Annotated in this window: 107 protein-coding genes (2 of these 107 only partly in view); 43 read left to right on the plus strand and 64 right to left on the minus strand. The window is 62.1% G+C overall.

Translation table 11 applies throughout. The annotated features are described in order from the left end of the window. On the minus strand, nt 1-109 hold the 5' end (the start) of the coding sequence (locus ENJ54_10745) for a DUF2478 domain-containing protein (protein HFC10309.1). It extends 410 nt beyond the left edge of the window; only the first 109 of its 519 coding nucleotides appear in the window; its start codon is at nt 107-109; the stop codon falls past the left edge of the window. A gap of 784 nt (nt 110-893) precedes the next feature. On the opposite strand from ENJ54_10745, the gene ENJ54_10750 reads away from it, so the two are divergent. The 5 genes from ENJ54_10750 (at nt 894) to ENJ54_10770 (ending at nt 6234) form a co-directional block, all read left to right on the plus strand. Next, nucleotides 894-2903: a 4Fe-4S dicluster domain-containing protein gene (locus ENJ54_10750; GenBank protein ID HFC10310.1), complete on the plus strand. Its 2010-nt coding sequence runs from the start codon at nt 894-896 to the stop codon at nt 2901-2903. A 593-nt stretch (nt 2904-3496) separates the two neighbouring features. Then, nucleotides 3497-3742 carry a 4Fe-4S dicluster domain-containing protein gene (locus ENJ54_10755; GenBank protein HFC10311.1) on the plus strand — a complete coding sequence of 82 codons (246 nt, stop codon included), beginning with the start codon at nt 3497-3499 and terminating at the stop codon, nt 3740-3742. 14 nt (nt 3743-3756) lie between these two features. Beyond that, a complete protein-coding gene (vorB, locus tag ENJ54_10760; GenBank protein HFC10312.1) occupies nt 3757-4863 on the plus strand; it encodes a 3-methyl-2-oxobutanoate dehydrogenase subunit VorB in 1107 nt (368 codons plus the stop codon). 12 nt (nt 4864-4875) lie between these two features. Then, a complete protein-coding gene (locus tag ENJ54_10765) occupies nt 4876-5670 on the plus strand; it encodes a 2-oxoglutarate oxidoreductase (protein HFC10313.1) in 795 nt (264 codons plus the stop codon). Between the two features lie 12 nt (nt 5671-5682). Continuing rightward, nucleotides 5683-6234: a 2-oxoacid:ferredoxin oxidoreductase subunit gamma gene (locus ENJ54_10770; GenBank protein HFC10314.1), complete on the plus strand. Its 552-nt coding sequence runs from the start codon at nt 5683-5685 to the stop codon at nt 6232-6234. 60 nt (nt 6235-6294) lie between these two features. Here the strand turns inward: ENJ54_10770 and ENJ54_10775 are convergent, their stop codons facing one another. The 6 genes from ENJ54_10775 to ENJ54_10800 form a co-directional block, all read right to left on the minus strand. Continuing rightward, the gene (locus ENJ54_10775; GenBank protein HFC10315.1) at nt 6295-8808 is read right to left on the minus strand and encodes an endonuclease MutS2; all 2514 of its coding nucleotides are present in this window, start codon (nt 8806-8808) and stop codon (nt 6295-6297) included. Between the two features lie 187 nt (nt 8809-8995). Then, nucleotides 8996-10432, minus strand: a complete 1437-nt coding sequence (locus ENJ54_10780; protein HFC10316.1) for a proline--tRNA ligase — start codon at nt 10430-10432, stop codon at nt 8996-8998. A gap of 124 nt (nt 10433-10556) precedes the next feature. After that, nucleotides 10557-11108 (minus strand): LOG family protein, encoded by a 552-nt coding sequence (locus tag ENJ54_10785; GenBank protein ID HFC10317.1) that lies wholly within the window; start codon nt 11106-11108, stop codon nt 10557-10559. A 361-nt stretch (nt 11109-11469) separates the two neighbouring features. Next, nucleotides 11470-13251, minus strand: a complete 1782-nt coding sequence (gene argS / locus ENJ54_10790) for an arginine--tRNA ligase (protein HFC10318.1) — start codon at nt 13249-13251, stop codon at nt 11470-11472. Nucleotides 13252-13425: 174 nt separating this feature from the next. Continuing rightward, the gene (locus ENJ54_10795; GenBank protein ID HFC10319.1) at nt 13426-13716 is read right to left on the minus strand and encodes a 30S ribosomal protein S20; all 291 of its coding nucleotides are present in this window, start codon (nt 13714-13716) and stop codon (nt 13426-13428) included. Nucleotides 13717-13925: 209 nt separating this feature from the next. Beyond that, nucleotides 13926-15080 (minus strand): hypothetical protein, encoded by a 1155-nt coding sequence (locus tag ENJ54_10800; GenBank protein HFC10320.1) that lies wholly within the window; start codon nt 15078-15080, stop codon nt 13926-13928. A 156-nt stretch (nt 15081-15236) separates the two neighbouring features. Here ENJ54_10800 and rarD point away from each other — a divergent pair, with 156 nt between their 5' ends. The 14 genes from rarD to uvrB all read left to right on the plus strand — a co-directional run bounded on the left by rarD (nt 15237) and on the right by uvrB (nt 31553). Further along, nucleotides 15237-16127, plus strand: coding sequence for an EamA family transporter RarD (rarD, locus tag ENJ54_10805; protein HFC10321.1), 891 nt, complete (start codon nt 15237-15239; stop codon nt 16125-16127). 84 nt (nt 16128-16211) lie between these two features. Beyond that, a complete protein-coding gene (locus ENJ54_10810) occupies nt 16212-16784 on the plus strand; it encodes a biotin transporter BioY (protein ID HFC10322.1) in 573 nt (190 codons plus the stop codon). A gap of 3 nt (nt 16785-16787) precedes the next feature. After that, nucleotides 16788-17951: an aspartate aminotransferase family protein gene (locus ENJ54_10815; GenBank protein HFC10323.1), complete on the plus strand. Its 1164-nt coding sequence runs from the start codon at nt 16788-16790 to the stop codon at nt 17949-17951. A 570-nt stretch (nt 17952-18521) separates the two neighbouring features. Further along, nucleotides 18522-19229 (plus strand): hypothetical protein, encoded by a 708-nt coding sequence (locus tag ENJ54_10820; GenBank protein HFC10324.1) that lies wholly within the window; start codon nt 18522-18524, stop codon nt 19227-19229. Beyond that, complete coding sequence (locus tag ENJ54_10825; protein HFC10325.1) at nt 19189-19779, plus strand: hypothetical protein; 591 nt, start codon at nt 19189-19191, stop codon at nt 19777-19779. The genes ENJ54_10820 and ENJ54_10825 overlap by 41 nt, the downstream gene beginning before the upstream one ends. Next, entirely contained in the window at nt 19779-20447 is a 669-nt protein-coding gene (locus tag ENJ54_10830) for a gliding-motility protein MglA (GenBank protein HFC10326.1), read from the plus strand. The genes ENJ54_10825 and ENJ54_10830 overlap by 1 nt, the downstream gene beginning before the upstream one ends. A gap of 4 nt (nt 20448-20451) precedes the next feature. Further along, the gene (locus ENJ54_10835; protein HFC10327.1) at nt 20452-20847 is read left to right on the plus strand and encodes a roadblock/LC7 domain-containing protein; all 396 of its coding nucleotides are present in this window, start codon (nt 20452-20454) and stop codon (nt 20845-20847) included. A gap of 19 nt (nt 20848-20866) precedes the next feature. Then, nucleotides 20867-21589 (plus strand): DUF4388 domain-containing protein, encoded by a 723-nt coding sequence (locus ENJ54_10840; GenBank protein ID HFC10328.1) that lies wholly within the window; start codon nt 20867-20869, stop codon nt 21587-21589. A 57-nt stretch (nt 21590-21646) separates the two neighbouring features. Then, entirely contained in the window at nt 21647-22120 is a 474-nt protein-coding gene (locus ENJ54_10845) for a hypothetical protein (protein HFC10329.1), read from the plus strand. A 75-nt stretch (nt 22121-22195) separates the two neighbouring features. Further along, nucleotides 22196-22669, plus strand: coding sequence for a hypothetical protein (locus tag ENJ54_10850; GenBank protein ID HFC10330.1), 474 nt, complete (start codon nt 22196-22198; stop codon nt 22667-22669). A 60-nt stretch (nt 22670-22729) separates the two neighbouring features. Then, nucleotides 22730-24025: a hypothetical protein gene (locus ENJ54_10855; protein HFC10331.1), complete on the plus strand. Its 1296-nt coding sequence runs from the start codon at nt 22730-22732 to the stop codon at nt 24023-24025. Beyond that, a complete protein-coding gene (locus ENJ54_10860; protein ID HFC10332.1) occupies nt 23967-24794 on the plus strand; it encodes a glucosamine 6-phosphate synthetase in 828 nt (275 codons plus the stop codon). The genes ENJ54_10855 and ENJ54_10860 overlap by 59 nt, the downstream gene beginning before the upstream one ends. 589 nt (nt 24795-25383) lie before the next feature. Further along, nucleotides 25384-29511 carry a PAS domain S-box protein gene (locus ENJ54_10865; protein ID HFC10333.1) on the plus strand — a complete coding sequence of 1376 codons (4128 nt, stop codon included), beginning with the start codon at nt 25384-25386 and terminating at the stop codon, nt 29509-29511. Further along, complete coding sequence (uvrB, locus tag ENJ54_10870) at nt 29508-31553, plus strand: excinuclease ABC subunit UvrB (protein ID HFC10334.1); 2046 nt, start codon at nt 29508-29510, stop codon at nt 31551-31553. Before ENJ54_10865 ends, uvrB begins: the two co-directional genes overlap by 4 nt. A 35-nt stretch (nt 31554-31588) precedes the next feature. Here uvrB and ENJ54_10875 read toward each other — a convergent pair whose 3' ends face one another. Genes ENJ54_10875 through ENJ54_10885 form a run of 3 tightly spaced genes read right to left on the minus strand, consistent with a single transcriptional unit; the run spans nt 31589 to nt 36122 of the window. After that, complete coding sequence (locus ENJ54_10875) at nt 31589-32749, minus strand: sigma-54-dependent Fis family transcriptional regulator (GenBank protein ID HFC10335.1); 1161 nt, start codon at nt 32747-32749, stop codon at nt 31589-31591. A 2-nt stretch (nt 32750-32751) separates the two neighbouring features. Beyond that, nucleotides 32752-34680: a PAS domain S-box protein gene (locus ENJ54_10880; protein HFC10336.1), complete on the minus strand. Its 1929-nt coding sequence runs from the start codon at nt 34678-34680 to the stop codon at nt 32752-32754. Next, nucleotides 34674-36122: a hypothetical protein gene (locus tag ENJ54_10885; GenBank protein ID HFC10337.1), complete on the minus strand. Its 1449-nt coding sequence runs from the start codon at nt 36120-36122 to the stop codon at nt 34674-34676. The genes ENJ54_10880 and ENJ54_10885 overlap by 7 nt, the downstream gene beginning before the upstream one ends. A gap of 212 nt (nt 36123-36334) precedes the next feature. Between ENJ54_10885 and ENJ54_10890 the strand changes: the two genes are divergently transcribed. Genes ENJ54_10890 through ENJ54_10905 form a run of 4 tightly spaced genes read left to right on the plus strand, consistent with a single transcriptional unit; the run spans nt 36335 to nt 40910 of the window. Then, nucleotides 36335-37696 carry a methylenetetrahydrofolate--tRNA-(uracil(54)-C(5))-methyltransferase (FADH(2)-oxidizing) TrmFO gene (locus ENJ54_10890; GenBank protein ID HFC10338.1) on the plus strand — a complete coding sequence of 454 codons (1362 nt, stop codon included), beginning with the start codon at nt 36335-36337 and terminating at the stop codon, nt 37694-37696. Between the two features lie 36 nt (nt 37697-37732). Then, nucleotides 37733-38707 carry a hypothetical protein gene (locus tag ENJ54_10895; protein HFC10339.1) on the plus strand — a complete coding sequence of 325 codons (975 nt, stop codon included), beginning with the start codon at nt 37733-37735 and terminating at the stop codon, nt 38705-38707. Next, on the plus strand, nt 38704-39885 hold the full coding sequence (fabL, locus tag ENJ54_10900) for an enoyl-[acyl-carrier-protein] reductase FabL (protein ID HFC10340.1): 1182 nt from the start codon (nt 38704-38706) through the stop codon (nt 39883-39885). The genes ENJ54_10895 and fabL overlap by 4 nt, the downstream gene beginning before the upstream one ends. Then, a complete protein-coding gene (locus tag ENJ54_10905) occupies nt 39882-40910 on the plus strand; it encodes a LysM peptidoglycan-binding domain-containing protein (protein HFC10341.1) in 1029 nt (342 codons plus the stop codon). Before fabL ends, ENJ54_10905 begins: the two co-directional genes overlap by 4 nt. Before the next feature lie 46 nt (nt 40911-40956). Here ENJ54_10905 and ENJ54_10910 read toward each other — a convergent pair whose 3' ends face one another. The 27 genes from ENJ54_10910 to npdG form a co-directional block, all read right to left on the minus strand. Then, entirely contained in the window at nt 40957-42756 is a 1800-nt protein-coding gene (locus ENJ54_10910; GenBank protein ID HFC10342.1) for an SLC13 family permease, read from the minus strand. A gap of 417 nt (nt 42757-43173) precedes the next feature. Beyond that, a complete protein-coding gene (locus tag ENJ54_10915) occupies nt 43174-43611 on the minus strand; it encodes an OsmC family peroxiredoxin (protein ID HFC10343.1) in 438 nt (145 codons plus the stop codon). Between the two features lie 14 nt (nt 43612-43625). Continuing rightward, a complete protein-coding gene (locus tag ENJ54_10920) occupies nt 43626-43913 on the minus strand; it encodes a hypothetical protein (protein ID HFC10344.1) in 288 nt (95 codons plus the stop codon). Between the two features lie 119 nt (nt 43914-44032). After that, nucleotides 44033-44920, minus strand: coding sequence for a universal stress protein (locus tag ENJ54_10925; GenBank protein ID HFC10345.1), 888 nt, complete (start codon nt 44918-44920; stop codon nt 44033-44035). Nucleotide 44921: 1 nt separating this feature from the next. Further along, complete coding sequence (locus ENJ54_10930; protein HFC10346.1) at nt 44922-45914, minus strand: arsenic resistance protein; 993 nt, start codon at nt 45912-45914, stop codon at nt 44922-44924. Between the two features lie 241 nt (nt 45915-46155). Beyond that, nucleotides 46156-46929, minus strand: coding sequence for a sulfite exporter TauE/SafE family protein (locus ENJ54_10935; GenBank protein HFC10347.1), 774 nt, complete (start codon nt 46927-46929; stop codon nt 46156-46158). A gap of 151 nt (nt 46930-47080) precedes the next feature. Then, nucleotides 47081-47461, minus strand: a complete 381-nt coding sequence (locus ENJ54_10940; protein HFC10348.1) for a dinitrogenase iron-molybdenum cofactor biosynthesis protein — start codon at nt 47459-47461, stop codon at nt 47081-47083. A 121-nt stretch (nt 47462-47582) separates the two neighbouring features. Further along, the gene (locus ENJ54_10945) at nt 47583-47957 is read right to left on the minus strand and encodes an ArsR family transcriptional regulator (GenBank protein ID HFC10349.1); all 375 of its coding nucleotides are present in this window, start codon (nt 47955-47957) and stop codon (nt 47583-47585) included. Then, nucleotides 47950-48204, minus strand: coding sequence for a hypothetical protein (locus tag ENJ54_10950; GenBank protein ID HFC10350.1), 255 nt, complete (start codon nt 48202-48204; stop codon nt 47950-47952). Before ENJ54_10950 ends, ENJ54_10945 begins: the two co-directional genes overlap by 8 nt. A gap of 107 nt (nt 48205-48311) precedes the next feature. Then, nucleotides 48312-49481 (minus strand): hypothetical protein, encoded by a 1170-nt coding sequence (locus ENJ54_10955; protein ID HFC10351.1) that lies wholly within the window; start codon nt 49479-49481, stop codon nt 48312-48314. A 10-nt stretch (nt 49482-49491) separates the two neighbouring features. Beyond that, nucleotides 49492-50334 (minus strand): alpha/beta hydrolase, encoded by an 843-nt coding sequence (locus ENJ54_10960; GenBank protein HFC10352.1) that lies wholly within the window; start codon nt 50332-50334, stop codon nt 49492-49494. A 57-nt stretch (nt 50335-50391) separates the two neighbouring features. Then, nucleotides 50392-52653: an aldehyde oxidase gene (locus tag ENJ54_10965; protein HFC10353.1), complete on the minus strand. Its 2262-nt coding sequence runs from the start codon at nt 52651-52653 to the stop codon at nt 50392-50394. A gap of 137 nt (nt 52654-52790) precedes the next feature. Next, entirely contained in the window at nt 52791-54494 is a 1704-nt protein-coding gene (locus ENJ54_10970; GenBank protein ID HFC10354.1) for a hypothetical protein, read from the minus strand. Nucleotides 54495-54497: 3 nt separating this feature from the next. Beyond that, a complete protein-coding gene (locus tag ENJ54_10975) occupies nt 54498-55133 on the minus strand; it encodes a hypothetical protein (GenBank protein ID HFC10355.1) in 636 nt (211 codons plus the stop codon). Between the two features lie 57 nt (nt 55134-55190). Continuing rightward, nucleotides 55191-56603 carry a hypothetical protein gene (locus tag ENJ54_10980; protein ID HFC10356.1) on the minus strand — a complete coding sequence of 471 codons (1413 nt, stop codon included), beginning with the start codon at nt 56601-56603 and terminating at the stop codon, nt 55191-55193. A gap of 62 nt (nt 56604-56665) precedes the next feature. Next, a complete protein-coding gene (locus tag ENJ54_10985; GenBank protein ID HFC10357.1) occupies nt 56666-58012 on the minus strand; it encodes a CBS domain-containing protein in 1347 nt (448 codons plus the stop codon). Between the two features lie 184 nt (nt 58013-58196). Beyond that, nucleotides 58197-61106, minus strand: a complete 2910-nt coding sequence (locus tag ENJ54_10990) for a 2Fe-2S iron-sulfur cluster binding domain-containing protein (GenBank protein HFC10358.1) — start codon at nt 61104-61106, stop codon at nt 58197-58199. A gap of 160 nt (nt 61107-61266) precedes the next feature. Continuing rightward, the gene (locus ENJ54_10995) at nt 61267-62034 is read right to left on the minus strand and encodes a hypothetical protein (GenBank protein HFC10359.1); all 768 of its coding nucleotides are present in this window, start codon (nt 62032-62034) and stop codon (nt 61267-61269) included. A gap of 3 nt (nt 62035-62037) precedes the next feature. Then, nucleotides 62038-62601, minus strand: coding sequence for a PaaI family thioesterase (locus tag ENJ54_11000; GenBank protein HFC10360.1), 564 nt, complete (start codon nt 62599-62601; stop codon nt 62038-62040). Between the two features lie 42 nt (nt 62602-62643). Further along, nucleotides 62644-63315 (minus strand): 2-phospho-L-lactate guanylyltransferase, encoded by a 672-nt coding sequence (gene cofC, locus ENJ54_11005; GenBank protein HFC10361.1) that lies wholly within the window; start codon nt 63313-63315, stop codon nt 62644-62646. A 211-nt stretch (nt 63316-63526) separates the two neighbouring features. Then, nucleotides 63527-64135, minus strand: coding sequence for a hypothetical protein (locus ENJ54_11010; GenBank protein ID HFC10362.1), 609 nt, complete (start codon nt 64133-64135; stop codon nt 63527-63529). A 34-nt stretch (nt 64136-64169) separates the two neighbouring features. Beyond that, complete coding sequence (locus tag ENJ54_11015) at nt 64170-65111, minus strand: 2-phospho-L-lactate transferase (protein ID HFC10363.1); 942 nt, start codon at nt 65109-65111, stop codon at nt 64170-64172. 55 nt (nt 65112-65166) lie between these two features. Then, nucleotides 65167-65559 carry a hypothetical protein gene (locus ENJ54_11020; protein HFC10364.1) on the minus strand — a complete coding sequence of 131 codons (393 nt, stop codon included), beginning with the start codon at nt 65557-65559 and terminating at the stop codon, nt 65167-65169. A gap of 13 nt (nt 65560-65572) precedes the next feature. Further along, the gene (locus tag ENJ54_11025; protein ID HFC10365.1) at nt 65573-66175 is read right to left on the minus strand and encodes a nitroreductase family protein; all 603 of its coding nucleotides are present in this window, start codon (nt 66173-66175) and stop codon (nt 65573-65575) included. Between the two features lie 82 nt (nt 66176-66257). Continuing rightward, nucleotides 66258-66959, minus strand: coding sequence for a hypothetical protein (locus tag ENJ54_11030; protein HFC10366.1), 702 nt, complete (start codon nt 66957-66959; stop codon nt 66258-66260). Nucleotides 66960-66977: 18 nt separating this feature from the next. Continuing rightward, nucleotides 66978-67742 carry a coenzyme F420-0:L-glutamate ligase gene (cofE, locus tag ENJ54_11035; GenBank protein HFC10367.1) on the minus strand — a complete coding sequence of 255 codons (765 nt, stop codon included), beginning with the start codon at nt 67740-67742 and terminating at the stop codon, nt 66978-66980. After that, nucleotides 67739-68401, minus strand: a complete 663-nt coding sequence (npdG, locus tag ENJ54_11040) for an NADPH-dependent F420 reductase (GenBank protein ID HFC10368.1) — start codon at nt 68399-68401, stop codon at nt 67739-67741. The genes cofE and npdG overlap by 4 nt, the downstream gene beginning before the upstream one ends. Before the next feature lie 122 nt (nt 68402-68523). On the opposite strand from npdG, the gene lexA reads away from it, so the two are divergent. Beyond that, nucleotides 68524-69375, plus strand: a complete 852-nt coding sequence (lexA, locus tag ENJ54_11045) for a repressor LexA (protein HFC10369.1) — start codon at nt 68524-68526, stop codon at nt 69373-69375. A 107-nt stretch (nt 69376-69482) separates the two neighbouring features. Here the strand turns inward: lexA and ENJ54_11050 are convergent, their stop codons facing one another. The 18 genes from ENJ54_11050 to mraZ all read right to left on the minus strand — a co-directional run bounded on the left by ENJ54_11050 (nt 69483) and on the right by mraZ (nt 88008). Then, nucleotides 69483-69770, minus strand: a complete 288-nt coding sequence (locus ENJ54_11050) for a hypothetical protein (protein ID HFC10370.1) — start codon at nt 69768-69770, stop codon at nt 69483-69485. 72 nt (nt 69771-69842) lie between these two features. After that, complete coding sequence (locus tag ENJ54_11055; protein HFC10371.1) at nt 69843-70196, minus strand: transcriptional regulator; 354 nt, start codon at nt 70194-70196, stop codon at nt 69843-69845. A 299-nt stretch (nt 70197-70495) separates the two neighbouring features. Further along, nucleotides 70496-71644: a cell division protein FtsZ gene (ftsZ, locus tag ENJ54_11060; protein ID HFC10372.1), complete on the minus strand. Its 1149-nt coding sequence runs from the start codon at nt 71642-71644 to the stop codon at nt 70496-70498. 44 nt (nt 71645-71688) lie between these two features. Continuing rightward, on the minus strand, nt 71689-72918 hold the full coding sequence (ftsA, locus tag ENJ54_11065; GenBank protein HFC10373.1) for a cell division protein FtsA: 1230 nt from the start codon (nt 72916-72918) through the stop codon (nt 71689-71691). 2 nt (nt 72919-72920) lie between these two features. After that, nucleotides 72921-73886, minus strand: a complete 966-nt coding sequence (locus ENJ54_11070) for an FtsQ-type POTRA domain-containing protein (protein ID HFC10374.1) — start codon at nt 73884-73886, stop codon at nt 72921-72923. 52 nt (nt 73887-73938) lie between these two features. Next, nucleotides 73939-75033, minus strand: coding sequence for a D-alanine--D-alanine ligase (locus ENJ54_11075; GenBank protein HFC10375.1), 1095 nt, complete (start codon nt 75031-75033; stop codon nt 73939-73941). Further along, nucleotides 75030-76049, minus strand: coding sequence for a UDP-N-acetylmuramate dehydrogenase (gene murB / locus ENJ54_11080; protein ID HFC10376.1), 1020 nt, complete (start codon nt 76047-76049; stop codon nt 75030-75032). The genes ENJ54_11075 and murB overlap by 4 nt, the downstream gene beginning before the upstream one ends. Continuing rightward, a complete protein-coding gene (murC, locus tag ENJ54_11085) occupies nt 76034-77410 on the minus strand; it encodes a UDP-N-acetylmuramate--L-alanine ligase (GenBank protein ID HFC10377.1) in 1377 nt (458 codons plus the stop codon). The genes murB and murC overlap by 16 nt, the downstream gene beginning before the upstream one ends. Next, complete coding sequence (locus ENJ54_11090) at nt 77407-77916, minus strand: hypothetical protein (protein HFC10378.1); 510 nt, start codon at nt 77914-77916, stop codon at nt 77407-77409. Before ENJ54_11090 ends, murC begins: the two co-directional genes overlap by 4 nt. Further along, nucleotides 77913-79019: an undecaprenyldiphospho-muramoylpentapeptide beta-N-acetylglucosaminyltransferase gene (murG, locus tag ENJ54_11095; protein ID HFC10379.1), complete on the minus strand. Its 1107-nt coding sequence runs from the start codon at nt 79017-79019 to the stop codon at nt 77913-77915. Before murG ends, ENJ54_11090 begins: the two co-directional genes overlap by 4 nt. Further along, on the minus strand, nt 78931-80184 hold the full coding sequence (locus ENJ54_11100; protein HFC10380.1) for a hypothetical protein: 1254 nt from the start codon (nt 80182-80184) through the stop codon (nt 78931-78933). Before ENJ54_11100 ends, murG begins: the two co-directional genes overlap by 89 nt. Continuing rightward, nucleotides 80166-81614, minus strand: a complete 1449-nt coding sequence (gene murD, locus ENJ54_11105) for a UDP-N-acetylmuramoyl-L-alanine--D-glutamate ligase (protein HFC10381.1) — start codon at nt 81612-81614, stop codon at nt 80166-80168. Before murD ends, ENJ54_11100 begins: the two co-directional genes overlap by 19 nt. Beyond that, nucleotides 81604-82614: a phospho-N-acetylmuramoyl-pentapeptide-transferase gene (locus ENJ54_11110; protein ID HFC10382.1), complete on the minus strand. Its 1011-nt coding sequence runs from the start codon at nt 82612-82614 to the stop codon at nt 81604-81606. The genes murD and ENJ54_11110 overlap by 11 nt, the downstream gene beginning before the upstream one ends. After that, on the minus strand, nt 82611-84032 hold the full coding sequence (locus ENJ54_11115) for a UDP-N-acetylmuramoyl-tripeptide--D-alanyl-D-alanine ligase (GenBank protein ID HFC10383.1): 1422 nt from the start codon (nt 84030-84032) through the stop codon (nt 82611-82613). Before ENJ54_11115 ends, ENJ54_11110 begins: the two co-directional genes overlap by 4 nt. A 12-nt stretch (nt 84033-84044) precedes the next feature. Then, a complete protein-coding gene (locus tag ENJ54_11120; GenBank protein HFC10384.1) occupies nt 84045-85868 on the minus strand; it encodes a penicillin-binding protein 2 in 1824 nt (607 codons plus the stop codon). Then, nucleotides 85865-86332 carry a hypothetical protein gene (locus tag ENJ54_11125; protein HFC10385.1) on the minus strand — a complete coding sequence of 156 codons (468 nt, stop codon included), beginning with the start codon at nt 86330-86332 and terminating at the stop codon, nt 85865-85867. Before ENJ54_11125 ends, ENJ54_11120 begins: the two co-directional genes overlap by 4 nt. A 20-nt stretch (nt 86333-86352) precedes the next feature. After that, a complete protein-coding gene (rsmH, locus tag ENJ54_11130; protein HFC10386.1) occupies nt 86353-87276 on the minus strand; it encodes a 16S rRNA (cytosine(1402)-N(4))-methyltransferase RsmH in 924 nt (307 codons plus the stop codon). Between the two features lie 9 nt (nt 87277-87285). Then, nucleotides 87286-88008 carry a division/cell wall cluster transcriptional repressor MraZ gene (gene mraZ / locus ENJ54_11135; protein ID HFC10387.1) on the minus strand — a complete coding sequence of 241 codons (723 nt, stop codon included), beginning with the start codon at nt 88006-88008 and terminating at the stop codon, nt 87286-87288. Between the two features lie 23 nt (nt 88009-88031). Between mraZ and ENJ54_11140 the strand changes: the two genes are divergently transcribed. After that, a complete protein-coding gene (locus ENJ54_11140) occupies nt 88032-91037 on the plus strand; it encodes a GAF domain-containing protein (GenBank protein ID HFC10388.1) in 3006 nt (1001 codons plus the stop codon). Between the two features lie 168 nt (nt 91038-91205). On the opposite strand, the gene ENJ54_11145 is transcribed toward ENJ54_11140, so the two are convergent. From ENJ54_11145 to ENJ54_11170, 6 genes are read right to left on the minus strand one after another with little or no spacing between them, the layout of a single operon-like run. Then, nucleotides 91206-92063 carry a hypothetical protein gene (locus ENJ54_11145; protein HFC10389.1) on the minus strand — a complete coding sequence of 286 codons (858 nt, stop codon included), beginning with the start codon at nt 92061-92063 and terminating at the stop codon, nt 91206-91208. 56 nt (nt 92064-92119) lie between these two features. Beyond that, on the minus strand, nt 92120-92875 hold the full coding sequence (locus ENJ54_11150) for a YidC/Oxa1 family membrane protein insertase (GenBank protein HFC10390.1): 756 nt from the start codon (nt 92873-92875) through the stop codon (nt 92120-92122). 57 nt (nt 92876-92932) lie between these two features. Further along, on the minus strand, nt 92933-94033 hold the full coding sequence (locus ENJ54_11155) for a hypothetical protein (GenBank protein HFC10391.1): 1101 nt from the start codon (nt 94031-94033) through the stop codon (nt 92933-92935). 10 nt (nt 94034-94043) lie between these two features. After that, nucleotides 94044-94370, minus strand: a complete 327-nt coding sequence (gene yidD / locus ENJ54_11160) for a membrane protein insertion efficiency factor YidD (protein ID HFC10392.1) — start codon at nt 94368-94370, stop codon at nt 94044-94046. Continuing rightward, nucleotides 94367-94780: a ribonuclease P protein component gene (rnpA, locus tag ENJ54_11165; protein ID HFC10393.1), complete on the minus strand. Its 414-nt coding sequence runs from the start codon at nt 94778-94780 to the stop codon at nt 94367-94369. Before rnpA ends, yidD begins: the two co-directional genes overlap by 4 nt. Next, nucleotides 94768-94944 (minus strand): 50S ribosomal protein L34, encoded by a 177-nt coding sequence (locus ENJ54_11170; protein HFC10394.1) that lies wholly within the window; start codon nt 94942-94944, stop codon nt 94768-94770. The genes rnpA and ENJ54_11170 overlap by 13 nt, the downstream gene beginning before the upstream one ends. Before the next feature lie 167 nt (nt 94945-95111). On the opposite strand from ENJ54_11170, the gene ENJ54_11175 reads away from it, so the two are divergent. The 8 genes from ENJ54_11175 (at nt 95112) to ENJ54_11210 (ending at nt 102754) form a co-directional block, all read left to right on the plus strand. After that, a complete protein-coding gene (locus ENJ54_11175; protein ID HFC10395.1) occupies nt 95112-96074 on the plus strand; it encodes a GNAT family N-acetyltransferase in 963 nt (320 codons plus the stop codon). Between the two features lie 76 nt (nt 96075-96150). Next, entirely contained in the window at nt 96151-97539 is a 1389-nt protein-coding gene (locus ENJ54_11180) for an MBL fold metallo-hydrolase (protein ID HFC10396.1), read from the plus strand. Between the two features lie 61 nt (nt 97540-97600). Beyond that, nucleotides 97601-98920: a GTPase gene (locus ENJ54_11185; GenBank protein HFC10397.1), complete on the plus strand. Its 1320-nt coding sequence runs from the start codon at nt 97601-97603 to the stop codon at nt 98918-98920. A 421-nt stretch (nt 98921-99341) separates the two neighbouring features. Further along, nucleotides 99342-99743: a large-conductance mechanosensitive channel protein MscL gene (mscL, locus tag ENJ54_11190; protein HFC10398.1), complete on the plus strand. Its 402-nt coding sequence runs from the start codon at nt 99342-99344 to the stop codon at nt 99741-99743. Between the two features lie 28 nt (nt 99744-99771). After that, nucleotides 99772-100710, plus strand: a complete 939-nt coding sequence (locus ENJ54_11195; GenBank protein ID HFC10399.1) for a GTPase Era — start codon at nt 99772-99774, stop codon at nt 100708-100710. Between the two features lie 2 nt (nt 100711-100712). Further along, complete coding sequence (locus ENJ54_11200; protein HFC10400.1) at nt 100713-101405, plus strand: lysoplasmalogenase; 693 nt, start codon at nt 100713-100715, stop codon at nt 101403-101405. An 85-nt stretch (nt 101406-101490) separates the two neighbouring features. Further along, nucleotides 101491-101895, plus strand: a complete 405-nt coding sequence (locus ENJ54_11205) for a DUF4332 domain-containing protein (GenBank protein HFC10401.1) — start codon at nt 101491-101493, stop codon at nt 101893-101895. 64 nt (nt 101896-101959) lie between these two features. Next, nucleotides 101960-102754, plus strand: coding sequence for a hypothetical protein (locus ENJ54_11210; GenBank protein ID HFC10402.1), 795 nt, complete (start codon nt 101960-101962; stop codon nt 102752-102754). Between the two features lie 33 nt (nt 102755-102787). Here ENJ54_11210 and ENJ54_11215 read toward each other — a convergent pair whose 3' ends face one another. Further along, complete coding sequence (locus ENJ54_11215; protein HFC10403.1) at nt 102788-103852, minus strand: polymer-forming cytoskeletal protein; 1065 nt, start codon at nt 103850-103852, stop codon at nt 102788-102790. A 36-nt stretch (nt 103853-103888) separates the two neighbouring features. Then, on the minus strand, nt 103889-104770 hold the full coding sequence (locus tag ENJ54_11220) for a YitT family protein (GenBank protein HFC10404.1): 882 nt from the start codon (nt 104768-104770) through the stop codon (nt 103889-103891). Between the two features lie 180 nt (nt 104771-104950). On the opposite strand from ENJ54_11220, the gene ENJ54_11225 reads away from it, so the two are divergent. The 4 genes from ENJ54_11225 to ENJ54_11240 all read left to right on the plus strand — a co-directional run bounded on the left by ENJ54_11225 (nt 104951) and on the right by ENJ54_11240 (nt 106892). After that, nucleotides 104951-105193 (plus strand): Arc family DNA-binding protein, encoded by a 243-nt coding sequence (locus tag ENJ54_11225; protein ID HFC10405.1) that lies wholly within the window; start codon nt 104951-104953, stop codon nt 105191-105193. Next, nucleotides 105190-105615, plus strand: a complete 426-nt coding sequence (locus ENJ54_11230; GenBank protein ID HFC10406.1) for a PIN domain-containing protein — start codon at nt 105190-105192, stop codon at nt 105613-105615. The genes ENJ54_11225 and ENJ54_11230 overlap by 4 nt, the downstream gene beginning before the upstream one ends. A gap of 135 nt (nt 105616-105750) precedes the next feature. Further along, nucleotides 105751-106482 (plus strand): serine/threonine-protein phosphatase, encoded by a 732-nt coding sequence (locus ENJ54_11235; protein HFC10407.1) that lies wholly within the window; start codon nt 105751-105753, stop codon nt 106480-106482. A gap of 32 nt (nt 106483-106514) precedes the next feature. Beyond that, nucleotides 106515-106892, plus strand: a complete 378-nt coding sequence (locus ENJ54_11240) for a hypothetical protein (protein HFC10408.1) — start codon at nt 106515-106517, stop codon at nt 106890-106892. Here the strand turns inward: ENJ54_11240 and ENJ54_11245 are convergent. Beyond that, a complete protein-coding gene (locus tag ENJ54_11245) occupies nt 106879-107925 on the minus strand; it encodes a hypothetical protein (GenBank protein ID HFC10409.1) in 1047 nt (348 codons plus the stop codon). The two genes, ENJ54_11240 and ENJ54_11245, sit on opposite strands and share 14 nt — an antisense overlap. Before the next feature lie 165 nt (nt 107926-108090). Between ENJ54_11245 and ENJ54_11250 the strand changes: the two genes are divergently transcribed. The 6 genes from ENJ54_11250 to ENJ54_11275 form a co-directional block, all read left to right on the plus strand. After that, a complete protein-coding gene (locus ENJ54_11250; protein ID HFC10410.1) occupies nt 108091-110013 on the plus strand; it encodes a TIGR03960 family B12-binding radical SAM protein in 1923 nt (640 codons plus the stop codon). Nucleotides 110014-110099: 86 nt separating this feature from the next. Beyond that, nucleotides 110100-111086, plus strand: a complete 987-nt coding sequence (locus tag ENJ54_11255; protein HFC10411.1) for a hypothetical protein — start codon at nt 110100-110102, stop codon at nt 111084-111086. A 91-nt stretch (nt 111087-111177) separates the two neighbouring features. Then, nucleotides 111178-113961: a calcium-translocating P-type ATPase, SERCA-type gene (locus tag ENJ54_11260; GenBank protein ID HFC10412.1), complete on the plus strand. Its 2784-nt coding sequence runs from the start codon at nt 111178-111180 to the stop codon at nt 113959-113961. Continuing rightward, nucleotides 113865-114734, plus strand: a complete 870-nt coding sequence (gene menH, locus ENJ54_11265; protein ID HFC10413.1) for a 2-succinyl-6-hydroxy-2,4-cyclohexadiene-1-carboxylate synthase — start codon at nt 113865-113867, stop codon at nt 114732-114734. Before ENJ54_11260 ends, menH begins: the two co-directional genes overlap by 97 nt. Before the next feature lie 6 nt (nt 114735-114740). After that, nucleotides 114741-115034, plus strand: a complete 294-nt coding sequence (locus tag ENJ54_11270) for a hypothetical protein (GenBank protein HFC10414.1) — start codon at nt 114741-114743, stop codon at nt 115032-115034. Further along, nucleotides 114998-115343, plus strand: the 5' portion of a protein-coding gene (locus ENJ54_11275; protein HFC10415.1) for an EamA family transporter. Its footprint extends 317 nt past the window's final position; 346 of the gene's 663 nt are visible here — the first part of the coding sequence; the start codon lies at nt 114998-115000; its stop codon lies off the right edge, out of view. The genes ENJ54_11270 and ENJ54_11275 overlap by 37 nt, the downstream gene beginning before the upstream one ends.

The raw sequence follows: 115343 nt of genomic DNA on the forward strand, positions 1-115343 counted from the left end.
AAAGCACGCCGCCCACCCGCAAACCGCGTTGGCGGGCGCGAAGCACGCTGCGTTGCAGGGCCGTTGTCTTCCCCACACCCGAAGGGGCAGTCAGCAGAAAGAGAGGCATGCCAGCAAGTATACCCGAGAGGCCACGGCCACGGGAGCAATGGGCGCGCTTCACTCGCGACAATCTGACGCAATCGTAGGGTAATCGTAGTGTAAGCGTCAAGCAAAACAGCGCCGCCTGCGGTAAGATAGATCACGAAGGGCGACAAAAACTTCTTTCTTCTCCTCCTTTTGAGAGGGCCGGGAGTGGCGACCCGGCTCTCGGTGATTAAAACGGCCTGCGAAATCCATCGCAGGCCGTTTTGCGCGCCGGCGCGCCCCGCGGGCCGCCCCCAACCAGGCATTCCCTCGGCACCCGCAGAGTTTACGCCCCCCTCTTTCGGACAATATCTCTGGCAGCGCTTCGACGGCGATTGCTCCGTAATGCATCATCAACGCAGAGTATTGGGATTAGGCTCTCCGGCAGTGTTCAGTCACCTGGCTTGATCTCTCCCCGCCCCCGCTCCGGCGAGGCTCAGCGGGGGATGGGTGAGATCTCGCCCCAGGCAGGGCGGATGGCGCCTTCCAGAATGACCAAAATCTTGTTTGAGAATGCAGTAATTTCCGCTCCACGCGCTTATTTGCGACGCAAGTGACGCCCCCTCGTTTTTTGTGGTAAAATACCTCCCAACCGACCGGTCGGAAGGTAGCATTTCCGCAGCGATACCTGCTCCCCGAGGTCTCCTCGCCCCGACCGGCAGCAATGTCCCTTATAATGGGTGCAATCCCTGGGTTGGCTACTGCTCGGCACAGCCGAGTTTTCCATTGCTCGTTCTTCCACCCCATTCCACCCCCGAGGGAGTGCCATGCTGACACTTTGGGAAAAAATCCTCTTCACCCTGGCCCTTCTCGCGACTGCTTACGCCACGTGGAAGGCCATCGTCCGCCTCGTCCGCATCATCGGGCGCGGGCAGGGCAAGCCCGACTGGGCGCTGGCGCGCAAACGCGTCGTCGATGCCCTGGTCAAGACCATTACCTTGCGCCCCACATGGAAAATGCGGCCCTTGCCGACGATTTTCCACGCCATGGTTGCCTGGGGCTTCATGTATTATGTTCTGGTCAACATTGGCGACATCCTGGAAGGCTATATCGCGGGCTTCCACTTTATGGGCACCGGCACCATCGGCAACCTCTACCGCCTGGGCGCCGATTTGCTCAGCGTTTCCGTGCTGCTCGGCATGAGTGCGCTGCTCATTCGGCGCTTTGTGTTCAAAGATCGCGTGCTGGGCACCCGAGACAGCGTGATGCTCAACCCCAAGGCTCGCAAAGGCATCAACCGCGATTCGCTCATCGTGGGCCTGTTCATCCTCTTCCATGTGGGCTTCCGTTTCCTCGGCCAAAGTTTCGCCATTGCCCAGGAAGGCCCTGACCCCTACCAGCCCTTCGCCACCGCCGTGGCTTCCCTCTGGGCCGGCCTCAGCCCGACGGCGCTCACCGTGGCGCATCACCTCGCCTTCTGGATCGCCCTTGGGCTGATCATGCTCTTCATCCCCTACTTCCCCTACTCCAAACACATTCACCTCTTCTTCGCCCCCTTCAACTTTGCCCTCAAACCGGAACGCAAATCCATCGGCGAACTTGAACCGCTGGATTTCGAAGACGAAAGCATCGAGCAGTTCGGGGCCACCCGCATCGAAGACCTGCACTGGTATCAATTGATGGACGCCTACGCGTGCATCATGTGCTTCCGCTGCCAGGAAGTCTGCCCGGCCTACAACACCGGCAAACTGCTTTCCCCTGCGGCGCTGGAAATCAACAAGCGCTACTTCTTCAACTACGAAGGCGACCGGCTGGCGAAAGGCGAAGAAACCTCCCAGACCCTGACCGAGTTCGTCATCCCCGAAGAAGCGGTGTGGGCATGCACCTCGTGCGGTGCGTGTGTGGAAGTCTGCCCGCTGGGTAACGAACCCATGCGCGACATCATGGACATCCGCCGCGGCCTGGTGTTGATGGAAAACACCTTCCCCAAGCAGTGGGAAACCGCCTTCCGCGGCATGGAACGCACCATGAACCCGTGGAACGTGCCTTCCAGCGAGCGCATGAAATGGGCCGAAGGTCTCGAAGTGCCCACCATCGAAGACAACCCCAACCCCGAAGTGCTGTGGTGGGTGGGCTGTGCGGCAGCCACCGACGCCCGGGCGCAAAAAGTGGCCCGCGCTTTCGCCAAAATTCTCAACGCCGCGGGCGTGAACTACGCCGTGCTGGGTGAGCAGGAAACCTGCTGCGGCGATTCAGCCCGGCGCGCCGGCAACGAATACCTCTTCTTCGAGATGGCAAGCGCCAATGTGGAAATGCTCAACGAGGTGGCCCCCAAGCGCATCGTCACCACCTGCCCCCACGGTTTCCACACCCTGAAGAACGAATACCCCCAGTTCGGCGGCAACTACGAAGTGGTGCACCACACCCAGTTTGTCGAAGCGTTGCTCAAGGAAGGCAAAATCAAAATCGACCAGGATGGCCTGGAAAAGATCACCTTCCACGACCCCTGCTACTTAGGCCGCCACAACGGCGAATACGACGCCCCCCGCTTCGTGCTCGAACAGATGGGCGCCGACCTGGTGGAAATGGAACACACCAAAAACAAATCCTTCTGCTGCGGCGCGGGCGGTGCGCAGATTTGGAAGGAAGAAGAAGGCGACAAGCGCATCAACCTCACCCGCTTCGCCGAAGCCCAGGAAACCGGCGCCGAAACCGTCGCCGTGGCCTGCCCCTTCTGCATGATCATGCTCAACGACGCCTCAAAGGAAGCCGGCGAAGGCGCGCCGACCGTCAAAGACATCGTCGAAATCGTCGCCGAGCACCTGGTGGAAGACTGATTTCACACCCCAAAACGCCTTTGCGCCCCCTGCTCGCGGTCGGAGCAGGGGGCTTTTTCCTGGCTCTGACCCAACGGCCATGCGACGAGCCATCTCCAACGACCACGCGGCCTGCCGACCACACATAAAAAAAACATAAACAAACAAAACAACACCATAGACACATCTTCGCGGCTGGGGTACAATCGCCGCCAATCAAACCCGGCAACGCCCTCGGTGCCGGGTTTCCGCATACCCCACAAATGCATTCGAGCACAAGGTGGCAGCAGGAGTAGTAAGCCATCGGCCAGCGAGCCGGGGAGGGTGCAAGCCCGGCAACGGCGCCCGCCGAGCGCCACGAGGCCCAACTCGCCTGCCTTCCCGCCAGGGAACACCCCGCCGGTGAACTTCACAGCGTAGCCGGCGGCGGGCTGCGCCCGTTATCGCGCACCCAAGCGGCCGGCTACCGCACGGGGCGGACGCGCCCGTCGGCGCGCGGCAGTCGGCAAAAAGGGTGGTACCGCGGAGGTTCACGCCTTCGTCCCTGTGGACGAGGGTGTTTTTTTATATCCTGCGCCCCCCGGCGCAAGCGTTTTCACACCACGGAGGTGCCTATGGCTGCAAAAGGATGGGTCGAAATTGACGAGACACTCTGCAAAGGGTGCGAACTTTGCGTGGTCTATTGCCCGGTCAACGTCCTGGCCCTGGACACCAACCGGCTCACCCCCCACGGCTATCACCCGGCAATTCTGGCCAAAGAGGGATGCACCGGCTGCAACATTTGCGCCGTGGTGTGCCCTGAGGCTGCCATGACCGTCTATCGGGAAGTCAAAGCGCGGGCGCGCGCAGCCACAGCATAGGGAAGGAGGCCACCATGACACGCGAACTGCTCAAAGGGAACGTCGCAATGGCCGAGGCCGCCATCCGGGCCGGCCTGGACGCCTATTTCGGCTACCCCATCACCCCTCAAAGCGAACTGCTGGAGTGGATGTCGAAACGCATGCCCGAAGAAGGCCGCACCTTCCTGCAGGCCGAAAGCGAAGTGGCCGCCATCAACATGGTGTACGGCGCAGCCTGCACCGGCGCGCGGGTCATGACCTCCACCTCGGGCCCTGGCATCAGCCTGATGGCAGAAGGCATCTCCTACATTGCAGGCACCGAAGTGCCGGCGGTCATCGTCGATGTGATGCGCGGCGGCCCCGGCTTAGGCAACATTGCCCCCTCGCAGGGCGACTACCGCCAGGTCATCCACGGCGCGGGGCACGGCGATTTCTTCCCCCTGGTGCTGGCGCCCGCCTCGGTGCAGGAAGCCGTAGACCTCATCGGCGAAGCCTTCGACCTGGCCGAGAAATACCGCACCATCGTGTTCGTGGTAGCCGACGGCAGCATCGGCCAGATGATGGAGCCGGTTTCCCTGCCCGAACCGCGCCCGCGCCGGCGCGAGCGCCCCGACTGGGCCGTCGGCGGGGCCGAAGGCCGGCCTGCACGCCGCCTGACTTCCCTTTACCTCAAACCCGAAGTCGAAGAAGAAGTCAACCTGCGGCTGGTGCAGCGCTGGCGCGAAATGGAAGCCAACGAAATCCGTTACCGGGAATACTACCTCGACGACGCCGAATATGTCGTGCTGGGGTTCGGTACGGCCGGGCGGGTGGCGCTTTCCGCCGTGCGCGCGGCCCGCGCCAGGGGCATCAAAGTCGGGCTTTTCCGCCCGGTCAGCCTGCGCCCCTTCCCTGCCCGCGCCATCCACGACCTCGCCGCGCGCAGCAAGGCCTTCCTGGTGGTGGAAATGAACGGCGGCCAAATGCTCGACGACATCCAGGCCGCCGCGCAGGGGCAGGTGCCCATCCGCTTCTACGGCCGTATGGGCGGCATGGTGCCCTTCCCCGACGAGGTGCTGGCCGAAATCGAGGCCCTGGTGGCCGAACCGCCCACCCCTGCAGAAGACCCGCGCGCCCGCTGGCTGGCGCACATGGTGCAATAGTGGAGGCTCCCCATGACTGTTGCTGCTCCAACTCGCCCCAAAACTAACCTGAAAATGGTTTACCAGCGCCCTGAATCGCTGGTAGACACCCCCACCCATTACTGCCCCGGCTGCACCCACGGCGTCGCCCACCGGCTGGTGGCCGAAGTGCTGGACGAAATGGGGTTGCGCGAGAAAACCATCGGCATCGCGCCGGTGGGTTGTGCCGTGCTGGCTTACGATTATTTCGAATTCGACGGCGTGGAAGCCGCCCACGGGCGCGCCCCCGCGATGGCCACCGGCATCAAGCGGGTGCTGCCCGACCGCATCGTCTTCACCTACCAGGGCGACGGCGACCTCGCTTCCATCGGCATGGGCGAAATCATCCATGCCGCTGCCCGCGGCGAGCGCATCACCGTAATTTTCATCAACAACGCCATCTACGGCATGACCGGCGGGCAAATGGCCCCCACCACCCTCCCCAACCAGATCACCACCTCTTCGCCGGGCGGCCGTGACGTTGCCGTGCAGGGTTTCCCCATTCGCATGGCAGAAATTCTCGCCACGCTCGATGGTGCGGCTTACGTCGTCCGCCGCAGCATGCACGACCCGACCAACATCCGCAAAGCCAAGAAAGCCATCCGCCTGGCTTTCGAGGCGCAGGTGCGCGGCCTGGGGTTCTCGTTAGTAGAACTGCTTTCCACCTGCCCCACCAACTGGAAGATGACCCCAGCCGAAGCCATGAATTGGGTGCGCGACAACATGGTGCCCGCTTACCCGTTGGGCGATTACAAAGTCGCTCCCGAACTGCAAAAACTGCGGGTGTAAAGGAGGTACGCCATGCAAACAGAAATTTTGATCGCCGGTTTTGGCGGCCAGGGCGTGCTCTTTGCCGGGCAAGTGCTGGCCTACGCTGCGATGGACGCAGGCTACGAAGTGACGTGGTTTCCCTCTTACGGCCCCGAAATGCGCGGCGGCACGGCCAACTGCACGGTCATCATCGCCGACGAGGAAATCGGCTCGCCGCTGGTCTCTCACCCCAAAGTGCTGATGGCCCTCAACGCCCCCTCGCTGGACAAGTTCGAGCCGCAGGTGCAGGCCGGCGGGCTGATTATCGCCAACGCCTCGCTGCTCAACCGCGAGGTGGAACGCACCGATGTCGAGGCCATTACCCTCAAAGCCAGCCACATTGCCGAAGACCTGGGCGACCGCCGGTTAGCCAACATGGTGATGCTGGGCGCTTTGATGCCGCGCTTCCCGATGCTGACGATGGAGCAAATCAAGACTGCGCTCAAAGACCACCTTCCTGCCAGCAAGCACCACCTGCTGGAAGCCAACTACCGCGCCCTGGATGCCGGCGCGGCGGTGGCTGAGGCACAGGCAGCGGCATAGGCGCTGTTTCGCTTTTGCACACAAGCACCCCCAGGGCGGTTGCCGGCCCTGGGGGTTTTCTCATTCCCCTGCCAGTTTGGCTATGGTCACACCGTCGCCGCCTTCCTGCGGCAGGCCGGATTCCCAGGCGCGGACGTGGGGGTGGCGTTCCAGCGCGTCGCGCACGGCAGCGCGCAGGCGTCCGGTGCCTTTGCCGTGCACAATCCGCACGAAGGGCAGCCCGGCTAAATAGGCCTGGTCAAGGTACTTGTCCAGCCGCTCCAACGCCTCGTCGGCGGTCAGACCGCGCAAATCCAGTGCCATGCCGGGCGAGGCCACTTCGGGCACCCGCACGCTGCTTTCGCCGACTGCCGCGCCCTGGGGCGGGGGCGGGGCGAGCACCCGCAGGTCGCGAATCGGCGTGCGCACCCGCAGCGCGCCGATGACCACTTCGGCTTCCCCGGCCTCTTCGTCCAGCGCGCTCACCGTGCCCTGGGCGTTGAGGCGTTCCACGTGCACCTTCGCGCCCACGGCAAGGGGCGGGGGCGGCCCGGCCACGGGCGGCGGCTCGGGGGGCGCGGTTTCGGCTTCCAGGGCGGTCAGGCGCTCCTCGACTTCGGTTTCCAGCGCCTCGGCGGCCTGCTGGGCGGTGCGGAGTTCGTTTTGGGCTTCCAGCGCCTCGGCGGGGGGCAGCAGGCGGCGCAGGCGGCGGCGCAGGGTGCGGATTTCTTCCCGCAGGGCTTCCACCTCGGCCTGCGCCTGGCTTTGGGCTTCGGCCAGCACCTGCCGCCGCTCTTTGTCGATTTCCGCCAGACGCCGCGCCAGTTTCGCCCGCAGCGCCTCGGCACGACGGCGGGCTTTTTCGGCGCGGCGGCGTTCTTTGCGCGCCAGCCGCCGCTGCCGGTGGATTTCGTCTAACAGGGCATCGGCTTTCAGGTCGTCGGGGTGGAAGCCTGCGCGGGCCGCGGCGATGATTTCCTCGGAAAGCCCCAGCCGTTGGGCGATTTCCAGCGCGTTGGAACGCCCCGGCAGGCCGACCACCAGGCGGTAGGTGGGGCGCAGGGTGTGGGCATCGAAGGCCATGCTGGCGTTGGCAACGCCGGGGGTGGCGTGGGCGTAAAGTTTGAGTTCGGGGTAGTGGGTGGCAACCAGGGTGGTCACGCCGCGGCGCACCAGGTGGTCGAGGATGGCACGCGCTAACGCCGCACCTTCCTGGGGGTCGGTGCCCGCGCCGAGTTCGTCCAGGAGCACCAGGTCGCGGGAATCCGCCCGCTTGAGGATACGCACGATGTTGCGCATGTGCCCCGAAAAGGTGGAAAGGGACTGCTCGATGGACTGCTCGTCGCCGATGTCGGCGAAGATGTTGGCAAACACGCTCAGGGCGCTGCCTTCTTCGGCGGGAATGTGGAAACCGGCCTGCGCCATCAGCGCCAGCAGCCCGGCGGTTTTCAGGGTCACGGTCTTGCCGCCGGTGTTGGGGCCGGTGATGACTAAGGCGAAGATGTCTTCGTCCAGCACCAGGTCAATGGGCACCGCCGTTTCGAGGGGCAGCAGGGGATGGCGCGCCCCTAACAGTCGCAGGGTGACGCCGGGGTGGGTGGGGGCGGTGGTTTCCGGCGTTGCCCTCACCTTTCCCCCTTGCCCTTCGCCCTGCTGCGGGCTTTCCCCCTTTCCTCTCCCAGAGGGCGAGGCAAGGGGGCGGGGCCTGAAGGGCACCAACCGCGGGGCGGTGGCTTCCATTTGCTCGGCGAGGGCGGCTTTGCCGAAAATGACGTCCAGCCGGGCTAAGGTTTCCACGGCCTGCAGCAGGGTGTCGGCGTGGATGGCGACTTCCTGCGAAAGGGCAGCCAGCAGGCGGCGGATTTCCTGCTCGGCGGCGCGTTCCAGTTCCCGCAGGTGATTGTTGATTTCCACGATGGGCAGCGGCTCGACGAACAGGGTCGCGCCCGAAGCCGAGCGGTCGTGGACGATGCCCTTCAGGCGGCCTTTGAATTCGGCTTTCAGGGGGAGCACATAGCGCCCGCCGCGCTGGGTAACGATGGGCTCCTGCAGCATGGGCACAATGGCCGGGTCGCGCACCATGCGTTCCAGGCGGCGGGTAAGGCGCTGGCGGGCTAAGGTCATGTCGGCGCGCAGGCGGGCGAGGGTCGGCGAGGCGCTGTCGGGGATTTCGCCTTCGTCGGTGAGGGTGCGGGCGATAGCGTCAATCAGGCCGATGGGCGGGGGCAGCAGGGCGGCGATGTCGGCCAGGCGGGGGGCTTCGGTTTGCAGGCGCAGCAGGTCGCGGCGCAGGTCGCGGCTGCGGGCGAGGGTGGCCTTGATTTCCAGCAGGGCTTCGGGGGCCAGGGTGATGCCGCGGCGGGCGGCTTCCACATGCGGGCGGATGTCGCGCACGCCCCGCAGGCCAATGCCGGGGTGGGAAGCCAGCAGGGCGCGGGCTTCGGTGGTTTCAGCCTGCAGGGAGCGGGCTTTCCGCAGGCTGGAAGCTGGCTTCAGCGCCAGGGCGCGCTCGCGCCCGGCGGCAAAGGCGGTGTGCTGTGCCAGCCGTTCCAGAATTTTGGGGAATTCAAGGACTTCCAGGGTCTTGACGTCCATTTCAGCACCGAAAAAATGCCCCCGCGTGAGCGGGGGGAGGGGAAATCTACAGGGATTTCACAGATTTGCACCGACGGGGCGGAATAAACCGCTGATTTCGCAGGTTTCGCAGAAAAACTTGACACGGGAACACTTGACACTGAAGCACACGACTCGTCTGCGTCAATCTGTGTAATCTGCGGTTATTTTAGTACGCCCGCGCGAAGTAGAGTTTGTGCTTCGCGGGTTTGCCGCAGTAGATGCACTTCTGCCCTTCGGCGCTTTCGCCTTCCAGCGGAATGCAGCGGGTGGTGGCTTTGGTTTCGGCCTTGATGTGGGCTTCGCATTCGGGGTCGCCGCACCACGGGGCGTAAGCCCAGCCATTCTGCACCACCTCTTTGAACTCCTCGTAGTCCTTCGGCTCGTGGGTGTGGGCTTTGCGGAAGGCCAACGCCCGCTCGTAGAGGCTGTTGTGGATGTCATCGAGCAGTTGGGCGATGGTCTCGGCCAGGCCCTCCTGGGGCACGAAGGTCTTGCCTTCGCGGCCGGGCTTGTCGCGGCGGGCCAGGGCCACGGTGCCCTTGGCGAGGTCGCGGGGGCCGATTTCCACCCGCACGGGCACGCCGCGCAGTTCCCAGTCGTTGAATTTGTAGCCGGGGGTGAGGTTGTCGCGGTCGTCGAGTTTGACGCGGAAGCGGGAAGCCAACTCGCGGCGGATGCGGTCGGCGGCTTCCAGCACTTCGGCGCGCTGGGCGTCGCTCTTGTAAATGGGCACGATGACCACCTGAATGGGGGCTAAGCGCGGCGGCAGCACCAGCCCCTTGTCGTCGCCGTGGGTCATGATGATCGCGCCGATGAAGCGGGTGGAAAGCCCCCACGAGGTGGTCCAGACGTATTGCAGTTCGTTGTTCTTGTCCAGATACTGGATGTTGAAGGCTTTGGCGAAGTTCTGGCCGAGGAAGTGGGAAGTGCCCGCCTGGAGGGCTTTGGTGTCGCCCATCATGGCCTCGATGGTGTAGGAACGCACCGCACCGGCAAACTTTTCGCTTTCGGTCTTCACGCCGGGGACGACGGGCACCGCGGCTTCGTTGATGGCGAAGTCGGTGTAGACATCCAACATGCGGCGGGTTTCCTCTTCCGCCTCTTCGGCGGTGGCGTGGGCGGTGTGGCCTTCCTGCCAGTAGAATTCCAGCGTGCGCAGGAAGAGTTTGGTGCGCAGTTCCCAGCGCACGACGTTGCCCCACTGGTTGATGAGCACCGGCAGGTCGCGCCACGATTTGATCCACTTGGCGTACATGTAGCCGATGATGGTTTCGGAGGTCGGGCGCACGGCCAAAGGCTCGGCCAGTGCTTCGCCGCCGCCGTGGGTCACGACCGCCAGTTCAGGCGAGAAGCCTTCCACATGCTCTTTTTCTTTTTCAAAGAACGACATGGGAATGAGCAGCGGGAAGGCGGCGTTGACGTGGCCGGTTTCCTTGAAGCGCTTGTCCAAGGCGTCTTTGATGTTTTCCCACAGCGCCCAGCCGTAGGGGCGCACGACCATGCAGCCGCGTACGGGGGCGTAGTCGGCGAGTTCGGCTTTCAGCACCAGTTGGTTGTACCATTCAGCGAAGTTTTCGCTTCGGGAAGGCAAGGTGTTGCTCATGAGTCCATCCTTGGAAGAAGGGTTGGGCGTAATTGTACCAAAACGTAAGGTAGTCGGTTAGTCACCTGGTCGGTTGGTCGCATCCTGCAACTTGCATCCTGCATCCTGCAACTTGCATCTCGCTTCATTTGGAAACCGGCAAGGCGGCGGTGAGGGCGGCCACCGCGGCTTCGCCGTTGGGGGCGTAGTGCAGCAGCTCGCGGGCGGCGTCGGTGATGTAGCGCCCCTGGGCTTGCAGCAGGGTTTCAAAGGTTTGCTGCCAGCCGCGGCCCACGAGGATGAGGGGCTGGGGCGGCAGGGCGTGGATGACGCGCAGGTTCCACGCGAGGCTGATTTCCAGCAGGGTGCCCACGCCGCCGGGCAGGGCAATGGCCGCGTCGGCTTCGGTGGTAAGGATGCGCAGGCGGTCAATCAGGGTTTCGGTGGGCACCACTTTTTGCACCCAAGGGTTGGCGTCGAGGGGGCGGTAGCGCTCAATTTCGGCGCAGGTCACGCCGATGGTGTGCCCGCCGCCGTCCACTGCGCCGCGGGAAACCGCTTCCATGGTGCCCGCGTAGCCGCCGGTCATCACGGTGTAGCCCGCCTGTCCCAGCAGGTAGCCTAAGCGGTAGGCGGCTTCGTAGTCGGGTTCGCCTTCTTTGGGCGATGCGCTGCCAAAAACGGTGATGGTGGGCATGTTCGCTTACCTCGCTGGTGGGAGTATCTCTCCCTTCCCCCTGCCGCTCCTTCGACTTCGGGCTTCGCCCTTCGCTCAGGAAGCGGCTTCCCCCTTCCCTCCCTTAGTAAGGGAGGGAAGGGGGTGTCCGAAAAGCGCATTTTGCGCTTTTCGGACGGGGGTTAGGAGAGATTTTGTTTCGTGGCGTTGGGTAGGTGAAGACACTGCCGTCGCCTACCCGCGCAGAAGCGCGTTGAGCGGAGATGGCGGAGCCATCGCAGTCGAAACGCGCGGTGCGCAGCGCTGCGCGCTCAAGTGTCCTTCGACTTCAGTCCTCGCTAACGCTCGGACTTCCGCTCAGGACGCTTTGCCAACGTTCGGGTTACATCCGCTCCGGCGCTTCGATGGCTAACAGGCGCAGGGCGGCGGCAAGGGCGTATTTCGCCGCGGCGACCAGCCGCAGGCGGAAGGCGACCACATCTTCCCCTTCGGCGTTCAGCACCGGGCACTGGTTGTAGAAGTCGTTGAAGGCGCGGGCGATTTCGTAGGCCTGGTTGGCAATGTGCAGGGGCTTGAAATCTTCCGCCGCGCGGCGCACGGCTTCGGGCAGTTGCGCCAGCTGCGAGATGAGTTCCACCTCGGCGGGGTGGAGGGTGTGCGCGGGGGCGAGGGCGTCCGCGGGGGCTTCCCCGGCCTTGCGCAGGATGCTGTTGGCGCGCACGTGGGCGTATTGAATGTAGGGCGCGGCCACGCCGTTGAAGTCCAAAGCGCGTTCCCAGTCGAAGGTCACGATTTTGGTGTTTTCGCGCGCCAGCATGGTGTATTTGATGGCGCCCATGCCCACCGCGGCGGCCACCGCGTCTTTGGTGGCGTCGTCTAAGGCGGGGTTCTTCTCTTCCACCACCGCGCGGGCGCGGGCCGCGGCTTCCCGCATCAGGTCTTCCAGCAGCACCACCGTGCCTTCCCGCGACGACATGGTGACGTTCCCCGGCAGGTTGACCACCTCGTAGGCTAAGTGGTAGAGTTTGTCAGCCCACGGGTAGCCCATCACTTCCAGGGTTTTGAAAATTTGCTGCATGTAGAGGGACTGGCGGACATCAATGACGTAGATGCTGCGCGCCAGGTCGGGGTATTCCCGGAATTTGAGGATCGCGAGGGGCAGGTCTTTGGTGGCGTAAAGCGAGGTGCCGTCGGAACGCAGCACGACATAGGAGCGGTAGGTTTCCTTTTTCAGGCCGAGGAGTTCGTCGAGATGCACCACCACTGGGCCGTCGGGGCGCTCGTCGGTGGCGATGCCTTTGGCAATCATTTCCTCGACGAGTTCCTTGCCGGGGTCTTCCACCTCGCTTTCAAAATACACGCGGTCAAAGTGCACGCCTAAGCGCTTGTATACCTCATCGAAGCCTTCCAGCGACCACTGGCGGGTTTTCTCCCACAGGGCGACGATTTCGGGGTCGCGGGCATCCCAGCGGGCGAAGAGGGCGCGCACCTCGGCTTCCAGGTCGGGGTTGGCGTCTAAGCGCTTGACGGCCTCGGCGTAGAGGTCGCCCATCCAGCGGATTTTGCCTTCCGCGGGCGGCTCTTCGCCGTGGTGGTAGTTGATGTAGTTCCACAGCCACTTGATGACGTGCAGGCCGATGTCGCCGATGTAGTTGGCGCGCACCACGTCGTAGCCCGCGGCTTCCAGAATGCGGCACACCGACTCGCCCAAAATCACATTGCGCAGGTGCCCGACGTGAAAAGCCTTGTGGGTGTTGGGCTGGGAATATTCCACCAGCACCCGCTGCCCGCGGGCGGGCAGGCTGCCGAAGCGCTGCTTTTGCCGGAAGGCAGCGGCGAGGACATGGTGGGCGTAAGCCGCGGGGTCGAAATACAGGTTGAGGTAGCCGCGCACGGCTTCCACTTTTTGGAAGCCCTCCGGGGTGCCCAGGGCCTCGGCCACCAGCTCGGCGATTTGCTGCGCCCGCTGGGGCACTTTCACGCCCTGGGGGGCTTTGCCGGCGCGGGCTTCCTGCGCGGCCACGCGGAAGAAGTTGGTTGCCACGCCCCACGTGCCCGAAAAGGGAATCGGCGACCAGTCGAGGCTTTCGGGGGCGGGGATGTCGTGCTCGGCGAGGATGGAGCGGATTTGGGTGGCGATTTGGTGAAGTTCGTGTTCGAACATGAGCAGCCCTGGAAAAGTTAGGAATTGCGTGTTGCGAATTGCGAATGAGGAATTGCGTGTTGCGGAGAGGCTCAGGAGCGTTTCCTAATTCCTGATTCGCCATTCGCAATTAAAAGAAAGCGGAAGCCATGTAGCAAGCACGGCTCCCGCGACGGTACAAAGGCTTGGCGCGCGCTATGCGCTTTCGCCCTGCGCGGCCTGCGCTTCCAGCGCGTGAAGCCGTTTCATCAGGCGGCTCTTGCGGCGCGCGACGTTGTTCTTGTGCAGAATGCCTTTTTCGGCGGCTTTGTCTAAGGCTTTGATGGCCTGATAGACGTAAGCACGCGCGGCTTCCACGTCGCCGGCTTCCATCGCTTTGAGGGCTTTCTTGCTAAAGGTGCGCGCCCGGCCGCGGAACCAGCGGTTACGCAGGCGGCGCTTTTCGTTCTGGCGCATGCGCTTGGCAGCAGACTTGATGTTCGGCAAGGTCTTCCTCCCAGAAGTGATTTTTGGGCAGCAGTTTTCTTGAGGGTGTTTGAGGGTTGTTTACAGTCGCGGCGAAAGGCGAACTGCAAGGCTCAATTTTACTTCACTTTCCGGGCAGGGGCAAGAAAAACTGTGGCGTCGGGGATGTTTTCCCGCGGGCACAAGGGGGCTGAGCGGGGAAGCCCCCACTCAGCCCTGTTTTAGAGACTTCAGGGTGTGGTGTAGACGATGGTGAGCACGGCGTCGTTGAGGAAATAGCGATGGGTGCCACTGTTGTTCTGGAACTGATACCTGAATTGCACGCGTGTCTGGCCGATGCGGCTTTGCACGGCATTCAGCAGCCCGGAACTCGAGAAGGGGCCGGTAGGTTTGCTGCTGTAGGTGTAAATTGCACCTGTGGGGAAGCCAGGCACGAAATCGGCGGCATCCAGCACGCCATATTCATCGTGGTAGATCCGCATCCAGCCCAAAATGCCAAAGACGTCACCTTCCAGCGTGGCGTTGCTGAGGTCGAGGCTGGCCGAGACGACGTGCGCCCCTGCAGGGATGGACGAAATGTCGAAACTGAGGAACGCATCCATGCGATGGCCATTATACGAGCCTGCCCAGGGCTTGATTCCCACACCACCGTCATCAGCCACGTGGCCGTCTTCGGCAGAAATGGTGTGCAGCGTCACGGTGACGTTGGCTGGGGGGGCGGGCGTCGGCGTCGCGGTGGGCGTGGGGGAAGCCTCGACGACCTTGATGTCTACCCAGAAGGGGTTGCCGGTGGTGAGGCCAAAGACGATGCCCTTGTCGGAGCGCAGACGCCAGTAGCCGCGGTATGCCCCCGCGGTGGCGGGAGCGATCAAATTGACTGAAATGTCGACTTCTTGCCCTGGGGCAACGGTGCCGCTCACCGGCACGACCGACGGGCCGCCCATCGCGTCGCCGTGGTCGAAGACCAGCGCGTAGTTTTGCCAGGTGCAGGTGCCGACGTTTTGAAGCCTCCAGGTTTTGGTGAAATGCTGGTTGGGGAGGAATGTCGTGCCATCAGGGATGGTCACATCCTTCACAAAGTGGGCCAGATTACAAGGCCTGGGGGTTGGCGTCGGAGGGGCCACCGAAGGCGATGGCGTTGGCGTCAACGTTGGCGCGAGCGAAGCCGTGAGCGTAGGCGAAGCCGCGGGGAGAGGCGTTCCAGGCAAGGCCGTAGGCTGCCCCAAAGCAGCCTGGGTCTGTTGGGCTAAAACAGCCTGCACCGTCTGTGCAGCCGCTGTTTGGGCGGCCGAAAGGGAAGGCGTATTCCCCTGCGTTGGCAAACTGCATGCGAAAACGGCCAAAAGCATTACCGAAAGAACACCCCACATCAATTTCCTGTTCACTTTATTTTCCTCCTGAAGGCGTGCAGGGAAAAGGCGCGTCCCTATAACAACGAATAGCAAACCATTTATATCACTATACCACAACTTCAAGTCGAACATCCCGAAAACATGGTAAACTACCGCTCACCCCCTTTTTTCAAGGAGCAGGCACGCCCGATGAACGCCGGATATTTGTATGCCCTGCTGGCCTATTTGTTGTGGGGGCTTTTCCCTATTTACTGGCAACCGCTGGAAGCCATCCCAGCCACGCAGCTCATCGGCCACCGCATCGTGTGGTCGTTCATCTTCATGGTGGCTTTTTTGGCCGCCATCAAGCAAACGCGCCGCCTGCGCGGCCTGCTCACCGACCGACGGGTGGTGATGACCTATGGCTTCGCGGGGGCCTTGCTGGCAGGAAACTGGCTAACCTACGTTTGGGGCGTGACCCACGGCCACATTGTGGAAGCCAGTTTGGGTTATTTCATCAACCCTCTGCTCAGCGTGCTGCTGGGGCTGGTCGTGCTCAAGGAACACCTGTGGCCCTGGCAATGGGTCGCGATTGGACTGGCAACCCTCGGCGTGGCTTACCTCACCTGGACTTATGGCCGCCTGCCCTGGATTGCGCTGGCTCTGGCCATTACCTTCAGCCTCTACGGTCTGGTGACCAAAACAGCCCCCCTGGATGCCATCGACGGCCTTACTTTGGAAACCGGGCTGCTCTTTCTGCCTGCATTGGCCTTTTTACTGTGGTGCGAAGTCCAGGGTCAGGGCGCCTTCGGTCACGCCGGCGCGCTCGCCAACATCATGATGGTGGGTGCTGGCGCGGTTACGGCCATTCCCCTACTGTTCTTTGGCGCAGCAGCGCGGCGAGTGCCGCTCAGCGTGCTGGGCATTTTGCAATACCTCGCCCCCACGCTGCAATTTCTGCTCGGCGTGTTGGCCTATCATGAGCCTTTTACCCGTTCCCACCTCATCGGTTATAGCCTGGTATGGGTGGCGCTGGTGATCTTCTGGGTTGAAGGCGGGTTGCGCCACCGCAAATCGCTGCAACCTTTGCCAGAAGCATAGCAACACTTTCCCTCGCTCAGTGTGTTGTATAGCAATGAGCCACGCACGGCTCCATATTTGCCATTCTCTTCCCCGGAGTGTGCCATGACCACTTACACCCCCACCTACGCCCGAAGAACTGTTCTCGTACCGACGTTGTCACGCGCTGGCAACGCCGCCTTGATCATCGCCGCCAGCCTGTTCATCGCAGTGATGGCGCATGTGCGCCTGCCGCTGCCTTTCACCCCCGTGCCCCTCACCGGCCAGACTTTCGCGGTGCTGCTGGTGGGTGCCGCGTTGGGAAACCGCCGCGGTGCGGTTGCCGTGCTGGCTTACCTCGCTGAAGGTGCGGCCGGCCTGCCGGTGTTTGCCGGCGGTGCAGGGCTGGCCTATCTGCTGGGCCCCACCGGCGGCTATCTGCTCGGCTTCGTCGCGGCGGCCTTCCTCACCGGCTGGCTTGCCGAGCGCGGCGGCGACCGCCGCGTTGCCACCGCATGGGTTGGCTTCCTGCTGGGCGAAGTGGCCATCTATGCCGTCGGCGTGCCGTGGCTGGCGCGCTTCGTCGGCTTCCCGCAGGCCGTGGCGATGGGGCTGCTGCCTTTCATCGTGGGCGACACCGTGAAAGCGTTTGCCGCCGGGCTGCTGCTGCCCGCGGCGTGGCGGCTGGTCGGTGAGTAGGTTATGGATACCCAAGCCCTCGAATCTCGCTACACCTCCGGCCTGTACACCAAACGCCCGCTGACCATCGTGCGCGGCCAGGGGGCGCTGGTATGGGACGACCAGGGGCGCGCTTACATCGACTGCGTGGCCGGGCACGGCGTGGCCAACATCGGCCACAGCCACCCCAAAGTGGTGGAAGCCTTGCGTGCCCAGGCCGAGCGCATCATCACCTGCCCCGAAATGTTCTACAACGACACCCGCGCCCGCCTGCTGGAACGCTTAGGCAACCTGGTGCCAGGCATGGAGCGGGTCTTCCTGTGCAATTCAGGCACCGAAGCCGTGGAAGCCGCCATTAAGTTCGCCCGCTTCAGCACCGGCAGGGCGGGCATCGTGGCCGCGATGCGCGGCTTCCACGGGCGTACCCTCGGTTCGCTTTCCGCCACCTGGAACAAAAAATACCGCGCGCCGTTCCAGCCGCTGGTGCCGGAGTTCAGCCACATTCCCTACAACAAGCCTGCCGCCCTGCGGGAAGCCGTGACCGAAAACACCGCCGCCGTGCTGCTGGAAGCCGTGCAGGGGGAAGGCGGCATCCACCCCGCCACGCCCGAATTTTTGCAAACCGCGCAGGAAATCTGCCGCGAGCGCGGCGCGCTGCTCATCATCGACGAAATCCAGAGCGGCATGGGGCGCACGGGCAAGATGTTTGCCTTCCAGCATAGTGGCGTGCAGCCCGATCTGGTGACGCTGGCCAAGGGCATCGCCGGAGGGGTGCCGATGGGCGCGGTGCTGATTGGCGAGCGCGTCGCCCCGCTGAAACCGGGCATCCACGGCACCACTTTTGGCGGCAACCCCCTCGCCGCGGCGGCTTCCTTAGCCACGCTGGACGTGCTGGAAGGGGAAAACCTGCCCCAGCGGGCAGCCGAAACCGGGGCTTATTTCCTGGAACGCCTGCGCAGCATCCAAAACCCCCTGATTCGTGAGGTGCGCGGCGCGGGGCTGATGATCGGCGTGGAACTGAAGCAGAAAGTGGCACCCGTCATTCAGGGCCTGATGGCACACGGTGTGCTGGCGCTGCCCGCGGGCATGACGGTGGTGCGCTTCCTGCCGCCGCTGGTCATCACCACGGCGCAAATCGATACCGTCGTGGCGGCCTTCAAAGCCACGTTGGAGGATGTCGCTGGCTGAGTTTCCTTCGCAGCCCCCCCTTGCCTCTCGGGGATGCCCGCCGCCTACGCGGCAAGCCCCGAGAGGCTTTTTTGCTTCTTTCCCGGTTTCATAACGAAGGCCTTGCGGGGCCAGCACCCTTGAAACACCGAAAACGCATGGGAGCAAGAAGCATTAGCGACCAGCGAAATGGATGAAGCATATCATCCTCAGGACAAAGTGTGTGACAAGGTTTATCTGAAAACATCCTCCTGGGGAAACATCGCGAACGGGAACAGCGCCCCCGTTACAGGAGCGCGGCAATCTCCGCATTGCGTATTGCAGATTGATTGCAGTTGATTGCAATTGTATTGCAAAACAGCCTAAATCTGTTATGAAAATGTAACGGATATTCTTTAAACAAGCCTTATAATTACCCGCCGGATTAGCAAAGATCTTTGAAACGGATCAAAATACAGGCGGATGTTCCCTATTAGATTAGGGGGAATGCCGGAGGAATTAAGCTCATAGTTAAGCTCATAGTTAAATATCGCCTCACCCACCCATTATAGTAATTTCCCGCGAGATGCGCGGGGTGCAGGAGTAGCAAGTATGGCCAAGTATCATTTCTCTCGTCAGCACCATAATGATGTCGTGCAAGTACTGGATACGCTTCGCCACGATGTGGGCGCTTGTTGCGTTTTCCTGACCAACGTGATGGGCAACACTGTGCTTAGCAGCGGTGAGCAGGAAACGTTACCTATGGACGAAATCAACGCCCTGCTGGGGGGAAGTATTTCTGCCCTTGAGGAAGCAGGCAAAACGCTGGGCGACCAGCAACATAATTTCAATCTGGTTTATCAACGGGAAGGCAGTCGGCACTATTTGTTTGCCATCAACGTTGGCGAGAAGTTACTCTTGACACTGTTGATTCCCAAAACCCAATTCGGCACACCGATGGGAGCCGTCATGCACTACAGCCAGCGGGTTGCCAAAACTTTGGGTGAGATGCTCCAAGATCAAGACGAGGAATTCTCCCCCCAGCTCTCTGGCGAGCTTCCGGACGACCTTGACGCGGCTATCACCGAGGATCTGGATGCTCTTTTTGCGCAGGTCGAAGCCACGCCCAATGATGCACTCTTGGAAACAAAAGAAGCAAACCATCTTCCATTCCTGGATGGAAACACGACAAGCCCCCCTCTGCTCTCTTACGATGATGCTGTTCAACAGGGGATTTTCCCAAAACAACCTCACCATACTGTGAAAGGAGAAACTCAACATGGAGGAGAATCTCGAAACAATGGCAGAGGGGCCAGTTAAGGATCATACTGATTCCACATATCTCCGCAGCGGCCTGATAATTTACCCACCTCAGAGCCGTGCCATTAACGAAATCCTGGAAGATTTGACAATAAGAACCCCCGTCCAGTTTGCGTTACTGGCAGACGTCGGCGGGCAGGTTATATCCACCCACGGCACTCACAACAAAGTGAGCGAAGTCGTTGCATTAGGTTCTCTGGCTGCAGGCGACCTCGTAGCCAGCCGAGAAATTGCGCGCATATTGGGCGAAGATAGTGCTTACCAGATGGTATTACGGGAAGGCAAGGAAGGGCACACTTTCATCACCGAAGCAGGTCGCCATATGGTACTGCTGGTCAAAGTGAGAGCCGACGTACCGTTAGGGTGGGCACGGATGCTGATTTTGCAAGCAGCGCAACGCCTGGCTGCTACCGTAGATGCACCGCCGGGGAATCTGCAACAGCAAGGAAGCGCCCCTCAAACCCTGCACGCCCCCCTCGGCACTGAAGAGAACGCCGCGGATTTAGTTGAGGATGCGCTGAACGCCATCTGGTCAGGAGAAAGAGACTAATGTACATCAACTGGCAACTTCGGGAACTCAACCTGAAAATTGTCTATTATGGCCCGGCAATGAGCGGCAAAACCACCAATCTGGAACAAATTCATGCCCGTGTGCCGGCCAACCGCCGTAGCGATCTGGTTTCCCTCAAAACTCATGAAGACCGGACGCTGTTCTTTGATTTCCTGCAACTGGAATTGGGAAAAATCAGTGGGTTGACGCCCAAATTACAACTCTATACCGTTCCCGGCCAATCCTATTATGAAGCCAGCCGCAAGCTGGTACTCCGTGGAGCTGACGGCGTTGTTTTCGTCGCCGATGCAGACCCCGCCCGCGTCTCTGATAATCTTGCTGCCTGGCAGGATATGAAGCGGCATTTGAAAGAGATGAACATCAGCCTCGCAGACATTCCTGTTGTCGTTCAAGTCAACAAACAAGATCTCCCTGGCGCACTATCACCAGAAATTTACCGTTCTCTGCTTTCATTGGGGGGGCAAGTCGCTATCGGGGCCGTTGCCATTCGTCAGATAGGCGTTTTCGAGACGTTGAAAGCCATTACTCAAAGGGTAGTAGGGCGTTTGCACCAGCGAAGCAAATCCCCTGAGGTAGGACATGGAACCAATCCGGTCCCTCCCCCTTCTCCCCCCTCTTCTCAAACCACAACAACGATCAGGGAGTGAGCAAATGGTGCTTCAAAAGGAGAACAAACGCGGCTCATCGCAACTGAGTGAAATTCTGCAGGAAATGAACGAGGCTGGTGGTTTCTCGATTGCCGTGCTTACCGACCGGCATGGTTTCCCTCTGGCGTCAGCGGCCGGTCAAGGAAACGACCCTGACACTCAATCGGCTGTGGTCGCGCTGATTCAAAAGACCGCGGCACAAGCCACCAGTCAGTTGGGCATCGGGCAGACCGATGAAATTACCCTTTTCGATAGCGAGGGAAACCGGCTGGTTTGCCGCCCCTTTGACGTGAACGGCCATCAGTTGATTCTGGCTGTGCGCATCGATGACCGCCACAAAGCCTATCGCCGTCTGACCAATCAGGCTATACGTAAAATTTCGCAGGCGTGGCGCCTGTGACACTACGAGGTGAACCATCATGCAAGGGCAATTGAGTGACATGCACCCTGCCGACTTAATACAACATGCCTGCATAGACCGCAAACAGGCCCGGCTAGTGCTCGAACACAAAGGGCAAACTGCCGAAATCTTTTTCGATGATGGACAAATTGCCCATGCTGTGCTGGGCGATCTGGAAGGCAAAGAGGTTATCTTCCACGTCCTCGATTGGCAGGAAGGTACCTTTGAAATGATCAACGGCGTTACTGCCCCTCATCGCAGCATTCACGAAAACTGGACAGAGGTTCTTTTGGAAGGCGCCCGCCTTCGCGATGAAGCCCAGGCGGACGCCAATTTTCCCACCCAACCACAGGAGGCAAAACCTATGGCACCTAAGAAGAAAAGTGAATTACTCGCTGAAGCATTGGAAAACTTACTGACCGAATCGTCCGATATTGTAGGCGCGGCCATTGTAGGCATTGACGGCCTGGTTTACTCGGCCAATGTGCCTCAAAAAGGCTTGGACGAGGCAATGGTCGGCGCAAGTTCGGCAGCCATCCTTGGCTTGAGCAAACGCAGCGTGCAGCAACTCAACCGCGGGGGCTTCAAGCAAACCCTCATTCAAGGCGATGACGGCAACATCATCGTCGCTCCCCTCAACGACGAAACCCTCTTCGTCGCTCTCACCCCTGCCAACGTCAACCTTGGTATGGCTTTTGCTGAAGTGCGTTCCATTTCCAAGGAACTGCGAGACATCCTGTAAATCGTTAGCACACCTCTTTCTTTGTGTACTTATAACATCCGACAAGGAGAGAGAACCATGGCCACCGAAGAAGAAAAAAAGCGAAACCTTGCCCGCATGAATGCCATGATCATCTATGGTTTGGAAAAGGGCCTGTGGGACCTGTTCGGCGAATCGGCTTTGGCTACCACGAACACTGTGGGCAAAGGGATGCTGGAAATCCTCGAAAAGAGCATGGGGCTAGAAGTTGAAGGCGAAGCCCCTCAAGATATGCTCACCGAAATCGGTCGCATTTTTGTGGATGAATACGGTATTGCGACCGATTTTGACATCGTCAAAAACGGCGATACCATTGAAATGCAGGTTCAAGACTGCGTGTTGATGCATGTGGAGGAGGACCTCATCCATGCAGGCATCAAACCTTTTGTGTGTCCCTTCCTAAACATTACAGCCGCTGCCATGCGTCGCAATTCTCACCACAAAACCCGCATTAGCAAATTTGAGGTGGATACTGAACGTCGCCACTGTCGTCTGTGTTTCGAGATGGTATAGTGCCCTTTGGGCTTTGACCTTCAAGCGGTCACGGCCTGCGCTGCTTTCCCTCTGCATCCTAAGGAGATTTTTTGTATGGCAACCGAAGAAGAAAAAAAGCGTAATCTTGCCCGCATCAACGCAATGATCATCTATGGCCTGGAAAAAGGCCTATGGGACCTGTTCGGCGAATCGGCGCTGGCCACGACCAACACCGTCGGTGCAGGCATGTTGGAAATCCTCGAAAAGAACATGGGCCTGGAAATCGAGGGTGAAGACCCTCAAAACATGCTCACCGAAATCGCCCGCATCTTCGTGGATGAATACGGGATCGCTCTCGATTTTGAAGCCAAGGAAGAAGGCGAACACGTCAGCCTGCGGATCGACCACTGTGTATTGATGCAAGTGGAAAAAGATCTGGTGGCCCAGGGGGTCAAACCCTTTGTGTGTCCTTTCCTCAACATTGCCACCGCCGCTATGCGTCAACGGCTGGGAGTGAAAACCAAAATCAGTGAATTTGACGTCAACCCTGAGGCTCACGTCTGCACCTTGGCGTTTGAGTTGCTCTGAGTTTGGATTATTTTCCACCTGGGCAGTCAACAACCGGCTGCCCAGTTCGCTTCCCCTGGCATGAAAGACCCTATTCTGCTACGCCGCGACGATCTGCTTTCGCCCGATGAAGCGGCTTACTGGAAAGACTTGCTCTACCGCACAGTCAAAATCGGCGCTGAACTGGAAGTTGCCCCGCCCAAAGGCATGAGGCGCCCCGATTTTGAAGCCGCGGTGCGCGCCGCGCTCCAACCTTCCAGCAGCCTGGAGCGTCTGGGCGAAAACGGCGTTTGGGACGTCCAAACCGAGCATTGCGGCATTGAAATCCGCATCATCGGGCGTTATCCCCATTTCACTGCGCTCCAGAAGCAATATCGGCGCATCATGGACGTGTTGCGCGCCCACGGTGCGCGCCCACGTTCCACCTGCGGCCTGCACTTTCACCTGCTCACCCCCGGCCTTGCCGAGCCCGTGCCCGTCATCGTGCTCGCCAACCTGTGGAACTTAGTGCGGCGCTATGCTCCCGAGCTCAAGTTCATGACCAGTTGCGGCGACAAACGGGAAGCCCTCTGCCGCCGCCGCAACCACAACAGCCATCTGGAAATGGTCGAACTGTCCCCGGGCGTGCTTTCCATGCAAGAAATTCAAACTCGCCTCAAAGCCAGCCGCGTTGTGCCTGAACACCAGAACTTTCTCAATCTGGAACACGTCGGTTTCACCAAAGACGGCGGCGTGCTGCCCTTCCACGTGGAATTTCGCTTTCCCGATGCCCACCTTTCGCCCACGGCCATCGCCGCTCAAACCTTCCTCTGGCTGGCACTGGCGCTCAAATCGGTGGACTTGAGCCAGTATGGCGTGATTCACGTCGGGCACTATCAGGCATGGCAGCGCAAGGTGGAAATTCTGAACATGCTCAGTAACAACGACGGCAACCTGGCGACCAGCGATACCCGCGGCATCACCGACGAAATCATCGAAGAACTGCGGCAGGGTGCTTACGAACTGCTCGATTTCCTTGCCCCCACGCTGGAAGGTATGTTCGTGGACAACCCCGCATTAGACGTGCTGCTGGCATTGGCCGAAACGCCCATCTCGCTGATGCGCTGCATGGGCTACGATTGGGACCGTATCGAAAGCCTGCTTGCAGCGCGTGCCAGCGTGGATGACCTCGGCCTTGACGAAACCGACCGTCGGCTGATGCAGCGCATTGAACTGGGCGAGTGGAGCGGTTTCCCCTCGCTGGAAGCATGGAAATGGCACGCCGCGCGGGAACTCTTCCTCGCACCGCAGAGCCTGGAAGAACGCCTTGCCCGCCTCAATGCCCTGCGTGGCATTCGCTGGGATGCCCGTCAGGGCACCACGGTTTTCAAGAGATAGCCCCATGTGCGGCATTGCAGCCATCCTTTTTGCGCCTGGTGAACGCCCGCCTGCTGTGCAGCAGGAAATCCGCGACTTTTTCTCCCGCAACCTGCTTTTCAACGAAGAACGCGGCAAAGCCGCCACCGGCCTGGCGGTATTGCGCACCGATGGGGAACTCGTAGTTTACAAAGCGCCCATACCTGCTTCGCAGTTCGTGGAAACCGCACGTTACCGCGACCTGCTGGCCTCCCTCGATGCCCAAACTGTGCTTTGGCTGGGGCACACTCGCCTGCCCACCAAGGGAGCCCCTGAAAACAACGATAACAATCACCCCATTTCGGCGGGCGAGGTGGTGGGCGTGCACAACGGGCGCATTACCAACGACGACACCCTCTTTACCCGCTATGACTACCCTCGCCAGGGCGAGGTGGACAGCGAAATCATCTTCCGCCTGCTTTCGGACATGAACCCCCACACCGACGAAGCCCACTATGCCGCCGAAGCCTGCCAGCGGCTGCAGTTGCTGGCAGGCAAATTCACCTTCCTCGCCGCCGACATGCGCTATCCCTACCGCTTGTTGGTGCTCAAGCACCACAATCCCCTGTGCGCGCATTATCATGCTCCCTGGCAAGCGCTGATTTTCTCCTCGCGCTACATTTTCCTCCGCAAAGCCTTTGGGCGCAGCGTGATTACCGAAGCCCTGCCACATAACACCCTCCTGAGTTACGATGCTTCTCGCCTTGCAGAACTGGGCAACACTCCCACATATGCTTGCAGCCTTGGGTAGAAATTATGAGCTAACCTGCCATGCCTCGCTGAACGAGGAGCAACAGCAAATAGGGGGAACGATGGCTTGAGAACAAACAGCCCACATGCCCACACTCAAGAAAACACGGCGGGCAGGGGGGTGAGAGAGCCCCCAAAATCTGTTAGCACCGAGGCATAAATATTGCCCGAGCGCCCTCACTTATCCTCGCCACCTCTCTCAAAGCACCTGCAGGGGAACGTAAGAACGTAGCCCCGCGAAGATGCCAACCGCTTTTTGGTCAGCAAATCAGACTATTAACCTGAGTAGCGGATAAGCACGTTGAGGGAAGATTGCAGATCAATCGGTGTTGAAACGCGCCGTTGGCAGCGTTTTGCACTTCGGCGTGGCTCAGCACAGGCACTTCAACTTCGCTCCCGTTGTTCGCACCGCTCAGCACAAAACGCCACCAAAGAGATTATCCGAAACTGGGGTTATCTTTACCCAGTGGTATAATGGACTTCCCATCTGCTTCCAGGGGGAAGCAGCACCCTTTCCAACCGATGTGCGACCATGTTTCTCAGCCCCCTTTCCCCACCCCCTCATCGCCAGCACGGAGCAGGGACCACCAATGAACGCCCATCCCAGCCTCTCCAGCCCAGCAGGGGAACAGCAAAACGGGCTTCTCGACATCCTTCGCCAGAGCACCCCGGCGTGCCTGGTGTGGGTTGACGCGCAGGGGAAAGTCCGCTTCGTCACATCGGCTTGCCAGACACTTTTCAAACACCAGCTTCCGGGGGAATTCCTTAGCACACTATGCCGCGCCACCAACCCATCCTGTTTACTCAAAGACCCTCACCGTTTCGCTGAAGCCACCGAGCACAGCAGCGTCTTCCCTTACCAAACGCCCGAAGGCAAAACTTGTTGGGTAGCCCACGCGTGCCGCGCCCATTACGATGCCCAGGGGCAATTTCAGGGGCGCATTGGCATTTTCGTCGACCTGACCTCCCAACACGAGAGCGAAACCCGCGCCCGGCGCATCTCCGAACAATTTCAGCAACTCTACCAAATTTTGGAAGCCCTCAATCGCGCGGAAACGCCCCAAGAAGTGTACGACATTGCCGTTGAAAGCATCCCCAACCTCATCCAGGCCAATAGCGCCGCAGTACTTCTCTTTGACGCAGAAGGAGTGCCTCGCTTCGTAGCCGCGCGCGGGTTATCACCAGCCTATCAGCAGAAAGTCGAAGGGCACAGCCCCTGGCCTTCGACAGCCGTTCATGCCAAACCGCTCTGGTATGAAGACGTTCAACACGAAGACTTTTCCCCCGACCTACAGGCTGCCTTTCGCGAAGAAAACATCCACGCCCTGGCATTCATTCCCTTGCTTGGAGGGAACCGGCTATTGGGCAAATTAATGGTCTATTATCACACCCCGCATACCTTCAGCGAAAGCGAGCAGCAGATCATTCGTGTGCTGGCCAGCGACATTGCAGCCGCGATCTTGCGCGTGCAAGCCCACGAGGCGCTCAAAGAAAGCGAAACTCGTTTCCGCGCCCTGGCCGAAAGCACCCCTGCTGCCGTTTACATGATCGAAAAAGGTCGTTTCACCTACACCAACCCCGCCTTTCACCGGCTTAGCGGTTATTCTCCCGAGGACTTACGCGATCTGCATTACTGGGAAATCCTGGAACCCGAATCGCAAGCCTTAGCCCGCGAGCGGGCGCGACGCCGCATGGCAGGCCAAACCGTGCAAGAATACGCCGAAGTCCTCATCCGTCGCAAGGACGGCGAGCGCCGCTGGGCATTGGCCGGAGACAGCGTGGTGGCCTTAGGCAACCGTATTGTCGTAGTGGGTTCAGCCGTCGACATTACCCCCCTCAAGCAAACCGAAGCCGCCTTGCGGGAAAGCGAAGCCCGTTACCGCGATCTGGTCGAAAACCTGCGAGATGGCGTAGGGTTACACGATCTTGAAGGCCGCCTGTTAGCCAGTAACCCGACCGTGCCGCACCTGTTAGGGCACGAAACCCTGCCCGAAGAGCCGGTTTACATCCCCGACTTGCTGGCGCCTGAAGTGCGACATGAATTCGATGATTACATCCGGGAATTGAGAGAAAACGGCGTCGCGGAAGGCCTCATGCTGGTTCAAATGCCCCTCACAGGCGAAAAGCGCCTCTGGGAGTACCACAGCACCTTGCGCACTGCTTCCGAGGGGGAACCTCCCGTCGTGCGCTTCTACATTCGCGACGTCACCGAGCGCGAAAAAGCCTACCACGCCCTGCGCGAAAGCGAAGCCCGCTTCCGTGCCCTGGCCGAAAGCACCGTGGCCGGCATTTACGTCCTGGTGGACAATCATTTTGCCTACGCCAACCCCGCCTTGAGCCAGCTCACAGGCTATACCGCCGAAGAACTGCGCGCCATGACACCGTGGGAGATCATCCACCCCGATTTTCGCGAAACTGTACGCGCCAACTCGCAGGCCCGTTTGCGCGGCGAAGACGCCCCATCACCTTATGAATTCCAAATCATCACCAAGAGCGGCGAGGCACGCTGGGTCTTGTTAGGTGCGCGGCGCATCACCTGGCAGGACCGCCCGGCGCTCATGGGCTCCGTGGTTGACATCACTTCCCAAAAGCACTACCAGCACGCCCTGGAAGCCGAAATCCGCATCGCTCAGGCCTTTGGCAAAATTCCCGAAGAGGACCTCCAATCTCTGGCGGTGCACATTGTCGAAGCCGTTTACGACCTCCTGCCCTCTGCCGAGCGGGTGCTGCTGACGCTTTCTACCGAAGAAAACCACCTGTGCGTCGAAGCCGAACAGGGCAACGCCCCCCGCTTGCAAGGCCAATGCTTCCCCTGCGAAGAAGCCCTCCAGGAAATGCGCCACCACCGGCACCCGTTCTATTTGAGCGAAACCCCTGCGGGTTTCACCAACGCCTGCACAGCCCACATGGCGCTGACGCCCCAGGCCGCCGTGGTGCCTTTCGTGGTGGGCGAAGAAGTCATTGGCGCGCTCGTTCTGGACGGCAACCCCAACAAGCCACCTTTCAACACCGAAGACCTTCGCCTGTTAGCGCACTTTGCCAACACGGCGACTCTGCTCTTGCAGCACGCCCGCCTGGTGGCCAACCTCAAGCGGCGTTTGCAAGAACTGGAAACCGTCCACCGGCTGACCCTGGCCCTGCGGGAAACCTTAGACACCCACGCCGCGCTGGAAGTGCTTCTCGACGAAACCCTGGCTGTCGTCAACAGCGACGTGGGCGCCATTTTGCTTCACCACGCCGAAGACAACCGCCTGAAACCCCTCGTTGCCCGCGGATGGATGCAACACATTGACTTCCAACCCCGCGCCGGAGAGGGCATCGCGGGACAGGTTTTCGCCCACAATCAGCCCTTGTTTTCCAACGACCTCGCCCAGGAAAACGCGCCCGCATTTGCCGCAAACGAACACCTCCCCGCAGGCTGGGGCGGCGCCTGCCTGCCGCTACGCACGCCCGACAAGACCCTTGGCGTGCTTTTCATCGGCTTGCCTCCAAACCAGCATTGGACGGAAAGCCGACGCCATCTGCTCGAAACCCTGGCTGAGTTAGGCAGTATCACGCTCCACCGGTTAGGGCTCCTCGCAGAAACGCGCCATCGCCTGCAACAACTCCAAAGCCTGCAAGTGATTGCCCAGGCCATCACAGGCAGCCTCGACCTGCAACTGACCCTCAACATCCTGCTGGAACAAGTGCAAACCCAATTCCGCCCCGACGCCGTCGACGTCATGCTGGTCGATACCCACCTGTTCTCTCTCTCGGTGATGGCAGCCACGGGGTTTCTATCGCCCGAATCCGCCCGTCGCCAGGTAAACATGAACGGCAGCCTCCCCGGCCAGGTCGTCTTGCAAGGCGCGCCCATTGTGCTCAACGACCTGGTCACGGCCATTGCCCTCCACGAAGGCTGCCGCACCTTCCTGGAAAGCGAAGGCATCCGCACTTACATTGGCATTCCCCTTGTGGCGAAAGGGCAAACCAAAGGCGTGCTGGAACTGTTCTTCCGCACTCCTACCCGCCTTACCGCCGAACAAATCGACTTCCTCACCCATCTGGGACGCCACGCAGCCATCGCCCTGGACAACGCCCAGATGGTGGAGTCTTTGCAAAAATCAACCAACGAACTGCGGGCTGCCTACGAGGCCACCATCGAAGGGTGGGCGCGCGCGTTAGAACTGCGCGACCAGGAAACGGAAGGGCATGCCCAACGCGTGGCAGCCCTAACCGTCGCGCTGGCACGCCGCCTGGGCGTACCCGAAGAGCGCCTTCCCCACATCCGTCGCGGTGCCCTGCTCCACGACATCGGCAAAATGGGCGTTCCCGACCACATTCTCAAAAAGCCCGGCCCACTCGATGCCCATGAGTGGGAAATCATGCGCCAGCACCCCCTCTGGGCCTACGACATGCTCAAAGATATCCCCTACCTGCAACCAGCGCTTGCCATCCCGCTCTTTCACCATGAGCGCTGGGATGGCTCCGGCTATCCTTCCGGCCTGGCAGGCACCGCCATTCCTTTGGCAGCGCGCATCTTTGCGGTAGTCGACGTCTACGACGCCCTCACCAGCGATCGTCCCTACCGCCCCGCCTGGAGCAAAGAAAAAGCCCTGACTTACCTGAAAGAGCAAAGAGGCAAACTCTTCGACCCCCGCGTCGTCGATGCCTTCCTGGAAATGATGCAAGCCGACCAACCTCCGGCCAAAGCCAACGAGCCATCACCTTCCCCATGAACACCCGTTTCCGCCTGCACGCGCCCTATCAGCCCACCGGAGACCAGCCGGAAGCCATCCGCCAACTGGTGGATGGCGTGCGTCGCGGGTATCGCCATCAGGTGCTGCTGGGCGCGACCGGCACGGGCAAAACCTTCACCATGGCTTCCGTCATCGAGCGCGTGCAACTGCCTGCTTTGGTGCTCGCCCACAACAAAACCTTAGCCGCCCAACTCTACGCCGAGTTCAAGGCGTTCTTCCCCGAAAACGCGGTGGAATACTTCGTTTCTTACTACGACTACTACCAGCCCGAAGCCTACGTGCCCCAGCAAGACCTTTACATCGAAAAAGACGCCGACATCAACGAAGAAATCGAGCGCCTGCGGCTGGCCGCGACCACCGCGCTGATGACCCGCCCCGACGTCATCATCGTGGCGTCGGTTTCCGCCATCTACGGCCTGGGCAATCCCGAAGCCTACGGGCGCGGCGTGATTCGCCTGCACACGGGGGAAATCTACCGCCGCAACGCCTTGCTGCGCCAGCTGGTGGAAAGCCAGTACCAGCGCAACGACCTGGACCTGCGCCCGGGCACCTTTCGCGTGCGCGGCGACACCCTGGAAATTGCGCCGGCATACGCGGACGATTTGGTTTACCGCATCGACTTCTTCGGCGACGAGGTGGAGCGCATCGCGGCCTACGATATGTGGGGCAGCCGCCAGGAATTCCTGAACGCGGTGGAAATCTTCCCGGCCAGGCACTACCTCACCGAGGAAGAGAAACTGCAAAAAGCCTTGGCCGACATCGAAGCCGAACTGGAAACCCGCCTCGCCGAACTCAAAGCCCAGGGCAAACTTGTAGAAGCCCAGCGGCTGGAACAGCGCACCCGCTACGACCTGGAAATGCTGCGCGAAATGGGCTATTGCTCCGGCATCGAGAACTACTCCCGCCATCTGGAGCAGCGCCCGCCCGGCTCGCCGCCGTGGACGCTGATGGACTACCTCCCCGCGGAATACCTGCTCATCATCGACGAATCGCACATCACCATCCCGCAGATTCGCGGCATGTACCGCGGCGACCGCAGCCGCAAGCAAACGTTGGTGGAATACGGCTTCCGCCTGCCCAGCGCGTTGGACAACCGCCCCCTCACCTTCGAGGAATTCGAGCGGCGCATGGGCTACACCATTTACACCAGCGCCACCCCCGGCCCCTACGAACTGGGCAAAGCCGAGCAGGTCGTTGAGCAAATCATCCGCCCCACGGGCTTGCTCGACCCCGAAGTGGAAGTGCGCCCCACCGAAGGCCAGATCGACGACCTGCTGGCCGAAATTCGCGCCCGGGTGGCGGTGGGCGAGCGGGTGCTGGTCACCACCCTGACCAAGCGCATGGCCGAAAAACTGAGCGATTACCTGGTCGAGCAGGGCATCAAAGTCCACTACCTGCATTCGGAAGTGGACACCCTCGACCGGGTCGGCATTCTCCGCGACCTGCGGATGGGGGTGTTCGACGTCGTGGTGGGCATCAACCTGCTGCGCGAGGGGCTGGATCTGCCCGAGGTGTCGCTGGTTGCCATTCTGGACGCGGACAAGGAAGGCTTCCTGCGCAGTGCGACCGCGCTGATTCAGACCATTGGCCGCGCCGCCCGCCACCTGCACGGCAAGGCCATCATGTACGCCGACAAAATCACCCCCGCGATGCAGCAGGCGATTGACGAAACCAACCGCCGCCGGGAAAAGCAAATGGCCTACAACCGGGAACACGGCATCGAGCCGCGGGGCATCGTCAAGGAAATCCACGACCTGACCGAGCGGGTCGCCGCACAGGTCGCCGAAAACCAGGCCAAATACCACGCCGGCGAAACCACGCCTGAACGCATGTCGGCCAGGGAACTGGCCGCACTGATTGCCGACCTGGAAGGCGAAATGCGCGCCGCGGCCGAGGCGCTGGAATTCGAACGCGCCGCGGCATTGCGCGACCGCATCTTCGAACTGCGCGGCCGCCTGGCTTCCAACCCTACTTTGAAGCCGTGGGAGCGGTTGAAGTTATTGGGGGAACAAAAAACCTGACAGGTTTTTGAAAACCTGTCAGGTCTCTCTCACGGTCACCTGACAATCTCTGGGGGGAAATGCTCCAATTCCAACGTGTCACCATCGCAAAAGAGCAAAGCGCGCTCGATGGCATTGCGCAGTTCGCGGATGTTGCCGGGCCAATCGTAGGCTTCCAAAGCCTGCAACACCCGGGGGTTGACATCACGCACTTGCTTGCCCATGCGCGGCGCCAACTGCCGCACGAAAAATCCCACCAGCGCCGGGATGTCTTCCCGGCGTTCTCGTAGCGGCGGCAAGCGCAATTCCAGCACTTTGAGGCGGTAATAAAGATCTTCGCGGAATTTGCCTGCTGCGATCATTTCTTGCAAGTCACGATTGGAAGCCGCCAACACTTGCACATCTACCGGAATCCACTTGGTGCCCCCCATGCGGCGGATGACGCGTTCTTCCAGGGCGCGCAGCAGTTTAGCCTGCATATCCAGCGGCAGAGAAGCAATTTCGTCGAGGAACAACACACCCCCGTCAGCCACTTCCATCAGACCGGGCTTGCGCTTTGTCGCGCCGGTAAAGGCGCCGGCTTCGTAGCCAAACAATTCCGATTCCAGCATGGTATCGGGCACCGCCGCGCAGTTGATGGGCACGAAAGGTTTATCGGCACGCGGCCCGCTCTCGTGGATGTAGCGCGCCAGCACTTCCTTGCCGGTACCCGTTTCCCCTGTAATGAGCACTGTCGCCGAAACTTCCGCAGCCCGCTGGGCTTGCGCCAGCAAAGCCTGCATCGCTGGACTGGTGCCCGCCACAAAATTCGTGGCCTGCTGCTGCCGCCAGAGCGCCAATTCCCGCCGCATGGCGACAATTTCTTCCAAACGCTTGAGCGATTGCAAAAGCCGCTTGAATTTGATGGGCTTCTGCAGAAAATCATAAGCCCCGCCGCGCATGGCTTCCACAGCCGTTTCAATGCTGCCATAGCCGGTAATCACAATCACCGGGGGGCGGTTCGGCCAATCGGCAATTTCATCCAAAAGCGTCAGACCATAAGCATCGGGCAGTTGAATATCGAGCAACACAATGTCGCCTTGCCCACGTTGCAACGCCTGAATGGCTTCGGCATAAGTCGCTGCTTCGGTCACTTCATAACCTTGCTGCTGCAGGAACGCCGCGATGTATTGCCGTGCGTGAAGTTCGTCTTCTACGATAAGCACGTTGTAAGCCATGATCAACCCTTCTCCACTGCGCGTAATCGCACGCGGAACACCGTCCCCCCGCCCGGATAGCTAAACGCCTCGATGTTACCGCGATGTGCTGTAACGAGTTGTTTGGTGATGGAAAGCCCCAGGCCAAAACCATCTTTTCGGGTGGTGTAAAAAGGCTCAAAAATGTGCCGGGCTACTTCATCGGTAAACCCAGGCCCATTATCGGTCACTGCAACTTCGACCCACCCGACGCCATTTTCAGAAGTCGCGCGACTTACTTTGATGCCTACAAAACGCTCTCCCGGCTGGTCCCTGACGGCCTTGATCGCGTTGTCGATCAGGTTCACGAAAATCTGCTCCAAAGAAAGCCGATCGCCCAAGGCCGGTGGGACGTCTCGCGCCACGTAAAACGTGGTTTCAATGCGATAGCGCTTAAAGCGCCGCTCCCAACGGCGCAAAAGGCTTTCCACCAACGCCCCAACGTCCAATGGTTTGAGGTGCAGGGTACGAGTACGGCTGTATTCCAACAAATGCTTCACAAGGTGGTCCAAACGTTCCACGTCTTGCTGCAAAGCGGCTACCGTTTGATGTTCTGAAGCATCTTCGGCCAGCGAAAACGCCAACCACTCCAGGCCCGTGCTGATGCTGTTGAGCGGGTCACGCACCTCATGAGCGAAACTTGCCAGCACGTCTCCCAACATAGCCCGCCACATCAACCGCTGGGTTTGCAAGCGATATTGCTCTTCCTTGCTCAAGTCTTGGAGCAACACTACCAGCCCCTGCGGTCGGTCGTCGCCATCGGGAACGCACGGCACCAAGCGCACTTCCACGGGGAATTCGGCACCGTCGCGGCGCAACAAATGAGCGCCTATGGCCTGCGGCTGGTTCAATGCCAAAGCATGCCGCGCTGCGGTTTCCAAAGCAACCTCACCCACCAGCAAATCCGCGAAAGCCGCGCCTATAATTTCCTTCTGCTCATAGCCCAGCAACGCTTCCGCGGCGTGGCTGAGGCCGCGCAGGCGCAATTCGTCGTCAAAGATCAAAATGCCCTCATAGGCATGTTGCAACAGCACCCGCGTGACCCCCCATACCTGTCGGGCTCGCAATTCCTCTTCTCGCGCCCGGTGGCTGTGCAAACGACAAAGCATCACCTGACGCAACCCACGCGCCAAGATTGCCACCCTGCGCAACATACCCGCAGGCGGCTGCTGCACATACCCAAACACCACAAACCCTTCCAAAGCCTGCCCCTGTCCTAACGGCGCTGCAATGATGTAAGGTGCTTCGGCTGTGCGCACCACCGCGTGCAATGCCGTAGCGGCCACTTCTGTAGGGCCAAAACGGTGAGGCTGCTTAAACTGTTCGCTATCTTGCAGGGGTAAAATCAGCGGCAACTCAGGGGCAGCCCCTACTCTGCTGCGCAACCGATACGCCGGCGACTCCAGAAGATACAAAGCCCCCCACGCCGATTGCACAATACGGCTAATTTCCATCAAAAGCCGCTCCAGCATGGCGTCGGGGTCGTCGTCTTCCAAGCCTTCCACGCTTTGACGAATCACCCGCTCGAGCACACTTTCCCTCACCTCAACCTTTTCCCCCCGCCCGGCAGGAAGGGTAAAAGTCACCAGCCAAAGATCCCCCTTTTCACCCAACCTGCTTGCCTCACAACTAATCTGTCGGCTGCTGCCATCACGCCGCTGCAAAAAAGTGACGATTTCCCGCCCTTCGAGTTCCGCCAGCATTTCCCACGAGATTTCGGGGAAAAGTTGCTCCCATCCCAGGCGGCTCAACCCCTCGCGCGAATAACCACTCTGGCGACTGGCCTCAAGGTTGCCAGCCACGATACGAGAGCCTCGTCCAGCCACCAGAATGGCGGGCAGCCCGACGTGTTCCAGCAAGGCGACCAGGGCCGGGGGCACACCCGCTGGGGAAGACAGCAGACGCATCACCATGCAGCACCTTGCCCTTCCGCCCGGCGCTGGTAGGCAGGCGGAATGTGTTCAATGGCACGATATTTTGCCACAGTGCGGCGCGCCACAGGGAAGCCCAGCGCCTTGAGTTGCCGCGCCAACTCGGCGTCGCTTTGCGGGCGGCCTTCGGAAGCCACCAACCGCCGCAGCGCAGCCCGGACGGGCAAACTGGTATCGAAAAAGCGAGCCAGCGGAATCACTTTACCGCTGGGCAATTGTACCAGTTTCCCCGCCACGGCCCGCGACATGGTCGATTCGCTCACACCCAACCGCTCGGCCATGCGGGCACGCGTCATCGGCTTGAGGTGTTCATCGCCGTGCACGATGAACTCGCGCTGCTCACGCGTCAGCAGGCGCATCAGCCGCAACATGGTGTTCTCCCGCTGACGCAGGCTCTTGACCACCAGCGCTGCCCGTTCAACCTGTTCACGCAGCGCTTCCCCCGCCGCCCCCATGCGACGCGCCGTTTCGCGAAAAAGCGGGTTGACCCGCAAATGCCCTTGCAACGGCGCAAGCACCTCGACCACCAGCGGCCCCCGAGGGTCGTGGTTGTGGAACGAGATGATGACGTCGGGCATCGCCGTGGGGGGCGGCGGTGGGGTCATTCCCATCCGGCGATTGCCCCACGCTGCTCGCGCGGGGTAAGGGTTGAGATGCTGCGCGATATAGGCCATCGCCTCGGCCACCACATCCTCTTCCAACCCCAACAGCGCGGCCAGGGCTTCCCCGCCTTCCTCAGCCCAGGTTTCCAGGCCACGCGGATGCTCCAACACGGCAAAAACCGCCGCGGGCACGGCTTCTCCTTCAGCAGCCAAATAGCGCACCTGGGCCAGCAAGGCTTCCCGCGGCGAGGGCGCGCCCACCCCCACAGGGTCAGCGGCTTCCATCACCGCGAGCACGGCTTCCACCTGCGCCGGCGCAACCCGCAAAGCATACGCTGCTTGCGGCACACTCATGCTCAACAAGCCATCATCGTTCAAATTGGCAAGCAGGAAAGCCGCAATGCGCCGCGCAGCAGGGTCGGGCAAATCGGGGGAAATCTGGCGGGCGACATAGGTGGGCAGGTCCACGTGCTGGGCCAGCGCCACTTCTTCCGGGTCAGGAGCATCCTCATCGCGCCAGGGCAGCGGGGTGGCATGGTCTTCTGGCGGCGAGACAAACACAATGGGCTCAGCAGGGTCGGCTGCCACAGGACGGCTGCAACGAGGGCATTGCCCGGCCACCAACGGCGTATGGCAACGCGAGCAGCGCCGCCTGCCATCCTCCACAATTTCCAGTGCTGGATTGGCAGCCACCTCAGCGCGCAACGCCTCCGCCAGATCGGCCAACGGTTGGACGAGAAATTGCATCGTCTGCGCCAACACCGCGTTGGGCAGGTGGCGTTGCGTTTGGGTAAAAGCAGGGGCAAACTGAAGGTGCGGCATGAGGACTCCCGACAATCTGCAAAGAGTATAGCACAAGGTAGCAAGATTTGTGCCAGGTTAGTCGGATAGTCAGCGTAGTCACGTCGTCGCGGAAGTCAGGGGGGTGCACCCTGCATCTTGCATCTTGCATCTTGCATCCTGCATCCTGCCTCCCCGCAAAGCCCACTCTTTGTTACAATACGTTTCCACTCCCCTTCTCAGGAGCATTCCTCATGCCTTCTGCACCTGAACTCATCGTCGTCGGCGGGGGGCTGGCGGGCAGCGAAGCCGCCTGGCAGGCCGCCGAACGCGGTGTGCATGTCACGCTTTACGAAATGCGCCCGAAAACCACCACCGGCGCACACACCACCGACCGCCTGGCCGAACTGGTGTGCTCCAACTCCCTCGGCTCCAACCTCCCCGACCGCGCCGCGGGCGTACTCAAAGAAGAACTGCGCCGCATGGGTTCGCTGCTCATGCGCATTGCCGACGAAAGCGCCGTGCCCGCAGGCGGCGCGCTGGCCGTGGACCGCGAAACCTTCGCCCAAAAAGTCACCGCAGCGCTGGAAGCCCACCCCAATATCACCATCGTGCGGGAAGAAGTCACCGAAATCCCATCCGAACCAGCCATCATCGCTTCCGGCCCCTTGACCTCCGAGCGCCTTTCACACGGCATCGCCAAACTCACCGGCCAGGAGCACCTCTATTTCTACGACGCCATCGCGCCCATCGTGGTTGCGGAAAGCATCAACATGAGCATCTGCTTCCGTGCCTCGCGCTATGGCCGCGGCGAGCAGCAGGAAGGCGACTACATCAACTGCCCGATGAACCGCGCAGAATACGGCGCGTTCGTGGAAGCCCTGACCACCGCAGAGCGCATCGACCTGCACGCGTTCGAAAAGCCCACGCTGGAAAGCGGCGCGGGCGTGCGTGCGGGCAAGGGCAAATTCTTCGAAGGCTGCCTGCCCATTGAAGTGCTTGCCCGCCGCGGCCACGACGCCCTGGCCTTTGGCCCCATGCGCCCTGTGGGGCTGACCGACCCGCGCACCGGCAAACGCCCCTACGCCGTGGTGCAACTGCGGCAAGACAACCTCGCCGGCACGCTCTACAATATGGTGGGCTTCCAGACCAACCTCAAATTTGGCGAACAGCGCCGGGTCTTCCGCATGATTCCCGGGCTGGAAAACGCCGAATTCGCCCGCTACGGTCAGATGCACCGCAACACTTTCCTGTTTTCCCCTGCGTTGCTGCGCCCCACCCTGCAATTCCACGCCCGCGACGACCTCTTCTTCGCCGGGCAGATCACCGGCGTGGAAGGCTACGTCGGCAACATCGCTACCGGCCTGCTTGCAGGCTGGAATGCCGCCCGCGTGCTCCACGGCCAGCCCCCCCTGGTGCTGCCGCAGGAAACCATGTTAGGTGCGCTCTGCCACTACATCACCCACGCCTCGGAAGCCGACTTCCAGCCCATGAAGGCCAACTACGGCATTTTGCCGCCGCTTTCCCGCCGCATCCGCAACAAACGGGAACGCTACGCTGCCTACGCCCGCCGCGCCCTGGAGGCATTGGATGGTTTCCTCGCACAGGCGCGCTGATGTTATAATGCACGCGCCTCAACAGGAGGCCCTACCATGCCCTGGATGTATTACCGCTACCCCAACCCCGGCACGCTCCGGCTGACCGGCAGTGACCGCTTTGCCTTCCTCGACAGCCTGACGACCAATCGGCTGGATGCTCTGACGCGCACCGAGGCCATCATCACCGTGCTGACCAACGCAGCCGGGCGCATTCTCGACGTCCTCATCGTGCTGGAAAGCGACCACGAGAGCCTGCTGGTACTGACCCTGCCGGGGCGAGGCGAAACCACCCTGACCTACCTGCGCAACCAGTTGGAAGCCACGTCGGCAAGCGTGCCGTTAGCCTCGCTGCGAAAAACCAGCCGCCGCTATGCCGCGGAGGTGCACGACGAATCCCGCCTCTGGGACCAGGCCATCCTGCTCCCAGGGGAAGGCACTTTACCGCCGGGGCTGCAACCGCCCCAGGAACCCGGCCATACCCAGCGCTTCCCCAACGGCTCGGCCGCCATTTCCCTCCCTGGCGTCTTGGGCGGGGGGCTGTTGCTGCTCCACCCCAAAGGCGTCACGGTCATGATGCTGGCCCACACCCGGCTGCTAAGCCCCGAAACTTACACTTACGAGCGGGTGCGGCGGGGCATTTTAGGCCCCGACACCGAACTCACCGCCGAGTTTTCGCCTTTTGAAGTGGGGCTGGCGCCGTGGATTGACGTCAGCAAATCCAACTTCCCCGGCCGCACCATGTTGGCCTATGCCGCGCGGCAACCCGAACGCGGCCGCACCATCGCGGGCATTCGGCTGGCTTCCCCGGTCATGCTTCCGGCAGCCATCCGCCACGGCGAAGAGCAAATCGGCCACCTGACTTCGCTGGCGACCACACCCCACACCGCCATCGCTCTGGCCGCCATCCGCCGCCCCTTCCACCGGCCGGGCACCCAAGTCACCGTCCACACCACCACTGGCGCGCGGGAGTACGAAGCCCCTGCCACCGTCACCGCCCTCCCCATCCCCGAGATTCCCGAAACCTCATGAACCCATCCCTGGAAGCCGCGTGCGCCCAACCGCTCTCCCCTTTGGCGCGGCAAGGCGTTGCCGAATTCAACCGCGGGGCCTATTTCGAGGCCCACGAAGCCTTCGAAGCCGCGTGGCAGGCAGAAAGCGCGCCAGTGCGCGAAATGTATCAGGCGCTGGTGCAGGCCGCGGCGGTGTGCCTGCACCTGAAACGCGGCAACCTGACCGGCGCACGCAAGGTACTCAAGCGGTGCGAGGGGCACCTGGAAACCCTCCCGCCGCGCTGCCAGGGCATTGAAATTGCAACCCTGCACGCGGCGCTGCTCCCGCTGGTGGAGGCTGCCCGCGCCAACGCCGCCGCTGGCCGCCCTCTCACCGAGGGGCTGACCTTCCCTCGCCTCGCGGCAACGCCGCCCCAGTCCTTTGCAGGTAAAGTAGCCCTGGTCACTGGTTCAGGGCGCGGCATCGGGCGCGCCATCGCGCTGCACTTTGCCCGCCGCGGTGCCGATGTGGTCGTCAACTTCTTCCGCAACCGCGCCCCCGCCGAAGAAACCGCAGACCAGATTCGCGCGCTGGGGCGCAAAGCCCTGGTGGTCAAAGCCAACGTCGGCGAAATTGCCGACCTCGACACCCTCTTCGAGGCCACGGAAAAGGCATTCGGCGGGTTAGATATTCTGGTACACAACGCGGCTTCGGGCTACAACCGCCCGGCCATGCAGCAAAAGCCCCGCGGCTGGGACTGGACCATGAACATCAACGCCCGTTCGTTCCTGTTTGCCGCCCAGCGCGCCGCGCCGCTGATGGCTGCCCGCGGCGGCGGGGCGATGGTGGCGGTTTCCAGCCCTGGCTCGGTGCGGGTGCTGCCCGAATATGTCGTCGTCGGGGCAAGCAAAGCCGCGCTGGAAGCCATTACACGCTACCTCGCGGTGGAGTTGGCGCCCCAGGGCATTGTGGTCAACGCAGTTTCGCCGGGCGTGGTGCTGACCGACGCCCTCAAGCATTTTGCCACGTTTCGCGGGAACGACATCATCGGCGAGGTGGAAGCCGCCACCCCCGCGGGGCGGCTGGTCACGCCCGAAGATGTAGCCGCGGTGGTCGGTTTCCTCTGCACCCCGGAAGCCGCCATGATTCGCGGCCAGGTGATTTGGATTGACGGCGGTTATAGCCTTCCCATGCGCACGGCACAAGAAGCCTCATGAAACGGCATTTCTTTTCCACCACCTGGAAACACTGGGCCACCGCTTTGCTGTTCGCCCTGGCCGCGGCCTTCGGCACGTGGACAGCCTACCAGACCCGCGCCGAAGACTGCCCCACGGCGCTCATTGCCGGTGTCAACGCCCTCCGGACTTCCCACGGCCTGCCCCCCTACACCCCCAATCCCATCCTGATGGCCGTCTCACAGGCACATAGCGACTACCAGGCGTCAATTCAAACCATGACCCACATCGGGCCCGACGGCTCACACCCGCGGGACCGGGTGCGGGCTGCAGGCTACGGCGCAGGGCACACCATTTTCGTTTCCGAAAATATTGCCTGGGGCTACTATCAGACCCCCGCGTCGGTCATCCAGATGTGGACGGGCGACCAACCCCACTGGAACACCATGATGGGGCCCAACTACCGCGATATCGGCGCGGGCTGCGCCACCGACAGCCGCGGGGCCACTTATTACACCATCGACGCCGCCTACTACATCGGGGAAGGCTCCCCGCCCACCGTGCCCCCAGGCGGCACACCCTACCCCACCGCCACCGTGGTGCTGCCGGTCGCACCCTACATCCGCGCCACGCCCAACGCCGACGGCTCCATTATCCACATCGTGCGCTATGGGCAGACGCTTTCCGGCATCGCCTACGTTTACAAAGTGCCCATTCAGGATCTGCTGCGCTACAACCACCTCACACTAAACAGCACGCTCTATGTGGGTCAAAAAGTCATTGTGAGGCCACCCCAAATCACCGCCACGCCGACCGAGACGCCCACAATCACGCCCACACCCACGGCCACTGGCACGGCCACGCCTTCGCCCACCGCCAGCGCCTCGCCCACGGCCACAGCCACCCTGTGGGTACCGCTTTCCCCTACCCCCGGCGGCACCCCCACCCCCGCAGGCGACAGCACGGCTCCGCATTCCCTGGTGTTGCTGCTGGGCATCGTGGGCGGCGCATTGTTGATGGGCATGGCCTACATCGGCTTACAATTCCTGGTGAAGTGGTTTGGCTAACACTCTTTCGCCAAAGCGCTTTCCAGGCCGAAAAGGGGGTATCTCATCACAGCCCCAGGTACGCGCCAAGAGCAGTCGTCAGAATGACCAGCACGGTAAACAACGCACCCTTTTTCACGAAATCCATCGGCTTGTATTCGCCCGGGCCCATGAGGAAGACGTTGACCTGATAGGTGGGCGAACTGAAAACGTTGGAAGCCCCCAACGCCGCCACTACCGCCGCGGCCCGCGGGTCAGCGCCAATGTGGGCTGCCGTTTGAATTGCCAGGGGAATCGTCACGACTGCTGCGGTGACGTTAGAAGTCAGATGCCCCACCACCGCGGCGACCACGGCAATGAGCAAATAAAGCCAAAACGCGCTGTGCCCGCCGAGGAAACCACCCAGCAGGTGCCCCACGGCTTCCGAGGTGCCGCTGTGCACCATGGCCGCGCCCAACGGCAACATACCGCTGATGAAAATGAGCACCTTCCACGAAATGGCGTGGTAGGCTTCTTCCATCGTCAGCACGCCGAGCAGAAGCAGCAGCGTGGCCCCGCCCACCGAAGCCGCGCCCAACGGCAAAAGGTGGAAACCCACCGCAGCCAGCGCCAGCACCGTGACCACCGCCGTCACCGTGGCCTTGAACACGGAAAGCGTGTTTCCGGCTTCTTCCAGGGTGGTTTTTTCCAGCACGATGAAGTTGTCGTCCTCTTCCAGCGCGGCAATGCGGTCGGCGCGTCCATGCACCAGCAGCGTATCGCCGAATTCCAGTTTGTGCCCGGCAAGGTGGTGGTGCAGGGGCTTGCCCTTGTGGTCAATGGCAAAAATGCGCAAGCCGTAGCGGTTGAAGAAATCGGTTTCGGCAACAGTTTTGCCCTGCAGCCATGCCCGCGGGGCAAGCGTCACCTCGGCCATCTGGAAGCCTTCGCGGAGCAGGTTGGGCGGGAAGGCTTCCACTTCGGGGAGAATTTCCAACCCACAGGCAACCGCAGCGGATTGCACAGCCTGATCATCGCCCCGCAAAAGCAAGCGGTCGCCCGCCTGAAGCACCGTTTCGGCGGTGGGCGGCGGCAAAAAGTCTTCGCCGCGGCGAATGCCGATGACATAAACACCATGGCGGGCGCGCAGGCCGCATTCCTGCAGGCTCAACCCCGCCAGCGGCGAATCGGCACGCACCACGGCCTCATGGAGCACCCTATCCAGCAGGTAAGCGCGGATGAGGGCATCGCTCTTCTGCAAAATGTCCTCATATTCCGGCTGGCGCTGGGGCAACAGGACGTTTTTGAGCGCCACCATCAACACAATGGCCAACACCACGCCGGGGAGAATCAGCGGGGCCTGTTCAAAAATCTTGAACTGCGGCAGGGCAGCCGAGCCCAGAAATTCGTTCATGATGATGGTGGGCGTTGCGCCGATGAGCGTCACCATGCCACCGATGATGGTACCCATGCCCAAGGGAAAAACCAGCCGCGAGGGCGAAATTTTGGTCTTGCGGCTGGCGCTCATCACCGCGGGCAGTAGCACCGCAGCGGTGCCGATGTTGACCATAATGGCCGAAAGGGCCGCCGCTGTGCCCATCACAATGGCAATCAGCGCCGATTCGTTCCCTTTGGCAAGGCCAACCAGTTTGTCGCCAAGCCAGCCCGCCGCCCCGCTGCGCTGCAACGCGCCGCCGATGATGAACAGGCCAAACATTGCCATCACAGCGTTGCTGCTGAAGCCTGCAAAGGCTTCTTTCCAGGAAACCAGCCCGGTCGCGCCCAGAGCAAAGAGCACGCCCAGGCCAATGATTTCCGGGCGCAACGCTTCGGTGAGCAACAGCGCCATGGTCACCAGAATGATGAGGGAGAAAATGAGGATCTGCATGGCAAGCCTCGCGGAAAAGGGTGTCTATTTGGCTTCAGTGAGAAACCACAGAAAGCACAGAAGCGCCACAGAAAACACAGAAATTGGGTAATTCGTGAAGCGTCACCTCGTCAATCCGTGAGAAACCCACCGTGCCAAATTGACGATTCCTCTTTGTGTTCTTTGTTTGTATCTATTCAGCCTCAGTCAAGAAAAACCGCAGATTTTGCAGATTCCGCAGAAAAAACATCCACAGATTTCACAGATGAGCACAGATTGGGGCTAATTGGGCAAAAAATGCTGAAAAGCCCAATGCTCACTTCCGTTTCTTGGCGCCCTTGGCGTCATCTTGGTGCCCTTGGCGTCCTAAAATCCGTGCTCATCTGTAATTATCCGCGTTCATCCGCGGCCTGTTTTCCAATGGCTGAACAGTTACTTTCAAAACTGGCATATTTCTACCTTGCCCTCAAGCGGCACACCGTTGGCGAGGGTGTTGGTGACGGTGCCCCACTCGGCGGCTTTTTCGTGCAGGTAGCGAAGTTTCTCGGGCGGCGCGTCGCTTTCAAGGTAAAGAGTATAGCGTATTTCTACCAGGCCGGGCGGCACATTGCGGCGGGTTCCTTCCACCTTCACGCGGGCGTCTTTTAATTCAATGCGCATTTTCTTGGCAAGGGTCTGCACATTGGTGAGCAGGCACGTGCCCAGGGCGCTGAGCAGGGTTTCGGCAGCGTTGGGGCCGGCTTCCCCGCCGCCGCGCTGAATGCTCACGGTGAAGGTGTGCTCGCGAACATGCGCCGTGGCGCTCACGGCATCGTTGCGCGCCACGGTCACGGCGTAGTGTTGGGTTTGGTTCTTGAAATTGGTTTTGACGCTCATGGCACCTCAAATCGTTACTGCCCGCGATGAGGTCCAAACAGGGCGCGGGCTTTTTCTTCATCCACGCGGCAGCGGTCGGGGTCTAAAATTTCAAAGGGGTTGTGGCTCACGCCGTCCACCAGAATGCCGGGCGAGGCGCGCATGTTGTAGCGCTGCGCGATGGCAACGCCCTCGTCGGTTTCCAGCGGAATGCGGGTGTAGGGGATGCCGCGCTCGTCCAGGTATTGCATGATTTTGCGGCTGCGACGGCAGCGCCGCGCCGGAAGGATGACGATGCGGTGGGGGAATTGCTCTGTGCTCATGGGGCTTGAACCTCATCAAAGGGAAACCGCAGATTACGCAGATTTCGCAGAAAAATCTGCGCTAATCTGTGGAATCTGTGGTTTTTCACCCACAGATTCCACAGATTCACGCCGTGATTTTACTCCACGCTGTGGTCGGAGACGATCAGCACGGGGCAGGGGGCGTGTTTGCTGACATTCTCCGCCACGTAGCCCAAAACCACATCGTAAATCGTCAGGCGGCTGTGGGAGCCCATGACGATCATTTTGGCGTGGCGTTCTTCGGCGGTCTGCACGATGGGCGGGTAAATTTGCCCGCGGCGACCTTTGCGAATGAGCCCTTCCACCTCCAGCCCTTGCCCGCGCAGTTCTTCTACCAAGTTGGCAAGGGCTGGCTGGGCGGCGCGCATCCCAAGACCGCGGCCGACCACGCTCAGCACGATGAGTTTGGTCTTCTGTTCTTTTGCCAGCGAAGCCGCTACGTGGATGGCTTTTTCCGAGGCGGGCGAGAAGTCGGTCACCAGCAGGATGGGCCCTTCCTTGCCGTTGGCGGCTTGCTCGGGCGTGTGGGAAACTGCAATCACGGGGCAGGGGGCGTGCTTGATGACGTGTTCGGTCACGCTGCCCAGCACCACGTCCCAGATGGAGCGGTTGCTGTGCGAGCCCATGACGATGACATCGGCTTCCACCTCTTGCGCCGCGGCAACGATTTCCTCCGCGGGGTCTCCTTCGCGCACCATTTCGGTCACGGCTACACCCAAATTGCGCAGGTCGGCGATGTCTTGGTGCAGGTGGGCGCGCTTTTCGGCTTCCAGCTCTCTGGTTTCCTTCTTCTGCAAAGCCTCCCATGCTTCCTCGGAAACGCCCGCTGGTTCTTCCGTTGCCCAAAGCGGCTCTTCAATCGGCTCCAGCACGGTCAGCACCCAAAGGTGCTTGCCGCTGTTGCCCTTGGCGAGGTCGGCGGCGACCTTCTTTGCCATTTCGGCGTGGGGCGAAAAGTCGGTAGCGAACAAGATGCGCCTGAACATTTCAAGCCTCCTTCGCGGCCAAAGCGCGGGCGGCTTCCTCTTTGGTCACGGCGCCAAAATAGCGCCGCACCCACGGTTCCAGTTTCAGGTAGCCGATGAGGAAGACAATCTGGAAGATGGGCAATGTGGCCGCCGGGATGGCGACCAGCGGCGAGAAAGCCGCCGTAGCCAGCGCGATGGCCGTGCCGTTGTTTTTGCCGGTGCTGGCAAACACAATGCCCATGTGATCTTCATAACTCAGGCCGCTTTTCCGGTCAAGCCATGTGATGACGGCCAAAGTGACCGTGACGAACAGCAGGTTGGGTACAATCAGCCATACCATCAGCTGCCACTTCTTCACCAAAATGCCCGCCTTCATGAAGAAAATCATGAAGATGATGAGGAACATGCTCACCAGGGTGATGCTGGGGAACAGCGGGGCAATTTTGCGGAAGCCCTTTTCGCCCAGGGTGCGAATCAGCCCCAGGCGGGTCAGGTAGCCCAGCACCATCGGCAAAATCAGCACGGTGAGGATGGCGTGCATCAGCAGCCCCATCGGCACAGGGACGTGGAACGACCCGCCGAGGATGCCCAACCAGAACGGGATGGCGGCAATGGCAGCGACGAAACTGGTCGCCACGGCCACCGTGGAGAGTTCCAGGTTGCCGCCGGCCAGGCCGGTATAGCCGATGCTCATACTGGAACAGGGTACGACCATCACCAGCAGGAAGCCGAAGCCCACCTGCGGGTCGTGCAAAAAGGCTTTGCTCATCAGGAAGCCGAACAGCGGCGCCCAGAGGAAATTGTAGAGCAGAGTCAGCCCCAGCCCTTTGAGGTTGCGCGCTGCTTCCACCAGGGCTTCCAAACGAATGTTGACCATCATCGGGTAAATCATCAGGAAGACGATGACGGTGATGAGGGTTTTTAGCGTGGGGGCATGGGCTTTGGTGAAAGGCGCGTTGAGATAGCCCAGCACCCACCCCACGGCAATGGCCACGGTGACGTACCACAGCATGTATTTTTTCAGGTGTTCCTGAATTTTCTTCAACATAGGGGCCTCCAGGTTTAAGGGTCAGGTGATTGGGAAATTGGGGCGTTGGGGCTTTGCGAAACCTGGAGGTGAGCGTTTGATCCAGCCGCCGAGGTTACAGAGGCAGCCGTGTGACAGGGATTCGAGCACAAGGCAACGCATTGGAAATATCCTTGAAAACCACGCACGGTGTAGCATCTACGCTCATTGGCGAGGGCTGTAGTTGTTAGCGTAAGAGCATCAGGTATTGAACACCTATCACGATGAGAATGGGTGCTACGAGCAGGCTGATGATGCGGTTGAGTTTCGGTGTCCAATAACGGCGCACGAACAGCGCCGTCAGGCTGATGACGATGAACTCATACGCGCCCAAACTCAATTCCATCGGCGTAAAGAATTTGCCCATCGCGATCTGGGCAAGGATGGCCGCCCACGCGGCAGTTACCACCCCCAAGGAACCCAACGCGTAAGCCCGTTTGGGGTGATGCCCCAACGCCCAGTTGTAAATTGGCACTGTGAAGGGTTTGCCGCCAGCGGAAAGCAGGCCGGTAAGGAAACCGCCACCAAACGATACTGGCGCAAGCCACGCAGGATGAGCAGGGTCTTCGCGCTCGGGCACGGGCTTCACGAACAGCAACCGCACGCCGACCAGGATTGCGTAAATACCCAGCAACACCAGCAGGGCGATGTCGGAAAGCGCGAATTCCAACAACCGCCCCAGCAGCGCGCCGATGCCGCTGGAAATGATGATGAGCGCCCAATCCTCACGCACCGAGGTCAGCACATCGGTTTGCTCCAGCGAAAGCAGCAGCGCGGCGACGCTGAGTACAACCAGGTTCACAGTGATGGCTTCGTGGATGGGCAAGCCCATCAGATTAACCAGCAAAATGACGAGGAAGAAGCGGTCCACCCACGAGCGGATGGACGCCGTCACGGTGCCCACGATGAGGCCGGTGATAAGACCTTTGACCAGCAGCATAATGAGCGCTTGCATCGTCATGGCACGCTATCCTCCTTATTGAGAAAGGTATTTTTCAGTCTGAGAAAAATGAAACACAGGAAGCACAGAAGCCCACCAAAAACACAGAAAAGGAATTGGTGAAGCCTCACTTCAACATCTGTTGGTGTTGGTGGTCGCAATTAAGGAGCGTCTACTCGTGGTGATGCCCCTTGTCTTTGCCGTGATCTTTGCAGGGAGTGTAGCCGCGCAGGCGTCCGGCGAGGTAGGCTTCCACCGCCGAGTGCACGGTGCCCTGCGCGCCGGTGACAACCTCAATGCCGTAGCGGGTGAAAAAGTCCACCGCGCGCGGCCCCATCCCGCCGGTGAGCAAGACGTCCACGCCCAGTTGTTTGATGAGTGCAGGCAGTTCGCCCGGGCTGTGCCCGCCTGCCCCCGGGTTGGGGATAGCCTGAACAGACGCAATTGCGCCGTTTTCCACAGTAACGATGGTGTAGTACGGGCAACGCCCGAAGTGATGGCTGATCATGCTCTCCAGCCCTTGCGGGGTTTCGGATGTCACGGCGATTTTCATGGTACCTCCTGAAAATTCATTCCAAAACCGGAATGGTATAAACGCAGAAAAAACCGCAGATTTCGCAGATTAACACCGATTTGCTTGTCGTCAGCAAAAAATCTGCGGAATCTGTGGCTCCCTACCAATCGCACTTGCGCGGGCCGCAGGGCTTGCGCGACATGCCTTCCATGCCATCCAACGCATCCAGCGCAGCAGCAGTGTCGGCAAGGGCATCCAGCAGTTCGGCCACCCGGCGGCAACGCAGGTGGTAAATTACTCGCGTCCCATCTTTGGTCGTACGTACCAGGTCGGCGGCACGGAGCACCATCAGATGCTGGGAAACATTCGCCTGCGAGCGCCCTGTAATTTCCATCAAATCGCGCACACAGCGCGGGCTTTCCCGCAGAGCAAGCAGGATGCGCAGGCGCACAGGGTTCCCCAGCAGGCGGGCGAGTTTGACTGCACGCCCGTGCACTTTCATGGGAGGAGGAGAAACAGAAAAGCGTTCAGTCATTGTGGGTTTCAAAAATCCGCCGCAACGCAGCCACGGTTGGAGCGTTGCGAGAGGCCACTACTCGTCCGTTGACTTCCAGTCGCGGCAACGTGAGCGGGTTGAAGCGAGCAAGGGACGAAACATCGTTGATTTCTTCAACCACGAGTTGCGCTACGGTGGTCAGCGCTGCTTCCAAAAGCCGCTCCCGCAAACGCTGGTAGCGGCGACATGCGGGAACACCATAAAGTCTGACATGCAAGGTTGCCATCTTATTCATTCCACTTTTGGAATGTTATCGCGGCACGGAAAAGGCGTCAAGGTTTTTACAACCACAGAGCGCATGTTAACTGCTCCTCAGGAAGGCCAGTTCCCCCCTCACTTATCCAAAGGCACCACTTTGATCGCAATGCCCCGGTCGCGCAGGGCATCGAGCACACTCGCCGGTGGCACTGCCGTTTCCTGCGGCACCGCGCCCGGACGCACTTCGCCGTGCACCTGCGCAATCAGCATGGCCGAAGCATGCCACCCTGTCAGGCGTTCCATCGCCCGGAAGCCGGTGGCTTCGTCATAATAATCCAGCACGTCCACCACCACTTCGGCTTCCTGCCCGCCGCGCCTGCCGCGGCCAATGGCGTGGATGACAGCCAGGTCGCGCAAGCCCTCCGGCGCAGTGATTTTCGGCGCCAGCAGCGCATGGTAGAAATCCCGCGGCTTCAGGGTGCAATCGCTCACCTGCATGGGGGTTTCCGAAAACAAGCCCAGGGTTTTGTAGGCTAAAAACCACTCGTAATGCCCCGGATAGCGCAAGGTCTTGTTGATGTAGGTCTGCAAACGCCCCTGGAAAGTCCACGGCGCGGTGGAAGCGCCGCCGGTGGTGATGAAGGCTTCCAGTTCGCCCAATGGGGGAATTTCCAGCCGCTCGTATTGGGTCAACCCTTCGACCTCGGTCAGTTTGCCGTCGATGAGCAGCGTCGTCGTGCCGTCGTATTCGTTGGTCAGGCCGTTGATGTGGAAGGTAAGGGCATAGTTCCACGGCGGTTCGGGGTGCTGGGGCAGGCCGCCGTCGTAAATGCGCACCTCTCTCGGTTCGTCGAAAGCCTCTACAAGGTACGCGCCGATGGTGTTGATCAGGCCAGGCCCCATGCCGCAATCGGGCACGATGCTGATGCCCGCCTGCCGTGCCTGCTCGTCCAGCGCCAACTGGGCAAAGACGGTTTGGGTATGGCCGCCGATATCGGTCATGTGGGTGCGGCTGGCGATGGCCGCCTGCGTGACGCCCAGGTTGAAGAAATAGGGCACCGCGCTGAGCACGCCGTCGGCAGGTTCCAGCAGGCGGCGGAGGGCGGCCTGGTCGGCAGCGTCCACCACCGCGGGGACGGCCACCTCGCGCCCCACTAAGGTGTTGATGCGGGCGGCGCTGCGCTCGGCCTGTGCCCAATCGGCGTCGGCCATCACCACCTGGGCAGCCTCGCCGTGCAGGGCAAAATCGTAACCGGCCGCCGTGCCCTGGCGACCGGCCCCCAAAACGACATAACGGTACGACATTGTCTTCCTCCTACGGGGCCAGAAAACGGCTCAACAGCGGGTGCACCCGCTCAGGTTGCTCAATATGGGGCAGGTGCCCTGCTTCGGGAATCTGCTCTACGGTCACGTGCGGCACCAGCATCCGCAGCACCTCGGCCTGTTGAGGCGGCACGGTGGCGTCGTGCTCACCCCACAATGCCAGCACGGGCACCAAAGCCCGGCCTAAAGCCAGGAAGGCCTCTTCGTGAGTGCCCAACATGCCCATCCGCACGCTGCGGTGAATGGCGCGGAAAAAGCCCTCATCCATGAACGCCCGATAGATGGCGGGCAGGCTGGAAGGCATCCGCTCAGGGCGGTAGAAATCGTGCCGCAGGCCCTCGCTGAGCACCTGACGCCCCTTGAAACACAAGACCCACTCCCCCACCCCCGGCAGCGCCAGCAAGCGCGCTTTCCAATCCATCGGCACGCCTGCCACGACGGGGTCAATCAGCGCCACCGCGCGGGTGCGCTGGGGGTAACGGCCGGCAAAGGCTGCCGCAATGGGCCCGCCCATGGAAAGCCCCACAATGCCCAGCGGCTGCCGCAAAGGGATAGCCTCAACCAAGGCATGCAATTGCCGGACATAGCATTCCAGGCCATAGTCACAATCCTGGGGGCTTTCCGGGCGCGCCGAGCGGCCACGGCCATAGAGGTCGTAGCGCAGAACGCGAAAACCGGCTTCGGCCAGATGCTCGAACGTGCCATCCCACACACAGGAAGGCACCGAGAAGCCATGAATCAACACCACCGGCGGCCCGCTTTCAGGGCCAGCCAGTTGATACCAGGTTTTGCCCGCGGGCAACGTTGCCCAGCGGCCTTCGGAAGCAGGGGACATGCTCGCACCGCCGGAGAGGGAAGGGTGAATTGGTTACATGGTTACATGGTTGCCTGGTTACGTGGTTACAGAGTTACCTGGTTGGCGGGTTTCCAGGCCGGTGAGCACCCGCTCGCCTGTGAGCGGGAAGTCGTGATACCACACACCCACCGCCTGACGCATGGCATGCATCACCGCGGAGGCAATCGGCAGGAAGGGCATTTCGCCCATGCCGCGCGCGCCATACGGCCCGCGCGGGTCGGGGAATTCCAAAATCAGGGGGCGAATACGCGGGGGAATATCCTTGACCGAGGGAATGAGGTAGGTCGAGAGGCGGTCGGTCACAACATAGCCATCTTTCTGGATGAAGTTTTCGACCAGCGTCCAGCCCAGCGCCTGCACCACGCCGCCCTCGATCTGGCCTTCCACCTGCTTGGGGTTGACCGCCCGGCCAACGTCGTTGCCCAGAATGACATCGAGCACCCGCACCTCGCCGGTCTCGGTGTCCACTTCCAGCGCCACCGCCGCGGCCACGTAGCCATAAGCAAAATTCGGTTCAGCAAAGCCAGTGGCTTCGTCGAACGGCGTGGTCGGCGGGGCTTTGTAAACGAATTCCACCGAAACCGGCCGCTCGCCCGCCCGCCAGCGCCACAGCGCCCGCTCGGCCGCGCCCTTGACCGCGTGCCCGGCCATGAAAGTCAGGCGGGAAGCCGACGCGCTGCCTGAATTTTCGGTGAAGGCGGTGTCGGAGACGCGCATTTCCACCTTTTCGGGGGCAATGCCCAGGGTTTCGGCGGCAATTTGCAGCATGGCGGTGTGGTGCCCCTGGCCCACTTCCGCCCCCGCGATGGACACCACCGCGTGCTCGATTTCGTCATCGCCGGTCAGTTCCACCTTCGCCCAACTGTTCTCGGGGAAGCCGAAAGAAAAGCCAACGTTCTTGAAGCCCGCGGCAAAGCCAATGCCGCGCTTAATGTGCGGCTTCGGAAGACCGCCCCAGCGGGGCCAGGCCGTGTCGTCCGCATCTTCGGGGCGATACCAGCCCTGCGGCTCCTTGCGCCAGCCAGCGGCCTTGGCGGTCTCCTCAATGACCTGAGCGATGCTCACGCCCGGCGGCACCGGCGTGCCCACCGACATCAGGCTGCCTTCCCGCAGCACATTGCGCAACCGAAGTTCCACCGGGTCCATGCCCAGGGCTTCGGCGAGTTTGTTCATCTGCATTTCGGCCACGAAGTTACCCTGCGGCCCGCCGAAGCCGCGGAACGCGCCGCCCGGCACGTTGTTGGTGTAAACCGCGTAGCCGTCCACCCACACATTCGGGATTTCGTAGGGGCCGGTGCAGGTGATGACGGCGTTGCCCAGCACCTTGTTGCTGGTGTACCAGTACGCGCCGCCGTCGGCAATCAGTTCCACCTGTGCAGCAATGACCTTGCCCTCTTTGGTCGCGCCCCATTTGGCACGCATGAAATACTGGTGGCGTTTGTGGTGGCCAATGATGGATTCTTCGCGGCTCCAGATGATTTTGACAGGGCGGTCGATGCCGCGCTGGTGCAGCCGCCAAACGGCTAAGGCGAGCACGATCTGCACCGACATATCCTCCCGTCCGCCGAACGCGCCGCCAATGGCCGGGTAAATCACGCGGATTTGCTCTTCGGGCAATTGCAGCGCGTGGGCAATCTGCTCGCGGTCTTCATGCGTCCACTGCCCGGCGACGTACACCGCAATGCGGCCTTCCTCGTCGATGAATGCCACGCCTGCTTCCGGCTGCAGGTAAGCGTGCTCCTGGGGCGGCGTGTGGTATTCGCCTTCCACAATGACGTCGGCCTGGGCGAAGGCGGCTTCCACATCGCCCTTGCGGATGCGGTCGTGGGTAAAGATGTTGGTGCCGAGTTCGGGGTGCACCAGCGGGGCATCGGGCTGCATGGCTTCCCGCGGGTCGGTCACGACTGGCAGGTCTTCGTATTCCACCCGGATGAGGTCGCGGGCGCGGGCCGCGATTTCCTCGGTTTCGGCCACCACTACCGCGACCTGGTCGCCCACAAAGCGCACCCTGTCGGCGTAAGGCTTGTTAGAGCCAGGCCCGCAGAGCACCGGCTGGTCGGGTTCCATCAAGCCGTATTCGTTGTTGGGCACATCTTTGGCGGTGAACACGCCCAACACGCCGGGCAGCGCCTCCGCGGCAGAGGTATCAATGCTCACGATGCGCGCGTGGGGCCTTCCGGCGAACAGAATTTTCATGTAAGCCATGTTGGGCAGGTCAATGTCGGCAGGGAAGAGCGCCCTGCCGGTCACTTTATCAGTGGCATCAATGCGGCGCAGGGATTGACCGAGGGTGTTCATGGAAAACCTCCGAAAGAGTGAGGATGAGGTTCGAGGGGTGGAGGGAGGTAAGGAAGGTAATTGGAGGGATTGGGGGATTGGGGGGATTGGGGGATTGGGGGAACGGAGGTCACTGGGGAGCGCAAATCCTCCATCGCTCATTGGCGCTTCGCGATTCGCTCCGCTTCGCGACTCAACAGCCGCCGCAAAATGGCAATCGCCGACGCATACGTCGGGTCCATGCCATAATACGAAAGGCTGCCTGCGCCCAGGTTTTTGCCTTTGCTCAGAGGCGTATCCGAAGCGTAATGGATAATGCCCAGGTCGAAGGGCATCCGCTCAGCCGAAAAATGCACGATTTCGTCGCGCGGATAGCGTTTTGGGCGCACCATTTCGTAAACAGCCGAGAGATAAGGCCCGGCTTCCATTTCAATGTCGGTGTAACCTTCACGGTAGAAAACGCCCATGTAACCCGCAGTTTGCAAAAAAGTACCCCGTACCGTGACGGCTTTCTGGTTGTCGAGCACCGTGCCGTAAACCAGGTAAGGGCTGACATCGTGGGCGCTGAACGCGTTGGGGAAAAGGTAAGTGTTGCGGGAGTGCTCGTCGTGCACCACGTTGGGGATCATCACGTCGCCAATCGCGCCGTTGAGCGTCGCGGCCTTGCCCATGATATACACCCCGCGCACTTCACCCACCCGCTCAGCCACCTGGGAAAGCACATGATAAGCCGCCAGCCCCAAGGGATAGTCGATGTTGAGAATGAACGCGTCGCTCTCTGCAAGCACATCCCACGGCAGGTCACGCAGCCGCGGGTCCACAAACTGCGGCTTCAACCGGCAGATTTCCACGACCTGGGCTTCGAGGTCAAAACTATGCTCCGAGGGAATGCGGGCAATGCCCAGCGACGCTTCATGCGCCAGTTGGCCCGCGCGGGTGTGGCGTCCTTCGGGGGTGTGCTGATATTTCTTGAGGACGTAGTAGAGGAAATTCTCCCGGCTGGAAGGCATCGCGCCCCGCTGAATGGCTTCCCACTCGTGCTGCAAGAGTGGGTCACCCGAAGCCTCGACAAAAGTCAGCAGGGTTTTCGCATGGCGCAGCGCATAGCCGGAAAGCAAATTCGGCAGGCTGTGCGGGTTGCTGGAAACAAAATACACCGGTCGGGAAAGCACATCAGGGGCGTGCTCTTCCACCCGGTCCCACCAGGCGTAGGTTGCCCGACGATATTCATTGAGCGAGCCGCTCAACAACTGCACGAAAAAGCGCCGCTTATGCTGGCGCGCCAGCCGCAGGTTGGGCAAAAAAGCCTCGCCCCACACCTGCCGCAAACGCTGCAAGTCGTCCACGCTCATGCGCAGCGCCTCGGCCAGCGCGTGATCCTCGGTCTGACCTTCCAGCAAATCGGGGGGGGCTTCCTGCAACAGCGCGTGAAGTTTGTTCCATTCAATCTGGTAAGCCGTCAACATGGGCACGACGTCGTCAATATCGGACCGGCTGGCGATATAACAGGCCAGGGTTTTTTCGCCATCCCAAAAACAGCGACGCCGACGGGCGCGTGCTGCCACCGTCTCCCAGGTTTCCACATCGCCCACCCCGTGGCGTAAAAACACCTGACGGCTCTGCCCCAACAACACCCGCCGCGCCTGCACAATGCACGCCGGCAAGCGCAAAATGCCGTAAATGAAGGCGTTCAGGTCAGGCGCCGGTTCTCCCGCGTGGGGGTGCAAGAGGGAATTCGTGCGCTGGTGCACTTCTTCCAGCGCACGCACCGGCACTTCGTCCGTGCTGCGGAGCAGGGAGTAATACGTTCGCAGATAAAGTTCAATCTCTTCCGAAGCCGTGCGCGGCACCGTGCGTTCCATGGGCTACCATTCCTCCTCATCCCGTCGGCGGGCGTTCATCGACCACGAAATCAGGCCCTGCACCACGCCCCACAGCGACCACAACACCGCCCACAGCGCCAGCACACCAAACACATACACACCCGCGTAAGGCACCGGGCCGGGCACACGCCACGCCGGAGGAATGGGCACCCAGCCGTGCGTCAGATCCATCCGCACCAGAGCAATGCCCCCCACCAGCGCCAGCAAAAACACCACCGCCCCACCCCATGCGCTGATCTGCCGCTGAGAAATCCGCTTGCGGCGACGCTGCGGGCGCTCAATATCCAGCGCCGTGTAAGGGGTAATGCCGGCAGCGCGGTACATCAGGGCATAGAGCGCCGAATACAAACCGTAAAAGAGCACCGCATACCCCACCGTGAGAATAAGAATAGCCCACGAAACCGGCAGGCCGTGAGGGCGGGCAGCCAAATCAGGGGGCACGGCAAACCAGTGGTACTGAGCGTTGTATTCCAGCGTCAGAAGGGCGGCAAAATAGGCCAACACGGGCAGCAACACAGCCATCACGCAGCCAATGCCTCCCCAGGCCGCGGGGCCACGCGTGCGCCTGGAAAACGAAGGAAGTTCCGGACGGTCGCCCGACGGGCGGTACATGCCCATGCTTGCCTCCTCTGCTCTCAAAAGCCGAAACGCTCGCGAGGGAAACCGCGGCGGGCGTTACGAAGCATCCTGGGCGGCTTTTTCCACCGCGCGCACAATCTTGTAATAGCCCGTGCAGCGGCACAGGTTGCCGCTCAGCGCGTGCTGAATGGTTTCCCGGTCGGGATGCGGATGCTCCTCCAGCAACTTCACGGTAGTCATCACAAAGCCAGGCGTGCAGAAACCGCATTGCACCGCGCCGGCTTCCACAAACGCCTGCTGCACCGCGTGCAATTTGCCATCCTGGGCAAGCCCCTCGACGGTCACCACTTCCCGGCCATACGCCGCCGGCGCAGGCACCAGGCAACTGAGCGTTGCCACGCCATCTAAAAACACCTCGCACGCGCCACACTCGCCCTCGGCGCACGCCTCTTTCGGGCCGGTAAAGCCCACTTCTTCGCGCAGCAACCGCAGCAGGCTCTTGCGGAAACCGCCTTCCAGGCTCACTTCGCGCCCATTCACCCGCAGGCGGATGGGCGTATCTTCGGTGAGCACCACGGTTTCGGGCAGCGGTTTGGGTTGAGGGCGGGTTTTGCCCCACAGTAGCGGCGGCTTTTCAGGGAAGTCTTCGGCCTCGCGCCCCTCGGCCAGGCGCTGCAAAGCACGCTTGACCAGCACAGCCACCATGCGGCGGCGGTAAGCCGCGGAAGCGCGCAAATCGTCGATGGGGCGGGCGGCCTCAGCCGCCAACCGTGCCGCCTCGGCGACAGTAGCCTCATCCAGCCGCTTGCCCCGCAAAAAGGCTTCAGCCTCGGGGGCGCGGATGATCGTCGGGGCCACCGCGCCAAGGGTAATCTTCGCCTCTTGCACCACCTCGCCTTCCAGCGCGAGCACTGCCGCCGCGCTCACCACCGAAATCACCTGTGCCTTCCGCAAACCCATTTTGAGGAAAACGCCGCGCTGATTGGGCTGCATCGCCGGGAAGGCAATATCGGTCAGCATTTCATCGGGCGCCATCACCGTGCGACGCACACCGGTGTAAAACTCGCTCAGCGGCACGGTGCGCTCGCCGCGCACGGAACGCAGCGTGACCTGCGCGCCTAACGCCATGAGCGGCACAATCGTGTCGTTGGCCGGAGAAGCCGTGACCAGATTCCCCGCGATGGTGCCGCGGTTGCGGATCTGCGGTGACCCTACCCCAAAACTGGCCTGCGCCAGGGGGAAGCCATATTGCCGCAACAGCGGCGAAACCTCGGCCTGGCTGTGCAGCACCGTGGGGCCAATGTGCACCCAACCATCTTTCAGCACAATTTCGTTCAGCCCGGGGATGCGGGTGACGTCGATCAAAACGTCCACGTTGGGGCGCACTTTCCGCTGCAATTCCAGCATCAAGTCGGTTGCGCCCGCCACGATACGCGCCCGCTCGCCGTGCTCGGCAAGGGCTTGCAGCGCGTCTTCAAGATTGGCGGCGAGGATGTAAGTTTTCCACATGGGGGCAACTCCGTGTCAGATGTTCCAGTGTCAGGTGTTCCAGTGTCAAGTGTTGAGGGGCGCTACTCCAGCAACCCTAACACCACGGGCAACAACTGTTTCTTGCGCGAAACCACGCCCTCGGCCATGCGGGTGCCGTCGGGAAGGCGCGGATAAGGCATATCGTTGAGCACCTCGGGCGGGTTGGCCAGCACCAGTCGGCTGGAGCCGCGCACCACATCGGTGACCATCAGAATAGCAAAATCCAGCCCCCGGCTGGTGCGCAACCGCTCCAACGCTTCGCTGATGGCCTTCAGGTGCTCATCCAATTGCACCAAACTGGTGACTTCAGCCTGAGCAATGGCGAAATGGAAACCACCGGCCTCGTACATCTTCAAATCGGTGGAAACCACTTCATCGGCAGAGCGGCTGGAAAGCCCCGCCCCGGCATCAAGCAGCGCCTCGCCAAACGACTGGACAGTTTCGCCTTCCAGCGGGCTGCCCATGATGAACGTCCAGCGCGCCAGGCGTTCCGCGGCCTGACGGTCGCGCTCGGTGGTGGTAGGCGAGGTCAAAATCAAAGTGTCGGAAAGCAGCCCCGCCAGCAGCAGGCCGGCGATTTCCGGCGGTGCGCTCAAACCCGCCTCGGCAATGCGCTCAGAAACCAGCGTGCTCGTGCTGCCCACCACATCCACCGTGAAGCGAATGGGGGCCTTGGTATGCGGGTTACCCAACCGGTGGTGGTCGAGCACCTCCAGCAATTCGGCTTCTTCCAGCGCGCCAATGGCCTGCGAAGGCTCGTTGTGGTCCACCAGCACAATGCGCAGGCGCGGCGGGTTGAGCAAATCGCGCTGGCGGCAAACACCATGATAGCGCCCTTTGTCATCCACCACCAGGAAGAAGTTGTGCTCTTCGCGCAAAATCCGGTTGAGGGCGTCACGAATGTGAGTATCGGCGCGGAAACGGGGCACGCTGGTATCGCACGCTTCGGCTGCAGGGCGGGTGAGGAAATCGGCAATTTGCTGCCCGCTGCCGTCGGGCCGTGGGCCGACCAGACGCCCCAAAAAGTCGAACAGGCTGAGGCCGGTAATCAGGCCATAGGGCGTGCCGTCTTCGTTGACCACAGGTGCGACGCCACCCGTGCGGTTGGCAATGGCCCAGGCATCGCGCAAAGGCTGCGTGGGGGTCACCGTATCCATGCGGCGGGAAACCGCCGAAAAGCGCGGCGAGGCATCGGTGAGCAGTTTGGGTGGTTTGAGGCCCAGACGGTCCAGCGCCCAGGTGGTTTGGGGGTTGAGGGAACCTGCGCGCGCCGCGACAGCATTCAACCCATCGCGCTCGCTCAACAGCCACGCATACCCCACAGCCGACGCAATGGAGTCGGTATCGGGATTGACGTGGCCCACAACGTAAAGGGTGCCTTTTTTCATCGGTCACCTCGGCAAAACAGGGAGAAAAGCGCGGCCATTCACCGTGACAGAAACGCCCCGCGCCCGCCGGAAGCCACCGGACGAGGGCAGCCACAGAAATTCTACCACGGGAAGTCTTTCACAAAGCAAAAAAACCTGCCAGGCCCACAAGACCTGGCAGGTTGAAGGCAACGGCTTGCCAACCTTACTTCTGGGCTTTCTTCGCCCGCCACACCTTCTCGGGCGTGACCGGACCGCTTTCGACCGAAGCGCCCAGCGCGTTGTAAACCGCGTTCGCGACTGCCGGGGCCACGCCATTGAGCGGGTATTCCGAAACCGATTTCACACCAAAGGGGTGCGTGGCCTCGAAGGTTTCCACGAAAATGGTCTTCAGCCGCGGCATTTCGGGCGCCAGCGGCACATGGTAATCGCGGAACGAGCGCACCAGGGGCTGGCCTTCGGGGGTATAGGGCATCTCTTCGACAATGCCGTAACCCAGCCCCTGGTTGACGCCGCCTTCCACCTGCCCCGAGGCGGTCAGCGGGTTGATGACCACGCCCGCATCGGCCACAGTGGTCAGAGCATCGACCCACACCTGGCCGGTTTCCGCGTCCACGGTCACTTCGGCCACCTGCACCGCAAACGGCGGCGGAGAGGCCGGCGCCATGAACGAAGCCGCGCCCATGATCTGCTCCTGATTTTCATGGTGAATGCTGTTGAAGCCAATTTCGGCAAACGTCACGCTGCGGCCATCAGGCGCAGTGGCTTTGCGGTCGGCCAGTACGATGTCGTCGGGGGAAACCTCAGGGCCGTCGCCGCGGGCGTTGAGCATGGCGGCAGCGCGGGCGCGGATGCGCTCGGCCACCTGTTCTGCCGCTTTGGTCGCTGCCGCGCCGCTGACATAGGTGGTGCTGGAGGCGTAAGCGCCTTTGTCGAAGGGGGTGAAGTCGGTATCGCCGGAAACCACAATGATGTCGTCCAGCGGCACACCCAACACCTCGGCAGCCATTTGCGCGAGCACGGTGTCGGAACCGGTGCCCAGGTCGGCCGCGCCCACCATCATGTTGAACGAGCCATCCTCGTTCATCTTGATGAACGCGCCGCCCATGTCCAGTTTGGCGATGGCCGTGCCCTGCATCAGCAAGGCCAGACCAATGCCCCGTCGCAGGTGCGGCTTGCCGGGTACTTGCTGCCATTCGGGGTTGTTGTATTTCTCATCCCACTTGACGGCTTCCCTGGCCTTAGCCACGGCCTCGGCCAGTGCGTTGGTTTCGATGGTTTCAGGGCTGGGTTCCCGCCCTTCGTTCCACGCGAGGCTGAAGGGATGGTACTCGCCGGGACGAATGGCGTTCTTCAAGCGGAACTCGATGGGGTCCATACCCAGCGCGTGGGCAATTTTCTCCATGTGGCGTTCCACCGCGAAGAAGCCCTGCGTCGCGCCGTAGCCACGATAGGCCCCCGAGGGCACCGTGTTGGTGTAAACCGTATCGGCGTAAAAGCGGATGTTGGGGTGCTTGCGATATTCACCATCGCCGACGTAGAGCGCCATGGCCTTGTGGCCGGTGTTGCCAGCCACGGTAAGCGCGTGGCCGCCGTAAGCGCCGGTGTTGGAAAGCGCGTACATTTCGTTGGCGGTGATGGTGCCATCCTTCTTCACACCGGTCTTGAGGCGAATCTTCATGGCATGGCGCGGGCGAGCCGCGGTAAATTCCTCTTCGTCGGTGTAAACGTATTTCACCGGCCGCCCCGTCACAATGGTGAGGTGGGCAGGCACGTCTTCCACCAACACTTCCTGCTTGCCGCCAAAGCCGCCGCCAATGCGCGGCTTGACGACGCGGATTTTCTTGATGGGCAGGTTGAGCACCGGCGCCAGTTGCCGCCGCACGTGGAAAGGCACCTGGGTGCTGGTGCGAATCACCAGGCGGTCGTTCTCATCCCAATAGGTGATAGCAACATGCGGCTCGGTGTAAGCCTGATGGGCGCGCGGCACTTCATACTCGCCTTCGAAGATGAAATCCGCCTCTTTGAAGCCCTTTTCCACATCGCCAATGTCAATGCGGATGCGCGCGGCGACGTTCTTGCTGGGGTCCGATTCGCCAAAATTGACATATTCCGGCTCGTCGTGGATGATGGGGGCGTCTTCTTTGAGCGCGTCTTCGGGGTCCACAATGGCGGGCAGTTCTTCGTATTCCACTTCGATGAGTTTCAAGGCCTGTTCGGCGATTTCCTCGGTTTCTGCAGCCACGAAAGCCACACGGTCGCCCACGAAGCGCACTTTGTTGTCTAACGAGAAGGTGTCGAGCGGGCCGGGGATGGGGTCGGACTGCCCGGCAGTGGCATAAACCACGCGCGGGATGTCCTTCCAGGTGAGCACCGCATGCACGCCAGGCAGCGCCTTGGCCTTGCTGGTATCGATGCGCTTGATGCGGGCATGCGCCACCGGCGAGCGCAGCACTTTGGCAATCAACATGCCGGGCATCTCGAAATCTTCGGTGAAGGCCGGTTTGCCCTGCACCAGTTTGAGGGCATCGACCTTGCGCTCGGGTTTGCCCACCCGGCGGTAGTTTTCCACCTGGGGCACAGCGTACACTTCGGGCATGGCCTCGGCGGCAAACTTGCGGGCCTTTTCTTCGTCGCCGCGCATGCGGGCAGCGGCCAACAGCACCGCCTTGACCGGCTTTTCGTAGCCGGTGCAGCGGCACACCACGCCCGAAAGGGCTTCCCGCACCTCTTTTTCGGTGGGGTCGGGGTTTTCGTCAAGCAGGTGCTTGGCGGTCAGCAACATGGCAGGCGTGCAGAAGCCACACTGAATTGCCCCAACCTCTACGAAGGCTTCTTGCAAGGGGTGCAAATCAAGGTTGAAATCCCAGCCGGTTTCCTGCCCCCCCAGGGCATCGACGGTTTGGATGGTGTGGCCTACCGCCTGAGCAGCAAGCAGCGAGCAGGAATACACCGGCTTGCCGTCGAGCAACACGCTGCAGGCGCCGCAGGTGCCATCGTTGCAGCCGCGTTTCACGCTCGTGTAACCCAGGTCGCGCAGGGCGTCGAGCAAGGAAGTATTCGCCGAAACTTCGACGGTATGTTGCTTTCCATTGACATTGAGGGTAATTTCCATAGTAAAAACTCCTGATAAACGCATCAACAATCGAACCGCAGATGACGCAGATGGCGCAGATCTTCAGGACGCCAAGGTCGCCAAGATGACGCCAAGAGCGCAAAGAGGCAAGATAACGCGCCGCGTGCTTTTCTGTGGAATCGGTGTAATCTGTGGTTTCTTACTCCAGCGAGGCCAAAGCGCGACGGACGAGGACAACAGCGACCTCGCGGCGATATTCGGCGCTGGCGCGATAGTCGGTGGCTTCGTAAGCCGCGTTGCGGGCCGCCTGCTCTGCCCCGCTGGCATCGGGGCCATCCATCGCGAGGTGGGGGGCGTCGCCCCAGCCACCGAGCACAATGCGCGTGCGTCCCGAAGGCCATTGCGCCACCGCCACCACCAGCAGGGGACGGGCCAGCGGCGAGGGGGCAACGGTTTCCAGCGCAAGTTTGGCATTTGAGGGAACAGTTACTTTGGTAATCAGTTTGCCACGCAAGTGCTCCCAACGGGCGGGGTAAAGTTCGCCCAGGGGCAAAGCCTCATCATCAGGGGCCAGCGTCAGCCGGGCATCCAGCGCCATCATTGCAGCAGCAAACGGCGAAATGCCGTCCGCGGCCACCAGCGTTCCGGCAACGGTTTGCAGGAAACGGCGCGTATAGGGGGTTTCCAGGTGAGCAGCCTCTTGGAGGGCCTGCGGCAAATCAGCTTTCAGCAGGTTCTGCAGCGGGGTGGTTGCGCCGAGGTCAACGAAGTTGCCGCGAGGGGTAATGCCCGTCAGACCGAGATCCTGCAAATCCACGACGGCGACGTCCTCCTGCGGCAGCGCGGGAGGACGCTGCTGAGCATTCAGAAAAGCCCCACCCGCCAGCGGTACGGTGAAGGGGGTTTCACGCGCCAGCAAAGCGAGGGCTTCTTCAAGGGTTTGGGGGCGATGGTATTCCAGGTGCATGGTTCACTCCTCAGGGGTGCAATCAGGGTAAACTTTCCAGCCAAGCGCGTCGGCATCCATTCGAGAAAGTTCCTCTTCGGGCACAGCGAGCAACATGCTCTCGGCCTCGGCAAGGGGCAGGGCGTTCTCGGGGTCGTCGTCGGCCAGGAAGACACCACCCCAGGCCGTCACAACCCGCCCGCGGTCTTTCACCGCCCGCCCTACAAAGCGAAGGGGCACGCCCACGGGCACGTGCTGACGATATTTTACCGTCAACCGGGCTGTAAAGAGCAAACGCGCGTGCTCAGGATCAGTGCCCATGACCGAGCGCCCTACCACCTCATCCAGCAGCGAGGCCACAATGCCGCCGTGCGCCATGCCGGGGTAGCTCTGATACTGCTCCGGAATGGTGTACCAGGCGGTCACCTCCTGCTCGCCGGTCTGATAGAAACAGGCCTTCAGGCTATACGGGTTCGCCAGTCCACACACAAAGCAATGCAGCGAATTGGGCTGCAGAACCTCGCGCAGTTCCGGGCGCACAATGGGGCCGGCAGGCTTGCCGTGAGCAGCAGCGAAAGGCGGTTTCATAAACCCTCCGAAGGAAAGGAATCTGGTGCCAGGGCTTCGGCGCTAATCGGTAGGAAACCGCGCCGCCGTGGGCTTCACCGGCCGCGGGATGGCAACCGGGGCCCGAGCGGCAAAATGGGGAAAGACGTGCGCCACCAGGCGCAAATCCTGCGGCCAATCCAGGTCGCGCGCCAGCCCTTCCCGCTCCACCACAGCCACAGGAAGCCCCGCCTCTCGCGCCAGCGCCAGGTGCCGGGGGAAGGAACGCGGCCCATAGGCGTATTCCATAGCCCCCAGGGGGCTGAGGGCAAGGCCATTGGTGCCTGTACCGCTGGCGTTGGGGGCCAAAGCCACGCCTTTAGGGCGCGGGCGGGCTTCTAACAAGGCGCTCACGTCGGCCACGGTGAGCAACGGCAAATCGGCAGGCAACACCAAAATGGTCGCCACCGCCGAAGAGCGCAACAGCATGGTCGCACGCTTGAGGGCAAGGTTGAGTTGCGAATTGCCCTGCTCTTGTAGCGTGTGGGCGCCATAATCGCGTGCCAGGGCTAATGCAGCACTATCGCGGCTGACGACCAGCGTCCGCTCAATTTCGGGCACCTGCCGCAGCACTTCCAGCGTATGGGTAAACAGATAACGGTTGAGTTGCGTGCGCTCTTGCACACTGAGCACATCCGCCAGGCGAGATTTACCCCGCCGCAGCGGCTTGACGGGAACCACGGCTACGGTGGTCAACGGTTACTCCTTGAACGCTCGCGATGGCTAAGATCGCTAAGCGAGGTCTTTTCGCAGGGCTTCAGGATGACCCGCGAGCGCCTTCCTGCACGAAGGCTCCATAGCATACCATGCCTTCATTAAGAGGAGCGTAGAAGGTCGCCTTGTCGTCACGGCGGCGCCGGGCATAAGGGCGCACACAAGCACGCTCGACCAGGGGAAAAGCAGCCATTTACGCTTCGGCCGTTGTCCAATCGTCCACACTCAATTGCACGCCTGCTTCTTCCAACATCCGGCGGATTTCCAAATCCAACATCCGCACAATCAACCCTTTGCGGAAGCCTGCCACCCGTTCCATTGCCAGCATGTAGTTCTGGAAATACCCTTCCGTGACCAAACCAGCAATGACATCGGTCGCCCGCTTGAATGCCCCGTAAACGCGCTCGGCCTGGTCTACCTCAAACGTCTCCAGACACTTATGCAAAAAAAGCTGCTGCACCCGGCTGGTCATGCCCAGCATATACGGGTTGCTGACCTGACGGGCAATATGGATCAAGCCAACCACCCATTGCTGGCGCCAAAAATCTTCGGTAAAGTTGCCCTGCACCACATCTGCATACCAGGCCTTCAAAGAGCGCTCTCGCGCCGGCCTTTCGCCTTCCCGAAAGACTTTGGCCGTAGGTTCATACGAAAACAGCAAATCATAAAAAGCCTGCGCGAGTTCATCAACCCACGGCAAAGTGACGTCAGCCGTCTCTCGCAATATCAGGGCATCTTCTTTCGAAAAGCCCGTGAGGGTAATCAGGTCGCGCAAAATGCTCTCAATAGCCATAACGGACATACTCCCAACGTGCTATGTTGTCTTGATTTTGCTCCTAAATTGTATCATGTTCATCACGAAGCCACGCCAGCACTTTCTCAGCCAACCGCCGCCGCTTTTCGGGAGAAGTCATCAGGGTATCCGTTACCAAGACGCGAGGCACATGCCGACGCACCGCAGCAGCCTGGGCAGCATCGGTAGTATCGAGCACAAAATGGGAAACCACCCCACGATAGTGCTCGGCCACGGCAGGGGCGGAAGGCTCGACGCCCAGTTCCCGGAACATCTTTGCCGCGGGGCCTTTGACCGCCTTCCCACCCACAATGGGGGAAACCGCCACCACCGGCTTGCCAGCCAGGGCTGCCCGCACGCCGGGCACCGCCAGAATGGGGTCAATGCTCACAAAGGGGTTGGAAGGCGCCAGCAGCACTGCGCTGGCTATACGAAGCGCATCCAACACGCCAGGAGCCGGGCGCGCCTGCACCACCCCCGCAAAGCGGAAACCGCGCACCCGCGGCTGCCAGCGGCGATGCACGAAATATTCCTGAAAGGCCATTTCGCCTTCGTCGGTGAGCACCACGGTGGGAATCGGATGATCACTGACCGGCAACACACGGGCAGGCACACCCCACGCGCGGCAGAAAGCCGCGGTGATCGCGCTCAGAGGTTCCCCCGCACGCAGGCGGCGGGTGCGCTCAAGGTGGGTTGCCAAATCCAAATCACCCAGGCGGAACCAGTCTGGCCCGTCCAAGGCAGCCACCGCCTCCATCACCCGCCACGATTCCCCCTGCCGCCCCCAGCCTGTGGCGGGGTTTTCCAGTTCGGCCAGGGTGTAGCACACCGTGTCTAAATCGGGGCAGATTTTGAGGCCAAAGTGCTCGAAATCATCGCCTACGTTGACAACCACGGTCAAATCCGCGGGATTGGGCAGGGCCTGCATCACGCCGTGGGCAAATTTTGCGCCGCCCACACCGCCAGCAAGGACGACGATGGACATGGAAGGGCTCCGGAAAATGAAGAATTAGGAATTAGGGAGTTAAGGGGTTAGGAGGTTAGGGGGTGAAGAAGCGGCAAATCAGGTTTTGAGCGCAGAAGCCATAACGCCACAGATAGAACACACCCACGGCCATCGCGCTCATGCTGAGCACAACCCACAACGCTGTGTGGATCCGCCGCCAGAGGCTGGGCTCGGCTTCCCAGCCGACGCCACGTGCAGGCCAGCCCAGGCGGTGCAAGGCGTCGTTCAACGGAGGGTAAAGCGGCGCAGAAAGGAACAAAGCCCGTAACACACCCAACACAATGAGCAGCACCGCGCCGCCTGCCAGCAAGGCGCCGCCACCCACGGCAACGTAAAGGCCTATGAACCGCACCACTTTACGGCGGTCAGGGGCTTCCTGCCAACCATAGCGCCAAAGCAGGCGAAAGGCTTCGCGAAAGGAAGGCATAACAAGAATTAGGTTAGGGGTTAGGGGTTAGGGGTTGAAGCGGGCGGCGCGGCGGCGGGGCAGGGGCCTCCGCCGGATAGCCCAAAAACAACATGCCTTGCGGCTCCCACGTCGGCGGCAGGTGCAGCGCCGCGCGCGTGGCTTCCTGGGCATAAAGCGGCCAGCATATCCACACGCCTCCCAGCCCTTCGGCGTGGGCTGCCAGCAACATTTGCAAGCCCACCATCGCTACTGACTGCACCAGCATGTGGTGTTCCCACGCATCGTCTGGATCGCGCCGCACGCTGTTGTCTAAATTGAGCACCACCACCAGGGGCGCTTCGTTCAAGCGCCGGCGCGAACGGGCCACTCGCGCCGCAATAGCGGCTTCGTCAGCACCGTGAGCGCGCATATCGGCAGCCATTTGCGCCGTCAGCGCCTCGGCCAGCCGACGCTTGGGGCCGGCTTCCCGCAGCAACACAAACTGCCACGGCTGCAAATTATGCGCCGAAGGGGCATAGACCGCGGTCTCCAGAATGCGCTGCACGACCCCATCGGGCACCGGCTCGGGCAAAAAGCGGCGCACGCTGCGGCGGGAACGCAGGAATGCATGGATTTCGTCGGGGGAAAGGGTCATGGGTGCAGGAGGCAGGGTGCAGGAGGCAAGATGCAAGATGCAAGGTGCAGGAGGCAAGGTGCAGAACGGCGAGGGGAAAGCCTTATTCGGGCGGGGCGACCTCAAAGCGCATGGCTTCCTCGGAGGGGCCACGATACACGCACAGGCCCACTCGCGGTGAGTTCACATAAGGCAAGAAGGCATCGGGCTTTTCCCAATCGGCATGGGCGCGAGCGTGTGTATCGCAATAAGGCTCCAGCGGCCAGGCATTGGTAAACAGCCAATCGGCCGGGCGGCTGCAGATGTGGCACACACGCGGCGGCTTGTAGTTGCGCGCCAAAAAGCGGGCTTCCCTTTCTGGCAGCGGGCCAGGGTAAGCCGCCAGCAGGCGCACTTTCAGTTCTGTCGGCCAGACCTCGTCGTAAGCGTAATCGATCTCTTGCCCCACGGTCAGCAGCGCGCTCAAAGGCTTGTCCATCGGTGCGACGTGCGCTTGCTCATCCAGCACCAAATCCACAGGGGTAGCCTTCGGGCGGCAGCCATAAGTCACGCCATCGATAATAAACTGGCTGGCATGGCCGCAGCAATCCACCCACACCTGCCGCAGCGCCTCATCCAGCGCCGCCAGCGAGGCCGCTTGCGGCATTTCCAGAAACAGCCAGAAAGTTTTGGGGAAATAAGCGTCGCGCACGTGAAACAGGAAAAGGGGCTGCTCACCGTCGGGCTGTGGCCGACACGCCCGCAAGTGCTCGGCCATCGCCTCTTGGGGCAGTGTCTTCCCGCACAGGAAACAGCGTCCCATCATGGGTTGCATGGTCACCTCTTAGCGGAACAGGTCTCTCTCTTTCGGGCGGATGAGTTCCCGCAGGCTCGATTCGCGCAAGGGGTACGGGAAGCCGCGCACATGCACCACCGGCGTGCCCTCATCGGCCTGCCCCATCACAAGGGAAGCCGCAGCCGCCAGTTCGTCGGCCGCGCCTACCTGCGTGGCAAGCAATTCGCGCCCCACCAGGTCGTGACGCCCGCGCAAATCGACCAGTGCGGGCACACCGCTGAGGCCAATCGCGGCCCCCACCGTGCCCAGCCGCCACGCCCGCCCGTGGGAATCGTTGATGATCACGCCCAGGCGCGTGCCGCTGGCCTCTTCGAGGCGCTGACGCAACTCGGCAGCCGAGCGGTCAGGGTCTTCGGGCAACAGCAGCACACACTCATCATCGCCGCAAACATTGGAATGATCGATGCCTGCGTTGGCGCACACAAAACCGCGCTTATGCTCCACAATCAGCACCCCTGGCACAGCACGCAACACGGCGTTGCTTTCCCGCAAAATCAATTCTACCAGACGAGGGTCCTTTTCCACCCGGGCAGCCAGAGAAAGGGCTTCGTCAGAAGGGGTAAGGGCGCGCAGGTCCACCAGCCGCCCCTCGGCCCGCGAAACCACCTTTTGCGCCACCACGAGCACATCTCCATCTTGCAACGCGATGCGCGCCCGGCGCAAACCGCGCAAAATCAGCGCGGCCAAATCATCGCCTCGCCGCACAAAAGGCACGCCCGGCAAAGGCGTCAAGGTCAATGGCGGCATGGTCATTCCTCCTCCCCACCTACAATACGGATGCCCACATGACGCGTGCCCAGGGCCTTGTTCATGTAAATCAGCACGCTGGTCAACCCTTCCACCACCGGCGTGTTTTCCAGTGGCCCGGCATCCCAGGCGCGCAAGCCGGCGTCTTCCACCAGCGCCATCACCCGGCGGCGGTTGGCCTTCCCCTTACCCGCCACCAGCACCTCGGCCTCGATGGGTGCGTCTTCCCACAACACGGCATGGGCAATGTTCTGGAATGCATCCACCACCGCGACATCGGGGCCAAGGATTTCCTGCGCCTCCAACGCGGCGCTGCCCGCGGGCGGGAACCAGGCTTTCGTCACCTTCGGCGGCTTCAGCGGCACAGCCACATCCACAACCACTTTGCCCTGCACCACCTCGCGGATGGCTTCCAGCGTTGCCCTGTGGGCGCTGTAAGGCACAGCCAGCACCACCACCTCGGCGCGTTGCGCGGCTTCCCGGTTGCCCACGCCCCACACCGGCGCCTGAGGGTTGCCCAAGCGGGCGCGAATGGTCTCAGCCATGCGTGCCGCTTTGGCAGGGGTACGGGAACCGATATACACCGTATGCCCCGCTTTCGCCCAACGATATGCCAAACCACGCCCTTCCTTGCCCGTCCCGCCAATGACCGCCAAAACTGTCATCCGTCACCGCTCCTCGCAAGAATCTTGTCTCTCAAGTTTACCGCAAATGGCGCTCCTTGACAAAGAACGGGTGTTCTGATAATATTACGGTAGCCGGTTTTCGCCTTTTCCCATGAAAGGGGATGTGTATGTCACCACGGAAACCCAAGAACACCCTTGACGAACTGGACCAGAAAATTCTCGAGACCATTTACCAATGGCTCGACGAGCAAGGCCTGCCCCCCACGGTGCGAGAAATTCAACAGGCGGTAGGGGCATCTTCGACGTCGGTGGTCGATTATCATCTGCGGCGGCTGGAGCGGCTGAAATTCATCGTGCGGGAAGCCACCGACAAGCGGAAGGCGCGCAACATTCGCCTGCACCCCCGGCTCGCCCAGCCGCGCGACGTGGACGCGACCGCGGCCTCAGCCGATTGGGCAGCGCTGGCAGCGCAAGGGCGCGCCCGGTCCTCGCGCAAAGAACCCCGCAAGCCTCGCGAAATGGGGCGCAGCCTGCCGGTCACGCCCGCGTCGCGGGTGGTCTCGCTCCCTCTGGCAGGCCGCATCGTCGCCAGCGAGCCTATCCCCGCCTTCCCCGAAGGCTACACCGCCGACGACACCATCGAGATCCCGCAGGCATTCCTGCCGCGCAACACCGAAGGGCTGTATGCGCTGGAAGTCAGCGGGAATTCGATGATCGACGCGCTCATCGGTGACGGCGACATCGTGGTGCTCAAGGAAACCAAAGAAGCCGCACCCGGAGAGATGGTCGCGGTGTGGCTGAAACACACCAACGAAAGCACGCTCAAGAAATACCAGCCAGTGTACGATGCGCGGCAAGAGCGGCTGGAAAAAATCATCCTCAAACCGGCCAACCCCACCATGCAGCCCATCGAAATCGACGATCCGGCGCAGGTGGATATCATGGGCAAAGTTGTGCTGGTCATCCGCCCCACCGACGGCAGCATCCGCAAGCCGCGCGGCAAAGGGACGTGAGCCACCTCACCTTTCAAAACACAACAGCCCTGCCGTCGATGGCAGGGCTGTTGCTTCGAGAGACATGCTTCGCGACTCGCAACATGTCCTCCTTCCCAGAGCATCCCTCAGGCCTCGTCAGAGGTCGTGAGGCTCTGCAATTCCTTCTCGATCTCGTCGAGGCGGCTTTGCAGGTGGGTTTTAGCCTGTTCGAGCCAGGCCTTACGCTCGGTGGGAGGCACGTCTACGCCCCAGCGGCGCGCCCAGGGCGGCGGGCCGCCCCACCAGCCTTCAGCATCCCAGTCTCCCGGGGTGGCCCCCATGCGCCAGTCTGCCCGCGCATAGCCGGGGCCATAGCAACCGCCACGGCCATACCCACCTCCGCGCCAGGCTTTCCGAAAACGACGTCCAAACATTTTGCACCTCCTGTAAAAGGGTTAGGATATTTCCAAAAGCGAATAAAGTTACGCAAAAAAATTTTTTTGCTGCTACGGCATACGGCCGCGGCCATGGCCACGGCGGCAACGGCGTCGGCGGCCCACGGCGGTGAGCGGCAACGGGGCGCTGAGGTCTTCCAACAGGCTCAGCAATTGCAGCACCTGTGCATTGCGCAGACGGTAACGCACCGTCATACCTTCCCGCTCAGCCACCACCAGCCCGGCCTCTCGCAACACCGCGAGGTGCTGCGAGATATTGGCCTGCCGCCGCCCCAACGCCGCCGTCAAATCCATGACATAGGCATCGCGCTCCGCCAGGGCTGCAAGAATCTGCAGCCGTACCGGATGCGCCAGAGCATAAGCCAGTTGCGCCGCGCGGGCCGCGGCTTCGTCGCTGTGCAACATGCGCGCTCCTTATTCGCTTTCACGAAATTCGTCATTGCGAATATACCCCCAAATTAAGGCGTTGTCAAGGGTTTGAAAAGAAATTGGTCAAAAACCTGTGCCGCCCATGCGCGCGCCGAGGGGCTGTCTTTGCAGACAGCCCCTCGGATACGCCCCACGGGCACCGCCGCGACGCACGCCAGGCGTGCATTCATGCCCGCCCACGCGTCCGCGTCGGGAGGAGGGCCAACGGCGAAATGCGGCGCGCCCACGCCGCACCGCCGCGGTCGGTGCCGAAGTTCACCAAACGTCGCTTGTGTCTACCGGCGCTGCGATTGCTTCAAGCGTTTCCGCACAAAGGTCGGAATATCGAGGTCGTCGGTGTCGAAGGTCCGCGGCGCAAATTCGGCCGGCTGGGGCCGAGGCTGGGGCACGCCGGCCGCGGAGGAATGCATCGCGCGGTCGGCCGTGGCTGGCCGAGCCCGGCGCAAATGCCGCGACATGCCCGTGTAATCAAAACCCGTGGCAATCACCGTGACGCGCACTTTGTCGTCCATGTTGGGGTCAATCACCGCGCCAAAGATGAGGTTGACATCAGGATGCGCGGCTTCCTTGATAATGGCCGCCGCCTGGTTGACCTCGAAGAGCGTCAGGTCCGTGCCGCCGGTGATGTTGAACAGAATGCCGCGAGCGCCGTCAATCGTAATATCCAGCAGTTTGCTGGAAATGGCCTCTTCAGCAGCCAGCCGGGCACGGTCTTCGCCCTCGGCCTCACCCACAGCCATCAGGGCCGCGCCGCCTTCCGACATCACGGTCTTCACGTCCGCGAAATCCAGGTTAATCAAGCCGGGCACGGTAATAAGTTCCGAAATACCCTGAATGCCCTGGCGCAAGACGTCATCGGCCACCTTGAAGGCTTCCTGCAAACCGGCTTTCTTATCCACAATTTGCAACAAGCGGTCGTTAGGAATCACGATGAGGGTATCGACGTTTTCCTTGAGGTTGGTAATGCCCGCCTCAGCAGCCTTCATGCGGCGCGAACCCTCGAAGGAAAACGGTTTGGTCACCACGCCGATGGTGAGTGCGCCGACGTCGCGGGCAATTTTTGCCACCACCGGGGCCGCACCCGTCCCCGTGCCGCCGCCCATGCCCGCGGTGATGAAGACCATATCGGCGCCATCCAGCACCTGATACAGTTCCTCTTGCGATTCTTCAGCCGCCTTACGGCCAACCTCGGGGTCGCCGCCTGCGCCCAGGCCGCGGGTGACTTTCTCGCCAATGTGCACCCGCGTGCCGGCTTTGGAAAGCAGCAACGCCTGGGCATCGGTGTTCACGGCAACAAACTCAATGCCCTGAACGCTTTCCTCGATCATCCGGTTGACGGCATTGCCGCCGCCACCGCCCACGCCCACCACTTTGATGCGGGCGAAGGATTCACCTTCCAGGGGGGAACCAGCATTTTGCAACATACAAACCTCCTCAACAAACTGTGGGGCGAAAACAAGCCTCGAACTTACGGCAAAAGGGAACGCAAAAACGCCTTCACCTTTTCCCAGGAATCCACACCATCGCGGCGCCGCGGGGCTTCGGGCACGAAAGCCGCCGTTTGCAGCAATTGCGCCCAATACAACAAGCCCACACTGGTGGCAAAAGCCGGGCTGCGAATGCGGTCGACCATGCCAAACACCTTTTCGGCCTTCGCCACACGCACCGGCAAGCCCAGTTCTTCACGCGCCACGGCCTCAAAGCCTTTGAGCAGCGTGCTGCCGCCGGTGAAAACCACCCCGGCAGGCAACAGGCCATCATAGCCCGAGCGATGCAACTCGTGGCGCACCATCTCTAACATTTCCCGGACGCGCGCTTCGATGACCTCAGCCATCTCGCGCCGGTTGACCTGCACCGCTTCATGGTCGGCAAACGACCGCACGGTAATCACCTCTTCGGCGGAAACCGCCTGGGGGTCGCTGTGGCCGTGGCGCACCTTGATTTCCTCAGCACGCTCCAGCGGCAGGTGGAACAAATAACCCAGGTCGCGGGTGACATGGTTGCCGCCCACGGGCAGCACTGCCGTATGCCACACATCGCCGCCGATATACACCGCCAGGTCGGTGGTGCCGCCGCCGATGTCGCACACCGCCACCCCCATTTCGCGCTCGGTCTCGGTCAACACCGCCTCGGCCGAAGCCAGCGGGTTGAGCACGAAATGGGAAACCTCCACCCCAGCCTGCTGCACGCATTCCCGCAGGTTGGCAACCGAGGCCTTGGAAGCGGTGATGATGTGCACTTCAGCCTCCAGCCGATAGCCGTGCATTCCCAAAGGCTCGCGCACGCTTTCCTGGTCATCGAGCCGGAAAGCCCGCTGGATGATGTGCACGATCTCGCGATCGTGGGGCACGGCAAGCGCGCGCGCGGCTTCCACAGCGCGCTGAATATCTCCGGCATCGACCACGCCGCCGGAAACACCTACCACCCCTCGGCTGATTTCGCCAGACACGTGCGACCCCGCCAGGCTTACCAGCGCGGCGGCAATCTCCATCCCCGCGGCGCGCGAGGCCTTTTCCACCGAGCGGGCAATGGCTCGTGAGGCTTCGGTCATATCCACGACCATGCCTTTGTTCAGCCCGCGGGAAGGCTCCAGCCCCACCCCTAAAATGCGCATCCGCCCATCGGCCTCAGGACGCGCCACCAGGGTGCAGACTTTCGTCGTACCAACATCGATGCCCACCAGGATGGGTTCTTCCACGGCTACGGCTCCATTCGGTAATACGGCGCACGGAACGAGGCCACATCGACCAGCGCCGGATGAATATGTCGCGCTTTCAACCAGCGGGCAATGGCCTCATACAACACCATGCGCTGTTCCATGTGCGTCAGTTGTTGCCCCACGAACACACGCCAGCCCTCAGGGGCCTGCCAGCCAATGCCATAGCGAGGGCTATACACCAACGGGGTGCCCTGAGGCAGGTAACGGGCCAGCGTTTGCAGGGCTTCCACCTGAGCAGGGGAAAGCAACTGCATCTCGCCGGGGCGCAAATCGGCGGCTTCCGCGGGCAAAGTACCTGCCCGCACCTGCAACGCCTGCGGCGGTGCCTCGGCCACCGGCGGGGCAAAAGCCAGGCCCTGGGCGTCAACCCACCAGGTTTTGTGGCCGGCATGCCACACCAGCACCGGCTGGCGCTCTTGCACCGTCACCACCACCCGGTTGGGCAGCGCGACGCGCACCTCGGCATGGGCCACCGCGGGAAGCGCCTCCACCTGCTCGGCCACCAGGGCAGGGTTGATGCCAAAAACCGGCCGCCCCACCACCCCCAGGCGGGAAGCCACCTGGTCGGCACCGAGATATTGCAGGCCGCGCACTTCCGGCGCATCAACCCGGAAAACGGGAGCATACCATAAAGCGGCGATCAAGACAATGAGAAAAACGCTCAATGCCAGCGAGGCCCAGCGCCATCCCAAGGAAAGCGCCGGCATCGCCGCCACCACCTCGGTGTTGCGCCCGCGCGACACCCGCACCTGCCGCCGCACACGCCCCGAAGCCGGCACGGCCGTACCGCTCAACACGCCATACCGACTCACCACCACCGGCGTGCCGCTCGCGGCATGCGCATGGGCAGCCACCGTTTTCGCGCGGCGAGGCTGCGGGCGGGTGTTCCCCCGCCTGCGGCGGACGCGCTCGGCTCGTGTGAGGGTGTCTTGCTTTTTGCGAGGCATGAGTAAAGTGCTCCAGTTCCGGTGTGCCAGTGAGCGCTTCAGTATGACAGGATCAGCGTTCCCAGCGGGTGCGGTCGCGCTCGCGCTTGCGCTCCTGCGCCAGCGCCACCAGTTCATCCAGCAAATCCGAATAAGGCAAGCCCGTGGCTTCCCACAACTTGGGGTACATGCTGATTTGGGTGAAGCCCGGCAGGGTGTTGACTTCGTTGATGTAAAACACGCCGCTCGTTCGTTCCAGCAGGAAATCCACTCGCGCCATGCCGGCACAGTCAATCGCCTGATAAACGGCCACGGCCAGTTCCCGCACCCTGGCCGTCTGCCCGGCACTCAAAGGGGCTGGAATGAACAACTGCGAGGTCTCGTCTTCGTATTTCGCTTCGTATGAATAAAATTCCTCGCCGGGGACAACCTCGCCAGGCAACGAAGCCCTGGGCTCGGCGTTACCCAGCACCGCCACCTCGATTTCGCGAGCATCCAGCCCGCGCTCGACCACCAGGCGGCGGTCATAGCGCGCCGCCAGCCGCAGCCCGGCCAGCAGTTCCGCCCGATTGTGTGCCTTGGTAATGCCCACCGACGACCCCAGGTTGGCCGGTTTGACGAACAGCGGGTAAGGGGCCAGCGCCTCGCAGCGGTCGGCAGCAGCCTCGGCGTCCTCTTCCACCTCGCGACGGGAAAGCACCACATATTCCGCCAGAGGCAGGCCGTGGGCGCGCATGACGTCTTTGAACACGCCCTTATCCATGCCTACTGCCGAGCCGACCACGCCCGCCCCCACGTAGGCCACATCGGCCAGTTCCAGCAGCCCTTGAAGCGTGCCGTCTTCGCCGAACGTGCCGTGCAACACCGGGAAGACCACATCCACCGGCGCGTAAGGCTTCAGCACCTCACCTTCCCACTGCCAGAGGCCGGGGCGAGAAGGGTCAGGCAACAACGTGACCGGCGTCAGTCCCTCCAGCCGCCCGGAAGTAAAGGCTTCCAAAGCGTCGGGCGAAGCCAGCCAGCGCCCTTCTTTGGTCACGCCAACGGGAATGATTTCATAGCGTTCCGGCTTGAGCGCCTCAAGCACCGAACGCGCCGACATCAGCGAGACTTCGTGCTCGCCTGAGCGGCCACCAAAAAGCACCACAAGGTGAATTTTCTGGCTCATGCGGCACCTTCCTCGGAAAAGCGGGGCAGAGGTTCGTCGGGGGGCAGTTCTTGCGGCTCGTAGAGCGCCGCGAGGGCCTCCTGCGGCCAGGCACCCACCAGTCGAATCTCCGGCTCCAACCAAACGCCAAACTTGCGCGCCACGGTCGTGCGGGCCAGATACATCAGCGCCCAAATTTCCTGGGCTTTGGCGTTGCCCTTGTTGACGAAGAAATTGGCATGCAGGGTACTGATTTCCGCATCACCTACGGTCGTGCCTTTGAGGCCCGCCGCGTCGATCAGCCGGCCGGCGTAATCGCCCGGCGGGTTCTTGAACATCGAGCCCATGCTCGCGCCAGGGGGCTGGGTGCGCTCCCGATGGGCTTTGTAAGTCTGCATGCGGTCCTGAATGGCTTCCGGCAACTCGCGACGCAGGCGGAAGGTGGCGCTCAGCACCACCGCGTCGCTGCCTGCGGCCTTGAGCACGCTATGGCGGTAGTCAAACTCCAAAGCGGCGGGCGGGTAAAAGGCGCGCCCTTTTTCCCGATGCAAGATTTCAGCCATTTCCAGCGTGGCGGCCACTTCACCGCCGTGTGCGCCGGCATTGCCCACCACCGCGCCGCCCACCGTGCCCGGAATGCCCGCGGCCCACTCCAGCCCGGCCAACCCCAAAGCCGCCGCTCGCCGTGCCAGGCCGCCAAAATTCGCGCCCGATTCCGCCCAAACGGTCGGCGGCTCGGCCTCTGGGGTGAAAGCCAACTTGCGGGCCCGGTTGAGCACCACCACGCCGCGCACGCCTTCGTCGGCCACGAGCACATTGGAACCGCCGCCCAGCACCCAGAAAGGGGCTTCCCAGGCCCACAGCCGCCGCACCACCAACGCCAGTTCCCGCGCGCTGCGCACCGTGATGAGCACATCGGCCGGGCCGCCGACGCGCGCCGAGGTGTAGGGGGCCAGGGGTGCGTCCCGCTGCACACGGTCGCCGAAAAGTTGCTGCAAGCGGTCGTACAAAGCGGTATCGGTCATCGTTTCTGCCATCCTTCCAGCGCCCAGCGGGTCACTGCGGGGGCATCGCCAGCGGAAAGCACCACCACTACCGCCGGAGGCTGAACTTGCGCCAGCAAAACCTCGGCCGCGGCCTCTAACGTGGCGGCAAAATGCACCTGCGGATGCTGCAAAGCCGCTGCCACCTCGCGGGGGTCGAAGCCCTCCGGCGGGGCCTCCCGGGCCGCGAACACATCGGTCACCACCACCGCATCGGCGTCGTCAAAGGCCCCGGCAAACTGGGGCAACAAAGTGAGCGTGCGGCTGTAAGTGTGCGGCTGCCACACAGCCCAAACCGCATGGCCGGGGAAACGCTCTCGCGCCGCGGCTAAGGTCGCCCGAATTTCGGTGGGGTGGTGGGCATAATCGTCCACGAAAACCACCCCACCCGCCTCACCAACCACCTCAAAGCGCCGGCCCGTGCTGCGAAACCCGGCCAGCGCTTTCACAGCAGCGGGGACATCCAAACCCAAACGGTGCACCACAGCCAGCACCGCCAGCGCATTGGCGACATTGTGCCGCCCCGGCACAGCGAGGGAAACCGGCACCGGCGCGCCGGCAGTCGGCAGGAAGGCAAAATCGTAACCACCGCGCGCGTTCAGGCGCACATCCACCGCCTGATAATCGGCATCGTCGCTTTGCAAGCCATAAGTCAACGCCGTGCCTTCGTGGTCGGCAGCCAGGCGGCGGCTGCCTGCATGGTCGGCGCAGGCCAGCAGGAAGCCGTCTTCCCGCACCTGGCGGGCAAAACGGCGAAACGCTTCGTAAAAATCCTCGGCCGTGGGGAACATATCGGGGTGATCGTGTTCAATGTTGGTCACAATGGCCGCGTAAGGCGTCAGGCCGAGAAACATGTGGTCGTATTCGTCGGCTTCGATGACGAAGAAATCGCCGCGACCCGCATGGGCATTGGTTTCCAGGTTGCGGGCTTCCGAGCCGATGATGAAAGTGGGGTCGTGCCCCAAAGCCGTGAGCACCCACGCCAGCATGGCCGTGGTGGTGGTCTTGCCGTGGGAACCCGCCACGGCCAGCACGCGATACCCCGCGGTGAGGCGTGGCAAAAACTCGCGCCGCTTGAGCACCGGCACCCCGGCCTGCCGGGCCGCGCGGACGTCGGCGTCGTCGTCGGGCACCGCCGAGGAACGCACCACCACCTCAGCGCCGCGGGCAGCCTCCGGCGCATGGCCGATGGTCACAGCCACCCCCAGCGCGCACAGCATCGCGGTGCGCGGCGAAGCCTGCCGGTCAGAGCCGCTGACTTCCCAGCCCCGCTCGGCCAGCACCCGGGCAATGGCCGAAAGGCCTGTGCCGCCAATACCCACGAAATGTACCCGTCCACCTTGGCTCTGGTTCATACAAGCACCACAATGACGAAGACAAACAGCAACGCACTCACAATGTAAATGCCAGGCACGCCCAAAAAGGTGTTCGGCAGGTAAGAAAGCACCATCTGGCTCAAGGGATCATTGGCCGGCGGCGGCTGGACAAGCGACGGCCAGGGGTAGCCCGCCGCGTCCAGGTAATGCCACAACATCCCAATGACGAGATAACCATTCAGCGCGCCCAGCAACATGCCCAAAAAGGCGTTTTGCAAGCCGCCCAGATCCCGCTTGGCCGTGCTCCAGCGCGGGGTTTGGTAGCCAAAAAACGTCGCCAGGCCGAAAATACCGGCGCGGGTGAGGAACAGCGTCTTGGGCGGCAGTGAGCCCATCAGGGGCACATACTTTTCAAGCAGCGTAATGACCAACACGCCGACCACCGCGCCCACCGTGGCGAGGAACTCCTTGTACCAGCCCCGCAGCAAGCCGCCCACCGAAAAAAGGGCCACGCTCAGCAAAAGGAAAACTGCCAGCGTCATCATTGGGGCACCTCCTCGCCCGCGGTTTCCAGCAGCACCGCAGCGATGCGGCGAGCAGCATCGGGGCGGGCCAAGGCGCGCATGGCTTCGGTCATTTGGGCACGGGCAGCCTCATCGGCCATCAGTTCCTGCACCACTGGCACCAAACGCTCGGCCAGGTGCTCATCGGGCAAAATGCGGGCTGCGCCGCGGTCGGCCAGATAAGCGGCGTTGACCTGCTGGTAGCGCCAGGCGTAGGGGTAAGGCACCAGCACGGCAGGCAGGCCAAACAGCGGGAATTCGCCCAATACCGATGCCCCCGCGCGGGAAACCACCAAATCGGCAGCGGCGAGCGCCGCCCCCATCGCCTCGTGCAGATAAGGGAAGGCCAGGTAACGGCGCCGCAGAGACTCGGGAAGCGCCTCTCGGGCTGCCGCGACCTCTTCCCAATCCAGGCGGCCGGTAAGGTGCAAAATGTGCATCTGCGGCAGCAGGGCTTCCAGGCCGCCCAGCAAAGCCCGGTTGATGGAACGCGCCCCTTTGCTGCCGCCAAACACCAGCAGCACCGGCGCATCGGCGGGCAAGCCAAAATGCTCGCGGGCCTCTTGCCGCGACCAGCGCAACAGGTCGGCCCGCACGGGGTAGCCCGTCACCACCAGGCCGCGATGCCGCGGGAAGAACGCCTGCGCAGCAGGGGCGGTCAAGGCAATGCGGTCGGCCAAACGGGCCAGGGTTTTGAGCGCCAGCCCCGGCTCGATGTCGGGCACATAGAGCACGGTGGGAATGCGCCGTCCTGCCAGCCCCACCGGCACGGCCACATAACCGCCGGTGAAGAAGAGCACATCGGGGCGGAAATCGCGCAGCACGCGGCGGGCTTCCCGGTAGCCGCGCAGCAACTGCCAGGTATTGCCCGGCAACCGCCGCAAGCCCACCCCGTGCACCCCGGCAGCGGGCACGGCACGGAACGGCACCCCGGCGCGCTGAACCAGGTCGGCTTCCATGCCGCCCTGGCCGCCCACCCACAGCACCGCTTCGGCCCTATCGCCCAGTGCCTGAAGCACCGACAGCGCGGGATACACGCCGCCGCCGGTGCCCCCGGCGCAAATCAACAACCGCACCGGTATCACTCCTCGTTTTCAGGTGTTCACGGGCCGACGCCCGCCCGACACTCAAAATCAGCCCAACCGCCATCAACGCGCTCATCAGGCTGGAGCCGCCATAACTGATGAACGGCAAAGCGTTCCCTGCCAGCGGCAAGATGTTCAGCATCATGCTCATGTTGCCAAAAGCCTCCAGCCCCAGCCAGAGCGCGAGGCCGGAAGCCAGCAGCCGCCCGTAAGTGTCGGGGGCTTCCAACGCGATGCGCATGCCCCGCCACACAATGACGGCGAACAACAACACCATAAAAGTGCTGCCCACCACACCGTATTCCTCGGCCACCACCGCAAACACGCTATCGCTGTGCGGCAAGGGAAGGCCGCTGACCTTGACCTGCGACTGCCCCGGCCCCACGCCAAACCAGCCGCCGCGTGCCGCCGCCGAAATCGCCATCCGAATCTGTTCGGCTGCATGGGTGGGGTCCTGCAAGCCGGCGATATATTCCTGCAGGCGGTGCATGCCGCGGGGATAAACCAGCAGCACCAGCGCGCCACCGAGCAACGCCGCGCCACCCACTAACGCCAACTGTCGCCAGCCCCCCCCCGCCAGGAAAAACATCAGCATGCCAATCGCCACGATGGTGATGGCGGCGCTGAGGTCGGGCTCCAGCAATACCAAACCACCGGTCACACCCAGCAGGAAGCCCAGCGGATACAGGCCATATTCGCGGGACGAAAGCCGTCCCTCACGGCGGGAAAGCCACACAGCCAGGTAAAACACCGTGGCGACCTTGGCCAGTTCCGAAGGCTGCACCGAGCCGCCGCTGAGGAAACGCCCCGTGCCGCCGCCGAGATGCTTCAGCGCCAACACAATCACCAAGGCGCCCCACACGCCAAACAAGGCCAACGGAGCCAACCGCTGCCAGCGGCGGTAGTCCACTGCCGCCAGGAAGACCATCAGCCCCAACCCCAAAAAGACGAACATGGTCTGCCGGCGCACCAGCCGCATCACATCCACGCTGCCATTGGGCTGGCGGCTGCCAAAGAACCACTGAAACGTGGGGCTGGTGGAATAGACCATCAGCAGGCCCCACAGCAGCAGCAAGATGACCGCCAGCACCAACCAGCCATCGGTGCCTTGAAGCCAAACCGGCTGCCATGTGCCGTTGCGGCGTTTCACAGTGCGTTGACCCATGCTCTAAACCTCTCACCGCGCTCGGCAAAATCGCGGAACTCGTCGAAACTGGTGCCGCCGGGGGAAAGCAACACCACGTCGCCCGGCTGGGAGGCATGATAGGCTGCCCGCACCGCGTCTTCCAGCGAACCACAGCGCAACACGGTTTCGGGCAACGGCCCCTCGGCCTGGGAGAGCGCCTCCAAAATCAGGTCGGCAGCCTCGCCAAAAACCACCAGTGCCCGCACCCGCTGGCGCACCAGCGCAGCCCACGCATCCCAGGGCAGTTTTTTGTCACGCCCGCCTGCCAGCAGCACAATCGGCTCGTCAAACGACCGAATGGCGGCCATGGCTCGTTCCGGCGCGGTAGCGATGGAATCGTTGTACCACGCCACGCCATCGAGCACCCGCACCAGTTCCAGCCGGTGGGGCACGCCAGCGAAGCCCTCGACCCCTGCCCGCATGTGTGCAGCGGAAAGCCCCAACGCGGCCGCTACCGCGCTCGCGGCCAACACATTACGCACATTGTGCTCGCCGCGCAGGCGAATGACCTCGCGAGCGAACAGCGGGCACACGGCGCCGCCTTCCCGCAGGGCCAGGGCATCGCCGTCGAGGAACACGCCATCCACCCCATCGGGGGGCGGGGCAAACCCAAAAGCCAGCAACCGTCCCTGCACCTGCGGGCGCAGCCCCCAGGCCCCGGCATCTTCCCAGCCCAACACCGCGGTGTCGGCCGGCGTTTGGAAGGTCAGAATGCGGGCTTTGGCCGCGGTGTAGGCTTCCATGGTGCCGTGGCGGTCGAGGTGGTTGGGCGTGATGTTGAGCACCGCGGCAACGTGCGGGGCGGTGTGCATCAACTCTAACTGGAAACTGGAAAGTTCCATCACCGCGAGGTCGTCGGCAGTCATCTCGTCCACATCGGCGATGAGCGGGTTGCCGATGTTGCCGCCCACCCATACCATGCGCCAGCGCCTGGGCAGCCCTGCAACAGCGGCACGCGCCGCCCCATTTAATTGGCTATACGAAGCGCCGCGCACCGCCTCCGCTGCCGCCCCGGCCATCCGCCCCACCAGCGTGGTCGTGGTGGTCTTTCCCGCCGAGCCGGTAATGCCCACCACCGGGCAGGGCGCGACCTCCATGAAAATCTGCGCTTCGTTGCTCAGCGGGATGCCGCGCTGCACGGCTTCCTGCACCAGCGGCAGGCTCAGCGGCACCCCACCCGAAGGGCAAACCAGATCCACGCCGTCCAGCGCCTCCAGGGGGTGGCCTCCCGTCACCCAGCGGACGGGCAAATCGGCCAGTTGCTCGCGGGCCGTGCGAAGGGCTGCGGGCGAGCGGCGGTCGTTGAGCACCACCCCCGCACCGTGGCGCGCCAGGTAGCGGGCCAGCGCCGTGCCCTGCCGCCCTGCACCAATGATCAACACCCGACGCCCTGCATATTTATTTGCCATAGCCCACCGCAATCGCCACGCCAATCATGGCAGCCAGCAAACTGATCAGCCAGAAACGCTGCACTACCTGGGTCTCACTCCAGCCCAGCAGTTCAAAATGGTGGTGCAAGGGCGACATCTTGAACAATCGCCGCCCGCCGGTGAGTTTGAAATAACCCACCTGCAAAATCACGCTGAGCGCCTCGGCCACCGGCACGATGGCAATCAGGGGCAGCAACAGCCACTGGCCGGTCATCAACGCCACCACGCCCAGGGCCGCGCCGAGGGAAAGCGAACCGGTATCGCCCATGAAGAGCTGCGCGGGGTGAACGTTGAACCACAGGAAGCCGAAAATGCTGCCTACCAGCGTAAAGGCAAAGCGCGCCAGATAAATTTGGCCCTGCATGAGCGCAATGCCGCCGTAAGCCGCAAAGGCAGTGGCCGCAATCAGCCCGGCCAGGCCGTCGAGGCCATCGGTGAGGTTGATGGCGTTGCTGGAAGCCACAATCACGAAAGTCGCCAGTGGAATGTAAAGCCACCCCAGCGTGAGGGGGTGCAAAACGCCAGGAATCAGCAACTCGGGCACCTGAAGGTAATGCTGCAAACCAAAAGCCGCGCCCAGCGCCAGCAGGGTTTGCAAACCAAATTTGGTGCGCGCCCGCAGCCCTTCACCTTTGCGGCCGCGCAGCCCGGCCCAATCGTCCACCGCCCCAATGGCGGCAAACCCCAACAGCACCGCCAGCGGCAGCAGCACCGAGCGCCCCGAATAGGTCGCGCCCAAAATCCAGCCCGCGTTCAGCAGCAGGATGATGAAAGTGACCGGCAGCACGATCATCACGCCGCCCATGGTCGGCGTGCCCAACTTGGAAAAGTGCCGTTGCGGGCCTTCCAGGCGGATGATTTTGCCCACCTTGAAGTGCCGCAAAATCTGCAGCAGGGGGTCGCCCCAAATCACGGTCAACACGAAACTCAAGGCCGCGAGGCTGAGGGCGAGCGTGGTAGGGGCAGGGCTGGTAATCATTCTGCCGCCTCCAGCGCCCCCACAATGCGGTCCATCTGCACCCCACGCGAGCCTTTGACCAGCACCACGTCGTCGGGGCGCAGCACCTTCCGCAAGAGCGCAATAGCCTCTTCGGCGGTCTCGGTTTCCAGCACGCGGGAAGGCGGCAAACCGGCTTCCCGCGCAGCCCGGGCGATGATGTGGGCGCGCTGGCCCACCGTGACCAGCAGCGAAACCACCTCAGCCGCCCGCAGCCCTACTTTGCGGTGGCTTTCCTGCTCGTAGGGGCCAAGTTCCAGCATGTCGCCCAGCACAGCCACCCGGCGGCCGGGCAAATCGGCCAGCAGGTTGAGCGCCGCCAGCGTCGATTGCGGCGAGGCGTTGTAAGTGTCATCGAGCAGCAGCGCGCCATTCTCAGAGCGCACCGCCACCAGCCGCAACTGGGTATGCCCCATCCGCAGGCCAGACACAATGTCGCCCCAGGTCAGACCTTCCAGCAGCCCCACCGCGGCCGCACGCAACACCGTGTGGGCCGAATGCCGCCCTAAGAGCGGCACCTTGACGGTGAGTGTCTCACCCCGGTAATGCAACCGCAGGCGGATGCCATCCAGCCCCAGGCCCTCAATCTCATCGGCCCACAAATCGGCCTGGCGGGAAAGCCCATAAAAGAACACCCGCGCCTGCGTTTTCTCGGCCATCGCCCGCACTAGCGGGTCGTCGTAATTGAGTACAGCCACGCCGTCGGGCGCAGGCGGCAGGGCTTCCACCAGTTCGGCCTTGCCCCGAGCAATGGTTTCCTGCGAACCGGCCCGCTCGGCGTGCACCAGGCCGATGTTCGTCACCACACCGATTTGCGGCTGGGCGATGTCACACAACAAGGCAATGTCGCCGGGCACATAAAAGCCCATTTCCAGCACTGCCCGCTCGTACCCCTCGGTAAGCCGCAGCAAAGTGAGCGGCAGGCCAATTTCGTTGTTGAAGTTGCCGATATTTTTCAAGGTGCGATAGCGGCGGCTGAGCACCTGGGCGGTGAGTTCCTTGGTGGTCGACTTGCCCACGCTGCCGGTAATGCCCACCACGCGCACATGCGCCATCTTGCGTCGCCAAAAACGCGCCACCGTTTGCAAAGCCAGCAGGGTGTCTTCCACCTGCAGGCAGCCCGGCGTGCGGAAGCCCCGCCACGCCTTTTCAGGGAAGCCGCCGCGCACATCCAGCAAGGCGCAGCCCGCCACCGGGCGAGAAACCAGAGCCAGCGTCGCGCCGCGGCCAAAGGCATCGGCGACGAACTCATGCCCATCGCGCTTCTCACCGGGCAAAGCGACGAACATCGCCCCCGGAATGGCCTGGCGGGAATCCACCACCGTTTCGGTGACGACTTCCTGCCCGCCGGGGGGACGCACGCCCGTCAGGGCTTCGACGACATCGGCTAAGGTCAGCATCGCTTTTTGGCCTCAGGGTTGTTGCGCCTCGGCGGCGCTGAGTTGCTTGCGGACACGGTCAGGCGGCACCCGCTCGATAGCAGCCACACGCTGCACCATGTTGGCGAAGACCGGAGCCGCCACCACAGAAGCCCAAATACTGGTCTTGGGCCGCTCCAGCCAGACGTAAATCACATACTGCGGTTTGTCGGCAGGGAACCATCCCACAAAAGAGGCATTGGTCGCCCGGGTAATGTAACCTTCGCCCTGGATGGAAATCTCTGCCGTGCCGGTCTTGCCGGCCACGCTGTAACCCTCCACCAGCGCCGCCGAAGATTCGCCCTTCAATGATTGGGTCAGCATCTGGCGCATGGTGCGGGAAGCCTCGGCCGAAATGACCTGCGGCGGCGGGTCGGGATGGTAAGGATAAGCCCGGCCGTTGACCACCTCATATCGCAAAACATGGGGCGTCACCAGGTAACCGCCGTTGGCAATGGCCGAAGCCGCAGCAATCATTTGCATAGGGGTGACGTCAATGGCCTGGCCGAAAGCCTGAGAAGCCCAGTCCGAATGCGACCAATATTTGGTCCCCGGGGTGCGATAATAGCCAGGCAATTCACCGCCCAAATCAACGCCGGTGGGGCGGCCAAAGCCAAAAGCCTGCAAGTAATCGTAAAAAGGCTGCTTCTTCAGCCGATCAACGGCCACCCATGCCAGGCAAGTGTTGAGGGAATGCTGCAAACAGCCCACCATGGACTGGTCGCCCCATGCTCCGCGGTTCCAGTTCCACACCGTGCGGCCGGGCACCTGAAACGTGCCCACATCGTGGAACACTGTTTGGGGCGTGACCTTCCCAGCGTCGACAGCCGAAGCCATCGTCACGATTTTGAACACCGAGCCCGGCTCATACGAGCGCTCCACGGCAAAATCCAGTGCGTCCCATTTCTTCAAGTGCTCTTGAATGGCGCGATAATCGTTCAAATTGGGGCGCGGGTACTGCCCAATGGCCAGCAAAGCGCCGCTGTAAGGGTCGGCCACGATAATGGTGGCGCTATCGGCCTTGGTGTGTTGCACCGCCCGCCAGGCCTCTTCCTCGGCAGCCCGCTGCAAGGGGCGGTCCAGGGTAAGGTAAAGCGCCACCGGCTGGGGTGCGGACTGCTGCTGCTTCTTGTCCTGATGCCAGGGGGCGTAGGGATAATGCACCAAGGCCACGCCGCCCTTGAGCAACTGGTTGTAATACTGTTCCACACCGCCATAGCCATCGCCCGACCCGATGGCTACGAAGCCCAACACATTGGCCGCCAAGTCGCCTTCGGGGTAATAACGCACCAGACGCCGCACAAAAGTGAGTGCCCCTCGCAACGGCACCGGCTTGCCATCCGGCCCCGGCACCTTCCACTTGCTGGCGCGCTCTTCCAGCAACTCCTTTTGCTGCTCGCTCACCCGGTTGGAAACCAGCACCGCCTTCACATTCTTGTTCTTGTTGTTCACCAGCGCCTGCAGCAGTGCGCCCTCATCCAGGTTCAAGACGTCGGCGAGGTCGTGGGCAATTTGGGGCAGCGCCTCGGCCGGCACCTTACCCAAAGGAACATCCACTTCATAAGCCGGGCGGTCACCAGCCAGCAAATGGCCGTTGCGGTCGTAAATCAACCCTCGCGGCAGCGGCACCCTCTCCGCGTAGCCTTCACGCACCTCGCGCGCCAGCCAGTTGCGCTCGGTGCCCGTCTGCAGCATAATCAAGCGCGCCACCACCACCAGCCCCAGGGCCAACACACCGCCCGCGGCTATGGCATAGCGCCACAACGCCACCTCATGGCGAGGTGCATCGGGGGGAACGGGCACAGTGGGGGCACTCATGGGGTCGGCTCCAACAACAGGTAACGGCTCAACCAATGGATCAGCGAAATCGTGTAGGCTTCCGGCAAGGGCGGCTCACCGGTCAACGGCTGCAATCCCGCCTGGGGCACAGCCACATCCGTTTCAGGGAGGGCATTCGGCGGCACCGGCACAAAGTGTTCCTGCGCCGGGCTGACCGGCTTGTAGCCCTGGGCTTCCGCTGCCCGCAGCAGCACTTCGACCGATTGCATTTCGGCCAGGCGGGTTTGCAGCACCACAATATCCTGCTCTTCTGTCAAGGTCTGCTGCTGCAAGTCCCGCAAGCGATAGTCCAGCATCAGGGCCTGGGCCGAAAGATGCACCTCAAAGGCAAACACCAACGCCACCACCAGGGCCGCGGCCAAACTGCCCAACAACCAGCGCATCCGCCGCCGCCAGGGCAATTCTCGATAAGCCTGTGTCACGCGCTGAAAGCGATTGCTCATCTCAGGCATCCTTGCAAGCCCTATGCCAACTTCTCGGCCACACGCAACCGGGCGCTGCGGGCACGGGGGTTACGGGCCATTTCCTCGGCGGTGGGGCGCATGGGGAACGGCTTCAACAACTGCACCCGCGCCGGGCGGTCGCAATCGCAATGCGGCATCTCGGGCGGGCACACGCAATAGCCACTCTCTGCCCGCAGAAAGTGCTTGACCATGCGGTCTTCCAGCGAATGGAAAGCAATCACCGCCAGCCGCCCGCCGGGGTTCAGCGCTGCCACAGCCTGGGGAAGCACCCGCTCGAGGTTGTCCAGTTCCCGATTGACAGCAATGCGCAGCGCCTGGAAAGTGCGCGTCGCGGGGTGCATGCCTCGCTTGCCCGAGCGAGTGGCCCCAGCCACCACCTCGGCCAGTTCGCCCGTCGTGCGGATGGGACGATGGCGCACAATGGCCCGCGCCACCTGCCGGGACCGGCGCTCTTCGCCATAGCGCCAGAGGATATCGGCCAGGGCAGCCTCGTCCAGCGTGTTGACCAAATCGGCCGCCGTCAACGGCTGGGAAGGGTCGAAACGCATGTCGAGCGGGGCATCGTGGCGGAAGGAAAAGCCCCGCTCGGCCACATCCACCTGCATGGACGAAACGCCCAGGTCGAGGAGAATGCCATCCACGCCTTCCCACCCCACAGCCTGAAGGTGTGCGGCCAGGTCGGCATAAGAGCCACGCCGCAAAAGGGCTCGCTCACCGAAAAGCGCCAGGCGCTCCGCGGCAAGTGCCAGGGCCGCGGGGTCCACATCCAGCCCCAGCAACACACCATCGGGGCTGCTGGCTTCCAGAATGCCAAAAGCATGGCCGCCAGCACCAAGCGTGCCATCCACATAGCGGCCGCCTGCACGCGGGCGAAGGGCTTCTAAAACTTCCTGGTAAAGTACCGGCTGGTGCGGCCAGGGCACCGGGGCCTCCTACGGTTGAGCGGGCGCGTCGTCGCCGGGGGAAAGGTCAAGCGCCGCGAAACGACGGGCGTTGGCCTCAGCGTCTTGCAGTAAGGCGTTTTGGGCCTCCCAATCCTGCGGCGGCCAAATCTCAAAGTAATCGCCCACGCCCACGATGACAGCCTCGCCATCCAGCCCCACGGCTTCCCGCAAGTAGGGAGGAATGAGAATGCGACCGGCGCTATCCACTTCAACCGGGCTGGCAGCCGAAAAGATGAGGCGCTTGAGTTGCCGCGCCACAGGGTCGGTCATGCTCAGCGCGTTGACGCGGCGGTAAATCTGCTGGAAGACGGGAGGCGTCAGCACCATCAGGTTGCGGTCGAAACCCTGCACGAGGTAAGCCCCCTCGCGCAGCAAGTCGCGAAAGCGCGCCGGAATGGTCAGGCGTCCTTTCTTATCCAAACTGTGGCGATAACGGCCCAAGAACATTTGTTCGCATCTCCCAATTAAAGCAGAAACGCCGCTGACCGGCGCTCCACTTCGCGACACTTTATCCCACAACCACCCACAGTATAAAGGAATTTGGGCAAAAAAGCAAGTCCCGCGCCACCCCGCCGCGCTGGCGCAGCCCGTTTGCCCCCCTGACGGCCGCTTCCCGCTCGCATTTGCGGGTTTTACTGTTACAATAATGGTGAGTTGCGTCTCCTCTGCCCCCACCATCGCCCACTGCCCCCCTTCTTTGCCAGGCCCCATGCACTGCACCTCACCTGCACCTCATGCTGCATTTCTGGATTTTAGACCCCGACCCTGCCAGCATTTCGTGGGCTCGCGCCGCGCTCGAAACCCACTTTAACGGCGCGCGGGTGCTTTCGATTACCTCGACCCGGGCCTGGAAACGCGCGCTCAAACACGAGGCCTGGCCGCAGGTCATCCTGACCGAAGCCCAGCTTCCCTGGGGGACTGTCGAAGACCTGTTGGCCTACCTCACCCGCCAACATCGCCACACGCCGGTCATTTTGCTCAGCGACCGCGTCGCCGAGGGCACAGTGGCGCACTTGTTCGACCGCGGCCTGGACGATTACCTGCCCAAAACGCCACCCCAGCCCCTGTTACTGGCCGCCCGCGCCCGGCGCCTGCTGGCCGATTACGCCCCTCTTCGCCATCAACTCACTTACCTCAAACGGCTCGACAAACGCGTGTTCGCGTCCGACAACCCCCACGTCATCGCCACCGAAGCCCTCACCTTGCTGGCCGAGTCGGCGCGGGCGATATGGGGCGCTTCGGTTGTCGTGCGCAACGATAGCAGCCAAACGGGCGAGGTGCTGGCCGTCTATCAGCCCATTGGCACGCACCTCACCCATGCGGGCGAACACTGCCCGTTGGAAGTGCTCCCGCCAATTCCCCCCATGTTGGAATGGCATTTCTCTTCCATCGAAAAACTGCCCGTGGCCCCCTTGCGCCATGCGCTGCGCAAGAAAGGTGTGCAATGGGTGGGGGTTTACCGCCTGCCCATCGGGCCTAACATCTACGGGCTACTGCACCTTGGCTGGCAACAGCAGGAAGACGCCACACCCTCCATCCTGGAATTCATCTCGACCACGGTGCACTGGCTTTCCTCGGCTGTGTATCGCGCCATCAAACTGCGAGAAGAGCGCCACGCCCTCTACCAGGCCCGGGCGCTGACCAACCTCGTGCTTTCCCTCAACCGCTCACTGGACACCGACATGATCTTCCGTCGGTTGCTGGAAGGCCTGCAGGCCGTGGTGCCTTACGAACAGGCTTCGGTGTGGGAATGGACCGAAGACGACGACCTGATCGTGCGCCACATCAGCGGCTATGCCGTCACACCCGAGGAATTCAACGCGCAGATTAACAACCTCCCGCTGCCCCCCCGGGAATGGCCCACCATGACCATTTTAGTCGAAACCCGCCGGCCCTTGCTCATTCCCGACGTTACCCAATTCCCCGACTGGCAACCGCTGGACTTCACCCAAAACGTCCGCTGCTGGCTGGGGGTTCCCCTCATTTACAACGACAAAACCATAGGCGTTCTGGCTTTAGATGCCTCTGAGCCCTACCGCTTCACCGAAGAACACATGCACCTGGCCCAGACCTTAGCCAGCGCAGCGACCATCGCGCTGCAAAACGCCCGCCTTTTCCAGCACGAACATCGCCGCCGCGAGGAACTCAACACGTTGCGCTTAGCCAGTCTGCAACTGGTCGCCAGCCTCGAGCCATCGGAGGTACTTTCCAACCTGCTGTGGGAAACCCTGCGCATCGTAGACGCCGACGACGCCCACATCTTCCTCTACGATGGCGAAAAAATCACCTTCGGCACGGCCATTTGGGACGGCAAAATTCAAGACCACCCCCTCAACATACCCCGCCCCCACGGCATCACCTACACCGTGGCCCACAGCGGGCAAATGCGCGTCGTGCCCAACATCCGCAAAGACCCGCTTTTCACCGACGCCCCGTGGGAAGGCGCGATCATCAGCATCCCTCTCATCGCCCACGGCAAAGTTCACGGCGTGATGAATGTCGCCTGGCATCGGCCCAGGCGCTTCTCGCGCGACGAAACCAGCCTGCTGCAAATGCTGGCCGATTACGCCGCCATTGCGCTGGAAAACGCGCGATTGGTTGACACGCTGCAAAGCAAAATTCGGCAACTCTCGGTGCTTTCCGCTGCCAGCGCGGCCCTGCGTGAAGCCAACACCCCGCAGGAAATCGCCCAGAAACTGGCCGAGCAGGCTATTCGCCTGGGGAAAGCCGAAAGCGCGATGATTGTGCGTTACGCCGATGAGGCCAAAACCCAGGCCGTGGTGGAATATGTCATCGGCATGGACGCCCACCTCATCGGCCATTTCTTCTCCCCCACTTCAGGGGGGCTAACCCATTACCTGGCCCAAGCCAACCGTTTGGTCACTTTCCGCGACCTGAGCCAGTCGCCGCTGCTCCAACACCCACACTGGGTACGCCACATCGGGCCTGCGGTGGCCATCCCGTTACACACCCGCAGCGGCGACATGGTGGGGATGCTGCTCGTCGGGCGGCCCCACGGCGCTGAGCCGTTCAGCGAAGAGGAAATCACCCCGCTGGACGCGCTGGCCGAAATCGGCGCGACGGCACTGCAACGCGCCCATACTTCCAGCCAGTTGGAAGAGGCTTTCCTGCAAGCGGTGTTGGCGCTTTCGCAAGCGATGGACGCTCGCGACCATTACCACGGCGGTCACAGCAAGCAATTGGCCGAATGGAGCGGGGCCGTAGCCCATGCCATGGGGCTCTCGGAAGAAGAAACGGAAACCGTGCGGCTGGCCGCCCTACTGCACGACATCGGCAAAATTGGCATTCCCGACGAAATCCTGCTCAAGCCCGGCCCCCTGACCCCGCGCGAGTGGGAAATCATGCGCCAGCACCCCCTCATCGGGGCGCGCATTCTCCGCCCTTTGCGCCGCCTGGAAGCCGTGGCGCAAATTGTGGAAGCCCACCATGAGCGCTGGGACGGCAGCGGCTATCCTCGGGGCCTGAAAGGGGAAGCCATTCCGCTGGGGGCGCGCATCCTGGCGGTGGTTGATTCCTATGGCGCCATGATTGACAAGCGGGTGTATCACGCGCCCCGCTCGCACGAAGAGGCCGTCGCCGAAATTCGGCGGCAGGCCGGCAAACTCTACGACCCCCACGTGGTCGAAGCCTTTTTGGAAGTCATCGACTATCTCTCGCCGTCGCCGCCTCCTCGCGCCAGCCACAGCCCGCGCCCCTTCCCCCCAACGCCCGCACCCTGAGCGGAGCGCGAGCGCCAGCAGACGCCGCTGGCCAAGAACATGCCACTGAGCGCGGAACGCTGCAAGCAGCATGGCCCAAAACTGAGGTTAAAAAACAAACGCCCGCTTGCGTAGCGGGCGTTGGCATTCCAGGCAGCGGGCAGGCTGCCTTCAGGGGATGTTTCTTGTTCAAGCGTGCTTCACGGGGATGATGGTCACTTTTCGCCGCGGTTCGCGCCCCACGCTTTCAGTGGTCACCCGCGGGTCATCGCGCAGGGCAATGTGGATGATGCGGCGCTCGTTGGCAGGCATCGGCTCCATGGAAACCCGGCGACCGGTGCGGGCCGCCTGTTCGGCCATCCGCTTTGCCATGCGCCGCAGTTGCTCTTCGCGGCGCCTGCGGTAATGCTCAACATCCACAATCACCGTGACGGTACGCCCCAGTTCTTTGCCCACGATGAGGCGCGTAATGAACTGCAGGGCGTTGAGGCGCTCGGCACGCCGCCCAATGAGGATGCTGAGGTCATGGCCGCTGATGTCAACCAAGACCGGGGGGCGATGGCCTTTTTCAGCCTCGCCATAGCGAGCCGTGACTTCGGCGCGCACGCCCATTTTCTCCAGCAATTCGGCCACGGTTTCCTGCGCAACCCGCAAAGTGCGGTCGCCATCGGCAGCGGCTGCTGCAGGCCGCTTCGAGGGGGCAGCAGGCGCTTTACCTCGGGAAGATTTCCCACGGCGGCTGCGCGTCCGCTGCTGGGGCGGGCGGGCTTCCGAAGGTGCCGCCGGCCGGGGTTGGGGCGCCCGGCGAGCGGGCTGCGGTTGCGGCGCGGGTGCAGGCGCCGAAGGGGCTTCGGGCGGGGCTTTCACTACCAAACGCACCCGGGCATCTCGGTGCCCCAAGAGGCCGAACAACCCCCGCCCGCCGCGGTCAAGAATTTCGACTTCTACGGCTTCCAGCGGCAGGCCCAACTGGGCCAGACCTTTGGCTACGGCCTCGTCCACGGTCGGAGCAATCACTTCCAAAGTCGTACGCGCTTGTTCGTGCATAAGAGCCTCGCTTTCTCACAAAGTGCCGGTGGGCGGGCCAAGGGCCAGGCTTCCTGCTATCTGAAACTAAATATCTTCTTCATATCCAGTTTGCCCATCATAGCGTATTGACCAATCGTTGCCAGGTTACTGATGAGGAAGTACAGCCCTAAACCCGAAGGGAATGTCAGTGTGAGGTAGAAGAGGAAAAGGGGCATGTAAATGGTCATCATCTGCCCCATCATCGCGCCCTGCTGCCCGCTGCCCGAGGTGGGCGTCATGATTTTCGACTGGATGTAGGAAGTAATGCCGACCAGAATTGCCAACGTGGGAATACCAAAAGGAAGCCCCGGAATGTGCAGCCATTCGGGCCGCCCCAAATCCATCCACAGGAAGTGGCTGTTGAGCGGGATGAGTTTGGCAGTGTCGAAAATCGGGTAGATGTGATTGTGGAGGTCGATCAGTTCAATGGGAGCGTGCGCCAGCCCTTTGATGACGGCATAGTACAACCCGAAGAGCACCCCAAACTGCACCACCGTAGGCAGGCACGAGGCAAAGGGGTTGACGCCAAGTTCCTTGTAAAGGCGCATTTGCTCCTGCGCCAGTTTCTCTTTGTCGTTCTTGTATTTTTCCTGGATTTTCTTCCAGCGGGGGTCCTGCTGGAGTTTTTGCATTGCCTCCGCCCCCTCAAGTTGCTGCTTGGTGAGAGGGTACACCAACAAGCGGATGAGCAAGGTGAAGACAATGATCGCCAGGCCAAAATTGTGGCCTACCAGGTTGTAGATCCACAACAGGCTGTTGAGCATGGGGTCAATGACAAGCGTATTCCACATAGTGCGTTCCGTTTCGCCTCAGAGGGGGATAAAAAGCCGCCGCAGCGGCACACGGTGCTACTTCTGTTCCGTAGCCGTTTTGAGTGCAGCCTCGGCATCCTTTACCGAAAGCGTCCATTGGGTTTTCCCATCAGGCGTGAAGGCCAGCACCAGTTCATCACCTTTGTAGGGAGCGACAAACACTAAGCCATCCCCCGCCACGGGCGAGGCATAAAGTTTGCCCTGCACCGTGTGCTGCCAGAGCGGCTTACCATCGGGCGTGAAGGCCAGCACGAGGTTGTTTTCGGTCGTGAAGTAAACCGTGCCATCCATCACAAGGGGGCGGCCTACAATCGCGCCATCGGGGCTTTCCGTCCAGGCAGTTTCGCCATCCTGGGCACGGAGTGCAAAAAACTTGCCAGTAATATCACCCACGTAGAGCATGCCGTCGGCATAAGCCGGCGCGCTCCAGACCCACCCCGCCGTTTTGGCCTTCCACAGCACTTTACCGTCCTCGGCGTTGAGGGCCACGACGTCGTTGGCAAAAGTGCCAACATAGAGCACCCCATCCACCAGCGTCGGCTGGGAAGCCAAAGCGCCGCCGAGGTCCACATCCCACACCAGCGAGCCATCGGCAGCGTTCACGGCATAGAGGTGGTGCCCCAGGGAAGGCACATACAGGCGTGTGCCGTCAAAGGCCGGCGTTCCCCACAGGGGCTGCCCATCGGCCCGGAAGACCCACTTCTGATGGCCCTTCAAGTCCAGCGCGTAGAGGGAACCATCGGCATTAGGGGCATAAATGGCATCTTGCGTTACCAGCGGCGAAGCCACATAATGGCTTTGAGCACCGCTGAATTTCCAGAGCAAGTCGCCCCCGGAAAGGCCGTAAAGCGCCCCGCTATAATCGCCCACAACCACCACACTATGGTCGGGGGCCACGGCCGGTGCAGCATAGGCACTGAACGATTTGCCTTCCCCACGGAATGCCCAGCGAAAAACCCCGGTTTTGGCATTGAGGGCATACACCGCTGGGCCGGCAGCCACATACACCGTCTCTTCGTCCACACTGACGCCCGGCCAACTATTAGCCCCCAAACGGGAGCCACAAGCACTGAGCGCCAACACGGCAGCCAGGGACACAATCAGCAACAACCAGCGTTTCTTCAAATTTCTCTCCATAAGGATACTCTTAGGGAACGGGGTCGTACCCGCCCGGGTTGAATGGATTGCAGCGCAACACCCGCCAGATCGCCATCAGCCCCCCCTTGATGACACCATATTTGTAAATGGCCTCATAGCCATAATGCGAGCAGGTGGGGTAGAAGCGGCAAGTGTTGGGCGGCAAAGTCTTCGCCAAAGTCATTTGATACAGCCGCACCAACAACAACAGCGCCAGCCGCGGCCAATAGTTGGGGGTACGCGGCAAAGCTCCCAACGGCGAAGGGTCGGGGTTGGGAGGACGCAACGAGAAGTCAAAGGCCTCGTGGTCGTGCGGGTGCGTATGCGTATGGCTCATAAGGAATCCGACGAAGCGGCGTCGGGCTGGTCAGCAAGCAGTCCCGCCCGCTGCAACAGGCTCACCACCGCAGCACGGATGGCGGCGAAAGGGGCATCGGCCATCGGCTTGCGGGCAATCAACATCAGGTCATAGCCTGGAGGCAAAAGCGGCACAAGGGGGCGCATAATTTCGCGCAAGCGGCGCTTGGCTCGGTTCCGTTGCACCGCCTTCCCCACGCTGCGGCCCGCCGCCACCCCCACGCGCACCTGTGGCAGGCCGTTGGGCGCCACAATCAATACGACCAGCGGGTGGGCGTAAGCCTTTCCTTCACGCCGCACCCGCTGAAAATCCGAGTTCTTCCTCAGGCGAAACCTGCGATTCACAGCATTGCCGCAGCCGGGCAGGCAGCCGACGCTTAGGCTTTCCAGTTGATCCGCTTGACGTGATTGTTCATTTTGACCGTCAGGCGATGGCGGCCCTTCAAACGGCGGCGCTTGAGCACCAACCGACCGCCCCGCGTGGCCATGCGGGCGCGGAAACCGTGCCGTCGCAGGCGACGGCGGATTTTAGGTTGATAAGTCCTCTTCGGCATCGTTCTCCCTCGCGACAAGATTTCAGCCCACAGGCTGAGAACAGGCAAACAAAAGCCTCCCCATCCAGGCGGATGGGGCAGTGCGGGGGGATTATACCGCAACCTCGGCGTTTGGTCAAAGCAAAAATGATATACTTCACCCAACCCTCACCACCCAACACACGCTCATGCCTTCCTCAAATCGCCCTCGTTGGATTGACCTCCGCCACGACCTTCCCGGCATTGCCGACCTGCTTTCCACGGCCTTTGCCGAGCGGCTGGACGAGGACGGCCACGCCGCCCTCCGTCAGTTGCGCCGCATCGCCCGCAGCCGCAGCGCCCAGCGCGCCTATGCCGCCCGTGAAATTCCCGGCGCGCCGCTTTATGGCTTCGTGTGGGAAGCCGATGGGCGCATCGTGGGCAACGTCAGCCTGATCCCTCTCCAGGCCAAACCCAAGCAATACCTGATTGTCAACGTCGCTGTGCATCCGGCCTACCGGCGGCAGGGCATCGCCGCCGCGCTGATGCAGGCCACCCTCCGCCATGCCCGCCAGCGCGGGGCGCAGGCCGTGTGGCTTCAGGTGGAAACCTGGAACAAGGGCGCTATCGCCCTCTATCACCGTCTGGGCTTCACCGACCGCGACGTCGTAACCCTGTGGAAAGCCCAGCCCGATGCACAGGCCACCGCGCCCACCTTGCCGGGCATCCGCGTGCATTCCCGACTCACTCGCCGCAGGGAATGGCCGCAAGTGAAAGCATGGTTGCAGACCATCTATCCCGCGGAACGGGCATGGCACAGGCCGTTGGCTTCATGGCGAGGGCTGGCCCCCGGCTGGCGCGGCTTCGCGTGGCGCTTGTTGCACCCTTTGTCTTTCCGCATGTGGGTTGCTACCCGCTCAAAGCGGCTGCTGGGCACGGCAGCATGGCTTCCCACCGGCGGCTCGCCCACCGATGCTTTCCTGCTGGCCGCCCCTCCCGACCTGCCCCCTGCCGAAGTTGCCGCTCTCCTCGCCCCACTCCGCCGCCATGCCCCTCGCCCTCTGCGCGGCGAACTTCCCCAGGGCTTCCTCGCCGAAGGGTTGAGCGCCGCGGGTTTCGAGGCCAAGCGGCATTTGCTGTGGATGAAATGGGCACCGCTTATAGAAAGTTAACCCAGGCGTGCTACAATGAAAACAGACACAACCGGGCCGCTCCAACGGCCTTCCCCGCTACCAAGGAGGCTTCCCCATGCGCATCACCTTCCACGGCGCTGCCCGTACCGTCACTGGCTCTCGCCACCTGCTGGAAATCAACGGCAAACGTGTGTTACTGGACTGCGGCCTCTACCAGGGCCGCCGCAAGGAAACCTACGAGCGCAATCTGCATTTCGGCTTCGACCCGCGCAGCATCGACGCGGTGGTGCTTTCCCACGCGCACATCGACCACAGCGGCAACCTGCCCCTCTTAGTCAAAAACGGCTATGAGGGGCCAATTTTTGCCACTTCGGCCACGGCGCACCTCGCCAACATCATGCTGCTCGATTCCGGCCACATTCAGGAATCCGACGTCAAATACCTGAACAAAAAGCGCCGCCGCAAGGGCCTGCCGCCCGTAGACCCGCTCTACACCATCGAAGACGCCGCCCGGGTAGCCGAACACTTCATCTCCATGCCCTACAACTACACTTTCGAAGTCGTGCCGGGCGTGCGCGCCAAATTCGTGGATGCCGGGCACATCCTCGGCTCGGCAGCCATCGTGCTCGACCTGGAAGAAAAGGGCCGCAAGGTGCGGCTCTGGTTTTCCGGCGACATTGGCCGCCGCCACATTCCCATCCTGCGCGACCCGGTGCTGCCCGACCGCGCCGATTACCTGCTGATGGAATCCACCTACGGCGACAAGCCCCACCGCGACGTGCAGGAAGCCTTCCAGGAACTGCGCGATGTCGTGCGGCGCACCGTCAAGCGCGGCGGCAAGGTCATCGTGCCTTCCTTTGCCGTTGGCCGCACCCAGGAACTCGTTTACGCCCTCCACCGCATGATCGAAAGCGGCGATATTCCCGAAATTCCCATCATCGTCGATAGCCCCCTGGCCGTGAACGCCTCGGAAATCTATCACGCGCACCAGGAATGCTACAATGAGGAAGCCCGCAAAATGCTGCTGCGGGGCGACGACGTCCTCGGCTTTGGGCGTGTGACCTATATCCGCTCGGTGGAAGATTCCAAAGCCCTCAACGACCGCACCGACCCGATGGTCATCCTTTCGGCTTCGGGCATGGCCGAAACAGGGCGCATTCTGCACCACCTGAAAAACAACATCGGGAATCCGCTCAACACGGTGCTCATCGTGTCGTGGCAGGCGCCCTACACCTTAGGCCGCCGCCTGGCCGACCGCGAGCCGGTAGTGCGCATTTTCGGCGAGGAATATCGCGTGCGTGCCGAAGTCGCCACCATCAACGGCTTTTCGGCGCACGCCGGCCGCAACGCCCTCATCAATTATGCCCTGCGCCTCAAAGGGCAGGCCAAGCGGGTGTTCATCGTCCACGGCGAGCCGCGCGGCGCCGAGCCGCTCATCGAAGCCCTGCGCGAGCACGGCATGAAAGTGGAATACCCCAACCTGAACGACAGTTTCACCCTCTGAAAAAGCAGCAGCCATCGCCAGGATGGCTGTTGTTTTCCCAATCCCCTCATCGGAGGTTCGTATGTCTCCCATTCGCACCATCATCATGGGCGCCGCGGGGCGCGATTTCCACAACTTCAACGTTTTCTTCCGCGACAACCCCGACTACGAAGTCGTGGCCTTCACCGCGACTCAGATTCCCAACATCGAAGGCCGCACCTACCCGCCCGAACTGGCAGGCAAGCAGTACCCCAAAGGCATCCCGATTTACCCGGAAAGCGAACTGTCACGCCTTATCAAGGAACTCAAGGTTGACCAGGTGGTCTTCGCTTACAGCGACGTGCCCCACGAGTATGTGATGCACAAAGCCTCGGAAGTCATCGCCGCCGGGGCCGATTTCCGGCTGATGGGGCTGGAAAGCACCTTAGTCGAGTCGTCCAAGCCGGTGGTTTCCATCGGCGCGGTGCGCACCGGCTGCGGCAAAAGCCAGACCACACGACGGGTTTCCCTGATTTTGCGCGACATGGGCTACAAAGTCGCCGTCATCCGCCACCCCATGCCCTACGGCAACCTGGCCGAGCAGGCCGTGCAGCGCTTCGCCACTTACGAAGACCTGGACAAGTACAAGTGCACCATCGAAGAGCGCGAGGAATACGAACCGCACTTAGACAACGGCATGATCGTCTTCGCCGGCGTGGACTACGAAGCCATTTTGCGCCAGGCCGAGAAAGAGGCCGACATCATCCTCTGGGACGGCGGCAACAACGACATCCCGTTCTACAAGAGCGATTTTCACATCGTGGTGGCCGACCCGCACCGCCCCGGTCACGAGATGAAGTATCACCCCGGCGAAGCCAACGCCCGCATGGCCGACCTCTTCATCATCAACAAGGTCGATACCGCCGACCCCGACGCGGTGCTGGAAGTGCGCGAGAACCTGCACGCCCTCAACCCCGACGCGCCGATCCTGGAAGCCGCCTCGCCCATCTTCGTGGACGACCCGGCGGCCATCCGCGGCAAGCGGGTGCTGGTGGTGGAAGACGGTCCCACCCTGACCCACGGCGGCATGGCCTACGGCGCGGGCTGGGTAGCGGCCAAGCGCTTCGGTGCGGCGGAAATCGTGGACCCGCGCCCCTACGCGGTCGGCTCGATCCGCGACACCTACGCCAAATACCCCACCACGGGCGCGGTGCTGCCCGCGATGGGCTACGGCGAAACCCAAATCCGCGAACTGGAAGAAACCATCAACAGCGCCGATGCCGACCTGGTGATCATCGGCACGCCAATTGACCTGCGGCGCGTGATGAAAATCGACAAGCCCAGCGACCGCGTGCGCTACGAATTGCAGGTCATCGGCACGCCGACGCTGGAAGACCTGCTGAAAGAGCGCTTCGGCCACTAACCCACCTTTATTAAACCCTCTCTCGAAATTCCTGGCTCGACGGCTTGCTCCTCACCTTTCCAACCAAGACGGGGAGCAAGCCTTTGTTTGTCCAGAGTGCACGCAAAATCTGTAGAAACGTCCGTCAGATGGTGAAAACGCCCTCTCCCCTCAAGCCGCCCGCTGAGCGAAGTCGAAGGGGTGTGGCTTTCTCGCCTCTCCCCGGAGGAGGAAAAAAGGCGAGCGTCGCGAGCCAAAGGGGGGTAAAGGCGAAACAACGCTTCTACGACATTTGCCGCACCCGTTTGTCCATCGCCTTTCTTTATGTGAGTTTTTTCATGTTAGAATGAAGCCGCCCCCTCACGGGAAAGCATTACACCGTACACAAAGCACAAAGTCTTGGGGGCTATTTTATCCGCTCGCAAGGAGGAAAACGATGAATATGTGGCAAGAATTCAAGGCTTTCGTCGCACGCGGCAACGTCATCGACATGGCTGTAGGTATTGTCATCGGGGCAGCGTTTGGCAAAATCGTCAGTTCCTTTGTCAACGACATCCTCATGCCCCCCATTGGCCTGGCGTTGGGAGGTATGGATTTTTCCAACCTTGCCATCACCCTCAAAGCCGCCAGCGGCGACACACCCGCCGTCGTATTACGTTACGGCAATTTCATCCAAACTACGGTCGATTTTCTTATCATCGCTTTAGCCATTTTCCTGATGATCAAAGGACTCAACGCCCTCAAACAGCCGGGAGAAGCCCCTGAAGAGGAAACCCCCGCGCCACCTCCCCCAGAAGTCGCTCTTTTGGAAGAAATCCGCGACTTGTTGAAACAACAGCGCTAAAAACTTCTTCTCACACAAAGGGTAAACCGTGCTTTCAGAGGCTCCTCTTCCCGAAAACTACCGCGCTGGCTTCGTTGCCCTGGCCGGACGCCCCAACGTCGGCAAATCGACCCTGATGAACGCCCTGTTGGGGCAGAAAATCGCCGCGGTCTCCCCCCGGCCGCAGACCACCCGCAAGCGCCAGTTGGGCATCTTTACCACCGAGCGCGGCCAAATCGTCTTCGTGGACGCACCCGGCATCCACAAGCCCCGCCACAAACTCGGCGAGGCAATGAACTACGAGGCGCTTTCCACCTGGGACGACGTCGACCTCATCCTCTTCATGGTCGATGGCTCCAACCTCCCCCACCCCGAAGACCGCCTGGTGGCCGAATTCCTGCAGCAGACCGCCAAAGACCTGCCGGTGCTCATCGTTTTCAACAAGGTGGACCTCACCCCGAAAGACCGGCTGGAAGCCTACCAGGCCATGTATCGCGAACTGCTGCCGGAAGCCCCGCTCATCCCGATTTCAGCACTCACCGGCGAAGGGCTGGACACGCTGCTGGACGCGATTTTCAAGCAGCTGCCCGTCAGCCCGCCCTACTACGACGAAGAAACCCTCACCGACCTCACCGAGCGGGAAATCGCCGCCGACCTGATTCGGGAAGCCGCGCTGCTGCACCTGCGCGACGAAGTGCCCCACGCCCTCGCGGTGCGCATCGACGAATTCAAGGAACGCGGTGAGCACGGCGCGTACATCGCGGCCACCCTGTTCGTGGAACGCGACTCCCAAAAGGGCATCGTCATCGGCAAGGGCGGGGCGATGCTGAAGAAAATTGGCAGCACGGCGCGGCAGTCCATCGAAGCCATGAGCGGGCGCAAAGTGTTTCTCGACCTGCGGGTGAAGGTGCGCAAGAACTGGCGCAACGACGCCAGCACCCTGCGCTGGTTCGGCTTCCGCCTGCCGCCTGCAAAGAAGGAGCGCTGACCATGTGGACGACCTGGCTGGGCGCGGCCATCGCCATCGCTCTGTGGGACTGGTTCGCGGTGGCACTTTCCCGCCGCCGAATGGGCTATTTCACCAAACCGGCCGTCATCGTGGCGTTGTTGGGGGCGGTGCTGGCCGCTTCGGCATCCCTCGGCAGCCCCACCCCGCTGCTCTCGTGGGTGGTGGTGGCGCTGGTTTTCTCGCTCGCGGGCGATGTCTTCCTCATGCTCCCCCGGGAACGCTTCACGTGGGGGCTGGGGGCCTTCCTGCTGGCGCACGTGGCTTACCTGATTGCTTTCAACCTTACCGCCCCCGCCTTCACAGCCTGGACTGCTGGCCTTGCTATTGGTGTAGGCATGCTCGCGGGCAAATTCTACGAGCGGTTGATCACCGCCTTGAACGCGTCGGGCAAAGGCTTCCTGAAAAAGCCCGTTGCGGCCTACACCCTCGCCATCAGCCTGATGGTGCTCTCCGCGCTCATGCTGCCCTTCCGCACCGACATCCCTCGCAGCGGGGCGCTGGCCGTGGCCGTCGGGGCAGTGCTCTTTTTCGCCTCCGACGGCGTGCTGGCCTGGAACCGCTTTGTGCGGCCCATTCCACACGGCAGGCTGTTCACCCGCATCCTCTACCATGTGGGGCAAATCGCCATCGTGCTCGGCGTCATCGTCATCGTCGGCGCCCCGCTGCCTTCCTGAAAAGCCATGATATAATGGATAAAAGCAGTCAACATGCCCATGGGGGCACCCTTCGTCTTTTCATCCTTTCAAGGAGCAAGAAATTATGGCTAAATTGGAAGCAATCGAAGGCATTGGCGACGTCTATGCCGGGAAACTACGCGCCGCGGGTGTGCGCGGCACCAACGACCTGTTGAAAAAAGGCAGCACCAAGCAGGGGCGGCAGGCTCTTGCCGAGCTGGCCGGCGTGAGCGAAAAACTGGTGCTCGAATGGGTCAACCATGCCGACCTGTTCCGCATCAAGGGCATTGGGCCCGAGTACGCCGACCTGCTGGAAGAAGCCGGGGTAGACACCGTGGTGGAACTCGCCCAGCGCAACCCCGACAACCTCTACGCCAAACTGGTCGAGGTCAACAAAGCAAAGAAACTGGTGCGCCGCCTGCCCACGCAAAACATGGTGAAGGCGTGGATCGCCCAGGCCAAAGAATTGCCGCGCATCATCCAGTACTAACCCATTTGCCTCAACGTATTCCGGGGGGCGCGCTTGCGCCCCCCGCCGCACGTCTGGAGTGCCGATGAACGACACCCTGCCCAGAAAACATCGCGGGGCTATCCGCCGCGGGCGCGGCAAACTTGAGATCGACCCCCGGCAACTGGCCGAAATCTGGCTGCGCCAGCAACGGGAAGGCAAGGGCCTGATTGGCGGTGACCCCACGCGCCGCCCCCGCTGGAAACACCCCGCGCCGCCTGAACCCGCCCCCTGGTATCGCCACGGGCTGGCTTCCCCGGCACACACTCAAAGGCTATACGAATTCCTCGCTGCCGCCCCCCTGGAAGTGGAAATCGGTGCGGGCGACGGGCGCTTCATCATCGCCTGGGCACAGCGCCATCCCCAGCACCATTTCCTCGCCTTTGAGGTGCGCTGGAAGTACACTCACCGCATGTATGAGCGGGCGCGAAAACGCGGCCTCACCAACCTTTGGGTGAGCGACAACGACGCCCGCGTCGTCATCCCCGACGTGCTGCCCGACGCAAGCGTCGAAGTCTTCCACATCCTGATGCCCGATCCGTGGTGGAAGCCCAAACACCAGGCCAAGCGGCTGCTTGCGCCGTGGTTCATCGGCATCCTGGCGCGCAAACTCAAGCCAGGCGGCATTCTGCGGGTGGAAACCGACGTGGAAGGCTACCCCGAATTTGTGGAAACCTTAGTGGCTGCCGAGCCTCTTTTTGCCCCCCACAACCCCGCGCTGGAAGCCCGCTTTGCCGACGCGCCCCTCACCACCCGGCAAATCTGGTGCCGCGACCACGGCGTGCCGGTTTATCGGCTGTTTTTCCAACGCAAGGAAACCACCACCGGTCACGCCGAGTGACCAAGCCGCCCGGCCTGACCGGTGGAAAGCGCGCTACGCTGACGCCGTCGGGCCTTCCGACGAAGCAGCATCAACCACCACACTCTCGCCGTGGCCTTTGCCGCGGTGCTGCTGCGAGAATTCCCACAACACCAGCAGCACTGCCCCAAAGCCCAGTGCCTCTGCCAGAAAGCCAGGGATCCACCCCACACAAGGGATGATATTCAACAGCCCCGCCACCAACGTCAACAAGAAAGTGCCCACCGCGCCGCTCACAGCAGGGTGCCAGGCCACATGGCCTACCTCCGCCAGCCGGTCGCCAAGCAACAGGCCCAACACCAGCCAGCCATACAGCCCCAAAGCAGCCACCGCTACGGCCATAACCAAAGCCAACGGCAAAAGCAGCAACGTAATCGCCATAGCCAGCAGCACCACAGGCAACAGCGCCGCCGCCAACAGCCCCACACCACCGGCTACGAGCGGCGCTTTTTCAATTTCCTCGATGACCTTGCGCGAGGGCCCCTCAAGGAACAGGAACAACATCGCGGCCAACACTGCCAGCGCCAGCGCATAGAACACCGCCAGCATGCCCCGCCACAGCCAGCGAGCCAGGAAATTCACCGCCCCGATGGGGGCACTGTGCGCGTGTTGCCACGGCCAAAAGAACGCATGCTGCGGCCCTTCCATAAAAATGCGTACCTGCGCCCCCGACATCATCTGAACGCCACCGCTGACGACATGCACCTTGCCTTTGACTACTGCGTTTCGCTCGAAGTGAACCTTGCCCCCAATCAGCCGCACGTCGCCGTCTACCTGCCCGTCTATCCACGCCTCTCCGCCGGTGACGGTGACGTTCCCCTTCACTGTCCCCTTCATCACCAGCGTGCCGCCGATGACTTTCGCGTCGCCTGTCACCACCGCCTGCGGGGCAACGGTTGCCTTCCCGCCGATCACCGTGAGGTCGCCTTGCAGTATCTGGCCCGGTGGGAGGGTGTATTCTCCGCCCCAAACCACTTTGCCTTCCTGCGGGCTTCGTGCCCACGCCGGAGAAGTCCCTAATGCTGCAACTGCCAGCAGGAAAACCACCAGCAACCCGATGCGCCATTCTGTCTTGCGCATGACACCCTCCTTGAAGGTATCGAAACACCGATTTTCTTATACCTCATCATACCACGAACGGAAGCCCTCGCCCAACGCCTCCGCTGCGTGTCCTATCACCATGAAGGCTTTGGGGTCGGCTTCCCGTACCAGGGCTTTGAGGGGGCCAACCTCGGCGCGCGTCACCACGCAGTAGAGCACCGTGCGCTTGCGGCCGGTATAGGCGCCGCGGGCATCCAGCAGCGTCACGCCCCGGTTGAGATGTTGCAAAATGCTCGCTGCCACATCGGCTGGTCGCTCACTTACAATTAACGCCGTGCGCACCACGTTGGAGCCTTCCGTCACGGCCTCGGCAGCTACTCCGGCAATGTAAAGCGTGACGATGGCATACAGCGCCTGGTCCCATCCAAAGGAAACGCCCGCGAGCAACATCACCGCAGCGTCTGAAAAGAGGTAACTCTGGGAAATTGGAATGTGTCGCCAGCGGGTGAGAATGCGGGCGAGGATGTCGGTGCCGCCGCTGGTGCCGCGGCCGCGGTAAATCAACCCGGCCCCCAGGCCGCCAATCACGCCACCGTAAAGCACATTCAGCATCGGGTCAGCCGTCAGGCCGTGGGCGGGCAAAAACGGCGCGAGGCCATCGACCAGCACCGAAAAGAGCACCGTGGTCACCGCGGTCCGCACGGCAAAGCGCGCCCCGCCGAGAAAACGCCACCCCAGCGCAAAAAGGGGGATGTTGAAAACAAGGGTTAGCGCGCCAATTGGCCAGCCGGTGTAGTAGTTGATGATTTGCGCCAGGCCGCTCACCCCGCCCGCAGCAAGATGCGCGGGCACGAGGAACAAATCCAGCGAAAGCGCCAGTAACAACGCTCCCACGGCAAGGTAAGCGTAATCACGCACGTTCCGCCATGAAAAAACGGCTTTGAAATTCACGGTCACGGGGGCACCTCGAGGATTGGCGTTTAGTCGTTTAGTCAGGTAGTCGTTTGGTCATTTCGTCGAGTCGTCGGGGGGTCGGTTCGTCAGTGCACCGGTTGGGCAGGTAGTCACCGCAGACTTGACAAAGCCTGCAATATCCTCCATAACGGTTCCAAAACGGAACCGCGACGGAGGCTTTCCATGCCCACACTCACGATTAAAAACATTCCCAACGAGCTCTATGCCCAACTCAAACGCCGCGCCGAAATCAACCGGCGCAGCCTGAACAGCGAAGTCATCGTCTGCCTGGAATATGCTATCCGCAGTCACAAAATTGCCCCAGAAGCGTATGTGGAAAGGGCGCGGCAGTTACGCGAAAAAACAGCCCATTATCTTATCACCGATGAGGCATTCAACGCCGCCAAACGGGAAGGCCGACCATGATCGTCGTTGATACAAATATCATCGGCTATCTGTACTTGCACAGCCCGCGCTCATCCCAAGCAGAACAAGCCCTTTTCAAGGATTCCACATGGGCCGCGCCCATTCTCTGGCAAAGCGAGTTTAGAAACGTGCTGGCGCAATATCTTAGAAAGCGCCTCTTGTCTTTCGAAGATGCCGTGCGCATCATGGAAGAGGCCACCCGCCTGATGGCGGGCCGGGAGTATGCAGTGGCCTCCATGGCTGTTCTGGCACTGGTCAACACCAGTTCGTGTTCCACATACGACTGCGAATTCGTGGCTTTGGCCAAAGACCTGAAAGTGCCTCTGGTGACGGTAGACAAACAAATTCTGCGGGAATTCCCAAACATCGCGGTTTCGCTGGATGCCTTTGTGGGGCAGTCATTTGGTCAGGCAGTCGTTTAGTCAGGTCGTTGGGTGGTCAGGCGGAGGCATTGCAAAACATCTGGGCATCCAGACATCCGGGCATCCGAACACGCCCCACACATCTGGGCTCACAATGCGGGTTAAGCATACCCGAAGATGCGTTACAATAGAAGCATGGAAGTGCAAATTGCCGTTGCCAAAGTCAAAAAATACGCCACCTCGGAAAGCGGCGACACGCTGGAAGTGGTGGAACGTCCCAACGGCGGCCTTTCGGTAGTATTGGCCGACGGGCAAAGTTCCGGCCGCGGCGCCAAGCGGGTTTCCAACATGGTGGTGCGGAAGGTCATCAGCCTGCTGGCGGAAGGCGTGCGCGACGGCGCCGCCGCCCGGGCGGCTTCTGACTACCTCTTCACCGAGCGGCAGGGGCGGGTGCAGGCCACCCTCAACATCCTCTCCGCCGATCTGCAGACCCGTACCCTGGTTGTCACGCGCAACAACCCCGCGCCGGTGCTGGTGCGCGCCGGAGGCCGCCTGCACCACCTGGATGAGGAAAGCATCCCCGTGGGCATCTACCGCGGCACCAGGCCGGTGGTCACTGAACTGCCGCTGGAAGTCGGGATGACCGTTATCATGTTCACCGACGGCATGGTGCACGCGGGCGCCCGGTATGGCCGTCACCTCGACCTGGAAACCACCCTCCACGCGCTCTTTGCCACCGCTGAGGAAGACAACGAAGGCACCCCCTTGCCGCCGCCCGCTGAAACCCTCGCTGAAGCGCTGTTGCAAAAAGCCATGCGGCTGGACGAAGGCCGTCCCACCGACGACATCAGCGTTGTGGTGCTTCAAGTCGTACCCCATCAAGAAGACGTGCGCGTCCGCCGCATGTTGGTGCGCCTGCCATTATAGCAAGCGCCCCTCTGCCCCAACGGGAAGACGCCATGAAACAGCCGCTTGTCGGCATCGTCGGCCCGTGTGCCGCGGGCAAAAGCACGCTCATCCAGAACCTGGCTGGGCGTGGCTACCGTCTGAAACACATTGCCCAAGAGCACTCCTACGTCCCCGACATGTGGCAACGGCTCACCCAGCCCGACGTGCTGGTCTTTCTCGACGTCTCTTTCGAGGAATCCAACCGCCGCCGCCCCATGCCGTGGCGCAAAGCCGACTACCTGGAACAACAGCACCGCCTGCGCCACGCCCGCGAACACGCCGACTTCTACCTGCTCACCGACGGCCTCACGCCGGAAGAAGTCGCCGCACGGGTCAAAGCCTTCCTGAAAGATTATCTTGGCAACAGCAGGAGCTCTACGGGAACGTAACGGGCTCCGAAAGATAATGCTTGTCTGTCAAGCGGTCCCAAAGGTCCACAACCACGCGATGGGGGATTCCCGCGCTTTCCTTGAGGGGAAGTTCCAACGTTCGCAACTCTTCCGGTGAGCGCGCGCCACATCCATGAGAAATTTCTTCCATCGTATCGGCGCGGCGGAAAATCACCCATAGCCGATTGGGGCGCTGACCACAAGGCGGCACCCCTTTGGTGATCTTGAAAAGTTCAGGGGGGAAATCCTGCCAGTTGACCAGGTCGAACCAGTAAAGTTTCGTGCCTTCCACAGCACTATTCGTCACGTGTGAAAAGCGAACAACCGGCGCAGGCAAGACCAGATCGCTTTCAGCAGAGGGGGACGTGGGCGGCGGTGGCGCCTCAGGCACCTGAGCCGTCACCTCGACCGTCACCACGATCTCACCACCGGCATTTGCCAGCGTGCCGCCTTCGCAGTGGAAGGGTGTCCAATCGTCCATGGTGAAATGGCCTTCCCGCCACTGTTGAAGCATCGCCGCCAAATCGCTGCCCTGCCCGGTGCAAGCGCCCGATGGCCCAGCCTGTAATTGCTGCTCTTCAGCCATCTTTCGCTGGGCCTCGATTTCCTCGTCGCTCATGCCGCTGGCGCGCATTTGCTGCCGGGCTTCTTCGCTGTAATCCACCGAGGCTTCCACCGTAGCAACATCAAAAGCACACTCTCCCTGGTCGTTCAGGCCGTGGATATCAAACTGCAGCGCGATGTGCACGAGTGCGCCGAAAAGGTCGAGTTGCGTCACGTAGCGCCCTGTCGCGGGCTTGCACGCCTTAGCGGCCTGAATGAGGCAATCCATGTCTTCCCCACAATCCTGCACTGCCGGTGTGCCTGCCGAAGCAGCAGGCGAGGCCGTAAGCAGCGCGACCGTCGCGGCGGCACTCGTCACCACCACCGGCGTGTCCAACGCATTGCTCGACGACGATGAGGGCAAATTGCATGCCAGCACGAATACCAGCGCGCATACCAGTGCGCCCCATAAAACCAGCCTCTCTTTCATTGCCAGCCTCCCGCTCTTTCCCTTGCCGACGCGAACACTTTAAATAAATTGTACAACAGGGTGCAATATCCTCGCTCCGCCGCAAGCGGTTGTTTGATATAATTGCACTACTCGACAAACACTCGCGGCGCGCCCGACGGCGCGCCTTCCTTATGATGGAACCTCATGCCCGTAACCGCTTCGCTTTCCCCCCAGATTATCCAAAGCCGCCTGGCGCGCATTCTGCCCACCGTCACCCGCCCCGGTCGCTACACTGGCGGCGAACACAACCAGGTGGTCAAAGATTGGGCGCGCATCGCCACCAAAGTGGCCTTCGTCTTCCCCGACATCTACGACCTCGGCATGTCCAACCTCGGGCTGGCCATCCTCTACGACCAGGTCAACCGCCGCCCCGACGCCCTCGCCGAGCGCGCCTATGCCCCCTGGCCTGACATGGAAGCCGCCATGCGCGCCGCGGGCATTCCCCTTTACAGCCTGGAAACCAAGCACCCGCTGGCCGATTTCGACATCATCGGCTTCACCCTGCCCTCGGAAACTCTCTACACCAACGTGCTCACCGTGCTGGACCTCGCGGGCATTCCCCTGCTGAGTGAGGAACGCACCGCCGAGCACCCGCTGGTCATCGCGGGCGGGCACGCGACCTTCAACCCCGAACCCATGGCCGCGTTCATCGACGCCTTTGCCATCGGGGAAGGCGAAGAGGTCATCCACGACATCATCGAAACCTACCAGGCCTGGCAACGGGCAGGCACGGGGCGCGACGACCTGCTCGACCGCCTTTCCCGCCTGTGGGGCGTGTACGTGCCTTCCCGCTACCGCGCCCGCTACGACGAGGAAGGCAACTTCCAGGGCACCGAACCCGTGGCCGAGGGCGTGCCGCGGCAGGTGCTCAAGCGCATCGTGCCTGAACTGCCGCCGCCGCCCACCCGCCTCGTCGTGCCTTACATCGACACCGTCCACAACCGGCTGGCCATCGAAATCATGCGCGGCTGCACCCGCGGCTGCCGCTACTGCCAGGCGGGCATGGTTACCCGCCCGATTCGCGAGCGCACTGTGGAAGAAATCGTCACCGCCATCGAAGAAGGGCTTGCCGCCACCGGCTTCGACGAAGTGGGCTTGCTTTCCCTTTCTTCCACCGACTACAGCCACGCGCTGGAACTGGTGCAGGAAGTCAACCGCCGCTTCAGCCATCGCGGCATCAGCATCTCCCTGCCGTCTTCCCGCATCGAAACCTTCACCGTGGAACTGATGGATTCCCTGGAACTCACCCGCCGCAGCGGTTTCACCCTGGCGCCCGAAGCGGGCAGCGAGCGCCTGCGGAACATCATCAACAAGCCCATCCCCACCGACCACCTGCTGGAAATCGCGGGTGAAATTTACAGCCGCGGCTGGACGCGCATCAAACTCTACTTCATGATCGGTCTGCCCCACGAAACGCTGGAAGACGTCCAGGCCATCGCCGACCTGGCGCACGCGGTGCTGCGGGAAGGCCGCAAGCGCATTGGCCGCCGCGCGCAGGTGCACGTTGGCGTGAGCACATTCGTGCCCAAGGTCAACACCCCCTTCCAGTGGTCGCCCGCGGACACCGAAGAAAGCATTCGCGCCAAACAGCGCCTGCTGCGCCGCGCGCTGCGGGGGCGGGGCTTCAAACTCAGCCTCAACCACCCCCACGAAACCCTGCTGGAAGCCTGGCTTTCTCGCGGCGACCGCCGGATGAGTGAAGTCATCTACCGCGCCTGGCAGCGCGGTGCGAAATTCGACGCGTGGCGCGAGCATTTCATTTACGAACACTGGCTGGAAGCCTTTCGCGAGGTCGGGCTCTCGCCGTGGGAAGTCGTCCACCGCCCCATCCCCCTCGACGCCCCCCTGCCGTGGGAACACATTAACCCGGTGGTGAGCAAACGCTTCCTCGCCTTAGACTACCACTGGAGCGAAGAAGGCCGCACCCGCGACGACTGCCGCAACCAATGCTACGCGTGCGGCATTTTGCCGACGTTCAACGACATCCGCCGCGCCCACCCCGGCGACGTGTGGAAATGCCCGGAAGTCAAACCACGGCGGAACGCCGAAACCACTTTTGTCACCTGAGCCGCGGATAAGCGCCCTTCGACGACTGCCCTCGCTGGCGCTCGCGCTTCCGCTCAGGACGCTCCGCAGCATTCCGGATACCCATCATGCCCAAGCGTTTCTCTCATCTCTTCACGGCCGTTTTTCTGTTGGCTGCCCTGGTAAGCGGCTGCACCTTTGCCACGCTGGGCGGTACGCCGCTGCCCACGCCCATTCCTGCCAACGCCCTTCCCACGGTCATTGCCCTGACCGCCCAGGCGCTGGCATCCCCCACCCCGCCAGCCTCCGCCACCGCTCCCGCCGCCACGCCTTCCCCCACCGCTTCGCCGACGCCCCCACTGCCCGCAGGCAGCCCCACCCCCACGCCCTTCCCGCTCACGCTGCCGACCATCACCCCCACCCCACAGCCTCCCCTGCACACCCTCGGTACCGGCTACGGCGTGCTGCAAATTCTCTACCCCGGGCAGGATTCGCGCGTGATCTCGCCCATCCGGCTGCGCCTTGCCGTGCAAACCGGCTACACCGATGCTGTGCGGGTGGAACTGCTGGGCGAAAACGGTCGCCTGCTTTACCGCCGCCTGCTGCGCCTGGGCGATGACCAGCCGCCTCACGGCTTGCTGACCTTCGCGCTGGAAATTCCCTTTGAAGTGCGCGGCGAGGCCGAAATGGCGCGCTTGCAGGTGCTCGCCAACGATGCCTATGGCCGCCCGCTCTTCCAAAACGCCATTCAGCTGACCCTGCTCAAAGAAGGCCAGCCGCAAATCAACTACCACGCCGCCGACCGCAGCCCTATCGTGTTCCAAACCCCGCTCTCCCACCAAACCATCGCGGGGGGGCAGGTGGTCGTGGTCGGCAAAGCATTGCGGCGCGCCGATGCAATCGAAGCCCTGCTGGTCAATACGGCCGGGAAAGTGGTCGTCTATCAGGTGGCGCCCCTGGGCACCGCCGACGCCGACGGCTACGCCCCCTTTGCCTTCCACATTCCCTACAAGGTGACCGAAACGACCCGTGTGCGGCTGGTGGTGCGCGAAAACGCCACCACGCCCCCCGGCGTGCTCTACCTCAACAGCCTGCCGCTGACCCTTACCCCCTAAGCGGGCTTGCTCAGCCCGCCCGGCAGCGGTTCCCCGCAAACCCTCGCCAAGGGTTCCCCTACCCTACCCCTGACGAACATCGGAGTACCTCATGCCCTCGCTTCCCCCTGAGACGACCCCTGCTGAAGAAACCTGGCGCGCGCTGGACCCCAACGCCACGCTGCGCCACCTCGCGACTTCACCCGAAGGCCTGACCACCAGCGAAGCCCGCCGACGCCTGGTGCGCTACGGCCCCAATCAACTCGCCGAAGCCCCGCCGCCCTCCTTTTGGAGCAAACTCTGGGAGCAGTTCAACAACTTCGTGGTGTGGCTGCTCATCGTGGCCGCGGTGGTTTCCGCAGCCCTGGGCGATTGGGTGGAAGCCGCCGCGATCATGGCCATCGTCATCCTCAACGCCGTGCTGGGGCTGGTGCAGGAATCGCGCGCTGAGCAGGCATTAGCCAAACTGCGCCAAATGGCCGCGCCAGAAGCCCACGTCATCCGCGATGGGCGTCGGCAGGTGGTGCCTGCGCGCGAGGTCGTGCCGGGCGATATCGTATTGCTGGAAGCCGGCAACTACGTGCCTGCCGACGTCCGTTTGCTGGAATCGGTCAATCTGCGCATTGACGAATCCGCGCTCACCGGCGAATCCTCGCCCGTCACCAAAGACGCGACCATCGTCATCCGCGACAACGTGCCCGTGGGCGACCAGAAAAACATGGCCTTCATGGGCACGGTGGTTTCCTATGGCCGAGGCCGCGGCGTGGTGGTCAGCACCGGCATGCGAACCCAACTGGGCATGATTGCCCAAATGCTCCATGCGGTGGAAATCGAACCCACGCCGTTGCAAAAGCGCCTCGACGAGTTGGGGCGCACCCTGGGCTGGGGCGCGCTGGCCGTCTGTGGGCTGGTGTTCGTGGTCGGCTGGGCACGCGGCTTCAACCCGCTGGATATGTTCCTCATTGCCGTCAGCCTGGCAATTGCCGCGGTGCCCGAAGGGCTTCCCGCCGTGGTGACCATCAGCCTGGCGTTGGGGATGCGCGAAATGGTCAAACGCCACGCGCTCATCCGCCGCCTGGCCTCGGTGGAAACCCTCGGCTCTACCACCGTCATCTGCTCCGACAAAACCGGCACCCTCACCCAAAACGAAATGACCGCCACCCGCCTTTGGGTAGACGGCCGCACTTTTGAAATCACTGGCCAGGGCTATGCGCCCGAAGGCGAATTCCTTTTAGAAGACAAGCCCATCGAGCCGTGGAAATACCCGGCGCTGACCACCGCGCTCTGGATTGCCGCGCTGAACAACGACGCCCTGCTGGAAACCTCTGGCGCCTCCGACATGCGCCAGACCTTCCGGGTGGTGGGCGACCCGACGGAAGGCGCGTTAGTGGTCGCGGCGGCCAAGGCCGGGGCTTTCAAAGAAGCCCTGGAAGAGGACTACCCGCGGGTGCAGGAAATCCCCTTCGATTCAGCACGCAAGCGCATGGTCACGATTCATGCCATCCGCGAACCCCACCCCGACGATGCCTCGCCGTTCACCACCGAAAAGGTCAGCGGCTACGCGGTCACCGTCAAAGGCGCGCCCGATGTGGTGCTGGGGCTGTGCAGCCGCTACCAACGGCTGGACGACGTTTCCGAACCCCTCACCCCCGCCATGCGGGAAGCCATCATGCGCGCCAACGACGAACTCACCGGCCAGGCGCTGCGGGTGCTGGCGGTGGCCTACAAAGTCATCCCCGACCTGCCGGAAGACCTCGACCCCGATGCCATCGAAAGCGACCTGATTTTCGTCGGCCTGTTCGGGATGATCGACCCCCCGCGCCCCGAAGTGATTCCCGCGCTGGCGAAGGCGCAACACGCGGGCATCCGCACGGTGATGATCACCGGCGACTACCCCAACACCGCCCGTGCCATCGCCGAGCGCATTGGCCTGTTGCGTCCCGGCCACAAAGTGCTTACCGGCGCACAACTCGATGCCCTCCCCGCCGAAGCCTGGCCGCAAGCCGTGGAAGAGGCCGATGTGTTTGCCCGCGTTTCGCCCGAGCACAAACTGCGCCTGGTAGAAGCACTGCAGGCCGATGGCGAAGTGGTGGCCATGACCGGCGACGGCGTGAACGATGCCCCCGCCATCAAGAAGGCCGACATTGGCATTGCGATGGGCATCACCGGCACCGACGTGGCGAAAGAAACCGCCGACATGGTGCTCACCGACGACAACTACGCCAGCATTGTCGCCGCCATCGAGCAAGGGCGGGTAATTTACAGCAACATCCGCAAATTCGTCTATTACCTGCTTTCCTGCAACCTGGCCGAAATTGCGGTCATCTTCCTGGCCACGCTGGCCGGGCTGCCTTCCCCCCTGACGGCCATTCAACTGCTCTGGCTCAACCTGATCACCGACGGCGCACCAGCCCTGGCCTTAGGCGTGGAAAAAGGCGACCCCGACATCATGGACCGCCCTCCCCGCCCGCCGGATGAGCCCATCATCAACAGGCCCATGTGGCTGGGGATCACCGTTCAAACCATCGCCATCACCGGCGTGACGCTGGGCGCTTATGCCATTGGCTTGCACGTGCACCCCAACCAGCCCGAATTTGCTGAAACGATGGCCTTCGCGACCCTCTCCTTCTCGGAACTGCTGCGAGCCTTCACTGCCCGCTCGGAACGCTACCCCATCCTCAAAATCGGGCTGTTCAGCAACCGCTCGATGAACCTGGCCTTCCTGACCTCGGCGTTGTTGCTGCTGGCGGTGATCTACGTGCCGGGGCTGAACACCGTGTTCAACGCAGTGCCCTTGGGCTGGACGCAGTGGCGGTTGATGCTGCCGCTGCTGGCGCTGCCCGCGGTGGCCGCGGAACTCACCAAAACCTACCTGCGGTGGCGAGAAAAGCATTGAGCCCCGCAGCAGTGCAGCCGCCGCTGGTGGTGTGCCTGCACGGCTTCTTAGGCACCGGCCGCGACTGGGAAGCGGTGGCGGCTGCCCTGGAGGGCCGCGCCCGCTGCCTCACCCCCGACTTGCCCGGCCACGGGAAAACGCCCCTCACGCCCGGCACCCAATCCTACGCGGCGTGGGCGCAATGGCTGGCCGAGTGGCTCGATGCCCGCGGCCTGCCCGCCGTTGCACTCGTGGGCTATTCCCTCGGCGGGCGGGTGGCCTTAGCCTTCGCGGCAGCCTTTCCTCAGCGGGTGCGCGCCCTGGCCCTGATTTCGGCCCATCCCGGCCTCACCCACGCCGCCGAGCGCCGCGCGCGGCAGCGCGCCGACCAGGCACGCGCCGCAGCCATCCGTGCCGAGGGGCTGGCGGCTTTCCTGGAAGCCTGGTATCGCCTGCCGCTGTTCGGCATGACCACCGAAGCCCGGCGACAGGCGCTCATCGCCCGCCGCAGCCAGCAGCGGCCCGCAGCCATGGCGCGCGTGATTGCCGAAATGAGTCCCGGCCGGCAGCCGCCCCTCTGGGAAGCCCTCGCCGGGCTGCCCTTTCCCGTGGCCTACATCGCCGGGGAAGACGACGCCAAATATGCCGCCCTGGCGGAAGCCATCGCCGCCCGCGCCCCACGGGTGCAGCGTTTCCTCATCCCTCGCGCCGCCCACATGGTGCCGCTGGACGCCCCACAGGCATTGGCCGACGTCTTGGCTGCTTTCCTCTCCCTTCCCCCCTTACGTACCTGAATTCCCATGAGCCCTCGCTCCAAAGGCTACCTCGCTGCGCTCACCGCCATCACCCTCTGGGCCACCACGGGCATTCTCATCCGTTACCTCGTGGCCGCTGAGGCCATGCCGCCCATGCTGCTGGCCTGGTGGCGGAATATCTTGATTTCGGCAGGGCTGGGGGTGGGGCTGGCCCTCTTCGCCCCGGCACGCTTGCGTTTCCCCGCCGGGCAAGGCGGTTTCCTGGTGGGTTACGGCTTGGTGCTGGCGCTCTTCAACGCGGTGTGGATTTTTCGGTGCAGGCCAACGGCGCGGCCGTAGCCACCGTGTTGCTTTACAGTTCGGCGGGCTTCACCGCCCTGGTGGGGCACTGGTGGTTCCGGGAAAGCCTTGGGGTGCCCAAAGCCCTGGCCATCGCCCTGAGCCTGGGGGGCTGCGTGCTGGTTTCCGGCGCTTACACGCCTGCCCAGTGGCACCTTCACGCCCCAGGGCTGGCGTTGGGGCTGGCTTCCGGCCTGATGTTTGCGGCTTACAGCCTGGGCGGGCGAGCGGCTTCCCGACGCGGGCTCGACCCGTGGACCACGCTCTTTTGGGCGTTTGGCGTGGCTTCGGTGCTCCTGGCTGGCTTCA

The organism is Chloroflexota bacterium, assembly GCA_011322445.1.
Taxonomy (GTDB): Bacteria; Chloroflexota; Anaerolineae; order Anaerolineales; family DRMV01; genus DRMV01.

Bases quoted from the DNA above. Each gene is read 5' to 3' on its own strand.
- ENJ54_10750 (HFC10310.1), top strand. From the start codon at position 894: ATGCTGACACTTTGGGAAAAAATCCTCTTCACCCTGGCCCTTCTCGCG.
- ENJ54_10755 (HFC10311.1), top strand. From the start codon at position 3,497: ATGGCTGCAAAAGGATGGGTCGAAATTGACGAGACACTCTGCAAAGGG.
- vorB (HFC10312.1), top strand. From the start codon at position 3,757: ATGACACGCGAACTGCTCAAAGGGAACGTCGCAATGGCCGAGGCCGCC.
- ENJ54_10765 (HFC10313.1), top strand. From the start codon at position 4,876: ATGACTGTTGCTGCTCCAACTCGCCCCAAAACTAACCTGAAAATGGTT.
- ENJ54_10770 (HFC10314.1), top strand. From the start codon at position 5,683: ATGCAAACAGAAATTTTGATCGCCGGTTTTGGCGGCCAGGGCGTGCTC.
- ENJ54_10775 (HFC10315.1), bottom strand. From the start codon at position 8,808: ATGGACGTCAAGACCCTGGAAGTCCTTGAATTCCCCAAAATTCTGGAA.
- ENJ54_10780 (HFC10316.1), bottom strand. From the start codon at position 10,432: ATGAGCAACACCTTGCCTTCCCGAAGCGAAAACTTCGCTGAATGGTAC.
- ENJ54_10785 (HFC10317.1), bottom strand. From the start codon at position 11,108: ATGCCCACCATCACCGTTTTTGGCAGCGCATCGCCCAAAGAAGGCGAA.
- argS (HFC10318.1), bottom strand. From the start codon at position 13,251: ATGTTCGAACACGAACTTCACCAAATCGCCACCCAAATCCGCTCCATC.
- rarD (HFC10321.1), top strand. From the start codon at position 15,237: ATGAACGCCGGATATTTGTATGCCCTGCTGGCCTATTTGTTGTGGGGG.
- ENJ54_10810 (HFC10322.1), top strand. From the start codon at position 16,212: ATGACCACTTACACCCCCACCTACGCCCGAAGAACTGTTCTCGTACCG.
- ENJ54_10815 (HFC10323.1), top strand. From the start codon at position 16,788: ATGGATACCCAAGCCCTCGAATCTCGCTACACCTCCGGCCTGTACACC.
- ENJ54_10820 (HFC10324.1), top strand. From the start codon at position 18,522: ATGGCCAAGTATCATTTCTCTCGTCAGCACCATAATGATGTCGTGCAA.
- ENJ54_10825 (HFC10325.1), top strand. From the start codon at position 19,189: ATGGAGGAGAATCTCGAAACAATGGCAGAGGGGCCAGTTAAGGATCAT.
- ENJ54_10830 (HFC10326.1), top strand. From the start codon at position 19,779: ATGTACATCAACTGGCAACTTCGGGAACTCAACCTGAAAATTGTCTAT.
- ENJ54_10835 (HFC10327.1), top strand. From the start codon at position 20,452: ATGGTGCTTCAAAAGGAGAACAAACGCGGCTCATCGCAACTGAGTGAA.
- ENJ54_10840 (HFC10328.1), top strand. From the start codon at position 20,867: ATGCAAGGGCAATTGAGTGACATGCACCCTGCCGACTTAATACAACAT.
- ENJ54_10845 (HFC10329.1), top strand. From the start codon at position 21,647: ATGGCCACCGAAGAAGAAAAAAAGCGAAACCTTGCCCGCATGAATGCC.
- ENJ54_10850 (HFC10330.1), top strand. From the start codon at position 22,196: ATGGCAACCGAAGAAGAAAAAAAGCGTAATCTTGCCCGCATCAACGCA.
- ENJ54_10855 (HFC10331.1), top strand. From the start codon at position 22,730: ATGAAAGACCCTATTCTGCTACGCCGCGACGATCTGCTTTCGCCCGAT.
- ENJ54_10860 (HFC10332.1), top strand. From the start codon at position 23,967: ATGCCCTGCGTGGCATTCGCTGGGATGCCCGTCAGGGCACCACGGTTT.
- ENJ54_10865 (HFC10333.1), top strand. From the start codon at position 25,384: ATGAACGCCCATCCCAGCCTCTCCAGCCCAGCAGGGGAACAGCAAAAC.
- uvrB (HFC10334.1), top strand. From the start codon at position 29,508: ATGAACACCCGTTTCCGCCTGCACGCGCCCTATCAGCCCACCGGAGAC.
- ENJ54_10875 (HFC10335.1), bottom strand. From the start codon at position 32,749: ATGGCTTACAACGTGCTTATCGTAGAAGACGAACTTCACGCACGGCAA.
- ENJ54_10880 (HFC10336.1), bottom strand. From the start codon at position 34,680: ATGGTGATGCGTCTGCTGTCTTCCCCAGCGGGTGTGCCCCCGGCCCTG.
- ENJ54_10885 (HFC10337.1), bottom strand. From the start codon at position 36,122: ATGCCGCACCTTCAGTTTGCCCCTGCTTTTACCCAAACGCAACGCCAC.
- ENJ54_10890 (HFC10338.1), top strand. From the start codon at position 36,335: ATGCCTTCTGCACCTGAACTCATCGTCGTCGGCGGGGGGCTGGCGGGC.
- ENJ54_10895 (HFC10339.1), top strand. From the start codon at position 37,733: ATGCCCTGGATGTATTACCGCTACCCCAACCCCGGCACGCTCCGGCTG.
- fabL (HFC10340.1), top strand. From the start codon at position 38,704: ATGAACCCATCCCTGGAAGCCGCGTGCGCCCAACCGCTCTCCCCTTTG.
- ENJ54_10905 (HFC10341.1), top strand. From the start codon at position 39,882: ATGAAACGGCATTTCTTTTCCACCACCTGGAAACACTGGGCCACCGCT.
- ENJ54_10910 (HFC10342.1), bottom strand. From the start codon at position 42,756: ATGCAGATCCTCATTTTCTCCCTCATCATTCTGGTGACCATGGCGCTG.
- ENJ54_10915 (HFC10343.1), bottom strand. From the start codon at position 43,611: ATGAGCGTCAAAACCAATTTCAAGAACCAAACCCAACACTACGCCGTG.
- ENJ54_10920 (HFC10344.1), bottom strand. From the start codon at position 43,913: ATGAGCACAGAGCAATTCCCCCACCGCATCGTCATCCTTCCGGCGCGG.
- ENJ54_10925 (HFC10345.1), bottom strand. From the start codon at position 44,920: ATGTTCAGGCGCATCTTGTTCGCTACCGACTTTTCGCCCCACGCCGAA.
- ENJ54_10930 (HFC10346.1), bottom strand. From the start codon at position 45,914: ATGCTGTGGTACGTCACCGTGGCCATTGCCGTGGGGTGGGTGCTGGGC.
- ENJ54_10935 (HFC10347.1), bottom strand. From the start codon at position 46,929: ATGACGATGCAAGCGCTCATTATGCTGCTGGTCAAAGGTCTTATCACC.
- ENJ54_10940 (HFC10348.1), bottom strand. From the start codon at position 47,461: ATGAAAATCGCCGTGACATCCGAAACCCCGCAAGGGCTGGAGAGCATG.
- ENJ54_10945 (HFC10349.1), bottom strand. From the start codon at position 47,957: ATGACTGAACGCTTTTCTGTTTCTCCTCCTCCCATGAAAGTGCACGGG.
- ENJ54_10950 (HFC10350.1), bottom strand. From the start codon at position 48,204: ATGGCAACCTTGCATGTCAGACTTTATGGTGTTCCCGCATGTCGCCGC.
- ENJ54_10955 (HFC10351.1), bottom strand. From the start codon at position 49,481: ATGTCGTACCGTTATGTCGTTTTGGGGGCCGGTCGCCAGGGCACGGCG.
- ENJ54_10960 (HFC10352.1), bottom strand. From the start codon at position 50,334: ATGTCCCCTGCTTCCGAAGGCCGCTGGGCAACGTTGCCCGCGGGCAAA.
- ENJ54_10965 (HFC10353.1), bottom strand. From the start codon at position 52,653: ATGAACACCCTCGGTCAATCCCTGCGCCGCATTGATGCCACTGATAAA.
- ENJ54_10970 (HFC10354.1), bottom strand. From the start codon at position 54,494: ATGGAACGCACGGTGCCGCGCACGGCTTCGGAAGAGATTGAACTTTAT.
- ENJ54_10975 (HFC10355.1), bottom strand. From the start codon at position 55,133: ATGGGCATGTACCGCCCGTCGGGCGACCGTCCGGAACTTCCTTCGTTT.
- ENJ54_10980 (HFC10356.1), bottom strand. From the start codon at position 56,603: ATGTGGAAAACTTACATCCTCGCCGCCAATCTTGAAGACGCGCTGCAA.
- ENJ54_10985 (HFC10357.1), bottom strand. From the start codon at position 58,012: ATGAAAAAAGGCACCCTTTACGTTGTGGGCCACGTCAATCCCGATACC.
- ENJ54_10990 (HFC10358.1), bottom strand. From the start codon at position 61,106: ATGGAAATTACCCTCAATGTCAATGGAAAGCAACATACCGTCGAAGTT.
- ENJ54_10995 (HFC10359.1), bottom strand. From the start codon at position 62,034: ATGCACCTGGAATACCATCGCCCCCAAACCCTTGAAGAAGCCCTCGCT.
- ENJ54_11000 (HFC10360.1), bottom strand. From the start codon at position 62,601: ATGAAACCGCCTTTCGCTGCTGCTCACGGCAAGCCTGCCGGCCCCATT.
- ENJ54_11010 (HFC10362.1), bottom strand. From the start codon at position 64,135: ATGTCCGTTATGGCTATTGAGAGCATTTTGCGCGACCTGATTACCCTC.
- ENJ54_11015 (HFC10363.1), bottom strand. From the start codon at position 65,111: ATGTCCATCGTCGTCCTTGCTGGCGGTGTGGGCGGCGCAAAATTTGCC.
- ENJ54_11020 (HFC10364.1), bottom strand. From the start codon at position 65,559: ATGCCTTCCTTTCGCGAAGCCTTTCGCCTGCTTTGGCGCTATGGTTGG.
- ENJ54_11025 (HFC10365.1), bottom strand. From the start codon at position 66,175: ATGACCCTTTCCCCCGACGAAATCCATGCATTCCTGCGTTCCCGCCGC.
- ENJ54_11030 (HFC10366.1), bottom strand. From the start codon at position 66,959: ATGATGGGACGCTGTTTCCTGTGCGGGAAGACACTGCCCCAAGAGGCG.
- cofE (HFC10367.1), bottom strand. From the start codon at position 67,742: ATGACCATGCCGCCATTGACCTTGACGCCTTTGCCGGGCGTGCCTTTT.
- npdG (HFC10368.1), bottom strand. From the start codon at position 68,401: ATGACAGTTTTGGCGGTCATTGGCGGGACGGGCAAGGAAGGGCGTGGT.
- lexA (HFC10369.1), top strand. From the start codon at position 68,524: ATGTGTATGTCACCACGGAAACCCAAGAACACCCTTGACGAACTGGAC.
- ENJ54_11050 (HFC10370.1), bottom strand. From the start codon at position 69,770: ATGTTTGGACGTCGTTTTCGGAAAGCCTGGCGCGGAGGTGGGTATGGC.
- ENJ54_11055 (HFC10371.1), bottom strand. From the start codon at position 70,196: ATGTTGCACAGCGACGAAGCCGCGGCCCGCGCGGCGCAACTGGCTTAT.
- ftsZ (HFC10372.1), bottom strand. From the start codon at position 71,644: ATGTTGCAAAATGCTGGTTCCCCCCTGGAAGGTGAATCCTTCGCCCGC.
- ENJ54_11070 (HFC10374.1), bottom strand. From the start codon at position 73,886: ATGCCTCGCAAAAAGCAAGACACCCTCACACGAGCCGAGCGCGTCCGC.
- ENJ54_11075 (HFC10375.1), bottom strand. From the start codon at position 75,033: ATGAGCCAGAAAATTCACCTTGTGGTGCTTTTTGGTGGCCGCTCAGGC.
- murB (HFC10376.1), bottom strand. From the start codon at position 76,049: ATGGCAGAAACGATGACCGATACCGCTTTGTACGACCGCTTGCAGCAA.
- murC (HFC10377.1), bottom strand. From the start codon at position 77,410: ATGAACCAGAGCCAAGGTGGACGGGTACATTTCGTGGGTATTGGCGGC.
- ENJ54_11090 (HFC10378.1), bottom strand. From the start codon at position 77,916: ATGATGACGCTGGCAGTTTTCCTTTTGCTGAGCGTGGCCCTTTTTTCG.
- ENJ54_11100 (HFC10380.1), bottom strand. From the start codon at position 80,184: ATGGGTCAACGCACTGTGAAACGCCGCAACGGCACATGGCAGCCGGTT.
- murD (HFC10381.1), bottom strand. From the start codon at position 81,614: ATGGCAAATAAATATGCAGGGCGTCGGGTGTTGATCATTGGTGCAGGG.
- ENJ54_11110 (HFC10382.1), bottom strand. From the start codon at position 82,614: ATGATTACCAGCCCTGCCCCTACCACGCTCGCCCTCAGCCTCGCGGCC.
- ENJ54_11115 (HFC10383.1), bottom strand. From the start codon at position 84,032: ATGCTGACCTTAGCCGATGTCGTCGAAGCCCTGACGGGCGTGCGTCCC.
- ENJ54_11120 (HFC10384.1), bottom strand. From the start codon at position 85,868: ATGAGTGCCCCCACTGTGCCCGTTCCCCCCGATGCACCTCGCCATGAG.
- ENJ54_11125 (HFC10385.1), bottom strand. From the start codon at position 86,332: ATGAGCAATCGCTTTCAGCGCGTGACACAGGCTTATCGAGAATTGCCC.
- mraZ (HFC10387.1), bottom strand. From the start codon at position 88,008: ATGGGGCCTGGCAAAGAAGGGGGGCAGTGGGCGATGGTGGGGGCAGAG.
- ENJ54_11140 (HFC10388.1), top strand. From the start codon at position 88,032: ATGCTGCATTTCTGGATTTTAGACCCCGACCCTGCCAGCATTTCGTGG.
- ENJ54_11145 (HFC10389.1), bottom strand. From the start codon at position 92,063: ATGCACGAACAAGCGCGTACGACTTTGGAAGTGATTGCTCCGACCGTG.
- ENJ54_11150 (HFC10390.1), bottom strand. From the start codon at position 92,875: ATGTGGAATACGCTTGTCATTGACCCCATGCTCAACAGCCTGTTGTGG.
- ENJ54_11155 (HFC10391.1), bottom strand. From the start codon at position 94,033: ATGGAGAGAAATTTGAAGAAACGCTGGTTGTTGCTGATTGTGTCCCTG.
- yidD (HFC10392.1), bottom strand. From the start codon at position 94,370: ATGAGCCATACGCATACGCACCCGCACGACCACGAGGCCTTTGACTTC.
- ENJ54_11170 (HFC10394.1), bottom strand. From the start codon at position 94,944: ATGCCGAAGAGGACTTATCAACCTAAAATCCGCCGTCGCCTGCGACGG.
- ENJ54_11175 (HFC10395.1), top strand. From the start codon at position 95,112: ATGCCTTCCTCAAATCGCCCTCGTTGGATTGACCTCCGCCACGACCTT.
- ENJ54_11180 (HFC10396.1), top strand. From the start codon at position 96,151: ATGCGCATCACCTTCCACGGCGCTGCCCGTACCGTCACTGGCTCTCGC.
- ENJ54_11185 (HFC10397.1), top strand. From the start codon at position 97,601: ATGTCTCCCATTCGCACCATCATCATGGGCGCCGCGGGGCGCGATTTC.
- mscL (HFC10398.1), top strand. From the start codon at position 99,342: ATGTGGCAAGAATTCAAGGCTTTCGTCGCACGCGGCAACGTCATCGAC.
- ENJ54_11200 (HFC10400.1), top strand. From the start codon at position 100,713: ATGTGGACGACCTGGCTGGGCGCGGCCATCGCCATCGCTCTGTGGGAC.
- ENJ54_11205 (HFC10401.1), top strand. From the start codon at position 101,491: ATGGCTAAATTGGAAGCAATCGAAGGCATTGGCGACGTCTATGCCGGG.
- ENJ54_11210 (HFC10402.1), top strand. From the start codon at position 101,960: ATGAACGACACCCTGCCCAGAAAACATCGCGGGGCTATCCGCCGCGGG.
- ENJ54_11215 (HFC10403.1), bottom strand. From the start codon at position 103,852: ATGCGCAAGACAGAATGGCGCATCGGGTTGCTGGTGGTTTTCCTGCTG.
- ENJ54_11225 (HFC10405.1), top strand. From the start codon at position 104,951: ATGCCCACACTCACGATTAAAAACATTCCCAACGAGCTCTATGCCCAA.
- ENJ54_11230 (HFC10406.1), top strand. From the start codon at position 105,190: ATGATCGTCGTTGATACAAATATCATCGGCTATCTGTACTTGCACAGC.
- ENJ54_11235 (HFC10407.1), top strand. From the start codon at position 105,751: ATGGAAGTGCAAATTGCCGTTGCCAAAGTCAAAAAATACGCCACCTCG.
- ENJ54_11240 (HFC10408.1), top strand. From the start codon at position 106,515: ATGAAACAGCCGCTTGTCGGCATCGTCGGCCCGTGTGCCGCGGGCAAA.
- ENJ54_11245 (HFC10409.1), bottom strand. From the start codon at position 107,925: ATGAAAGAGAGGCTGGTTTTATGGGGCGCACTGGTATGCGCGCTGGTA.
- ENJ54_11250 (HFC10410.1), top strand. From the start codon at position 108,091: ATGCCCGTAACCGCTTCGCTTTCCCCCCAGATTATCCAAAGCCGCCTG.
- ENJ54_11255 (HFC10411.1), top strand. From the start codon at position 110,100: ATGCCCAAGCGTTTCTCTCATCTCTTCACGGCCGTTTTTCTGTTGGCT.
- ENJ54_11260 (HFC10412.1), top strand. From the start codon at position 111,178: ATGCCCTCGCTTCCCCCTGAGACGACCCCTGCTGAAGAAACCTGGCGC.
- ENJ54_11270 (HFC10414.1), top strand. From the start codon at position 114,741: ATGAGCCCTCGCTCCAAAGGCTACCTCGCTGCGCTCACCGCCATCACC.